This is a genomic window from Pseudomonas sp. B21-035, from assembly GCF_024748945.1.
Classification (GTDB): Bacteria; Pseudomonadota; Gammaproteobacteria; order Pseudomonadales; family Pseudomonadaceae; genus Aquipseudomonas.
The window spans coordinates 4,593,289-4,708,631 of record NZ_CP087179.1; the positions used below are offsets into that span (position 1 = coordinate 4,593,289).

Below are 115,343 nucleotides of genomic sequence, written 5' to 3' on the forward strand. Positions count from 1 at the left end.
AGGAAACAGCCACAACGTCAGGCGCGCCATGGCCATGGCCAGGGCAACAATGCTGATCAGCAAGGGCATCGGGAAGATATTGATCGTTGCCTGGCTGAAGGTCAGTACCTTGTACAGCCACTCGAGCAGAATTCTGCCTTGATTGCGCCAGGCGTCCTGGGCCTGCAGCAACGCCCGCCAGTTGTCATCCACATAGGCGTAGTCGGCATGAACAATGGGAAACACGTAAGCCAGGGACAGAACAATAAAAAACAACAGCACCTGTTGGGGGCTTAACACCCGTTCACTCGCCAACACGCTTGGCCCCCTTTCGATAGCTCGTGCCATTGGCCCTGACGATCTCTTTGACCACATACCGGGGTCGATGCTTGGCCTCCATGTAGATACGGCCGATGTACTCCCCCAATATGCCGATACCGATCAGTTGCACCCCGCCCAGAAACAGTATCGCTGTCATCAATGACGGATATCCGGGCACCTCATTGCCGAACAGTAGCTTGTCCACTACCAGGTAACCGGCGTACAGCAACGCCAACAACGAGATACATGCGCCGACGTAGCTCCACAAGCGCAAAGGCCAGGTGCTGAACGAAGTTATGCCGTCCAGCGCCAGGTTCCACAGCCGCCAGGCGTTGAACTTGCTGCGCCCCACCGCCCTCGGCGCGCGGTCGTATTCGACGATGGCGACGTTGAACCCCGCCCACGACAGCACCCCCTTCATGAACAACTGCTGCTCGGGCAAGGTCTTGATCACGTCCACCACCTTGCGGTCCATCAGGCGGAAATCGCCGACGTTTTCTTCAATATGGGTGTAGGCAATACGGTTAAGCAGACGATAGAACAGCGAGGCGCTGCGACGCTTCAGGTAACCATCGCTGGAGCGATCCCGACGCTTGGCCAGGACCACGTCGGCACCGTCGCGCCACGCGTCGATCAACTGCGCAACCACCGCTACCGGGTCTTGCAGGTCAACATCCATGGGCACCACGGCGTCACCGCTGGCGTACTCCAGGCCGGCGAACAGTGCCGGTTCCTTACCGAAGTTGCGCGAGAAGTTGATCAGCACCACGTCCCTGTCCGCCAGCGCGAGCGAACGGGCGACTTCGGCGGTGCGGTCGCTGCTGCCGTCGTTGACGAAGACGATTTCAATGCAGTGTGCCTGCAACGAGGGTTCTTGACGCACAGCCTGGTAAAACAGTCTGAGCGCCTGTTCTTCGTTGAACACCGGCACGATCAGCGAGACGTTCATGACTCGGCCCCGCGAAACACCAGCCATTTGGCCAGCAGGAAGCCGCAGGTCAGGCTGATCAGGGAAAAACTCACTACCGTGATCATCCCGTGCAGCCGCCAGTGGTCGCCCAGCCAACCCACCGCCAGGCTGACCGTGCCCAGACACAGCATGAACAGCAGGTAGCGGCCGATCGAGGGCGGCACGGCGAAGGTGTAGAGCGCATTGACGTAGTAGGAAAGGCTCGCAGCAACACAAAACGCCAGCAGGTTGCTCAGGGCCTGGCTCAGGTCGAACTCGACCCGCAGGACGAAAAACAGCTGCCAATGAACCAGCGTATTGGCGATGCCAATTACGCTGTAGGTGGAAAATCCTTTCCATATGTTGGCCATTGCCTGTCACGCCTCGCTGACCGTTGCGCCTGGGCTCAGCAGGCCACGCCATTGGCGGTTCGTCTACTGATACTAATGACAGGAACGGACGATTTACGACCAACGGTCTGTTGCTCAAGGGACAATCGAGACATCCGGTAATACGCAACTTTTGCAATTCGCTGCCAATACCGCCACCCTGCCCCCCGCCCGACGTGCGGCGCGTGTTTTTGCCGGCGTCTGCCTGTCACTATTAAACCCACTGTTCAAGAGCCCGCTGCCATGCTTAACGGACGCGACCCGCGCATCGATTTCTTTCGAGGCCTGGCGTTGATCTTCATTTTCTGGGATCACGTCCCCCACAACCCTTTAGGCCAGATCACCCTGCGTAACATCGGCTTCAGCGATGCCGCCGAGGTTTTCGTCTTCCTTGCCGGCTACGCTGCAGTGCTGGCCTACGGCAAGGTGCTGCAGCGCGACGGTTATCTGATCGCCTGCGTGAAAATCCTGCGCCGCACCTGGGTGCTGTATGTGGTGCATATCTTCCTGCTGGCGATGCTGATGGGCATCGTGTTCTTTGCCAACAGCCATGTAGAAACTCGCGACCTGGTCCAGGAAATGGGTCTTACCCACTTCGTCACCAACCCTCAGCAAGCCCTGACCGACGAGCTGCTGTTGCGCTTCAAACCCAACCTGATGGACCCGCTGCCGCTGTACATCGTGCTACTGGCCGGCCTGGCGCTGGGGCTGGGGCTGCTGATGCGCAACACCCTGGCGGTGGTCGGTGTATCGATGGCGGTGTACCTGGCGGCCCCCGGCATGGGCTGGAACCTGGCGAATTTTTCCGATGGCGTGTGGTACTTCAACCCGGTCACCTGGCAGTTCCTGTTCGTGCTGGGCGGCGCCGCGGCGTTGTACGGGCAGCAGGCGCGGCCAGCACAAACCCGACCGTTGCGCCGCCAGCCACTGTTCCTGGCAGCTGCCGCCTATTCACTGACAGCCGGCATCATTACCCTGTCCTGGCGCTGGCCAGAGATTCACGATGCGTGGATGCCGGCCAGCCTCAACAACCTGCTGTACCCGATCAGCAAGACCGACCTGTCGCCGGTGCGCTTGCTGCACTTCCTGGCCCTGGCCTACGTCACCGCCAAGCTGCTGCCCGGCAGCGGCTGGACGCAGAACTGGCTGGCGCAGCAAACCGGGCGCATGGGCCGCTATTCGCTTGAAGTATTCTGCCTGGGGGTGCTGCTGGCGCCGCTGGCGGACATGATCAATGCCATGGCCGGCGATGCCTTTGCCATGCAGGTATTCACCGCCCTGGTGGGCGTCGCGATCATGGCCCTGCTCGGCGCCTGGCTGGACTTCAACAAGCGCCTGACCCAGCCGATGCGGGCGGTTGCTACCTGATTCGCGCAGGTAAAAAAAAGGTTCTTCACGGAATCCCGGGGGCTATGATTCTTGGGTTGGGTTGCGGGTTTATCCATTCGGTGTGGCGCCGCTGTTGGCCCCTTCCGCCCTTACGGCGGGTCCCTTTTGTTCTTGGCAAAAGTAACCAAAACCGCTCGCTCCAGCATACGGCCCTACGCTGCGCTCCGGGTTCCTTCGCTACGGTGCCTTCCAGGGGCATCGCGGCCTACGACTTGCTTCGCCAAGTCTACGTCTCGCGACTTCGGCATAGGCCGAAGGGTGCTACGCACCAGCCCCCTCCAGACACCTACGCTCAGCCTCCTGAAGTCGCGAAGTTACGGGCGGCGCCTGCACTGACGTATCTGCGAAAGCAGATGTTGGCGAAGCCATACTGACGCAGGAGCGGGACAGCCCGCTGATAAAACGAGCACCAACTTGATCTTGATATTCATGCACGCACTTCCAGACGCCGCGAAAAGCGACTTCAGGAGGCCGAGCGTAGGTGCCTGTAGGGGCGGTGCGCAGCACCTTCGGCGGCAGCCGAAGACGCGAGATGTAGACTTGCAAAGCAAGTCGTAGGCCGCGATGCCCCGGAAGGTGCCGTAGCGAGGGGACCCGAAGCGCAGCGTAGGGCCGTATGCAGGAGCAAGCGGTTTTGCCTACTTCTTCCCAAGAGAAAAGTAGGCCGCCGTAAAGGCGGAAGGGGCCAGCAGCAGCCCCACACTGAATGGATAAACTCGCAGCCTCAACATCCCAGCCCGGGATTCCGTGAAGAGCCAAAAAAAAGCCCGTATCCATGGATACGGGCTTTTTTATTTACGCAAGGATCAGGACGCCGAACTTGCCGCGCGCTGTTCCACGCTGTTTGGCGACAGCTTGAACACGTAGTACAGCACGGTCAGCATCACCAGGAACGCCGGGCCGATGTACAGGGCTACGCGGGTTTCCTCGAAGTAGGCCATCAAGCCGACCACCAGGATCAGGAACGCCAGCGCCAGGTAGGAGCTCAGCGGCCACAGCCACATGCGGTACTTCAAGGCAGCGCGCTCGGCGTTGCTCAGGCCGGCGCGGAACTTCAGCTGGGCCAGGAGGATCATCACCCAGGTCCAGATCGCGCCGAAGGTGGCAATGGCGGTTACCCAGACGAAGACTTTCTCCGGCACCAGATAGTTGGCCAGCACGCCCAGCAGCAAGGCTGCGATCGACAGCAGCAAGGCATTGCGCGGTACGCCGTTGCTCGAGGTGCGGGCAAAGGTGGCCGGCGCCTGGCCGTTCTGCGCCAGGCTGTAGAGCATGCGCCCGGTGCTGAAGATGCCGCCGTTGCACGACGACAGCGCGGCAGTGATCACCACGAAGTTGATGATACCGGCAGCAGTCTTGATGCCCAGCCGCTCGAAGGTCATCACGAACGGGCTGCCCTGGCTGCCGATTTCGTTCCACGGGTAGATCGACAGGATCACGAACAGGGCGCCGACGTAGAACAGCAGGATGCGCCAGAACACCGAGCCGATGGCCTGGGGAATGGTCTTTTGCGGGTTGCGCGCTTCACCGGCGGTCAGGCCGATCATCTCGACGCCCAGGTAGGCGAACATCACCATCTGCAGCGACATCAGCACGCCGGTCACGCCATTGGGCATGAAGCCGCCGTTGCTCCAGAGGTTGGAGATGCCCATGGCCACGCCATCGTTGCCGAAACCGAAGGCGATGATGCCGACGCCGCCCAGGACCATGGCGATGATGGTGACGATCTTGATCAGGGCGAACCAGAACTCGAACTCACCGAAGGCCTTGACCGCGATCAGGTTGATCGCGCCCATGCTGCCCAGAGCCGCCAGGGCCCAGATCCAGCGCGGCACTTCCGGGAACCAGATGCCCATATAGATGGCCACCGCGGTGATTTCCGCCACGCAGGTCACCAGCCACAGGAACCAGTAGTTCCAGCCGGTAAGAAAACCCGCCAGCGGGCCGAGGTAGTCTTGGGCGTAGCGGCTGAACGAGCCGGCTACCGGGTTGTGCACGGCCATCTCGCCAAGGGCGCGCATGATCACCAGGATCGCCAGACCGCCAATGATGTACGACAGCATGATGGCCGGACCGGCCATTTCGATGGCCTTGGCCGAACCGAGGAACAGGCCGACACCGATACAGGCGCCCAGCGCCATCAGGCGAATGTGGCGTTCGCCGAGTTCTCGCTTGAGTGGGCCGCCCTGGGCGGTCTCACCATGAGAAGGGTGGTTGCCGACTGGCATAGAAATACAACCTCATTTTGTTATTGGATATGACCATTCGTGCAGGCCTGGCACCGCCGATAGGCTGGATGCGCTGCCTCGCCGGGCACCACCTTGTGAGCGGACCCGTCTGCCGGGTGTGCAAAACCGGCAGAGCGAAAGGGGCGAGCAGTATAGAAAGGCCCCTGCAGGGCATTTCACTGTATAAAGCGCGATATTTGGCGAGAACTCTCGGCAAATATCGCTTCTACGGAGGGGCATTCCCCGTGCTAGAGCCTCTGCAGGAAACAGGGCGGCTAACATAGCACCAAAACGGGGCAATTCAAGCTCCACCAAAGGCGCATTTCTGACACGTTTTTAGGAAATGCCCGGCAACTGACTACAAATTTTTCACCAAACCCGGCCACCGTCTAAGCTTCAGGCAAGCAAGACGAAAATACGTAGCCGGGCTGAAGACTATGGGCGCATTGTGGCAATCGGAACCGAACAGTACGGAAGCTCCCTCTGAACACCTCGAACCTTCGCCATTGCCGAAAAGCCCACGCCAGCGCCGTCTTTGGTGGCGCCTTTTGTGGCTGGTGCTGCTGCTCGCCCTGATCGCCCTGGGCTATGCCGCCTCCGAAGAAATGCGCACTTCGCGCCTGCAGGCGCGAGAATTCAGCCAGTTCGCCGCGACCCTCAGTTATTCCATGCAACCCGGCCCCAGCGATGCCATTCGCTACCCTGGCGACGGCCCGTTCGACAAGCGCCTGGGCTACAGCTCGCTGGGGGAGTTCCTGCCGCGCCTGCTCAAGCGGGACTACGTCATCAATGAACAGACGCGTTTTTCGCCCGCATTGATGGACTACGTCGATCATGGCTTTTTCGTGCCTTATGCCGAGAAGATTCAGGCAGGCCTGTCGATTACCGACTGCAAGGGCGACGCCCTGTACCAGTTTCATTACCCCCAGCACCTGTACCCCGACTTCGCCTCGATCCCGCCGGTCATCGTCCACAGCCTGCTGTTCATCGAGAACCGCGACCTGCTCGACCCCGACGACCCACTGAACAACCCCGCCGTGGACTGGCCGCGCTTCGCCAAAGCGGCCTACACCCAGGTGGCCAAGTACCTGGCCCTGCCCGGCCAGTCGGCAGGCGGCAGTACCCTGGCGACCCAACTGGAAAAATACCGGCATTCACCCGACGGCCTGACCGCCTCGGGCAGCGAGAAGATTCGCCAGATGATTTCCGCCAGCGTGCGCGCTTATCAGGATGGCCCGCAGACCCTGGAAGCCCGCCAGCGCATCGTCCGTGATTACCTCAATAGCGTGCCGCTGTCGGCGGTTCCCGGGCATGGTGAAGTACATGGCATGGCCGAAGGCTTGCGGGTCTGGTACGGCGCCGACTTCGCCCAGGTCAACCAGGCCCTGTCGTCCACCGACACCGACCCGGCCAGCCTCGCCGCCCGTGGCCTGGCCCTGCGCCAGGTGCTGTCGCTGATGATCGCTCAACGCCGGCCCTCGCACTTTTTGTCCAAGGGCCGGGCGGAACTTGCGTTGCTGACCGACAGCCACATCCGCATCCTCGCGGCCAGCAACATCATCGACAAGCCGCTGGCGGACGCCGCCCTGGCCAGCAAGGCCATCTACCGCGACTGGGTGGCCCAGCCGACCATTCAGCCAATCGTCACCAACAAAGGCATCAGCGTTGCCCGCAGCCGGCTGTCTTCGGCCCTCGGCCGGCCACTGTACGACCTCGACCGTCTCGACCTGTCGGCCACCAGCACCCTGCAGTCGGATTTGCAGGGCCAGGTCAGCCAGTACCTCAAGGACCTCGCCGACCCGGCCTTTGCGGAAAAAATGGGCCTGTTCGGCGAACGCCTGCTGACCCCGACCAGTACCACCCAGGTGCGCTATAGCTTCACCCTGCTCGAACGCACCGCCGACGGCTCAAGGGTGCGGGTGCAGACCGACAGCACCGACCAGCCGTTCGACATCAACGAAGGCAGCAAGCTCGAGCTGGGCTCGACCGCCAAGCTGCGGGTGCTGACCAGCTACCTGGAAATCATCGGCGAACTGCACGACAAGTACGCCAACACCCCGGCTGCGGAGCTGAAAAAAGTCCCGGTGGCGGAACTGGACTTCATTACCCGCTGGGCCATCGACTACCTGATCCAGAACAAGGACCGCGACCTCAGCGCCATGCTCAACGCCGCCCTTGAGCGCAAGTATTCCGCCAGCCCCGGCGAAGCCTTCTTCACTGGCGGCGGCCTGCATGTGTTCAACAACTTTCGCAAGGAAGACAACGGCCGTATCCCTACCCTCAAAGACGCCTTGCGCGAGTCGATCAACCTGCCGTTCATTCGCCTGATGCGCGACCTGGTGCGCTACAGCACCTACCAGCAGCCGGGCAACAGCGCCAGCCTGCTCAAGGACGATGCCGAGCCACGCCGCCAGGAGTACCTGGCACGCTTTGCCGACAAGGAAGGCACCGATTACATGCGCAGGTTCTGGAAGAAGTACCAGCGCAAGACGTCGCAGCAGCGCCTGGACACCTTCCTCGACAGCCTGCGGGTCACCCCGATCCGCCTGGCCGCAGTGCACCGCTACCTGTTTCCCGAGGCTGACCAGGCGACTTTCAACGCGTTCGTCCAGGCGCACCTGAAAAAGGACCGGGTCGAGAACAAGACCCCGGCGACCAAGCAGAACACCGTCACCGAGAAACGCCTGCAAGAGCTGTACGAAGCCTACCGCCCGGGCGCCTACGACCTGCCCGACCAGGGCTTTATCGCCAAGGTCCATCCACTGGACCTGTGGCTGCTTGGCTACCTGCTCCAGCACCCCAGCGCCACCTTCCAGGAGGCGGCTGAGGCCGGTCACTTCGAGCGTCAGGAAGTCTATGGCTGGCTGTTCAAGAGCCGGCACAAGGGCGCACGCGACAGCCGTATCCGCACCCTGGTGGAAATCGAAGCCTTCCTCGATATTCATCAGCGCTGGAAACGTGTCGGCTACCCGTTCGACCACCTGGTGCCGTCGCTGGCCACCGCCATCGGCAGCTCCGGCGACCGTCCGGCAGCCCTGGCCGAGCTGATCGGGATCATCCAGAACGATGGCGTACGCCTGCCGGTGCTGCGCATCGACACCCTGCACTTCGCCGCCGACACCCCGTATGAAACCCGCCTGACCAGCGACCCCGACCTCGGCCAGCGGGTGCTCTCGGTGGAAGTTGCCCGGGCCCTGCGCGGCGCCCTCTCGCAAGTGGTCGACGCCGGTACTGCGCGGCGGGTGTCGGGCAGCTTCAAACTGGCCGACGGCACCCCGCTGGTGATGGGCGGCAAGACCGGTACCGGCGACAATCGCATCGAAAGCTTCGGTGCCGGCGGGCGGCTGATCGGCTCACGCTCGCTGAACCGCACCGCGACTTTCGTGTTCTACCTCGGCGAAAACCACTTCGGCACCCTCACCGCCTTCGTACCTGGCCGTGCGGCGGAATCCTTCCGCTTTACCTCGGCCTTGCCGGTGCAGGTGCTCAAGGGCATGGCGCCAATCCTGATGCCCTACCTGGAACCAGGCAGCCACACCCTGTGCAAGCCGCCACGGATGGTCCAGCGTTAGTGGAAGCGCTTGGCGGTCGTGTAGCTTTTGGCCCAGTAACTGTTGCTCAGCGAGTCGATACGAATGTTCTTGCCGGTCCGTGGGGCGTGGATGAAACGCCCTTCGCCGATGTACAGGCCGACGTGGCCGATCCGGCCCTGGCCATTACGGTTGAAGAACACCGCGTCGCCACGTTTTAGCTGGCTCTGCTTGATGGTCCGGGCACCGGACTTGAGCATCGCCGCGGTGGTACGCGGAATCCTGATATCGGCCTCGTGGCGAAACAGGTAGACCAGCAGGCCGCTGCAATCAAACCCGCCCTTGACCGACATGCCGCCCCAGCGGTACGGCACGCCGATCAACTCGTGTGCACGCTCGACCAGACGATCGAGGTTGGCTTCCAGCTCGTGCCGCACCGTGTGCTCGCGAGCGATTTGGGTAACGGAGAAATTGGCCTGGGCAAAAAACGACAGCCCCCAGAGCAGGCTGATGAAAAAAATTGAACGCGCCACGGTGAAATACTCACAGGTGAAGAAAACGTGGCGAATCTTAGGGGTGATTTCCGTGGGTGTAGATCAAGCCAATCTGAGGCGCTTGTAGGAAAAACCTTAAGCATTCCTACACAAATTCAGCCCGTCCTACGCTGATCATGAGAAATATTCTTATTCTCGCGCTTGCTTTAAGATATATCTTGAGTAATATCTGAAGATACATCTAACGCAAACGGAGATCCCCCATGCGTGACCATCATCCCCACCGCGAGCATGGCGACCGGCATGACGGCTTCGAACGCCGTCACGGCCGTGAACGCGGCGATCGCGGCCCCCGCGTGTTTGCCCCAGGCGACCTGAAACTGCTGTTGTTGTCGATGCTGGCCGAGCAGCCCTGCCACGGCTACGACCTGATCCGCCAGATCGAAAGCCTCTTCGATGGCAGCTACAGCCCCAGCCCCGGGGTGATCTACCCGACCTTGAATTTTCTTGAAGAAGCCGAGCTGATCAGCGGCCAGACCCAGGGCAGCAAGCGCCTCTACGGCATTACCGCAGCCGGGGAGAAGTCCCTGGCCGACCAGGCCATCGCCCTGGACGGGGTGCGCATGCGCATTGAAGTCAGCAAGCGTTCGCTGCGCGGCCACGACCGCCCGGCCGAGATCCACGAAGCGGTCCACAACCTGCGCCATGCCCTGCAGATGCACAGCGGGCGCTGGAACCCGGCAGAAATCGAGCGGGTCCGCACCCTGCTCAACGACACCGCCAAAGCCATCGTCGCAGGGCCCATTGCGACCTCAACGGAGCAAGCCGAATGACTGTTAGCGAAAACGCCACCATTCACCGCGTCAACCACGAGATCAAGCACCGCCGCCTGAACGTGCTGCGGGTCACCGAGCTGACCCCGCGCATGCGCCGCATCACCCTCGGCGGGCCAGAACTGCAGGGCTTTACCAGCGTTGGCAGCGACGATCACGTCAAACTGATGTTCGCCTGCTCGGCAGAAGAACAGGCCGTGCTCGACAACCTCGACTTCAGCCGCGACGGCCTGCGCCCGACCATGCGCGAGTACACGCCGCGGCGCATCGACCTGGCCGGCGGCGAGATGGACATCGACTTTGTCCTGCACGGCGACGGCCCTGCTTCGACCTGGGCGGCCCAGGCGCAAGTCGGCCAGGTGCTCAACATGGCCGGGCCACGGGCCTCGCTGGTGGTCCCGGATATCTTCGACAGCTACCTGCTGGTCGGTGACGAAACCGCGATCCCGGCCATCGCCCGGCGCCTGGAAGAACTGCCGGCCGGCCGCAAGGTGCTGGCAGTGATCGAGATCGAGAATGCCCAGGAGCAACAAGCACTGGCCAGCGCCGCGCAGGTCGAAGTGATCTGGGTTCTGCGCCAGCAGCAGGATCTGCTTGACGTAGTGAAGGATCTGTCCTTGCCAAGCGGTCAGTTGTATACCTGGGTAGCCTTGGAAAAATCGCTGATGCGTAAGGCCAAGCGCCTGCTGATCGATGACAAGGGCGTCAAGGAAGACCTGATCAAAGCCGCCTCGTACTGGCAGCTCGACCCGCACGACGAATGAACGGCTGCCTCAGGGTTGCGTCCTGGCCTTGGCCAGGCGCCCGCCCTGCCAATGATCGAGGCCGAGCAACAGCAGACTGATGGCGACAAACCCGGCGAGAATCGCCAGCGCATTAAGAAGCACCTGGCCATAGCCCAGTTCGGCCACATCGATGAACGGATAGGGATAGACACCTATCACATGCCCGCGCAGCAGTGCGTAGGCAAAATACCCCAGCGGATACAGCAGCCAGGCCAGCAGATGCCTGAATCGCAGGCTGCCCTTCTCCACACAGCACCACCAATAGACCACGAACAGCAGCGGCATGACATCGTGCAGCAGCTCGTCCGCCAGCCATTGCCAACCTTGCGGGTGCCACAGGTGCCGCAGCAACAGGCTGTAGGCCAGGCCCACGAGGATAATGCTCGCGGCAATCCCGGAACTGACCCAGGGCGCGAGGAAGAACCGTCGCAGCGCCGACTCGCGGCCGAATGCCGCGTGGCTCAGCACCACCGCGACCAGGGTGTTGCTGAGTACGGTGAAAAAACTGAACAAGGTCACCAGGCCGCCCAGCAGGCTCGCCTGCTCCTGCCAGCGCGCCAGCAACAGCAGGTACATCTGGATCGCCAGCGCGCTCCAGCCCAGGCACGCAGTCAGGGCAATCAACAGCCTGCGCCGGCTCACCGGCTCAGCGGCCGCGCTGCATTTTCAGGTACAGGCGCTCGACTTTCTCGCGGGCCCAGGGGGTCTTGCGCAAGAAGGTCAGGCTCGACTTGATGCTCGGGTCGCTCTTGAAGCAGCGGATATCAATGCGCTCAGCCAGGCCGTCCCATTGGTACTTCGCGACCAGCGCGGTAAGGATCTGCTCCAGGGTCACGCCATGCAGCGGGTTTTGATTAGCGGCGGTCATGCCTGTGCTCCAGCCAACGAAAGGTGCGCACCTTAGCCGAGGCACGGCTACAAGTCTTCAGACTTTTCGCATCCCAGGTGCTGCTAACAGACATTCTAGTGTGGGCAAAGGCTCTAGCCAGCGCTTGAGCGTTTTATCTTTAATGGTAATGTTATATTGTATCAACACTATAACACTGCCAAGGACCCCTTTCCTCCATGCGTCACTTACCCCTGCGCCTCTCTCCCCTTGCCGCTGCGCTCTGGCTCGCGTCCCCCGTGAGCCAGGCTGTCGAACTGCAACCCCAGGTGATCACCGCCAACCCGCTGGGCAACAGCGAGCTGGCTGCGCCCACCACTGTGCTCGATGGCGACGACCTGGCCCTGCAACAAAAAGGCAGTCTCGGCCAGACCCTCAACAACCAGCCCGGCGTCGCCTCGACCTGGTTCGGCCCCGGTGCCAGCCGCCCGGTGATCCGCGGCCTGGACGGCGACCGGATCCGCATCCTGCGCAACGGTGTTGGCGCCCTGGATGCCTCGTCGCTGTCCTATGACCACGCCGTGCCGCTGGACCCGGCCACCGTCGAGCGTATCGAAATCGTCCGCGGCCCGGCTGCCCTGCTCTACGGCGGCAACGCCATCGGCGGGGTGGTCAACAGCTTCGACAACCGCATTCCGACTTCGCCCATCGACGGCATTCACGGCGCCGGCGAGTTGCGCTATGGCGGCGCCGACACCACCCGCAGCAGCGCCGGCAAACTGGAGGCTGGTGATGGCCGCTTCGCCCTGCACCTGGACGCCAACAGCCGCCAGTTCAATGACCTGCGCATCCCAGGCTACGCCCGCAGCTCGAAAGTGCGCGACGCCGACGAACCGGGCAGCAAGCACCGCCTGGAAAACAGCGACGGTCGCCAGGACGGCGGTGCCGTTGGCGGTTCCTACCATTGGGATCACGGCTATGCCGGCCTTTCCTACAGCCGCTATGACTCCAACTACGGCTCGGTGGCCGAACCGGGCGTGCGCCTGGACATGCAGCAGGATCATTACGGCTTCGCCTCGGAGTTGCGCGACCTCGACGGCCCGTTCAGCTCGGTGAAGGTCGACCTTGGCTATACCGACTACCAGCACCGCGAGCTGGAAAGCGGCGAGGTGCACACCACCTTCAAGAACAAAGGCTACGAGGCGCGGGTCGAGGCGCGGCATCAGCCACTGGGGCCGGTCGAAGGGGTGATTGGCGCCCAGGTCAGCCGCAACGAGTTCTCCGCCCTCGGCGAAGAAGCCTTCGTGCCGCACACCGACACCAACAGCCTGGCGCTGTTCATGCTCGAGCAGTGGCAAGCCACCGAACGCCTGAACCTGAGCCTCGGCGGGCGCCTGGAGCACACCCGGGTCGAACCCGACAGCAAGGGCAGCGAACGTTTTGCCGAGGCTGAGCGTTCAAGCAGTTTCACCGCCGCCAGCCTGTCCTCCGGCGCGGTCTACGAGCTGACCCCGGTGTGGTCCCTGGCCGCGACCCTGGGCTACACCGAGCGTGCTCCGACCTTCTACGAGCTGTACGCCAACGGCGCCCACGTCGCCACCGGCACCTACGAGGTCGGTGACCCGAACCTGAGCAAGGAAAAAGCCATCTCCAGCGACCTGGCCCTGCGCTTCGACAACGGCACGCACAAGGGCAGCGTCGGTGTGTTCTACAGCCACTTTCGCAATTACATCGGCCTGCTAGCCAGCGGCAACCTGCGCGAAGGCCACGACCACGACCATGATCACGGCGATGAAGACCACGATCACGACCATGATCATGACCACGGCGGCGATGTACCGGAATACCTCTACCACGGGGTTCGCGCGCGCTTCTACGGCATCGAGGCCCAGGACCGCTGGCAACTGGCGCAGAACCGTTATGGCAGCTTTGCCCTGGAGCTGTCCGGCGACTACACCCGGGCCAAGAACCTCGACACTGGCGAAGACCTGCCACGCATCGCCCCGCTGCGCCTGAACAGCGGCCTGTTGTGGGAACTGGATCGCTGGCAGGCGCGGGTGGACGTGCAGCACGCCAGCGCCCAGCACAAGAAACCGGCCAACGAGACCAGCACCGACGGCTACACCACCCTCGGCGCCAGCGTCGGCTACCGCTTCGATATCGGCCAGAGCCAGTGGCTGGCCTTCGTCCGGGGCGAGAACCTGACCGACCAGACCGTGCGCTACTCAAGTTCGATCCTGCGTGACATCGCCCCGGCACCAGGGCGCAGTGTCGAAGTCGGCTTGCGTACCACCTTCTAAAGCAATAGCCCCCTGTGGGCGCCGGCCTTGCTGGCTCCCACAGCGGATCAGAGTCGCCTGCCTCAACCGCACTGTTACCAATCCGGCAACGGTGCCTCTTGCTGAATTGACTTTTTTTCTTACAAGTTCAGCTATATCCTCCCCGCCGCAAGCTGAACCGCTTCAGTCTATTTCCCTGCAGCTTTATCGCCGATGATCCTCGGAACTCGGTGGCCTTGCCGTTTTTTCAATAATCAAAAGATAGCGCTATCTCATGCCTCAGAACGATCGTTTCCGCTTTTCCCCCGCCACCCGGACACTGCTTTCGGGTCTGGCCATCGCCAGCCTCGCGCCTTGCGCCCAGGCCGCGGCGATGTTCGCCAGCGACTCGCCATGGATGCTTGGCGATTGGGGCGGCACCCGCACGGAGCTGGCTGAACGCGGCTACGACTTCACCCTCGGTTATACCGGCGAGATGGGCGCCAACCTGCACGGCGGCCATGACAACGACAAGACTGCGCGCTACAGCGACCAGTTCGCCCTCGGCACCCACCTGGACCTGCAGAAGATCCTTGGCTGGCATGATGCCGAGTTCCAGCTGACGGTCACCGAGCGTCACGGCAACAACATCAGTAATGACCGCATCAACGACCCGCGCGTTGGCGGCTTTACCTCGGCCCAGGAAGTCTGGGGACGTGGCCAGACCTGGCGGCTGACGCAGATGTGGATCAAGCAGAAATACTTCGACGGCGCGCTGGATGTGAAATTCGGCCGCTTCGGCCAGGGCGAGGACTTCAACAGCTTCCCGTGCGACTTCCAGAACCTGGCGTTCTGCGGCTCGCAGGTGGGCAACTGGGTCGGTGACATCTGGTACAACTGGCCGGTCAGCCAGTGGGCCCTGCGGGTCAAGTACAACCTGACTCCCGAGCTGTACGCGCAGATCGGCGCCTACGAACAGAACCCTTCCAACCTTGATCGCGGCAACGGCTTCAAGCTCAGCGGCAGCGGCACCCAGGGCGCGGTGATTCCGGTCGAACTGGTGTGGAGCCCGGCGGTCAATGGCCTGAAAGGGGAATATCGCGCCGGTTACTACTACAGTAATGCCAAGGCAAGCGATGTCTACAAGGACAGCAACGATCAACCGGCAGCACTGAGCGGCCAGGCTTACCGCAGCAGTTCGAGCAAGCACGGCTTCTGGCTCGGTGCCCAGCAACAGGTGACGTCGCTGGCATCTGACCATTCGCGTGGTTTGAGCGTATTCGCCAACGCCACGCTGCACGACAAGAAGACCAATGCCATCGACAACTATGTTCAGGCAGGTGTGGTGTACAAGGGGCCCTTCGATGCCCGCGCCAAGGACGACATCGGTTTCGCCCTGGCACGCGTGCACGTCAACCCTGCCTACCGCAAGAACGCCCAGGCCATCAACCAGGCCCGCGACGTCAGCGACTTCAACGACTCCCTGTTCCGTCCGATCCAGGACACCGAATACAGCGCCGAGCTGTACTACGGCATCCACCTGGCCGACTGGCTGACCGTGCGCCCGAACCTGCAATACATCCGCCACCCCGGTGGCGTGAGCCAGGTCGATGACGCGCTGATCGGCGGGATCAAGATCCAGAGCAGTTTCTAACCACCCTTTTCACCTAACGGAGAACACACGATGAGCACTGATGGTGCCTTGAGTAGAACCCGCTGGCTGCCGCGACTGATCGGTGTGCTGTTGTTGCTGATGGGCCTGGCCCTGCTGGCTGGCGGTATCAAACTGAGCCAGCTGGGCGGTTCGCTGTATTACCTGATCGCCGGCATCGGCTTTGCCCTGTCCGGCATCCTCTTGCTGGCCCTGCGCCGCAACGCCCTGGGCCTGTATGGCCTGGTGCTGCTCGGTAGCACGCTGTGGGCCTTGTGGGAAGTCGGCCTGGACTGGTGGCAGCTGGTGCCGCGCCTGGCCCTGTGGTTCGCCCTGGGTGTGGTGTTGCTGCTGCCGTGGGCACGCCGCCCGCTGCTGGGCAACCCGTCCAAGGTCAACAGCGGCCTGCTGAGCCTGGCCGTAGTGCTGTCGGGCGCTACTGCAGTGGCCAGCCAGTTCACCCACCCGGGAGAAATCAAGGGCGAGCTGGGCCGTGAAAGCGCCGAGATGAGCAGCACTGCGCCACAGATGCCGGATGGCGAGTGGCAGGCCTACGGCCGTACCGAATTCGGCGACCGCTACTCGCCGCTGCGCCAGATCACCCCGCAGAACGTGCACAAGCTGCAGGAAGCCTGGCGCATCCGCACTGGCGACCTGCCGACCGACAACGACCCGGTCGAGCTGACCAACCAGAACACCCCGCTGAAGGTCAACGGCAAGCTGTACGCCTGCACCGCCCACAGCAAGGTGCTGGCCCTGGACCCGGACACCGGTGCCGAAATCTGGCGTTTCGACCCGCAGATCAAGAGCCCGGTGGGCTTCAAGGGCTTCGCCCACATGACCTGCCGTGGTGTGTCGTATTACGACGAAAACAACTACGTCAACGTTGACGGCAGCCCGGCGCCGAAAATCAGCGATGCCGGCCAGGCCGTTGCCGTCGCCTGCCCGCGTCGCCTCTACCTGCCGACCGCCGACGCCCGTCTGATCGCCCTCAACGCCGACACCGGCAAGGTCTGTGAGGGTTTCGGCAACCAGGGCGTGATCGACCTGACCACCGGCATCGGCCCGTTCACCGCCGGCGGTTACTACTCCACCTCGCCTGCGGCGATCACCCGCGAACTGGTGATCATCGGCGGCCATGTCACCGACAACGAGTCGACCAACGAGCCGTCCGGGGTGATCCGCGCCTACGACGTGCACGATGGCCGCCTGGTATGGAACTGGGACAGCAACAACCCGGACGACACCGCACCATTGGCGCCGGGCAAGACCTACAGCCGCAACTCGGCGAACATGTGGTCGCTGGCCAGTGTCGACGAGAAACTGGGCATGGTCTTCCTCCCGCTGGGCAACCAGACCCCCGACCAGTGGGGCGCTGATCGCACCCCGGGCGCCGAGAAGTACAGCGCCGGTATCGTTGCGCTGGACCTTGCCAACGGCAAAGTCCGCTGGAACTACCAGTTCACCCACCACGACCTGTGGGACATGGACGTCGGCAGCCAGCCAACCCTGCTCGACCTGAAGACCGCAGACGGCGTCAAACCTGCGCTGATCGCCCCGACCAAGCAAGGCAGCCTGTACGTGCTCGACCGTCGCGACGGTACGCCGATCGTGCCGATCCGCGAAATCCCGGTACCGCAAGGTGCGGTCGAAGGCGATCATACCGCGCCGACCCAGGCCCGCTCGGACCTCAATCTGCTCGGCCCGGACCTGACCGAACAGGCCATGTGGGGCGCCAGCCCGTTCGACCAGATGCTTTGCCGCATCCAGTTCCGCGAACTGCGTTACGAAGGCCAGTACACCCCACCGTCGGTGCAGGGCAGCCTGGTCTACCCGGGTAACGTCGGCGTGTTCAACTGGGGCAGCGTCTCGGTCGACCCGGTCCGCCAGTTGCTGTTCACCAGCCCCAACTACATGGCCTTCGTTTCGAAAATGGTGCCGCGCGCCGAAGTCGCCGCCGGCAGCAAGCGCGAGAGCGAAACCAGCGGTGTGCAGCCGAACACCGGCGCACCCTATGCGGTGATCATGCACCCGTTCATGTCGCCACTGGGCGTACCGTGCCAGGCGCCAGCCTGGGGTTACGTGGCCGGTATCGACCTGACCACCAACCAGGTGGTGTGGAAGCATAAGAACGGCACCAGCCGCGACAGCTCGCCGATCCCGATCGGCCTGCCGATTGGCGTGCCAAGCATGGGCGGCTCGATCGTCACCGCCGGCGGCCTGGGCTTCCTCAGCGGCACCCTGGACCAGTACCTGCGTGCCTATGACAGCAACACCGGCAAAGAGCTGTGGAAATCGCGCCTGCCGGCCGGTGGCCAGGCCACGCCGATGACCTACACCGGCAAGGACGGCAAGCAGTACGTGCTGGTGACCGCCGGTGGTCACGGCTCGCTGGGTACCAAGATGGGCGATTACGTAATCGCTTACAAACTGGCTGAGTAGGCCTGAGCTGCCAGCTACAAGCTTCAAGCTGCAAGCACCGCGCTCCTCACGTGCGGCTTGTAGCTTGAAGCTTGAATCTTTGCTCCACCCGCCCCATCTAAGCACCATAGTCATTGAGCAGGTGCGCCATGAGCGATCAGCAGGATCTACCGGAACGTCCCGAGGAAAACGCCGAAGTCGAGCATCTCGAAGCCGCCGAAAACAGCGGCCATAACCTTGCTTTGCCGGGCCAACAGCTGCCGGACAAGGTCTATATCATCCCGATCCACAACCGCCCGTTCTTCCCCGCGCAAGTATTGCCGGTGATCGTCAACGAAGAACCCTGGGCCGAAACCCTGGACCTGGTCGCCAAGACCCCGCACCACTCCCTGGCTCTGTTCTTCATGGACACGCCGCCGGAAGACCACCGTCATTTCGACACCTCGGCCCTGCCGCTGTACGGCACCCTGGTCAAGGTTCACCACGCCAGCCGCGAGAACGGCAAGTTGCAGTTCGTCGCCCAGGGCCTGACCCGGGTGCGCATCCGTACCTGGCTCAAGCACCATCGCCCGCCTTACCTGGTCGAGGTCGAGTACCCGCATCAACCCAGCGAGCCGACCGACGAGGTCAAGGCCTACGGCATGGCCCTGATCAACGCGATCAAGGAGCTGCTGCCGCTCAACCCGCTTTACAGCGAAGAGCTGAAGAACTACCTCAACCGCTTCAGTCCCAACGATCCGTCGCCGCTGACCGACTTTGCCGCGGCGCTGACCTCGGCCACCGGCAATCAGCTGCAGGAAGTGCTCGACTGCGTACCGATGCTCAAGCGCATGGAAAAAGTCCTGCCGATGCTGCGTAAAGAGGTCGAAGTCGCGCACCTGCAGAACGAGATCTCCGCCGAGGTCAACCGGCAGATCGGCGAGCACCAGCGCGAGTTTTTCCTCAAGGAGCAGCTCAAGGTCATTCAGCAGGAGCTGGGCCTGACCAAAGACGACCGCAGTGCCGACCTCGAACAATTCGAGCAGCGCCTGCAAGGCAAGACCCTGCCCGCAGCCGCACAAAAGCGCATCGACGAAGAGCTGGGCAAGCTGTCGATCCTCGAGACCGGCTCGCCCGAGTACGCCGTCACCCGCAACTACCTGGACTGGGCCACCGCCCTGCCCTGGGGTGTCTACGGCAAGGACAAGCTCGACCTCAAGCACGCGCGCAAGGTGCTCGACCAGCATCACGCCGGCCTCGATGACATCAAGGAACGCATCCTCGAGTTCCTCGCCGTGGGTGCCTACAAAGGCGAGATCAGCGGCTCCATCGTGCTGTTGGTAGGCCCGCCGGGGGTTGGCAAGACCAGCATCGGCAAGTCGATTGCCGAATCCCTGGGCCGACCGTTCTACCGTTTCAGCGTCGGCGGTATGCGCGACGAGGCCGAGATCAAGGGCCATCGCCGCACCTACATCGGCGCCCAGCCGGGCAAACTGGTGCAGGCGCTGAAAGACGTCGAGGTGATGAACCCGGTGATCATGCTCGACGAAATCGACAAGATGGGCCAGAGCTACCAGGGCGACCCGGCCTCGGCGCTGCTGGAAACCCTCGACCCGGAGCAGAACGTCGACTTCCTCGACCATTACCTGGACCTGCGCCTGGACCTGTCCAAGGTGCTGTTCGTGTGCACCGCCAACACCCTCGACTCGATCCCCGGGCCGTTGCTCGACCGCATGGAAGTGATCCGCCTGTCCGGCTATATCACTGAAGAAAAACTGGCCATCGCCAAGCGCCACCTGTGGCCCAAGCAGTTGCAAAAGGCCGGGGTGGCCAAGACCAGCCTGAGCATCAGCGACAGCGCCTTGCGCACGGTGATCGAGGGTTATGCCCGCGAAGCCGGGGTACGCCAGCTGGAAAAACAGCTGGGCAAGCTGGTGCGCAAGGCCGTGGTGCAACTGCTCGAAGATCCCGAGAAAAAGATCAAGATCGGCCCCAAGGACCTCGAAACGTCACTGGGCATGCCGGTGTTTCGCAGCGAACAGGTGCTGACCGGCAAAGGCGTGATCACCGGCCTTGCCTGGACCAGCATGGGCGGCGCCACCCTGCCGATCGAGGCGACGCGCATCCACACCCTCAATCGTGGTTTCAAGCTCACCGGCCAGTTGGGTGAGGTGATGAAAGAGTCCGCTGAAATTGCCTACAGCTACGTCAGCGCCAACCTCAAGCAATATGGCGGTGATCCGAGCTTCTTCAACGAGGCCTTCATTCATCTGCACGTACCCGAAGGCGCCACGCCCAAGGACGGCCCCAGCGCCGGGGTGACCATGGCCAGTGCGCTGCTGTCGCTGGCGCGCGACCAGGCGCCGAAGAAAGGCGTGGCCATGACCGGCGAGCTGACCCTGACCGGCAAGGTCCTGCCGATTGGCGGGGTGCGCGAGAAGGTGATTGCGGCGCGGCGGCAGAAAATTTTCGAGCTGATCCTGCCGGAAGCCAACCGCGGTGATTTCGAAGAATTGCCGGATTACCTCAAGGAGGGTTTGAGCGTGCACTTTGCCAAGCGCTTCAGTGATGTGGCGAAGGTGCTGTTCTAACCCCGGACCATAGATGTGGGAGCGGGCTTGCCCCGCGATCGGGCGCGCAGCGGGCGCAATTCAGGCTTCACCTGGAGTGCTGGCTGTACCGGCCTCATCGCGGGTCAAGCCCGCTCCCACAGACGATGCAGGCCCTTGCCCTGCGATCATCTTCGGTTATGCTGCGCTATCGTCGCCTATCCGGAGCTTTCATGACTGCCGCCCGCCTGCTCGTTCCCCTGGGCCTTGCCCTGCTAGCTGCCTGCGCACAAAAACCTGTGCACAACGTCGAACTGGACAACCAGGCCGACTGCCCGCTGCAACTGCAAAACGGCCAGAACCTCACCCTGACCCTACCGAGCAACCCCAGCACCGGCTATCGCTGGCTGGTGCAGAACCCGGCCGCAGGCATCCTGCGTAGCCTCGGCCCCGAGGTCTACAGCCACCCGGAAGATGCCGGCATCGTCGGTAGCGCCGGGCAATCGGTGTGGCGTTTCCAGGCCCAGGGCGCCGGTGAAGGCCATCTGCTGTTGGTCTACCAGCAACCCTGGGCCCCGGAAGTGCGCCCGGTGCAGACCTTCGACTGCGCAATCACGGTCAAGTAGGCCGCGCTGGTCAGCGGGCCATGCATCCTGGCGCCAGTTTGGCTAAAATGCCGGCCTTTTACCGCCCAACGCCTGGATTGCCCCCGTGAGCAAAGAACCCGACCGCCTTTTCGCCCAGCCCCTTGGCCAGGTGCCCGACTTCGCCTTCAACGAAGACGTGGTGCGGGTGTTCCCGGACATGATCAAGCGTTCGGTGCCCGGTTACCCGACCATTGTCGAGAACCTCGGCGTGCTCGCCGCCCAGTTTGCCCAGCCCAACACCGCCCTGTATGACCTGGGCAGCTCGCTCGGCGCGGTGACCCAGGCGCTGCGCCGGCATGTGCGCAGCGATGGTTGCCGGGTGATTGCCATCGACAACTCGGCGGCCATGGTCGAGCGCTGCCGGCAGTACCTCAATGCCCAGGACTCGATGTTCCAGGAGCTGTTGCCGGTCGAGGTGATCGAAGGCGACATCCTTGCCCTCGAGTTCCAGCCGGCCTCGGTGGTGGCGATGAACTTCACCCTGCAGTTCATCGCCCCCGAACAACGCCTGGAGCTGCTCACACGTATTCGCCAGGCGCTGCTGCCGGGCGGTGCGCTGATCCTTTCGGAGAAGCTGCGCTTCGAAGACGCTGATGAACACGCGCTGCTCACTGACCTGCACGTGGCCTTCAAGCGCGCCAATGGCTACAGCGAACTGGAAATTGCCCAGAAGCGCAGCGCCATCGAGAACGTGATGAAGCCCGACAGCCTCGAAGAACACCGCCAGCGCCTGCTGGCGGCTGGTTTCTCCAAGGTTGTGCCCTGGTTCCAATGCCTTAACTTTGCCTCGTTGATTGCCCTGCCATGATTGATCTGTCCCCCCTGGTCCGCCGCTTGGCGGGCACCCCCCTGGCGCAATGGGCGCAAGGCCTGCAAGCGCAACTCGACGCCAAGATGGCAAAAGGTCATGGCGACCTGGAACGCTGGCAAGCGGCGCTGGATGCCTTGCCAGTGCTGGAACCCACGCGCATCGATCTGCAGAACGGCCTCAACCTCGATTGCGACTGCGACGACGACACCCGCGCGCGCATGCAGCAGGCACTGATGGGCCTGTCGCCGTGGCGCAAGGGGCCGTTCGACCTGTTCGGCGTGCACGTCGACACCGAATGGCGCTCGGACTGGAAGTGGTCGCGCGTCGCCCCGCACCTGGACCTCAAGGGCAAGCGGGTGCTGGATGTCGGTTGCGGTAATGGTTACTACCAGTGGCGCATGCTCGGCGCCGGAGCCGACAGCGTCATCGGCGTCGACCCCAACTGGCTGTTCTTCTGCCAGTTCCAGGCGGTGCAGCGCTACCTGCCGCAGCTGCCGGCCTGGCACCTGCCCTTCGCCCTGGAGGACCTGCCGGCCAACCTCGAAGGTTTCGACACGGTGTTCTCCATGGGCGTGTTCTACCATCGCCGCTCGCCCATCGAGCACCTGCTGGCGCTCAAGGACTGCCTGGTCAAGGGCGGTGAACTGGTGCTGGAAACCCTGGTGATCGAAGGTGACGAAAACCAGGTGCTGGTGCCGGAAGACCGCTACGCGCAAATGCGCAACGTCTGGTTCCTGCCATCGGTACCGGCCCTGGAGCGCTGGTTGCGCCGCGCCGGTTTCAGCGATGTGCGCTGCGTCGATGTCAGCACCACCAGCATCGAAGAACAACGCAGCACCGAGTGGATGCGCTATCAGTCGCTCAGCGACTTCCTCGACCCCGACGACCACAGCCGCACCATCGAAGGCCTGCCAGCGCCGCGCCGCGCCGTACTGGTGGCGCGCAAATAAAACAGGCGCCCGTAACGGGCGCCGAAGATTCACCTTTCCAAAGGAGCTGGGGAGCTTCCAAGGTGAACGGAGCTACTCTTTGGCGACCTGCTTCTGTTTGCTCTCACGCTCGGACTCCGCCACGGCCTGGTCCTTCTTGCCGTGAATCTGCTCCTGGCTGAGGCGGAAGTTTTCCCAGAACTGCCTGGAACGCTCCGCCCCGCCTTCGGCCAGTGCCGCGCTACTGCCCAGGGCCAATACGGCCATCAGCACATACTTGTTCAGGCTCATGTTGCTCACCTCGTGATTGAATTTCAGGACAGTTCAATCTTACGGGGGGCAAGCTAACGCCAAGGTGAGGCGGACATTACAGTGCTGCAAGATTCGCCTTACAGCACGCTCAGCGGATACTCGACAATCAGGCGCACCTCATCGAGGTCCGATTCGAATGCCGTGGCCCGGGTCGTGGCCTGGCGCACGCGCAGCGACAGGTCCTTGAGGCTGCCGGACTGCACCACATACTTCGCCTCGATATCGCGCTCCCAGCGCTTCTGCCCGGTCAGCGGGTTGCCCTCGGCATCGCGGCGCATGTACACGCCGTTGGCATCGGAGTAATCAATGCCGCTGCCGCGCCCGTAGCGGCTCATGAACGACAGGCCCGGCACGCCATAGGCGGCCATGTCGAGGTCGTAACGGAGCATCCACGAGCGCTCTTTCGGCGAGTTGAAGTCGCTGTACTGGATCGAGTTGTCGAGGTAGATCGAGTCGGACTGGCGCAGGTAGTCAAAATCGTTGTCACCCTGGTTGCGCTGGTGCGACAAGGCCAAGGTGTGGGCGCCGTAGCTGACACCGACGCGGGCGCTCCAGATGTCGTTGTCAAACGTGCCGAGCAGTTGCTGGCCCTCGTCCTTGGCCTTGTAGTAGTTGAAGCTGGTAAAGCCGGTGAGGTCGCGGGTGATCGGGTACTTGTAGCTGACTCCGGCGTAGTACTGGTCCCAGGCGTCCTTCAGGCGGCTGCTGTAGAGGCTCAGGCTGAGGTTGTCGGTGGCCTGGTAATCGCCGCCGAAATAGCCCAGCCAGGGCGAATCCACGGGGCCGGCGTAGAAAGTCACGAAACCGTCGCGGTTGTTGCTCGACAGCGGCTGGCTCATGGCATGCAGGCGCCCGCCCTGCACTTTCAGGCCAGCCAGGCTGGTGTTCTCCAGGGTCCAGCCGGTGAAGCTTTCCGGCAACAGCCGCGAGTCGCCGAAATGCACCACCGGGGTGGTCGGGAACACGTCGCCGAACTTGAGCTCGGTGTCGAACAAACGCGCCTTGATCGCGCCACCGAGCTTGCTGAAGTTGCTGGCGATATCGCCATTGCGGTCCACCGGCAGCATGTCGAACGAACTGCGCCCGCCGCTGCGGCCATCGCCGCTGTCGAGCTTGAGGGCGAGCATGGCGTGGGCATCCAGGCCAAAGCCGACCGTGCCCTCGGTGTAACCTGACTCAAAGCGGGCGATAAAGGCCTGGGCCCAGGCTTCGGCGTAACCGGCCTTGCCGGTAGGCGATTGCTCACCGTTACGGTAGTCGCGGTTGAAATAGAAGTTACGGCTGAGCACCGTCAGGCTGCTGTCTTCGACAAAGCCTCCGCCTGCGGGCTGGCTGACGGCATTGGCGGTCGCACAACTGGCCAGGGCCAGGGCGCCGGTAAAACAGGCTGTGGATTTGTTCCCCATCTTCAACTCCTGATTATTGGCAGAGATACGCAAGGCGCCCGCAATGCGGGCGCCTTGGGTATCCTGACAAGGGCTGAATAACCCGAAGATGAGCGGCGAATTACAGTTTCGTCACCTCGGATGCGACCTCCTGCTCTTCATCCTTGCGGTGCGCCCAGTAATACAACGCCGGCAGTACCAGCAGGGTCAGCGCCGTCGACGAGAGAATGCCGCCGATCACCACAGTGGCCAGCGGTCGCTGCACTTCAGCACCGGTGCCGGTGGCCAGGGCCATGGGAATAAAGCCCAGGGATGCCACCAGGGCAGTCATCAGCACCGGGCGCAAACGCGTCAGTGCGCCTTCGTCGATCGCCTGGTGCAGCGAACGACCTTGCTCGCGCAGGCCGCGGATAAAGGCAATCATCACCAGGCCGTTGAGCACCGCGACCCCAGACAGGGCAATAAAGCCCACGCCCGCCGAGATCGACAGGGGGATATCCCGCAGCCACAGGGCAACCACCCCGCCGGTCAGGGCAAACGGAATGCCGGTGAACACCAGCAGCCCGTCCTTGAGGTTGTTGAACATCATGAACAACAGGCCGAACACCAGCAGCAACGCCACCGGCACCACCACTTGCAGGCGCTGCGCCGCCGACTGCAACTGCTCGAACTGACCGCCCCAGCGGGTCCAGTAACCGGCCGGAATGCTCACCTGGCTGTCGATGCGCGCCGCCGCCTCGTCGACGAACGAGCCGATATCGCGACCGCGCACGTTGGCGCTGACCACCACCAGGCGCTTGCCATCTTCACGGCTGACCTGGTTGGGGCCTTGCACCAGCTCAAGGCTGGCGACATCGCCAAGGGTGATAAAGCCGATCTGGCCGCCACTGCCGCTGCTGGCCGGCACCGGTATCAACAACTGCGACAGGCCGTCGATATCGGTACGCAGGGTGTCGGACAAACGCACCACCATGTCGAAACGCCGATCGCCTTCATACAAGGTCCCGGCCTGGCGGCCGCCGACGGCCACGGCGATGGTGTCCTGCACATCGCCGACGTTGAGGCCATAGCGCGCGGCTTTGTCGCGGTCGACGTCGATGGTCAGCACCGGCAGCCCCGAGGTCTGCTCGACCTTCACTTCCGAGGCGCCCGGCACCGCCTGCAAGGTACTGGCGATCTTCGCCGCAGTGCTGTTGAGCACCGCCATGTCGTCGCCAAACACCTTCACCGCGACATCACTGCGCACCCCGGAAATCAGCTCGTTGAAGCGCAACTGGATCGGCTGCGACAGTTCATAGTTGCTGCCCGGCACCCGCGCGCTGGCACGCTGGATATCGGCGATCAGTTGCTCGCGGCTCTTGCCCGGATCGGGCCATTGCTCTTGTGGCTTGAGCATCACGTAACTATCGGAAATGTTCGGCGGCATCGGGTCCGAGGCGATTTCAGCGGTACCGGTGCGGGCGAACACCCGCTCTACCTCCGGCACCTGGCTGAGCACGCTTTGCTCCAGGCGCTGCTGCAACTGCACCGACTGGCTCAGGCTGGTGCCGGGCACGCGCAGGGCCTGCAGGGCAAAGTCGCCCTCGCTCAGGCTCGGCACGAACTCGCTGCCCATGCGGCTGGCCAGCACACCCGAAAGCAGCACGGTAATCGCGGCAAGGGAGAACGCCAGCGGGCGATGGCTCATGACCCATTTGAGCAGCGGCGCATAGCCACGCTTGGCGCTGCGCATCAGCAGGTTTTCGTCTTCCTTGACCTTGCCGGTGACGAACAGGGCGATGGCCGCCGGCACGAAGGTCACCGACAGCAGCATGGCGCCGAGCAAGGCGATGACCACGGTGAAGGCCATCGGGTGGAACATCTTGCCCTCGACCCCGCTCAGGGCAAAGATCGGCAAGTACACCACCATGATGATCAGCTGGCCGAAAATCAGCGGCCGGCGCGCTTCGCGGGCGGCATTGAAGACTTCGTGCAAGCGCTCGGAGCGGGTCAGCAGGCGGCCGTGATGCTGCTGGGCATGAGCCAGGCGCCTGATCGCGTTTTCAACGATCACCACTGCACCATCGACGATGATGCCGAAGTCCAGCGCGCCCAGGCTCATCAGGTTGGCACTGACCTTGTTGCTGAACATGCCGGTGAAGGTGAACAGCATCGACAACGGGATGACCATGGCGGTGATCAGCGCCGCACGGATGTTACCGAGGAACAGGAATAGAATGACGATGACCAGGATCGCGCCTTCGATGAGGTTCTTCTTCACCGTGGCAATGGCCTTGTCGACCAGGTTGGTGCGGTCGTAGACGGTGACCGCACTCACCCCTTGCGGCAGCGAGCGGTTGATCTCCACCAGCTTTTGCGCCACCGCCTGGGACACCGTGCGGCTGTTCTCGCCGATCAGCATGAACACCGTGCCGAGCACCACTTCGCGGCCGTTCTCGGTCGCCGCGCCGCTGCGCAGCTCACGGCCGATACCGACTTCGGCGACGTTGCGCACGCGGATCGGCGTGCCGTCGACGTTGGCCAGGACGATATTGGCAATGTCATCGAGACCGGCCAGTTGCCCCGGGGCGCGGATCAGCAACTGCTCGCCACGGCGCTCGATATAGCCGGCGCCGACGTTGGCGTTGTTGCGTTCAAGGGCGGTGAGCAGGTCGCCCAGGGTCAGCTTGTAGGACGCCAGCCGTTTTGGGTCTGGGGCAATCTGGTATTCCTTGGCGAAACCGCCGATGGTGTTGATCTCCGCCACCCCGCGCACGTTGCGCAGTTGCGGCTTGATGATCCAGTCCTGGATCTCGCGCAGGTCGGTCGGCGTGTACGGGCTGCCATCGGCCTTGCGCGCATCGTCAGCGGCTTCGACGGTCCACAGGAAAATCTCGCCAAGGCCGGTGGAGATCGGCCCCATGGCCGCTTCAACGCCTTCGGGCAATTGTTCACGTGCCTGCTGCAGACGCTCGTTGACCAGTTGCCGGGCAAAGAACAGGTCGGTGCCTTCTTCGAAAATCACCGTCACCTGCGACAGGCCCGAGCGCGACAGCGAACGGGTCTGTTCCAGCCCCGGCAAGCCGGCCATGGCGGTTTCGATGGCGAAGGTAATACGTTGCTCGGTTTCCAGCGGCGAAAAGCCCGCGGCCTGGGTGTTGATCTGCACCTGGACGTTGGTGATGTCCGGCACGGCGTCGATCGGCAGCTTCTGGTAGCTGGCAACCCCAAGCCCAGCCATCAGCAGCACCGCCAGCAGCACCATCAGGCGCTGTTCGATGGCAAATTGTATGAGGCGTTCGAACATGTGAGCTTCCCGGTCAGTGGGCGTGTTCGGCGCTGGCCTTGCCCAGCTCCGACTTGAGGATGAAGCTGCCCTGCGCCGCTACTTGCTGGCCGGCTTGCAGGCCCTTGCGAATCTCGACGAAACCGTTGGCACTGGCGCCCGGCTCAACCGCCTGGGCGATAAAGCCTTCGGCAGTGCGCACGAACACCGTGGGCTTTTCTTCCAGGGTCTGCAGGGCTTGGTCCGGTACGCTGAGGGCGGCGGCATACTGCTCGGTGGGCACCTGCACGGCGACAAACAAGCCGGGGCGCCAGGCCCCTTGCGGGTTGTCGAGGGTGACGCGCACCGCAGCGGTACGGGTCTGTTCGCCGAGCAGGCTGCCGACATGAGTAACCGTGCCACTCACCTGCTGGCCCAGCTCGCTGGCAACGATGGTCACCGGCATGCCGGCGCGCACCTTGGGCAGGTCACGGGGCGCCACGCCGAAAGTCGCCCAGACCCGCGACAGGTCCGAAAGGGTGAAGGCGGCGCTGGTTTCGTTGACCACCTCGCCCGGCACCAAGTGCTTCTCGACGATTTGCCCGGCAAACGGTGCGCGCAACTCGTAGCGGTTGCCGCCGGCCAGCACCACACTGCCGCTCAGGGCGCTGATCTTCTGCCGGGCATTGGCCTGGGCGATTTCTGCCTCTTGCAGGGTCTGGCGCGCCTGCTGGTAATCCTGCTCGGCGGAAATGCCCTCTTGCCACAGGTCCTTCTCGCGTTGGTAGCTGCTGCGCGCCAGTTCCAGGCGGCGCTGGCTGGCGGCCAGTTCACTGCGCTGCTCGGAGATCTGCGGGCTGGCGATCACCGCCAACAGATCGCCGGCCTTGACCTGCTGGCCGAGCACCACGGCGACCGACTCGACCACCCCGGCTGCGCGCGGCACCAGGTGCGCGGTGCGGTCTTCGTCGAAACGGATCTCGCCGGGCAGTGCCAGGCTGCGCTGCAGTTGGCGCGGGGCAACGGCGGCCAGCTCGATACCGGCGAGATCTATCTGCTCCTGGCTTAGGGTCAGCGCGCCCTCCTCTTCATGACCTTCTTCGGCTTGTTCCGCTTGGCCATGCTCCTCTTCTTCATGATCGCCTTCGGCATGGGCGTGGGCGGCGGCAGGGGCGGCGGCAACCGGGCCGCCCTGGCGCGCCAGCAGCACGCCCAGGCCCAGGCCGAGCAGCAGGGCCGCGACCAGCAGCGTGATGGACTTGTTGTTCATGCAGGTTCCTCAGCAAAGTGTCGGGTGATGGTCGCGATCAGCGACTGGCGAGGCTCAGGTCGCCAAAGATCCGTTCCAGGCGCACCCGTGCCTCGCTGCTCTGGGCCTGGGCCTGCAGGTATTGCAGGCGCGCAGCCACCAGGGTGCGTTGGGCGTCGAGTACATCGAGGAAGGCAAACTTGCCGCGCTCAAAGCCGCGGGTGGCGGCATCCAGCGCCTGCTGCGCCGAAGGCAGGATCGAGCGGTCGAAGGTCTGCACCTCGCTGGCCGCCGTGCTCCACTGCGCCAGGGCCTGGACCACTTCGCTGCGCAGGCGCAGTTCGGCGCCATTACGCTGGTCACGGGCCTGGTCGGCGCGCCGGGCAGCGGCCAGCACATTGCCCTGGTTGCGGTCGAACAAAGGAATCGGCACCGACAAGCCGACCACATTGATGCGCTCGCGGTCGGTTTCGCTGTACTGGCTGCCGACACTGACCGTCAGGTCGGGAATACGCTGGCTGCGGGCCAGGCCCAGGGCGGCTTCGCGCTGGTCGATCTGCAGGCGGGCAAGGCGCAAGTCGGCCGTCTGCTCCAGGCGATCGAGCAGCAGTGTGCGGCTGGGGATGTCGTTGTTCGCCTGCAGGCCGCCGTCAACGCGGCTGAACTGCACCCTGGCGGCGCCGGTGGCGGCGGCCAGTTGCTGGTAGGCAACGGTCAGCGCCTGCTCGGCGCGGCCCTGCTCCAGGCGCACTTCTGACAGTTGCACCTGGGCGCGGGTAGCCTCGACCGGCGAGGCGCTGCCGGCCCTGACCCGGCCTTGCACCACTTGCAGCGCACGCTCGCTCAGGCGCAGCGACTGCTCGGCCAGTTGCAAGCCTTCCTGGGCTTGGGCAGCGGCCTGGAAGGCAGCAATAACCTCGGCCCGCAGCACGTTGCGCTGGCGCTCCAGTTCCAGCGCCGCCAGCTCGGCATCGCGGCCGGCAACGTCCAGGCGCGCCCCCCGTTTGCCGCCCAGCTCGAACAGCTGGCTGACGCCAACGGTGGTGGTCTGCGAGCCCTTGCGGGTGTCTTCCACTTCCCAGCTCAGTTGCGGGTTGGGCAGTACACCGGCCTGGCGCCGCTCGCCTTCGGCAATGTCGATGCCCCAACGCGCCGCAGCCAGCTCGGGGTTGTTGTCACGGGCCGTCTGCAGCGCCGATTCCAGCGTTAATACGGGCTCCTGCGCCAGGGCCAGCGACGGCAAGGCCAGTAACAACAGGGCCAGCAATAGTCGGCCAGGGCCTGTGCCTGGCCGCTCCAGGGTGCAAAACATGGCGGACTCCTGCGCCGTGATCGGAGCCCGCACTCTAGTAATCGGGGTTTATCGCCAGGATGACTCAAGTATTACAAATCTGTAATCCAGGCAAACCGCAGGCGCGGATGGCTTAGTATCCGCCGCTCAATGCACTCCAGCGCTTGACCTTACAGTTACTACAGGGTTGAGAATCAGCGCCTTTCACTGCCAACGAGTCATCCCATGCGTCTACTGATTGTCGAGGACGAACTGCGCACCGCCGAATACCTGCAACAGGGCCTGCGCGAAAACGGCTACATCGTCGATTGCGCCCACACTGGCGCCGACGGCCTGCACCTGGCGCGCCAGCAGGCCTATGACCTGGTGATTCTCGACGTCAACCTGCCCGAGCTCGATGGCTGGACCGTGCTGCAGCGCCTGCGCGCCGAGTCCAGCACGCGGATCATGATGCTCACCGCCCACGGCCGCCTGGCCGATCGGGTCAAGGGCCTGGACCTGGGCGCCGACGATTACCTGCTCAAGCCCTTCGAGTTCCCCGAACTGCTGGCGCGCATCCGCAGCCTGTTGCGGCGCAACGACCAGGCCCTGCAACCGAATACCCTCAAGGTCGCCGACCTGGAGCTGGACCCCAGCCGCCACCGCGCCTACCGCAGCGGCCAGCGCATCGACCTGACCGCCAAGGAGTTCGCCCTGCTGCACCTGCTGATGCGCCAGAGCGGCGAGGTACTGTCGCGCACACAGATCATTTCGCTGGTCTGGGATATGAATTTCGATTGCGACACCAACGTGGTGGAAGTGTCGATCCGCCGCCTGCGGGCGAAAATCGACGATCCTTTCGACAACAAGCTGATCCACACCCTGCGCGGCGTCGGCTACGTACTTGAGGCTCGCGAATGAAACCTGCGCGCCTGTCGCTGCGCCTGGGCCTGAGCGTCAGCCTGATGGGCGCGGCGCTGGTGCTGCTGCTCGCATGCCTTGCGGTATTTGCCCTCGACCATGAGCTGGACAGCCGTGCACGCAAGCACCTGGCCAACAAGATGGCGCAGATCGAACACAGCCTGACGATTGACCTCAAGGCCGCCGACCTGGGCACGCCGGTGCATCCGTTGCTGGATGTGGTCATGGGCCACGACAACCTGAGCCTGAGCGTCATTGCCCTGACCGGCCGTCACTCAGCCCTGCTCACTCTGGGCCCGGCCCTGGAAGCCAACACCTTGCTGCAGATCGAAAGCGGCCCGCACCTGGCTTTCAGCCCCTGGCGCGACCAGGACGGCGAACACCTGCTCACCGCCTCGCGGCTTATGCGCCTGCAGGACGGCACCCTGGTGCGGGTGCTGCTGACGGTCAATCGTGCCGACGACCATGCCCTGCTCCAGGCCTACCTGGGCTCGACTCTGTGGGCCTTGCCGCTGCTGCTGGTGCTGATCGGCCTGGGCGCCTGGAAGCTGGTCCAGCGCGGGCTGCTGCCATTGCGCCGTTTTCGCCGGGTGGCCGAACAGGTCTCGGCGCAAACCCTCAGCCACCGCCTGCCGGAAACCGGCCTGCCGCAAGAACTGGGCGATCTGGCCGGTGGTATCAACATCATGCTCGACCGCCTGGACGACGGCGTGCAGCGGTTGTCGCAGTTTTCCGACGACCTTGCCCATGAACTGCGCACGCCCATCGGCAACCTGATGGGCAAGGCCCAGGTCACCCTGACCCGCGAGCGCTCCAACGAGCAATACCGTGAAGCGCTGGAAAACAGCATCGAAGAGCTGACCCGGTTGAATCGCATCATCAACGACATGCTGTTCCTCGCCCAAGTCAGCCAGCCGCAGGCGCAGGTGCCGCTCAAGCCGGTGGTGCTGGCCGACGAGGTGCAGCGGGTTTGCGAACTGTTCGAATGCAACGCCGAGCAAAAAGGTATTGCCCTGCGCGTACAGGGCTGGGGCACGGTGCTGGGTGATCGCTTGATGGTGCAGCGGGCGCTGTCGAATCTGCTCAGCAATGCGATTCGCCATGGCGATGAGGGCCAGCCGATCAACATCGCGATTGAACGCCGCGACGGCTCGGTGTGGGTATCAGTGGAAAATCGCGGTCCCGGTATTGCCGCGATGCATTTGCCGCACCTGTTCGAGCGCTTTTACCGCGTGGGCTCGGGGCGCTCGCGCCTGGAAGGCGGTACCGGGCTGGGGCTGGCAATCGTGCGCTCGATCATGCAGGTGCATGGCGGGCGGGTTGAGGTGCAGAGCGAGCTGCAGGGGGTGACGCGGTTTAGCCTGGTGTTTGCCGATCAGGTTGGCTGATCGGGCCGGCTCCCACAGGGTTGCTTACTTTGTGGGAGCTGGCCTTGCCGGCGATGGGCTGCAAAGCAGCCCCGGACAATCTCAGTGCCGGCTGGCCGCCAGAATCAGCGCCTTCATCTCCGCTACCGCCGACTTGAAGCCAACGAACAGCGCATGGGCCACCAGCGCATGGCCGATGTTCAGTTCGTTGATGCCCTTGATCGCCGCCACCGCTTCAACGTTGTGGTAATGCAGGCCGTGACCGGCATTGACGATCAGGCCCTGGCCGAGCCCAAAGGCTACGCCGTCGGCCACGCGCTTGAGCTCTTCAGCCACTTCGCTCGGGGTTTGCGCATCGGCATAACGGCCGGTGTGCAGCTCGATGGCCGGCGCACCGACACGGCGCGAGGCTTCGATCTGGCGCTCGTCAGCATCGATGAACAAGGACACTTCCGCGCCCAGACGCGACAGGCGCTCAACCGCAGCCTTGATCCGTGCTTCCTGGCCGGCGACGTCCAGGCCGCCTTCGGTGGTCAGCTCCTGACGGGTTTCCGGAACCAGGCAGATGTGCGCCGGGCGAATGCGCTCGGCAAACACCATCATTTCTTCGGTGACGCCCATTTCGAAGTTCATGCGCGTCTGCAACACATCCTTGAGCAGCAGCACGTCACGCTCCTGGATGTGCCGGCGGTCTTCGCGCAAGTGCACGGTAATGCCATCGGCACCGGCTTCTTCGGCGTCCAGCGCGGCTTTGACCGGGTCCGGGTAGCGGGTACCACGCGCCTGGCGCAGGGTCGCCACGTGGTCGATGTTCACGCCGAGCAGCATGCGGTTGCTTTGAGTCACGAAGAGGCTCTCCTGAAGATTGAGCCCCACAGCATACGACGTTGTTCAGCGCTTGCGAAACAGTTCGCGACTGACCAGCGGCCGACCGCCCAGGTGTACGGCCAGGGCCTGGCGCATCAGGCGCTTGGCGGCGCCCAGAGCACCGGGGATTTCCCAGGCGGCTTCAGCCATGGCCAATAGCTCGGCACCGTTGAACAGCCCCGGCTGCAACAGGTAGACGCGCTCGAGCCCGGCATCGACCTGCAAGCGGTACAGGCCATCGACCGCAAGGGGATCGCCGTTGACGTCGTGATCGAGAGCGAAGGCATAACCCAGTTCGTCCAGCAGGCGCCACTCGAACGCCCTCAGCAGCGGCTCCAGCGGGCGACCGGCGGCCAGCGCCTGCAAGGTCGCCGCATAGTGCTCGAATACCACCGGATGCGGGTCTTCAGCCGGCAGCAGGCGAATCAGCAGCTCGTTGAGGTACAGCCCGCTGAACAGCGCATCGCCGTGCAGCCAGGCAGCGACACCGACGCTATCCAGACGCCCGACGTTCTTCAGCTCGCCGCGGCCGCGAAACTCGACTTCAAGCGGGACGAACGGCCGCACCTGGCTGCCGCCTTTGCCACGGGCACGGCGCATGACCGCGCGCAGGCGTCCTTGCGGGGTGAGGAAATCCACCAGCGCGCTGGTTTCACGGTAGGCCCGGCTGTGCAGCACGTAGGCCGGTTGGCCAACTGGCAGTTCCATGAGCGGCGCTTCAGAAAAGGTTCGACCCGGCGGCGGACGCTACCGGGCCTGGAGCGATCAGAGGTCGCCGTAGCCCAGCGAGCGCAGGGCACGCTCGTCGTCGGACCAGCCACCCTTGACCTTGACCCAGAGGTTGAGCATGACCTTGGCGTCGAACAGCACTTCCATGTCCTTGCGCGCCTCGGAGCCGATGCGTTTGATCCGCTCGCCCTTGTCGCCAATGATGATCTTCTTCTGGCCGTCACGCTCGACCAGGATCAGCGCATGGATGTGCAGGATCTTGCCCTGCTGCTTGAACTCTTCGATCTCGACGGTGATCTGGTACGGCAGCTCGGCGCCGAGTTGGCGCATGATCTTCTCGCGCACCAGTTCCGCGGCCAGGAAGCGGCTGCTGCGGTCGGTGATCTGGTCTTCCGGGAAGAAGTGCTCGTTTTCCGGCAGGTGTTTGGCGATCAGCCCTTCCAGTGCTTCGAGGTTGTGCCCCTGCTGGGCCGAGATCGGCACGATTTCGGCGTTCGGCAGTTGCTCCTGCAGCCATTGCAGGTGCGGGATCAGGTCGGCTTTCTCTTCGATCCGGTCGGTCTTGTTGATCGCCAGGATCACCGGGCCCTGCACGTACTGCACGCGCTCGAGCACCAATTGGTCTTCGTCGGTCCACTTGGTGCGGTCAACCACGAAGATCACCACGTCGACGTCCTTGAGGGCGGCCGAAGCGGTCTTGTTCATGTAACGGTTGAGCGCCTTTTCGTTGCTCTTGTGCATGCCCGGGGTATCGACGTAGATCGCCTGCACATCACCTTCGGTCTTGATCCCGAGCATGTTGTGGCGGGTGGTCTGCGGCTTGCGCGAGGTGATTGCGAGCTTTTGCCCGAGGATGTGGTTGAGCAGGGTCGACTTGCCGACGTTCGGGCGGCCGACAATGGCGACATAGCCGCAGCGGGTAGTGTTGGTATCAGTCATTGCCATTCTCCACGCCCAGGGCGATCAGTGCTGCGGCGGCCGCGACTTGCTCGGCGATACGCCGGCTGACGCCTTGCCCTCGGCTTTTTTCAGTCAAAAGGGTCACTTCGCATTCGACGAAAAACGTCCGGCAATGGGGTTCACCTTGAATATCCACCACTTCGTAGCGCGGCAGTTCGCAGGCCCGCGACTGCAGGAATTCCTGCAGACGGGTTTTCGGGTCCTTGTTGGTATCGACCAGGGTCAGGCTTTCGAATTCACCCGCCAGCCATGCCAGTACCCGCTCGCGAGCGGTCTGCATGTCCGAATCCAGGTAGATGGCGCCAATCAGCGCCTCCAGGGCATCGGCCAGGATCGACTCGCGGCGAAAACCGCCGCTTTTCAGCTCGCCCGAACCCAGGCGCAGGTATTCGCCCAGGTCAAAGCCCCGGGCCAGTACCGCCAGGGTCTCGCCCTTGACCAGCCGCGCACGCAGGCGCGACAGCTGGCCTTCGCGGGCCTGGGGGAAGCGCTCGAACAGCGCTTCACCGGCGACGAAGTTGAGGATCGCATCGCCGAGGAACTCGAGGCGTTCGTTGTTGCGCCCGGCAAAACTGCGGTGCGTCAGGGCCAGCAGCATCAGCTCCTGGTTCTTGAAGGTGTAGCCGAGCTGGCGCTCGAGGCGGCTCAAGGAAACGCTCACAGTGTACCCACGCGCAGTTCGTGGCCGAAATTCAGCCCGCACGCCTGGGCGCGGGGCTCACACTTTGCAACTCGGTACGCCGCCATCGGGGCTACCGTCGGATTTAACGCATTGTTCAAATCAACATCCTGAAAGACTGTTTGGCTCATGCTCGCTGGCCGGGGTGATCGGTTGCATCCAGGCTTCCCTGAACACAGCCTATGCCAGAAACGCATTCGGCGCTGTCCCAGGACAGCGCCGTTGTAGTGTTACTTGATCAGGCCGACCCGCGACAGGTTCGGGAAGTGGCTCAGTTTAGGCTCTGGCCAGCTCATCCAGACCGCAAAGGCCTTGCCGACGATGTTCTGGTCCGGGACCATGCCGTGCAGTTCCTTGGGAATGTTGGGATCATCCCAGTAACGGCTGTCGTTGGAGTTGTCGCGGTTGTCGCCCATCATGAAGTAATGGCCGGCCGGGACTGTCCATTGCTGGTCAGGCGGCATGCGGTAGCGGCTCATTTCCTTGCGGATCAGGTGCTCGGCTTCACCGAGCTTTTCCTTGTACAGCTCGGCGCTGCCCAGGGTACCCGGCTCGGTGCCGACCAGCTGCTCGGCGATCGCCTGACCGTTGACGAACAGCTTCTTGTCGCTGGTGTAGCGAATCTGATCGCCCGGCAGGCCAACCACACGCTTGATGTAGTTGACGTTCGGGTCGCTCGGGTAGCGGAACACCATGACATCGCCACGCTGCGGATCACCCACCTCGATGACCTTCTTGTCGATCACCGGCAGGCGGATCCCGTAAGAGAACTTGTTCACCAGGATGAAGTCGCCCACTTCCAGGGTCGGCTTCATCGACCCCGAAGGGATCTGGAACGGCTCGATCAGGAACGAGCGCAGCACCAGGACGATGAACAGCACCGGGAAGAACGATTTACCGTACTCGACCAGCAACGGTTCCTTGTTCAGGCGCTCGACCACTGCCATTTCTGGCTGGCTGACGCTGCCCTGATAGTTGGCGATCGCCGAACGCCGGCGCGGGGCCAGGAACAGCAGGTCGACCAGGGCCAACAGACCGCAGACGGCGACGGCGATGACAAGCAACAGCGGGAAATTTAGCGACATAGGACCTAACTATCCAACCTGAGCACGGCGAGGAAGGCTTCTTGTGGGATTTCCACGTTACCGACCTGTTTCATGCGTTTCTTACCGGCCTTCTGCTTCTCCAACAGCTTGCGCTTACGGCTAACGTCACCACCGTAGCATTTGGCCAGTACGTTCTTTCTGAGCGCCTTGACAGTCGTACGCGCAACAATCTGCCCGCCAATGGCGGCCTGGATTGCCACATCGAACATCTGCCGAGGAATCAGTTCCTTCATCTTCTCGGTCAATGCGCGGCCCTTGTAGTGCGCATTGTCGCGGTGCACGATCAGCGCCAGGGCGTCGACCTTGTCACCGTTGATCAGTACATCGAGCTTGACCAGGTTAGCCGACTGGTAGCGGTCGAAATGATAGTCCAGCGAGGCGTAGCCGCGGCTGGTGGACTTCAGGCGGTCGAAGAAGTCCAGTACCACTTCGTTCATCGGCAGGTCGTAGCGTACTTGCACCTGCGAGCCGAGGAACTGCATGTCGCGCTGTACGCCACGCTTCTCGATGCACAGGGTAATGACGTTGCCCAGGTGCTCCTGCGGCACCAGGATGGTGGCCGATACGATCGGCTCACGGAAGTCTTCGACCGAGGACACGTCCGGCAGCTTCGACGGGTTGTCGACGTAGATGGTTTCGCCGGTCTTGAGCTTGACCTCGAAGATTACGCTCGGCGCGGTGGTGATCAGGTCCAGGTCGTACTCGCGCTCCAGGCGCTCCTGGATGATCTCCATGTGCAGCATGCCGAGGAAGCCGCAACGGAAGCCGAAGCCCAGGGCGTCGGAGCTTTCCGGCAGGTACTGCAGCGACGAGTCGTTCAGGGTCAGTTTCTGCAATGCATCACGAAAATCTTCGAAATCATCGGAACTGACCGGGAACAGACCGGCATACACCTGCGGTTGAATACGTTTGAAGCCTGGCAGCACCTCGACCTCGGGGGTCGTGCTCAGGGTCAGGGTGTCACCCACCGGCGCGCCGTGAATGTCCTTGATGCTGGCGATGATGAAGCCTACTTCGCCGGCCTTGAGATCAGCGGTCTGGGTGTGCTTGGGGGTGAACACACCGACGCTGTCGACCAGGTGGACCTTGCCGGTGGACTTGACCAGGATCTTGTCGCCCTTCTTCACCCGGCCGTGACGGACACGCACCAGGGAGACAACGCCCAGGTAGTTGTCGAACCAGGAGTCGATGATCAGCGCCTGCAGCGGCGCCTCGATGTCACCGGTAGGCGCCGGGATGGTGTGCACCAGGCGCTCGAGCACCTCGTCGACGCCCATGCCGCTCTTGGCACTGCAGGCCACGGCGTCGGTGGCGTCGATACCGATGATCTTCTCGATCTCGTCCTTGACCTTGTCCGGGTCGGCCTGGGGCAGGTCCATCTTGTTCAGTACCGGCATGACCTCAAGGCCCTGCTCGATGGCGGTGTAGCAGTTGGCGACCGACTGGGCTTCTACACCCTGGCCGGCGTCGACCACCAGCAAGGCACCTTCACAGGCCGCCAGCGAGCGGCTGACTTCGTAGGTGAAGTCAACGTGGCCGGGGGTGTCGATGAAGTTCAGCTGATAGGTTTTGCCGTCTTGCGCCTTGTAGTGCAGGGTGACGCTGTGGGCTTTGATGGTGATACCGCGTTCACGCTCCAGGTCCATGGAATCGAGTACCTGGGCCTCCATTTCACGCGCAGTCAGGCCACCGCACATCTGAATGAAGCGGTCGGCCAGGGTCGACTTGCCATGGTCAATGTGGGCGATGATGGAGAAATTGCGGATATGACTCAAATCACTCACGGGTCAACACTCAAAAAGGCTGCGGGCCGGACGCCCACCGAAAAATAGCCGGGAATTGTACCTGAAGCTTGACGTTGGCGTCACGTGAACTGTGGGTACCGCGATTGTGGGAAATCGGTGCATGCCCCGGGAAACCTGCGCGGCGCCCAGAAAAAAGGGCAGCCGAGGCTGCCCTTTTCTGCTCAAGCCGGCTTATTCAGCCAGTTTGAAGGTGATGAAGCTGGCGCGGCCCTGACGCAGGACGCGCATCGACACCGAACGGTTCTTCGGCAGCTCTTTGGCGATTTCGGTGAACTGCTTGGCCGAAAGGATCGCCTGGTTGTTCAGATGACTGATGACGTCGCCCGGACGCAGGCCGATCAGCGCTGCCGGACCGTCCTGGACTTCCTTGATGACCACGCCGCCCTTGAGCTCGAGGGACTTCTTCTGCTCGGCGGTCAGGTCGGCCACCGACACACCCAGGCGGTTGCTGCTGCGCTCGACGCCGCCATTGGCGTTGGTGGTGATGTCGGCATCTTCATCCGGCAGTGCGCCGATGGTGATGTCCAGCGACTGGCGTTTGCCATTGCGGATGATGTCGAGCTTGGCCTTGGCGCCATCCTTGAGGCCACCGACCAGGTGCGGCAGGTCGGCAGACATGACGATCGGCTGACCGTTCATGCTCAGGATCACGTCACCGACCTGCAGGCCACCCTTGGCGGCCGGGCCATCTTCCAGCACCTGGGCGACCAGGGCACCGGCCGGCTTGTCGAGACCGAAGGACTCAGCCAGGTCCTTGTTGACCTCCTGAATCACCACGCCCAGCCAGCCGCGGCTGACCTTGCCGTCTTTCTTCAGCTGATTGGAAACATCCAGCGCGACATCGATCGGGATGGCGAACGACAGGCCCATGAAGCCACCGGAACGGGTGAAGATCTGCGAGTTGATACCCACCACTTCGCCGTTCATGTTGAACAGCGGGCCACCGGAGTTACCCGGGTTGATCGCCACGTCGGTCTGGATGAATGGCACGTAGGTGTCGTTGGGCAGGGTGCGGCCCTTGGCACTGACGATACCTTTGGTCACCGAATGGTCGAAGCCGAACGGCGAACCGATGGCCAGCACCCACTCACCGACCTTGAGCTTCTCGGAGTCACCCAGCTTGACGGTCGGCAGGTCCTTGCCTTCGACCTTGAGCAGGGCCACGTCGGTGCGCGGGTCGGTGCCGACCAGCTTGGCCTGCAGCTCGCTGCGGTCCGACAGGCGGACGATGATCTCATCGGCGTCGGCGACCACATGGTTGTTGGTCAGCACGTAACCGTCGCTGGAGATGATGAAGCCCGAACCCAGCGATTGCGCTTCACGCTGGCGGTCACCGCGCGGCGAACGCGGCGTCTGCGGCATGTTGCGCTCGAAGAATTCGCGGAACATCGGCGGCAGGCCTTCAAGATCAGGCATCTGCCCGGCGGCGTACTTGCGGTCCGGCAGTTTCTGCTTGGTACTGATGTTCACCACCGCAGGCGAGGCCTGCTCGACCAGGGTGGTGAAGTCCGGCAGGGCTTCGGCCTGGGCGGTGAGCACCTGACCGAGCATGAACACGGCGGCGACCATCGATAGGTAGGTTTTCAAGCGTGGTATTGACATACGGCTCCCGTCACAACGAGCGTGGTTAGCAGTAGGGACCTGCAGAAGCAGGAAAGGCCAGCCCCCGAAAGGACTGACCTATAGAAAAATTCTGGAGTTTTTGCAAACTGCAAAGCTTGCCAATCATGTCAGCCAAGCAATCCTCGACCTGTCAGCCTCATTGCCTGCGCCTCATTTTTTAGCCTGGGCATCCTGGGCGCGCATGGACAGCGCAATGCGTTCGGCGGTGCCGATAGGGATCTCGCCCACCACAGTCACCATCATTTCGCCCTGGGGCGTGGTCAGGCGCCGCGAGACGGCGACCGTCGGGCCCAGCTGCGTGCGGATATCGGCGGCCGAGCCTTTGTCGAGGGCTTCGACGAACACCGAAAAGCGCGCCAGGCCGTCGTCGTACATCAGGCTGCTGACGGCATTCTTGCTTTGCGGGTCCTTGCGCACGGAGCTGGTGATCAGCTCGAATCCAGGTGGCAACCAGTCCGATCGCCAGCCGGTGACAGGTTGTGCAGCCTGCGCGGTCAGTTGGGCAACCGGCTTGCAGATGCCACTGGCCTTGAGCTGTTCATCGCTTGGTGCGACGGCGGTATTCAGGCGAGTGAACTGGAAACGCTCGAGCAATCGCCCACCGTCGTCGAGCATCAACGACTTGAGCGGCAGCCCGGTGTCTTTATCCAGGTGCAGCTCGAAGGCATAGCGGTGTTGATCACGCGGGGTAAGGGTGACGATTACCGCTTCACGGTCGGCCACCCGCGATTTGCCGGCGACCCCGAGGTCGTACCAGCTCATCAGTTTCAGAGGATCAAGCACTCGCGCCGCAGACTCCGGCGTGTTGGCCACTCCCGGTACCAGGGCCCCGCTTACGCACTGGGTCTGCCCGTCGACACGCACGACTTCCTGGGCCGAGCCATCGAGCTGCAACAGCCGCTCGCTGACTTTGCCGCTCTGGACGCGATGCCAGATGTCGTGGGTGGAGAAGCTACCGTTACGCTCGTAAACGAAAGTACCCTGATAACTCTGCTGTTGCTCGGCCTGGGCCAGACGCTTGAGCCAGTCACCTGCCTGCGCAGAGGAGTTGGCGGCAAGGGCCGGTAGCGTCAACCAGCCACCCAGCAGCAGCGGTATGAGAGGTAGCGCGCGCATGATCCTCCTTACTTAGCGATTTTCCAGGCTGGCTGCACGTGCATACGGCAGAGCGCTCTCGGTACCCTTGAGGGCTGCTTCCTGAGCATGCTGACGCAGGTAGCCAGGCAGACGCTGGTCGTGCCAGCCGGTTTGCCCCTGCAGCACGCCATTGGCCATCGGGCCTGGCTGTTCTGCACTTTCACTATAGCCTGCCAATACGGCCGGGCCCTGTGCTTGTGGCAAGCTCAGGCCTTGCTGCGCCGGTTGTTGGGCAGCCAGCTGGGCACCGCTGATTTCGTCCTGGTTGTACAGGCGTACACCGGCCAGTACCGCGACAGTCACCGAAGCGGCAACGGCCAGGCGGCCCAGGCTGCGCCAGGGTCCACGGGAGACCTTGGCCGGAGCGGCTTCATCGGCCAGGGCTGCGGATACGGCCGAGGCGATATCCAGCTGTGGCAGTACCAGCTCTTTGTGCATGGCTGCACGGGCTACCTGGTAACGCGACCAGGTGGCACGGGTTTCGGGATCATCGACGGCATTCAACACCCGTCGTAATTCCAGTTCGTCCGCTTCGTTATCCATCACCGCGGACAGCGATTCCTGCAAAGCTTCACGACTCATGGCGGTTCCTCTCTTGGCTGTCGCCGCTGTCTCAGGTTTCCTGCAACAACGGCTGCAGGGCTTTGTCTATGGCCTCCCGAGCGCGGAAGATTCGAGAGCGCACGGTACCCACCGGACACTGCATGACGCTCGCAATGTCCTCGTAACTCAGACCATCGAATTCACGTAAAGTTAACGCCGTACGCAAATCTTCTGGCAGTTGCTGGATGGTCCGATGGACGGTGCCTTCGATCTCATCTCGCAACAACGCGCGCTCGGGGGACTCCAGATCCTTGAGGCCATGATCGCCGTCGTAAAATTCCGCATCCTCGGAACTTACATCGCTGTCTGGTGGCCGCCGACCGCGGGACACCAGATAGTTTTTTGCCGTGTTGATGGCAATGCGGTACAGCCAGGTATAAAAGGCGCTGTCCCCGCGAAAATTACCAAGCGCCCGGTAAGCCTTGATGAAAGCTTCCTGCGCCACATCCTGGGCTTCATGGGTGTCGTGGACAAAACGCACGATCAACCCGAGAATCTTGTGCTGATACTTCAGCACCAACAGATCGAACGCTCGCCTGTCGCCACGCTGCACGCGCTCGACAAGCTGCTGATCCTCTTCCTGGGTTAGCATGAACACTCCTCAGTGAACTCGAAGGAGCGTTGCACCTGCCATCGTTCAGGCTTGCAACCATAGACTCGGGCTTTGCGCAAAAGTTCTCCCCTCCAAGCAAGTTTCCTGCGGCCCTTGGTCGGCTCGCACGAAAAACGCAGCGCGGTCACGGCCGGCTGCGTCGATAATCGGGTCTCGAATACGCAAACAGTGCCTTCAAGGGGCGCCTGCCATGCGTCGCCGCGGCATTGTGGCGTGCGGGCATCCTTCTATGGATATCCGTACATCACGGAAAGTTCCCACAAAAGGCTCCCTGGACTGCACAAGCGCCATTGGAAATCAGGGCCTTGGGGCTGCTATAAAGGCAGCCGGTCCAGATTCACGATAGTTTCACAATGCCATAAGCGCCTGACTATTGTGCCGATCCCCCCCTTCAGATACTAGTGTCCTGACATGAGCCAACAATTCCAACATGATGTTCTCGTGATCGGCAGCGGCGCCGCCGGCCTCAGCCTGGCCCTGACCCTCCCCGGTCACCTGCGCGTCGCCGTGCTCAGCAAGGGCGACCTCGCCAATGGCTCGACCTTCTGGGCCCAGGGCGGCGTGGCCGCGGTGCTGGACGACACCGACACGGTGCAGTCCCACGTCGAAGACACCCTCAATGCCGGTGGCGGCCTGTGTCACGAAGACGCCGTGCGCTTCACCGTTGAGCATAGCCGCGAAGCGATCCAGTGGCTGATTGACCAGGGCGTGCCCTTTACCCGCGACGAACACGCCGGCGATGAAGAAAGCGGCTTCGAGTTCCACCTGACCCGCGAAGGCGGCCACAGCCATCGGCGCATCATCCACGCCGCTGATGCCACCGGCGCGGCGATCTTCACCACCCTGCTGGCGCAAGCGCGGCTGCGGCCGAACATCGAGCTGCTGGAACAGCGAGTAGCGGTCGACCTGATTACCGAACGGCGCCTGGGCCTGGACGGCGATCGCTGCCTGGGGGCGTATGTGCTGGACCGCACCAGCGGCGAAGTCGACACCTTCGGCGCGCGCTTTACCGTGCTCGCCACCGGCGGCGCAGCCAAGGTCTACCTCTACACCAGCAACCCCGACGGCGCCTGTGGCGACGGCATTGCCATGGCCTGGCGCGCCGGTTGCCGGGTGGCCAACCTTGAGTTCAACCAGTTCCACCCGACTTGCCTGTACCACCCGCAGGCCAAGAGCTTTTTGATCACCGAAGCCCTGCGCGGCGAAGGCGGCCTGCTCAAGCTGCCCAATGGCGAGCGTTTCATGCCGCGCTTCGACCCGCGCGAAGAACTGGCCCCGCGCGACATCGTCGCCCGCGCCATCGACCATGAAATGAAGCGCCTGGGGGTGGACTGCGTCTACCTGGACATCAGCCACAAGCCGGCCGAATTCGTCAAAAGCCACTTCCCCACCGTTTACGAGCGCTGCCTGGGCTTTGGCATCGATATCACCCGCCAGCCGATCCCGGTAGTACCGGCCGCCCATTACACCTGCGGCGGGGTGATGGTCGATGAACAAGGCCTGACCGACGTGCCGGGCCTGTACGCCATCGGCGAAACCAGTTTTACCGGCCTGCACGGCGCCAACCGCATGGCCAGCAACTCGCTGCTCGAATGTTTCGTCTACGGGCGTTCAGCGGCCAACGACATCGTCGCTCGCCTGGACCAGACCGCAATGCCCCGGGCGCTGCCGTGCTGGGATGCCAGCCAGGTGACCGATTCGGACGAAGACGTGATCATCGCGCACAACTGGGACGAACTGCGGCGCTTCATGTGGGACTACGTCGGTATCGTGCGCACCAACAAGCGCCTGCAGCGCGCCGAACACCGGGTGCGTCTGCTGCTCGATGAGATCGACGAGTTTTACAGCAACTACAAAGTCAGCCGCGACCTGATTGAGTTGAGGAACCTTGCCCAGGTCGCCGAACTGATGATCCGCTCGGCCATGCAACGCAAGGAAAGCCGCGGCCTGCACTACACCCTGGATTACCCGGGCATGCTCACAGAGGCCCGCGACACTATCCTGCAGCCGCCCACCTACGCCGACTAAATTTCAGGCGCAAACGCAGGCGCCGGTGCTGCACCGGCTCCAGCGCGTCGAAGGCGATGCACTGGCCCTCGTTGAAACGCCGCCCGGCCCGGCGAAAGCGCAATACCACGCATCCGGGCAAGGCCAGGCTGTCGGGCTTGAGCTGCACCGCCTGCCAGCCCTGGGCGCGGCTGAACAACTGCCAGCCGTGGGCATCGCGGCGCAGGGCGGTAATGGCGTTGGGGTGGGTCAGCAGGATGCACCGGGGAATGACCCAGGCGCCATGCAGCAGGCACAAGGCAATGGCCGCCAGGCGCAACCACAGGGGCACCTGCAGCAGGCTCAGGGCCAGCAAGGCCAGCAGCAGGCTGGCCAGGTATGCCGCCAACAGTGCCCTTGAGCCCTGCCAGCGACATTCGAAACGCTCACTTGGGCTGGACACGGTCCAGGATGATGCGAACCATGCGTTGCAGCTCCGGGTCTTCGGACTCGCTGCGCTCCATGAACCAGCCGAACATGTCCTGGTCTTCGCAGCCGAGCAAGCGCCAGTACAGTTCCCGGTCTTCCGGGCTCAGGGTTGGAAAAACGTCCTGGCTGAAAGGAACCAGCAACACGTCCAGCTCGAGCATGCCACGGCGGCTGTGCCAAAAGAGCTTGTTGAGTTCAATTTGTTCGACCATGAAGCCCTCCAAAAATAGGCCGCCAGTATACAGAGCCAGCGCCCGAGGGACACGCGACGTTGGTCCGGACATCTGAGCAAATAATGACAGAGGCCTGTACTCAACTACCTATTTTGCCGACAGCGCTCTATCATGGGCCCCAGTCCTATCACCTTGCGATAAACCATGGCCGATTCCGCTTTTTTCTGCACCCTTTCCCACGAAGGCGTTCTCGCCGTCCGCGGCTCGGACGCCGGCAAGTTCCTGCAAGGCCAGCTGACCTGCAACATCAGTTACCTCAACGAGCATACCGCCAGCCTCGGCGCCCGCTGCATGGTCAAGGGCCGCATGCAGTCGAGCTTTCGCATCCTCTCCGAGGGCGATGGCTACTTGCTGGCGATGACCCGCGAACTGCTCGAACCGCAACTGGCCGACCTTAAAAAGTACGCAGTGTTCTCCAAGGCCAAGCTGACCGACGACAGCGCTGCCTGGGTGCGTTTCGGCCTGCACGACGGTGCAGCCGCGCTGCCGGCCCTGGGCCTGGAAGTGCCGGTGCAGACTGACGCGGTCACCCGTCAAAACGGCTTGGTCGCCATTGCCGTATCGGCTGGGCGCATCGAGTTGTGGGTACCTGCCGAGCAGGCCCCGGCGGTGCAAGCGCAACTGGCGGCGCAGTTGGCCGAGGCCGGGCTCAACGACTGGCTGCTCGGACAGATCCGCGCCGGTATCGGCCAGGTCATGCTGCAAACCCGCGAGCTGTTCATTCCGCAGATGATCAACCTGCAGGCCGTGGGTGGCGTGAGCTTCAAGAAAGGCTGCTACACCGGCCAGGAAATCGTCGCGCGCATGCAGTACCTGGGCAAGCTCAAGCGTCGCCAATACCGCCTGGCCCTGGCCGAGGGAGACCTGCCGCAGCCCGGTACCGAAGTGTTCTCGCCCACCCACAACTCCTCCGTTGGTGAAGTGGTACTGGCGGCCCGCAGTGAACAGGGCTGCGAACTGCTGGCCGTGCTGACCGCCGACGCGGTTGCCGACAACAACCTGCACCTGGGCAGCGCCGAAGGTCCGCGCCTGGAGCTGCTGACGCTTCCTTACGAACTGGACCGCGATCGCGAAATCCAGCGCTGAGCCTGCGCCCGCCCTGCACGGGCGGGGCACTCGTCAATTGCGGTAGAGAATCACCATGAACAAGATGGCCGAGATGATCCAGGCCCACCTGCTGAGCGCCATCGACAACGATGACCTGGTGCTGCCGACCCTGCCGGAAGTGGCCTTGAGCATTCGCGAAGCCGCCGAAGACAGCGAGATCAGCGTCAGTACCCTAAGCAAGGTGATCGGTCGCGATGCAGCGTTGTCGGCGCGCCTGATCAAGGTGGTCAACAGCCCCTTGCTGCGCGCCGCCACCGAGGTCACCGACCTGCAAACGGCCATCACCCGCCTGGGCATCAACTACAGCTGCAACCTGGCGATCGGCCTGGTGATCGAGCAGATCTTCCATACCCGCTCGGATGTGGTTGAGCAAAAAATGCGCGAGATCTGGTCAAAAAGCCTCGAAGTGGCTGGCATCAGCTATGAGCTGTGCCTGCGATTCACCCAGCTCAAGCCGGACCAAGCAGCCCTCGCTGGCCTGGTTCATCAGATTGGCGCGCTGCCGATCCTGCTGTATGCCGAAGAGCACAACGAGCTGCTCTCCGACCCGGTCAGCCTGAACTATGTAATCGAACAGATTCACCCGGCACTGGGCGACAAGATCCTCAGCGTCTGGGAGTTCCCCGAGCAACTGGTGCACCTGCCCGGGCTGATCCAGGACCTGGATCGCGGCACCGACAAGGTCGACTACGTCGATATTGTGCAGATCGCCCAGGTACTCAGCAGCAACAGCAAGGAGCGACCGCTGGCCGCCCTGCCCGCCTACCGCCACCTTGGCCTGCCCACCGGCACTGAGCTGCAGGCCAGCGACCTGCTAAATGCCAAGGCGATGTTCCGCTAGTCAGCGCTGAAGCTGACCCGCACCTTCAAGCCGCCACGCTCACCATCGTGCAGGCTGATCTGCGCCAGGTGCGCGCGGCAGATCTCGCCGACAATCGCCAGGCCCAGGCCAGTGCCCTGGGCGCCGCGCCGGTAGAAGCGCTCGAAGACCTTTTCGCGCTCGCTTTCAGGAATCCCCGGGCCGTCGTCTTCGACTTCGAGAATGCCCGGCTCAACCACGCGCAGAATCACATCGCCGCCCTTGGGCGTATACGCCATGGCGTTATCGACCAGGTTGCTCAGCAGCTCATTGAGCAGCGTCGGCTCGCCGCGCACCCACACCGGCCCCTCGGTCTCCAGCGCCAGGGCGACGCCACGCGCATGGGCCAGCGGCGCCATGGCCATGCCCAGCTCACGGGCCAATTGGCTGAGGTCGAGCAATTGCGCGCCGCCTTCGGCAATCGCCCGGGCGCCGTTTTCGACCCGCGCCAGCGACAGCAACTGGTTGGCCAGGTGGGTCAGGCGATCGGTGCCTTGCGCGGCGGCCTCAAGGGTTTCGCGCCAGACTTGCGGCTCGTTGGAGCGCAAGCCCAGTTCGACCCGCGCCTTTAGCGCTGCCAGCGGCGTGCGCAGTTCATGGGCGGCCTCGGCGATAAACTGTGCCTGGCGCTCGAACTGGCCGCGCAAGCGTTCGGTAAAGTGGTTCAGGGCGCGCACCAGCGGGCTCAGCTCGCGCTGCACCTGGACCACCGGCAAGGCCCGCAGGTCATCGGGCTGGCGCTCCTCCACAGCGCTGCGCAAGCGCTCTAGCGGGCGCAGGGCGGCGCTGACGGCAAACCACACCAGCATCAGCGCGCCGAGGGCGAGCATGCCCAGGCGCAGCAGGGTATCGGCCATCAGGCTGCGGGCCATGCGCACCCGCGCCTCTTCGGTTTCGGCCACGCGGATTTCGGCCATGCCGTTCATGTTCGGCTCGCTAACCGCCTTGAGCAGGCTGACCACGCGCACGTCCTGACCCAGATAACGGGCGTTGTAAAAGCGCGCCAGGGCCGGGTAATCGTCGGTGCGCGGAGTATTGGGCGGCGGCGCCGGGAGGTTTTCGTAGCCGGAGATCAAGCGCTGGTGAATATCGTTGACCTGGTAGTAGATGCGCCCGGCGCTGTCGTAGGCGAAAGTGTCCAGGGCCACGTAGGGCACATCGGCGCTGAGGGTGCCGTCGCGTTGCGACAGGCCCGCGGCGATGGTCCGTGCCGAGGCCAGCAAGGTACGGTCGTAGGCGGTGTCGGCGGCTTCACGGCCGTTCCAGTAAGCGCTCAGGCCGCTGGCCAGCATCAGCACCACCAGCAGGATTGCCAGGTTCCATAGCAGTCGCCCGCGCAGGCTGTCGCTGTTACGCATCTTTGTGCTCGAGCAGGTAGCCGAGCCCCCTGAAGGTGACGATCGCCACGGCATGGCCGTCGAGCTTCTTGCGCAAGCGGTGCACGTAGATTTCGATAGCATCGGCGCTGGCTTCTTCGTCCAGGCCGAACACCTGGGCGGCCAGTTGCTCCTTGCTCATCACCCGCCCGGGCCGCGCAATCAGTGCTTCGAGCACCGCCTGCTCGCGGGAGGTCAGGGTCAGCAGTTCTTCGCCGAGGGTGAAGCGCCGGGTATCGAGGTCGTAAACCAGTGGCCCGCAGCGCTGCTGGCGCTCTCCACCGAGCACGCTACGGCGCAGCAGGGCCTTGACCCGCGCCTCAAGCTCGGTCAGCTCGAACGGCTTGGCCAGGTAATCGTCGGCGCCCAGGTTCAGGCCATGGACCCGGTCCTTGACGTCGCTGCGCGCGGTCAGCATCAGCACCGGCACGGTCTTGCCGCGGGCCCGCAGGCGCGCCAGCACCTCGAATCCGTCCATCCGCGGCAGGCCGACATCGAGCACCGCCACGGCGTATTCCTCGCTGGCCAGGGCCAGGTCGGCGGCCACGCCATCATGCAGCACATCCACGGTCAGGCCGGTGCTTTTCAGGGCCTGGGCCACGCTTTCGGCCAGTTGCAGATGGTCTTCGACGAGCAGCACACGCATCGATTTCTCCCCTTTGCGTCGCGTTCAATGGCGCGGAGTGTACAGCCGACAGCCCGCCTGTGAAGCCTTCGGCGCAATCAAAAGCTGCTGAAAGGTTAGCGAAAGGTTCACGCCCTAGCATCCTCTCACGGCTCACTCTGCTTGCCGTAAAACCGGACCCAAGGTCCGAACTAATAAGAACAATAACGGAGTCACTCCACGATGCTGTCCATGCAGCCGCAGGCGTACGCGCCTACCCGACGTCTACCTTCCCGCCAGACCGCAGTTGCCAGCGCCCTCGCCCTTGCCGGCGTCGCCCCGTTGAGCCAGGCCGCCTTCTTCGATGACAGCAAGGCGAGCTTCGAAACCCGCAACATGTACTTCAACCGCGACTTTCGCGATGGCACCAGCGCCCAGCAATCCAAGCGTGACGAATGGGCCCAGGGCTTCATGCTCAATTTCGAGTCAGGTTATACCGACGGCACTGTAGGCTTCGGCCTGGATGCCCTGGGGATGCTCGGTATCAAGCTCGACTCAAGCCCCGACCGCACCGGCACCGGCCTGCTGCCAACCCACGACGATGGCCGCGCCGCCGACGAGTATTCCAAACTCGGCCTGACCGGCAAGGTGAAGATTTCCGCGACCGAACTCAAGATCGGCACGCTGATCCCGGAGCTGCCGACCCTGCAGCCCAACGACGGGCGCATCCTGCCGCAGACCTTCGAGGGCGGCCTGCTGACCTCGGGCGAGATCAAAAACCTGACTTTTACCGGCGGGCGCCTGGAAAAAGCCCGCGACCGCGACAGCACCAACAACGAGGACATCGCCCTCAACAACAAGAACAGCCGATTTCTTGGCACCGTCGCCGGCAACCATTTCGACATGGCCGGCCTGGACTACAGGTTCACCGACAAGATTACCGGCAGCTACCACTGGGCCCAGCTCGATGACGTCTACCGCCAGCACTTCGTCGGCCTGATCGCCTCCCAGCCGTGGGGCCCGGGCACCTTCGGCGCCGACCTGCGCATGGCCTTCAGTGACGACCAGGGCCAGGCCCGCGGTGGCAACATCGACAACACCGCGCTCAACGGCATGCTCAGCTACGGCCTGAACGGCCACAAGCTCAGCGCCGGCTACCAGCACCTGTCCGGCGACACCGCCTTCCCCTATGTCGATGGCGCCGACCCGTACCTGGTCAACTTCGTACAGATCAACGACTTCGCCGGCGCCGACGAGCGCTCCTGGCAAGCCCGTTACGACTACGACTTCAGCAAGCTCGGCATCCCCGGCCTGACCTTCATGAGCCGCTACATCAGCGGCGATAATGTCAGCCTGGCCGATGGTGGCGAGGGCAAGGAGTGGGAACGCAACACCGAGTTCAAGTACGTGGTGCAAAGTGGCGCCCTGAAAAACGTCGCCGTGCGCCTGCGCAACGCCACCTTCCGCTCCAACTTCGCCCGCGATGCCGACGAAGTGCGACTGCTGGTGAGTTACAGCCTTGCGCTGTGGTAATCCCTGATAACAATAACGTTCACGGAGAGACACGATGACTTTTTCACTGCGCCGCATTGCCCTCGCCACCGGTTGCCTGCTGCTGGCCGGCAACGTTCTGGCGGGCGAACCGAAACGCCCTGAATGCATCGCCCCGGCTTCGCCCGGCGGCGGTTTCGACCTGACCTGCAAACTGGTGCAAAGCGCCCTGGTCAACGAAAAGATCCTCAGCAAACCGATGCGCGTCACCTACATGCCCGGCGGTGTCGGCGCGGTGGCCTATAACGCGGTGGTCGCCCAGCGTCCGGCCGATGCCGGCACCCTGGTGGCCTGGTCCAGTGGTTCGTTGCTGAACCTGGCCCAGGGCAAGTTCGGCCGTTTCGATGAAAACGCCGTGCGCTGGCTGGCGGCGGTAGGCACCAGCTATGGTGCCATTGCCGTGAAAAGCGATTCGCCCTACAAGACCCTCGACGACCTGGTCGCGGCGCTGAAAAAAGACCCGAGCAAGGTGGTGATCGGCTCCGGCGGCACCGTCGGCAGCCAGGACTGGATGCAGACCGCGCTGATCGCCAAGGCCGCCGGGATCAACCCGCGCGACCTGCGCTACGTGGCCCTGGAAGGCGGCGGCGAAATCGCCACGGCGCTGCTCGGCGGGCACATTCAGGTCGGCAGTACCGACATCTCCGACTCCATGCCGCACATCCAGAGCGGTGACATGCGCCTGCTTGCGGTGTTCGCCGAAACCCGCCTGGACGAGCCGGAAATGAAGGACATCCCCACCGCCAAGGAACAAGGCTACGACATCGTCTGGCCGGTGGTGCGCGGTTTCTACCTCGGGCCGAAAGTCACCGATGAAGAGTACGACTGGTGGAAAGCCTCGTTCGACAAGCTGCTGGCCTCCGAAGAGTTCGCCAAGCTGCGCGATCAGCGCGAGCTGTTCCCCTTCGCCATGACCGGTGTCGAGCTGGACACCTACGTCAAGAAACAGGTGGCTGACTACAAGGCCCTGGCCAAGGAATTTGGCTTGATTCAATAAGCCTCTCCCCTTTCGAACGCATCGCGGGGCAAGCCCGCTCCCACTTGCCCCGCGAAAAGAGGATTCCGCAATGATCCTGCAACGTCTCTTCGCCCTGTTTTTGCTGGCGCTGTGCGCCGCCCTGGCCGTCATGGCCTGGCCCTACCAGGCAGCCTTTTCCTACGAACCGGTCGGGCCACGTGCCTATCCCTTGCTGATGCTCGGCCTGATGGCCGCGGGCCTGCTGTACCTGGCCTTTCGTCCCACGCCGATCGTGCACAAGGACGACGAACCCGAACTGGACCGCGAAACCCTGAACAAGATCGGCCTCTGCGTCGCCTTGCTGCTGGTCTTTGCCGCCACCTTCGAGCCACTGGGCTTCATTGTCAGCAGCATCCTCATCGGCGTGCCGATGGCGCGCTTGTATGGCGGGCGCTGGTTGCCCAGCGTGGTGATCATCGGCCTGATGAGCATCGCCCTGTACTGGCTGTTTGACCGTGTGATGGATGTGCCCCTGCCCCTCGGCCTGCTCGACGTTCTGGAGAACTGACATGGATACGCTTGGTTATCTCGGCCAGGGCTTCGGCGTCGCCCTGAGCCCCTACAACCTGGTTACCGCCCTCGCCGGCACCCTGATCGGCACCGTGGTCGGCCTGCTGCCGGGCCTGGGCCCGATCAACGGCGTGGCGCTGCTGATCCCGATTGCCTTCGCTCTCGGCCTGCCGCCGGAGTCGGCGTTGATTTTGCTGGCAGCGGTGTACCTGGGGTGCGAATACGGCGGGCGGATCAGCTCGATCCTGCTCAATATCCCCGGTGAAGCGTCGACGGTCATGACTACCCTCGACGGCTACCCCATGGCCCGCCAGGGCCTGGCCGGGGTGGCGCTGTCGCTGTCGGCCTGGAGTTCGTTCATCGGCGCCTTTATCGCTACCTGCGGCATGGTGCTGTTCGCGCCGCTATTGGCGAAATGGGCGATCGCCTTCGGCCCGGCGGAGTATTTCGTGCTGATGGTGTTCGCCATTGTCTGCCTGGGTGGCATGGCCGGCGACCGGCCGTTGAAGACCTTCATCGCCGCGCTGATCGGGCTGTTTCTTTCCAGTGTCGGCATCGACGCCAACAGCGGCGTGTACCGCTTCACCGGTGACAGCGTGCACCTGGCCGATGGCATTCAGTTCGTGGTGCTGGTGCTGGGCCTGTTCTCCATCAGCGAGATTCTCCTGCTGCTGGAAAAAACCCACCATGGCCACGAAGCGGTGAAAGCCACCGGGCGCATGCTGTTCAACTTCAAGGAAGCGGCCTCGGTATTCGTCGTCAACATTCGCTGCGGCCTGCTCGGTTTCATCATGGGCGTGCTGCCCGGTGCCGGCGCAACCCTGGCCAGCGCCGTGGCCTACATGACCGAAAAGCGCATCGCCGGTGCCAGCGGCACCTTCGGCAAGGGCGACAAGCGCGGCCTGGCCGCACCGGAAACCGCCATCGGCGCCTCCTGCTGCGGCGCCCTGGTGCCAATGCTGACCCTCGGCGTACCCGGCTCGGGCACCACCGCCGTGATGATCGGCGCCCTGACCCTGTACAACATCACCCCGGGGCCGATGCTGTTCGCCCAGCAACCGGACATCGTCTGGGGCCTGATCGCGTCGTTGTTCATCGCCAACATCATGCTGGTGATCCTCAACATCCCGATGATCCGCATCTTCACCCGCATCCTCGCCGTGCCGAACTGGGCGCTGGTGCCGGTGATCGCGATCATCACCGCGATCGGTGTGTACGCGGTGCATGCCACCACCTTCGACCTGTTCCTGATGATCGGCATCGGTATCTTCGGTTACATCCTGCGCAAGCTGGACTTCCCGCTGTCGCCAATCTTGCTGGGCTTCATCCTCGGCGGGCTGATGGAGCAGAACCTGCGCCGCGCGCTGTCGATTTCCAATGGTGCCCTGGACATCCTCTGGTCGAGCCCGATCAGCATGAGCGTGTGGGGCCTGACCATCGCCATGATGCTTTTGCCGCTGCTGCGCATCTGGCGCAAGCGCAGCCTTCAGCGTCGTGCCCTGGCCGATGTCTGATGGCCGCTTGAAACTGTACTGGGCCACCGGCCTGGTCGGCCTGGCCGGCGGTTACCTCGCCAGCAGGGTCGGCTGGCCGCTGCCGTGGATGGTCGGCTCGTTGCTGGCGATCATCCTCGTGCGTTGCCTGACGCCCTGGCAATTGAGCGAGATCCCCGGCGGGCGCAAATGCGGGCAGTGGATCATCGGTATCGGGATCGGCCTGCACTTCACCCCGGCGGTGGTCGAGCAGGTGGCGAGCAACTTCGGCCTGATTTTCTGCGGGGCGCTGATCACCAGTGTTTCCAGTGTGGTCGGGGTGTGGTTGCTGCGCCGTACTGGCGAAGACCGGGCCACAGCGTTCTTTTCCAGCATGCCCGGTGGCTCCGGGGAGATGGTCAACCTCGGCGCCCGTAACGGTGCGGTGCTCAGCCAGGTGGCGGCAGCGCAGAGTTTGCGGGTGCTGGCGGTGGTGCTGTGTGTGCCGGCGCTGTTCAAGTTTTTGCTCGGCAATGGCGTGCCGCTGACCCACGCCGGGAGCGTGCACTGGGGCTGGCTGGTTGTGATCTGCCCGCTGGGGGTGTTGCTGGCCCTGGGCTGGCAGCGTTTGAAACAACCCAACCCGTGGCTGTTCGGGCCGTTGCTGGTGGCGGCGGTGGCCAGTGTCAGCGCCAACCTGCAGGTGGCCCTGCCCGATGGCGCCAGCCAGATCGGCCAATGGCTGATCGGCAGCGGTCTGGGTTGTCACTTCAACCGCGCGTTCTTTCGCCGGGCACCGTCGTTTCTCGGCCGCACCTTGATTGCCACGGCGCTGACCATGTTGATCGCAGGCCTTGCGGCGGGTGTGCTCAGTGTCATGACCAACCTCGACCTGCGCTCGCTGACCCTGGGCATGATGCCCGGCGGCATCGCCGAAATGAGCCTGACCGCCGAAACCCTGCAACTGTCGGTGCCACTGGTCACGGCGCTACAGGTGATGCGTTTGCTGTTCGTGCTGTTTCTGGCCGAACCGTTATTCAGGCACTGGGACAAACGCTGCGACTGAAACAAAAAAAGAGGAAGCCAAGGCGTCCTCTTTTCAGTTACGCGCTTACCAGGTGAAACGCACGCCGACGTTGGCACCGAACGGCTTTTCGATCTTGTCGCCGTTGCTGTAATCGATATCGGCATGCAACTGCAGGCGCTCGGACAGCGACACGGCAATACCGGCACCGACCTCGGCACGCGAGCCGGACAGGTCGTTGTTGAACACGTTGTCGTTGACCTTGACCTGGTTGTTCTTGGCGAACTCGTGCACCGCGGCAGCGCGCAGGTACGGCTGGGCAAAGCGCCCCTCGCCAAGATCAAAGTTGCGACCTACCGTGGCACCGGCCTTGCCGAGTACCGACATGGTGCGGTCACCTTCAGCCTTCAGGCCGCTGTCCAGGTCGTAGGATGCACCCTGGATGCTCACTGCCGACACTTGGGCGAAAGGTTCAACGAAGTAGCCGTCATCGAGCTTGATGTGACGACCGAACTCGGCCGACGCACCGACGCCGTTGGTCTTGTAGTTGCCCTTGGCCTGGCTGCCGTCGCTCATGGCCACCTTGGACTTGTTGTCGAAGCGGTTGACCTTGGCCACCGCGTCAAAGTAGTAACCGCTGTCCTGGTCCAGCCAGGTGGTGTAGGCACCGGCGTAGTAGCTGTCGACCGTACCGGTAGTACCGCGGCTCAGGTCCAGGTCGGACTTGCTATGACCGGCCAGCACACCCACCAGCCACTGGCTGTCGCCCACCTGGGCATCGGCACCCAGGGTGAAGCCCTGCTGGGTTTGCTTGTAGGCGGTGCCAGACGACTCGGCAACGTTGTACTTGCTGCCATAGGCACGGCCCCAGGCGCCGCTTTTACCTTCGTTGTAGCGCAACTCGCCCATGCGGGTGCGCAGCGACGACAGCTCGCCATACCACACGGTCGGTGCGGTATTGAACAGCGCCAGGACCGAACGGGTGCCGGGGCTGATGACTTTCTTCTCGGTGTCCAGGTGCCAGTCGTTGCCTTCCTTGGTCAGGTCATAGGAAAACGCGCCCAGGTCGACAGGGCCGTTCACCAGGCTGAACTCGGCATCGCCGCCGCCGGTAGTGACCACGGTGATCCGCTCGACAGCGGCCGGGTCGTGACCACTGGCACTGATGGCGAGGGTGTGCTGACCGTTGGCCTGACCGCTGACATTGAGCAGGTCGCCTTCGCCAGTGGCGAAGTCAGCCGACATATGAAAGGTGCCGTTGCCAGACAGCTCTCCCAGGTCCAGGCGATAGAACTGGCCAGGCTCGCCAAACTGCACATGGCCGCCCTGCAGGCTCAATTGTTCAACCTGGCTGTCACCCACCAGCGCCCAGGTACTGTCGCCGTTGAGCGCCAGTGCGTCGACGTTTTCCAGGTGCCCCTTGAACAGCGATTGATCGTTCAGGCTCAGTTGCGCCGCGCCGCCAGTGGCGACAATCACATCACCTTCCAGGCTGGCATTGCTCAGGGTCAGTTGCGCAGTGCTGCCATCGCCTACCTGAATATTGCCGACCAGGTCGCTGCGGCCAATCTGCATCTCTGCCGAACCACCGTTCTTGAGCTCAAGCAGGGTGCCATTGGCGCCTTCCAGGCTCGAACCATTGAGTACGTCGATACGGGCGGTGGTTGCAGAATCCACCACCAGGGCCGGCCCTGCTTCCCCGATCACTTTGCTGTTGTCCAGCAGCAAAGTCGGCGCCTGCTCGTTGGCTTCAGAGCCATAGTATTCATGAGACAAACGCACACCGCTCTCGGCGCCCTTGATCACGCTGTTGTGCGCCTGGGCCTGGCCGCCGATCATCAACAGACCATCAGCCGTAGCACCGGTCAGGCTCGAGTCTTTGAGCGACAGATTGCTATAGGCGCTGAGGGTTGCACCGAATCGGCCACCGTTGATTTCGCTGCTCTGGACCTGGACCTCGGACCCGGTCGCCGAACCATCGAGCAATCGGCCAACCGTCAGGCCGTTGCCCTGGGCGCTATCGATACGTGCGTTGGCGATACGGGCGGTACTGCTCACCAGGGCAACAGCGTTGTTCGAGCCGACGGCAGTGACGGTGCCACCCTCGATGTTCAGTTGGCCCTTGCGCACTTGAATGTGCTCGGTCCGCGCACCCTGGACATTCAGAGTGGCATTTTCCAATACGCGATAGTTGTAGGACGGCGTCCCCGAGGTAGCGGTAAAGGTCTGGTTGCTTTCGACAACCTTGGTGATAGCCAGGGCCTGAGCCGATGCCATCACCAAAGGTGCGACAAGGGCTGCCTGCAAGGCGCACGAAAGCGCCGAGGGTTTGAAGATGCTTGGTTTGGTCATGAGATTCTACTCCGCAGCATTGAGACTATTCAGTTCCGGATTAAACAGAGCCAACTAGTTCAAGCCCCGTTTGTTCGGAGCGCAGAATAGAAACTTCTGACAGAATCTTATGTAGGAATATTCCCCATAAGAAGTAGGCACAATCAACAGACAGTGTCGCGCCCATATAGATAAAATGAAGCCGAGCATTGCTCGGCCTCATTTATTATCAAACACTCAGCTTATGGCCTTCCTGGGCAAAGCCCGGTCCCCTGTTCTCCAAAGTAGTAGTAAGACTTCACTGGAGAACGGCCAATATCCTCGCCACCACGTTCCTGAATCCAATACAGCTCGACAAAACCGCTGCGCAGCGGCTCCATGCAAGGAATCCATGGGATCGTAAGATTTACCCCGGTGTCCACTTCGTTTTGATTGAGCACTTCCCGTGGGAAAGATGAACGCGTTTCTTCGACAGGCTGCGAATTGGTAAAACCTTCAAGGCCCAGCCAGTGCAAAGTAACGATGTCGCCCACTTGAAGATTTTGAGCATCAACAACCCTGGCATTAACGCCTCGCCATGGAAAATCGGAACAACTGATACCCGCTTGGGTTTCGAGCAAATTCAACTCAGGCGCGTTGACCTCTGCCAATGGAATGGCCCTGACATCCACCAATTGACTGCCCGACGACTGGAAGTTGGTGGTGGTCGCATTGGCAAAAATTTTATAGAACAGCGGAATGTCCGTTCCATTGCCGACTTTGACAATATCGTCCCAGCTGATTTGCAACTCGATCGGGTCACCGGGATTGTCTGTGCTCTGCACTGTATAGGTGGCCACCAACAGGTTTTCCGGGCCATAGTAAAGCCGAATAACCTCCCCGGTTTGCGCAGGATCATAGAGGGTAAAACTGACGTCGGCAGGCTGGCCTGCATCCTCTGGGCGCAAAAGATTCAGCTCCCCCGTCGACGAGGTCAGGAGTGGAACATCAAGCGCCGGGTTGACCGGATCGGGTTCGCCCGGGTTAGGTGGCCCAATCAACTCCAGGTCTACTTCCACGTCCAGTACTGGGGAGGGATAGGCCTTGCTACGGATGACTTCATAGCGCACCTGGGCCATATGCGCAGTCCCTTCGACGCCACTGGAGATGACTGCCCATGGTGCGGTAAACGGTAAAGGCCAGTTAGGCGTGGGCGGCAGGAAGACCCGATCCACATAAATATCATTCCAGTAAACGCGCACTTCGTCACCCGACGCCGCATTGGTATACTCATCCACCTCGATCAGCACGCCCTCACGTGCTTCGACAATGTCAATGGGCGCAGCGTCAACCCTGGGCGCCAGCAAGTCGATAGGTGTTGGCTCAAGGATAACGAACACTTGCTGGCGGTATGCCAGCTTGGTCGGATTGCCGGCCCGGTCTTCCAGTATATAGGTCACCTGCTTGGTGCCAGGCCCGGCAAGGAGCAGCTCGTCCTTTGTCAGCACTACATTGATAGGCCTTTCGCTAACCAGCCCGCCTTTATTCGGCTGGGACTGCTCATCACCAAAGAGAATCGCCCAGTAGTCACCCACTTGCGGGTCAAGGTAATCTGGAATCTGCAACACCAGCTCATCGTCGTGCGCTTCCAGATACTCCGGCGTCACCGTGGCATCCGGCAGGTCCTCCGGAAGAATGATGGCCGTTGGGAAAGCACCAAGATTGGGATCAAGCCTGTCGACTGTTACCGTAAGATTCTGCGAAACTCCATCATTGGGATTTATCGAGTTGACGACGTCAAAATAAACAACTTTCTCACCATGCGACTCAAGCACTGGGTCTTGCAGCGTCACCGGAATGGGAAATGTGATCACATGAGGGACCGGCAACTCAACGCTGTGAACCGGCCTTTCGTTAATATAAACGGTTACCGTATCGATTGTGCCGGGCGGCCCCACTGTAGTGAAAGCCGGAATTTCCACCTCGAGTCCTTCCGGGATTTTCGGTGTACGCAGCAGATTAATCTGTCCCCCGGGAATATTTTGCTCAGTATTAATAGGCACCGGTGGATTAAACAAGTTTCTAAAACTTCTAGGCTGTGGGGCCCGTGTTTTGGCTTTTTCGGCTGACGCCTTGGTTGTCGCTTCAAACTTGGTCATCTTGGTATCTCCTGCAAATAGAAATAGGCTTGGAACACCATCAGCACCTCAGTCGACCCAGCCGCCGTCCTGCCAAGCAACGGCATTGCGGGGGCGAAGCCAAACCTTTTTTCAGAGCAAAACGTCGTCTTGTTTATCGCAACTGCGCAATCACTTCAGCGTATTGAGTCAACATCCTTGAACACAGTATTCACGCCTCTAGATCACAATACAGGCCCGTACTCAGATCGATGACTGACAACCTCGCACGGGCCAACCCCGACTCCCCCACACCACTACCGTCGCCTTTCTCCAGCCGATAACGGACATTACCGCCCCCCCCACCCGGCGCACTTCGAGCCGCCAACTTGATCAGCGGGTCGTAGGGCAATACGGTGAACCTGTAGCCATGCTCGGCTTCGAGGTCTTCGCGGGTCAGAACATGCTCGAAACGTCCCTGGGTTCCAGGGATCGGGTTATTGCCCGATTGGTTGTAGTCGCCCTCCCAAAGCAGGATGAGCTTGTCATCCACCTGCAGTTGCGGGTCTTTGGGGATCTCTACCCGAACGCCCAACCATGGCTGTTCTTCGCAACGTATCCATTGATTGGTCTTGGCATCTGGAAAGGTGGCGGGCGCCAGGCCTTCGATGACTCGCACCTCGACACGCACGGATGTTACGGGTGACCGTTGCCGGTTAACCCCATTGAACGTGGTGTACTGCATCGGCAAGGCAGGTGAATTGCCGACACTATGGATAATCGCCCAAGGAACCCTCAGCACGCTCAATTGCCCGCCAACATCCTCAGCCTTCACCTCGTAGCGATCCACCGCCTGCGGATGACTGCCCCAGAACAGTTCCAGCACCTGACCGAATTGCGGGTTGTCATACAGAAGGATCTCGACGCGCGCGTCCTGCCCGGCATCGGCGCCTGTGAGCACATTATCGGCTGTCGTGCCCTTGACTACAGCCGGTAGCAACAAGGGGTTGACCGGATCCGGGCCGGGAGGCGGACCGGCCACCGTCAGGTCGATGTCTACCCATAAGGTCGAAGAGGTGAGCGAAGCCCCACCGCGTCGCCAGGTGTAGTGCACCCGATCAACAAAAGGTGCAGCAAAACCTCCTGCCGCTAGAATTGCCCAACTGACCGGGGCCTTTAAAGGCCATTGCTGGTTCTCGGCAATGGTGATGAGGCGAAGCGCCAGCCCGCGCCAGTAGACCTGAACCTGATCGCCTTGCTGTGCGTCGCTGATGACGTCGATGTGAACCTCGACACCTGCACGGGCATCTTCCAGGTCAATCAGCCCATCGACATCGAACCTGGGCACCCGAGGGTCAGGCAGGTCGCCCGGCAATTCATCCAGCACTACCTCAATTGGCTGGACCTCGGACGTTGGCCCGCGATTACCGGTTCGATCTTCCAGGCGATAGTAGGCGTTATGCGGGCCTGAACCGCTCTCTCGGACCAGCATCGCATCGTATCGCACAATGATCGGCGCATTGACATCGGTGATGCGCAACTCACCGGCATAGGGCAGTTCGCGTGGTTGCTCATCCGTATCGATAACGGGCAACTTTTCCCAGTAGTAGGTCAGCAGGTCGCCCACCCTGATATCTGGCCAAGGCTCGACCCGGGCATCGACCGTGTCGTGCCGGCTGAGATAATCCTCGGTAACGCCGCTGATCAGGACTTCCTGGTCAAACTGCAGGGGTGTACCTTCTTCGTCGCCATTGGGCGCCTGCTTATCGATGAACAGGTGCGTTGCGTGCGAAGTGGACGGGTTCAACGATACCGTAACGCGGTACTCGACCCGGGCGGGGCCAGGCGCCGCCATGTACTCCGAGGGCATCTTGCAGACAACCGGGATCACATCATCCGGGATCACTGGCTGAGAAAAGGTAAATGTTTCAACTACGTCGTTTCGCCAGAGAAATTCAACTTTTGTATCCACGCCCGGAGGAGCGGCATTGTAATCCGCCCAGATCTCCCTGATGCTGATTTCCAATGGGCGTAACTGGTCTTCCCTGCGGACCAAATGCCCCAGCACGTCATCTTCCGTCAACTCCATAGCGGCCGGAACGAACGGCGCGGCGTAGCGCTCCCGGGGATTTACCGGTTCATCAGTAGCATCAGAATCGTCCGAGCCCATGGCGACAGTTCCTTCCAGCGAAGAGCACCCTGGCAGCGAGCCTGTAGCTGGCTGCCGTGGAAAACCTGGAAGTATTAGATGCCTATTTCAAATCGGCCGAAACTGACAAAAATGCTAGGTACCCGGCGTTAAACCGGTGGCAAACGCCAGTCGATCGGGGTCAGTCCGCACTGCTTTAGGAAGCGGTTGGCCTGGCTGAAATGGCCGCAGCCGAGAAAGCCACGGTAGGCCGACAACGGCGATGGATGCACCGACTTGAGCACCAGGTGCTTGGTGGCATCGATCAGTTTCTGCTTGCTCTGGGCATGGGCGCCCCAAAGCAGGAACACGCTGTTGGGCTGGTGCTCGCTGACCACTTCGATGATGCGGTCGGTGAAGAACTGCCAGCCCTTGTTGGCATGAGACGCGGCGTTGGCGCGCTCGACGGTCATGGTGGTGTTTAGCAGTAATACGCCCTGCTCGGCCCAGGACTGCAGGCAGCCGTGCTTGGGGATTTCGATGTTGAGGTCACGCTGCAGCTCTTTGTAGATGTTCACCAGCGACGGCGGCGTTGCCACCCCCGGTTGCACCGAGAAGCACAGGCCATGGGCCTGGCCGGGGCCGTGGTACGGGTCCTGACCGAGGATCACCACCTTGACCTGGTCCAGCGGGGTGGAGTTGAGGGCGTTGAAGATCAGCGGGCCAGGTGGGTAGATCTCTTTGCCGGCAGCGTGCTCTTCGCGCAGGAACTCGCGCAACTGGTGCATGTAGGGCTGGTCGAATTCGGCGCGCAGGGCCTCTTTCCAGCTCGGTTCAAGTTTGATGCGATCGTCGTCAGTCATGGTCGGGTCCGAAAAACAATGGCGCGACACTAGGAAAGCTGCCTGCGCTTGTCAATCGATCCGACCGGCGACCGCCGAAATCGCCAGCAGCGGCCATACTTGTGCGGATCAACCACGAGGTCGCCCATGGCTGCAGTACAGTGCGAAGAACTCACCGGCGTCGACGGCGCGCGCATCGGCGTTGCCACCCTCAATACGCCGCAAACCCTCAATGCCTTGTCGCTGCCGATGATCGAGGTACTCGACGAACAGCTCAAGGCCTGGGCCGATGACCCGGATGTGGTCTGCGTGCTGCTGCGCGGCGAAGGCGCCAAGGCCTTCTGCGCCGGTGGCGAGGTGCGCAGCCTGGCCCAGGCTTGCCTTGACCATCCCGGCCGGGTACCGCCCCTGGCGGCGCAGTTCTTTGCCGCCGAATACCGCTTCGACTACCGCCTGCATACCTACCCCAAGCCGCTGATCTGCTGGGGCCACGGCCATGTGCTGGGTGGCGGCATGGGTTTGTTGCAGGGGGCCAGTGTACGCGTGGTCACCCCCAGCAGCCGCCTGGCCATGCCGGAGATCAGCATCGGCCTGTATCCGGATGTCGGCGGCAGTTGGTTCTTGTCGCGCCTGCCCGGCAAACTGGGCTTGTTCCTCGGCCTTACTGGCGCGCCGATCAACGCCAGCGATGCCCTCGACCTGGGCCTGGCCGACCGTCTGCTGGGCGAAAGCCAGCAGGAAGAGTTGCTCGACGACCTGCTGCAATTGAACTGGCAGGAGCAGACCGCCCTGCAGCTCAACAGCCTGCTCAAGGCCCAGCAGAACGGCGCCCAGGCGCAAAGGCCCGAAGCCCAGTGGCTGCCCAGGCGCCAGCAGATCGACGCGTTGCTGGATGTCGCCGACCCGGTGTGCGCCTGGCGTGCCATCGCCCAGCTGCGCAACCACGCCGACCCGCTGCTGGCCAAGGCCGCGCAGACCATGCTCGAAGGCTGCCCGCTGACCGCGCACCTGGTCTGGGAGCAAATCCAGCGTGCCAAGTACCTGTCGCTGGCCCAGGTGTTCCAGATGGAATACACCCTGAGCCTCAATTGCTGCCAGCATCCGGAGTTCAGCGAAGGGGTGCGCGCGCGGCTGATCGACAAGGACCAAAAACCGCGCTGGCACTGGGCAGATATCGCCCAGGTGCCAACGGCGGTGGTTGAAGCGCATTTCAGCAAGGCGTGGGAAGGTCGTCACCCCTTGGCGGACCTGGCCTGAATGGCGCCTCAGCGACGCCAGTTGCGATCCGGCCAGCCGTCACGGCTGCGCTCGTGACGTGACGATCCCTGGCGGTAGCGGTCATGGCCGCGCCCCGGGTAAGGCTTGTAGTAGTTATGCGGCGTTTCCCGGTAATAGCCGTGGGGCGCCGGACGGTAGTAATGCGGTGGCGGCGCGTAGTAACGCGGCGGTGGTGCCACGTAGTAGCGCGGCTGCGGCGCTACGTAGTAGCCGCGGCTGTAGGGATACGACGGCCGGTAGTAACCCGGATAGCCATAGCGATCGGCGGTGTAGACCTCGGTGCGGTAGTAACCGTTACCTCCATAGGGGACACAGGCGGTGGTCAGCAAACCCAACACTGCAAGCAGCAAAAGTCGGCGATACATGGCGGCCTCCCGGACCGCGAAACTGCCCATCCCAGCGGCGCTGGTCGGCGTCGATCGGCAAGTGTTCATCGACATTGAATAAGACTGTCAAAACCAGGTCCGGTGCCATTGCTGCAATAAATTGATACAAGGCCGATACCCTTAAAAATCGTAAAGTTATTTTTCTGCCACACCACTAGAATGAAGGCCATTGGCCTACAGACCGGGAATGTCATGCCGCCTCGTTCCGCCCTGTTTTCGCAGCGCTCGCTGATCCTGACATTACTGCTGTTGCTCGCCTGCGGCTTCTTGGCGACCTCCCTGCTCAGCTACTTCGCCTCACGCAGCTCGATTCGCGACAACATCGTCAACACCGAGCTGCCGCTGACCTCCGATACGGTCTATTCGGAAATCCAGAAAGACCTGGTACGTCCGATCCTGATCTCGTCGATGATGGCTCACGACACTTTCTTGCGCGACTGGGCCCTGGGCGGCGAGCGCGACACCGCCCAGGTCACCCGTTACCTGGACGAAATCATGCGCCAGCACCACGCCTATACGGCGTTCTTCGTCTCCAGCAACAGCGGTATCTATTACCAGACCAAAGGCGTTCTGAAGAAAATCGACCCGCAAGAACCCCGTGATGCCTGGTACCAGCGGGTACTGAAAATGAACACGCCCTACGAGATCAACGTCGACCTCGACATGGCCAACCAGGACCGCCTCACGGTGTTCATCAACTACCGGGTGTTCGATTACGACGGCAAGTTCATCGGCGTTGCCGGCATCGGCCTGACGGTCGAGGCGGTGATCCGCCTGATCGACGATTACCAGCAGCGCTACCAGCGCCAGGTGTTCTTCGTCGATCCGCAGGGGCGTATCGTACTTACCGGCTCCAATGGCGGTCCCCATGGCGCCAGGACCGGGCAGCCGCTGGTCGAACTGGACGGGCTCGGGCAAATGCCACAACCGGTCAGCGGCAGCCATGAATACAACAGCAGCGATGGCCATAGTCATTTCCTCAACGTGCGCCTGGTGCCGGAGCTGAACTGGTACCTGTTCGTCGACAAGCGCGAAGACGGCGCCATGGATGCCATTCGCCAGTCGCTGTACCTGAACCTGGCGATCTGCGCGATGATCACCCTGGTGGTGTTGTCGCTGCTCAATGCCATGGTCAAGCGCCATCAGGACAACATCGAAGCCCTGGCCACCCTCGACAGCCTCACCGGCCTGCCCAACCGCCGTGGCTTCGACCTGCTGGCCGCGCAAGCGCTGCAAGAAGCCCAGCGCGAACCCAAGCCGCTGATCGCCCTGCTGATCGACCTCGACCACTTCAAGGCGCTCAACGACACCCATGGCCACCTGGCCGGCGACGAAGTGCTACGCCAGTTCGCCCAGGTGCTGGAGGAATGCCTGCGCCATGCTGATATCATCTGCCGCTGGGGTGGTGAGGAATTCATCGTGCTGCTCAAGGACACCGACAGCCAGAACGCCGCGGCGGTGGCCGAAAAAATTCGCAGCAAGACCGAGGCCCTGGCCTTTACCTATGCCGAGCAGCCGATCCACCTGACCGCCAGCATCGGCTTGAGCAACCTGCAGGCCGACGATACCCTGCACAGCCTGATCTCCCGCGCCGACCGTGCCCTGTACCGGGCCAAACAAAGTGGACGCAACCGTGTCTGCAGCGAGATACCCCGAACCGACCATGAACAGCCCCGATCATGAATGACAGCCGCCGCTGCCCCGCCTGCGGCGCCAGCAACGATTGCAGCCTGGCCGACCCGCGCACGGCCGCCCAGGCCTGCTGGTGCTACGGCGTGAGCATCGACCCCAAGGTACTCGAAGCCCTGCCTGCCGAACTGCGCAACCAGGCCTGCCTGTGCCCGCGCTGCGCCGAGGTCGAGGCGCAATTGCAGGCAGCCAAGGCCACGCCAGCCGGTTAAACTGTCGCGCCCTGCACCTGGTTTTGTATGCGTCTCGATCGCTTCCTCAGCAACCTGCCCTGCTTCAGCCGTCAGCACGTGCGTTTGCTGCTGGTCGAACGGCGCGTGCGCGTGGATGGCCAGCAGGTCAGCGATCCACGCTTCGAGGTGCGCGAATTCAGCCGCATCGAGGTCGACGAGCAACTGCTGCAGGCCGGGCGCCCATTGCGCTACCTGATGCTGCACAAGCCCCAGGGCTGCGTCAGCGCCACCCAGGACCCGCAGCACCCCACGGTGATCGAGTTGATCGACCAAGCCGACACCGAAGATTTGCACATCGCCGGGCGCCTGGACTTCAACACCACCGGGCTGATGCTGCTGACCAACGATGGCCTGTGGTCGCGGCGCCTGACCCAGCCGCAGACCAAGCTGCCCAAGGTTTACTACGTCGAGACCGAGCAGGAGATCGGCGAGCACTACATCGAGAAATTCCGCCAGGGTTTCTACTTCGCCTTTGAAGACCTCACCACCCTGCCCGCCGAATTGACCTTGCTCGGCCCACGCAGCGCGCGCCTGAGCATCGTCGAAGGCCGCTACCACCAGGTCAAGCGCATGTTCGGCCACTTCGACAACAAGGTCGTGCGCCTGCACCGCGAACGCATGGGCCCGTTGCAGCTGGACCCCGACCTGCAGCCCGGTCAGTACCGCGCGCTCTACCCTGAAGAAATCCGGGCAATCTGAGCCTGCGACCGCCTGGCGGAAAATTTTCGTCAATTGCCCGAAAGGCACTTGCGGGTTGGCCGGGTGCCTGCTTGAATCCAATCGTCGGTCTGCATGTGACCAGCCAGTCACGATCGTAGTCCAAGACACCTTTTTGCCAGCGACCAGTGCCTCGAAGCCCCGGCGTCCGGCAGATTGCCCTCCTAGAACAATACCGGTCGACCAACGTGCCACATGGATCGACCAGGGCCCTCAGCTTCTCTTCAAGGCGTATGCCTACCTGTCATAAAGAACGCGCATCCTTGCATGTGCGAACACCCTTTTTGCGCCAGGAGTCGACGACATGAGGCCAGAAATCGCTGTGCTTGATATACAAGGTCAGTATCGGGTTTACACGGAGTTCTATCGCGCAGATGCCGCTGAGAAGACGATCATCCTGATCAATGGCTCGCTGGCCACGACGGCCTCGTTTGCCCAGACGGTGCGCAACCTGCACCCGCAATTCAACGTGGTGCTTTATGACCAGCCCTACGCCGGCAAGTCCAAGGCGCACAACCGCAACGAACACTTGCTGACCAAGGAAACCGAAGGGCAGATCCTCCTGGAGCTGATCGACCACTTTGGCGCCGATCATGTCATGTCCTTCTCCTGGGGCGGCGCCTGCACCCTGCTGGCCCTGGCGCACAAGCCGCGGCGCATCGAAAAGGCGGTGGTCAGCTCGTTCTCGCCGGTAATCAACGAACCGATGCGCGACTACCTCGAACGCGGCTGCCAGTACCTGAGCGCTTGCGATCGTTACCGGGTCGGCAACCTGGTCAACGACACCATCGGCAAGCACCTGCCGTCGCTGTTCAAGCGCTTCAACTACCGCCACGTCAGCAGCCTGGACAACCACGAATACGCGCAGATGCACTTTCACATCAACCAGGTGCTCGACCACGACCTGGGCAATGCCCTGCGGGCGGCGCGGGTGATCGACATTCCGGTGCTGTTCATGAATGGCGAGTGGGACGAATACACCACCACCGAAGATGCCCGCCAGTTCGGCCAACACGTGCGCAACAGCCACTTTCGCGAGATCCGCGCCACCGGCCACTTCCTCGACATGGAACACAAGGCCGCCTGCCGCGATACCCGCGAAGCCCTGCTGGGTTTTCTCAAACCTGCCCTGAAGGAGTCGCGCCCGCGTTACAGCTACACCCAGGAGCATCATGCACTGGCTATCTGAGCGACACGGTCGCCGGTAGCGCAGCCTTCTGCATCAACGGCCCAAAAGGCCAAACAGAAGATGCACGACCTCGCGCTACTGGCCACCGGCAGATGACGCTTAAGCAACATAGGGCTTCAAATCGCGACGAAGTTCTGGTACAAAGTCAGCCCTGAAAGCGGGTGTCGTATAATGGCATTACTCCAGCTTCCCAAGCTGATAACGAGGGTTCGATTCCCTTCACCCGCTCCAGCTTCCTTCAGGTTTCAGCGCCGCTGAGGCCTTGGCCACCGCCCTGGTGGCTGTTTCGCTAGATCCCCTTCGCTTCGGCTGCTGCCAGCACCAGTATTCCCTGGGCCAGGTCGCGATCCGTTGCGCCTGGCGCACGCCCTTCGCTACGCAACCAGTTCAACGCCGATTCCAGATAGACACCCCGGTAAGCCCCGTCGCTGGCAATGAACGCCGCAGCATCGTCGCGAGCCTGCGCCATCACGCGTTTGCCATCTTTGCCGGAACTGGCCTCAGAGGCCATGGTGGGTCCATAAGTGGTTGCGCCAGTGAGCATGAAGGGCAGATAAAACGTGGCTCCAAGGGTCAACATGCCATCGACGTCGCCGCCGCTACCAAAGATGTCGCCCTGGCCCTGGGCGCTACAGCACCAGGCCAGGCTCAGCAACATTGCGCGCTTTTTCCAGCGATTGATCCTGCGTTCCATCGGTATCCATTCACTGTCCCTGTAATCGGCCGGCATTCTCCACGGCTTGAGCCAGACTTAACAGCAGTGTTTTTGACTTGCCGCCCTGCCCAGGCGCCGCGCGCTGCGCTTTAATAGCCCACCGCGAAACACTCGAAAGGATCCGTGCATGTTTCTCTCCCGCTGGCTGCCTGGCCTGGCCAATCTGTTGCAGTACCGCCGCGAATGGTTTCGTCATGACCTGCAGGCCGGCCTGTCGGTGGCGGCGATCCAGATTCCCATCGCCATCGCCTATGCGCAGATCGTCGGCCTGCCACCGCAGTACGGGCTGTACGCGTGCATCCTGCCGATGATGGTCTATGCGCTGATCGGCAGTTCGCGGCAGTTGATGGTCGGCCCGGATGCCGCCACCTGCGCCATGGTCGCCGGGGCCATTGCGCCACTGGCCATGGGCGACCCGGCGCGGCTGGCGCAGTTGTCGGTGATTGTCACCATCCTCGTTGGCCTGATGCTGATCGGTGCCGGGCTGGCGCGAGCCGGGTTCATTGCCAGTTTCTTCTCGCGACCGATCCTTATCGGTTACCTCAACGGTATCGGCCTGAGCCTGCTGGCCGGGCAACTGGGCAAGGTGCTGGGCTTTCAGATCGAGGGCAACGGCTTTGTCCTCAGCCTGATCAACCTGCTGCAGCGCCTGGGCGAAATCCACTGGCTGACCCTGGTGATCGGCGTTGCCGGGCTGGGTTTGCTGATCTGGTTGCCGCGCCGCTACCCGCGCCTGCCGGCGGCGTTGGTCACCGTGGCAGTGGCCACCCTGGTAGTCGGGCTGTTTGGCCTCGACCGCTTTGGCGTGGCGATCCTCGGCCCGGTGCCGGCCGGCATGCCGGAACTGGCCTGGCCGCAAACCAATCTGGAAGAAATGAAAAGCCTGTTGCGCGACGCCCTGGGTATCGCCACCGTGAGCTTTTGCAGCGCCATGCTGACTGCCCGCAGCTTTGCTGCCCGCCATGGCTATGCGATCAACGCCAACCATGAGTTCCTTGCTCTCGGGGTCACCAATATCGCCGCTGGGGTTTCCCAAGGCTTTGCCATCAGCGGCGCCGACTCGCGCACCGCGGTCAACGACATGGTCGGCGGCAAAAGCCAGTTGGTCGGCATTATTGCCGCCCTGGTCATCGCCCTGATCCTGCTGGCCTTCACCACGCCCATGGCCTGGATTCCCCAGGCTGCCCTCGGTGCGGTTTTGCTGATGGCCGGCTGGGGGCTGATCGATGTGCAGTCGCTGAAAAAAATCTACCGCCTCAGCCGCTTCGAGTTCTGGCTGTGCGTGCTGACTACCGTCGGCGTGCTCGGCGTCGGTGTGCTGCCGGGCATCATCATCGCTGTGACCCTGGCGATCCTGCGTTTGCTCTACAGCATCTACCAGCCTACCGATGCGGTGCTCGGCTGGGTGCCGGGCATCGAGGGCCAGGTCGACATCCGCCGCCACCAGGATGCGCGCACGGTGCAGGGGCTGGTGGTGTATCGCTTTGACGATGCGATCCTGTTCTTCAATGCCGACTACTTCAAGATGCGTTTGCTCGAGGCGGTGCAGCGCGAGGAGCAGCCGCGCGCGGTGCTGTTCGATGCCGAAGCGGTCAGTTCCATCGATGTCAGCGGCATTGCTGCCCTGCGCGAAGTGCGCGATACCCTGACAGCCCGCGGCATCTACTTCGGTATCGCCCGGGCACGCGGGCGCTTCTTGCGCATGCTGGTGCGCTCGGGGATCGCCCGGGAGATGGAGAACGGCTTGTTGTTTGGCTCGGTACGCTCGGGGATCCGGGCGTATCGGTTGTGGCGCAATCGCAGTCGTAAGGAAGAGAACAAATGAAGATCCGTCCCACATCTTTTCAGGATGCACGCCTCTGACGTGTCCGACCTGGAGCTATTAGCCTTGGGGCTCCTGGTGAACGCTGAAACACGACGGTATCGAAAGATGAAGTCATAGCTACGGGTCATCTACTACCACTTTGTTTCGGCGTCACAAATTGCAATGCTGTTCATCTACTCCAAGAACGAACAACAGGACCTCGACCCGAACCAACGAAAAGCACTGAAGGCCGTTATCGAGAACTGGAGGTAAGCGTGAGTGCATTCTTTGACGAACTGATGGAGAGCGTAAAGCAGATGGACGAAATCGTCCGCGGCGAACGCCAGCCGTCACGCGAGTTCTCTATCGATGCTGTTCAGGTCAAAACCATCCGCAAGGCAACCGGCCTGTCGCAGGCCAAGTTTGCCGCCATGATCGACGTCCAAGTTGGCACGTTGCGCAATTGGGAACAGGGCCGCAGGGAGCCCACAGGTCCGGCCAAAGCCTTGCTGAGGGCGATACACAACGACCCTGAACATGTTCTTGAGGCGCTTTCTCGCTGAGCCCCGCCGTCAGCCTGGCTGACAGGCTTTCGGCAACTGCTGCACCTCGCCGATCAAGCTGATCAAGCCACACGGCAGGCTGCCCCGCCACTGCAAATAATCATGCCCGGCCGGGTACTCGACCTGCTCCACCGCATACCCCTTGGCCAGCAGCACGTCACGCAGATGGCGGTTGGTGTCGAGGATTTTCGGCCCTTCGAACAGGCCCGACTGCAGGTAAAAGCGCAGCGCTTGCCTGGGCGCCTTGACGTATTCGCGGGTGAGCCAGCCCGGCTCTTCGCCCTCACGTCCCCACCAGTAGGAACCGGACATGCTCAAGACATTGCCGAACAGCTGCGGGTGCTTGAGACCCAGGTAGGCCGACGCCAGGCCGCCGTAGCTGGAACCGGCCACCACCGTGCGTTCTGACGCTGCCGCAAGACCTTGCCGGCGCGCCCAGGGCATCAGTTCTTCAGCCATGAAGCGGGCGAACTGCGGGTTGGGCGGCAGTTCCTGCTGGCGGCTGAGGTCACTGGGGTTGGCGATGATCAACGCCGCGGTCGGCGCGATCAGGCCATCGGCGATCAGGTTGTCGAGAATCGTCGGGGTCGGCACCTGGCGGGTATAGGCGTGGGCATCGAACAGCACCAGCAAACCCTGGCCCTTGGCGCCCGGCTGCCACTGCGCCGGGCGGTACAGGTAAACGTCACGCTCGTTGCCGAGCAATTTACTGCTCAACACCTTGCGTTCCAGGCTGCCCCGAGCAATGCCGGGACGCTCGGCAACCCAGGGTTGCGCAGGCGCTGCCGCCAATTCCAGGCGTGAGCGCGAGAGGAACGGGTCGCCGCTGCCATCGGCAAAGCCGTTGGGGTTGAGTGGATCGCGGCGGGTGCTGGCGAGGATCATCCGCCGATCATCCGAGGCCGGCACGTCCGGGGCCATCTGGTAGCTCAAGCGCGCAGACGCCGGCAGCAGATAGCTGCGAAACCACACGTCGCTGTCGCCCAGGCGTTGCAGTTCATCATGATTGCCCGAGGGCGCGCCGAACACCCGCACGTTGTCCCGCGCTCCGCGCCAGAGGAAGGTCACCAGGGCCATGCCGGGCTGGTCTGCCACGCTTTCGACCATCGGCGTGCCCTGCTGCTGACGGGCCTGCCAGAAGGCTTCGGTACTCGCGCCCTGAGCCAGCTGTTGCTGCAACTCGCGCAGGGTCGGGCTTGGCAACGGGGCGGCCGTGCGCTTCTGCTCGCTGGCCGCGATTACTTGCTTCAGGGTCAGTGCATAAGTGGCTTGCGCGCGGCTGGCCAGCGCCTCGGCGCGCAGGCCATAGGCGCCATCGCGCTCGGCGATGAAAATGAACTCGCGCGGCTGGTCCTGGCCATCGATGAGCAGCCGTACAGGTTGGCCCTGGGCATCGAGCAGGCGCAGGCTGGCATCGCCCTGCAGCCGCCCCTGAACCAGGTCGCCGGCTTTGAGCTGCAAGGTCCAGACCGATTGCTGGCCCTGGGCAAAGCTGGCGCTGACGGTTTGCCCAGGTTGCAGGAGGTTGCCGCTACTGGCCATCGCGCTGCCACTCATGCACAGGGCCAGCGCCAGGGCGCAGCGCCATTGATTGAACATTTGCATGGTCACCTCAGAAATCGATGCTGGCGGAGAGTTTCAGCGTGCGCGGCTCGCTGACCGTGGCGTAACCGTCGTTGAACACTCCGGCCCAGTAGGCGCGGTTCTCGACGTTCTCCAGGCTTGCGCGCAGCACCACGTCCTTGCTGAGGATACGCGTGCTGTAGCGACCGCCGAGGTCATAGCGGGTCCATTGCGGGATCTTCAGGTCGTTGGCGCTATCGAGGTATTGCGAGCTGCTGTGGATGCCCAGCGCGGTCAGGGTCAGGCCCTCGATCCAGGGGGTGTCCCACTCGGCGCCGAGGTTGGCCGACCAGGCCGGCACGCCACGGGCGGTGTTGCCGTCAAAGCTGCCGCCAGCGGTGCGGGTCAGTTCGGCGCGGGTGTAGGTGACGCCACCGAGCAGGCGCACACTCGGGGTCAGCGAGCCGAACAGGTTCCATTCCACGCCACGGTTACGCTGCTCGCCATCGTCGGTGTAACGGTTGCTGGCGCGGTCCAGAAGCATGCTCGGCTTCTCGATCTGGAACACGCTGAGGGTGTGGGTGAAGTCGCCCAGGTCCCACTTGACCCCGGCCTCCATCTGCTTGGCCTTGTACGGGGCGAACTGCTCGCCGTAGTTGGCAGCGGCAAGGTCGGTGACCATGCCGCCCTGGGTCAAGCCTTCGATGTAGTTGGCGTACAGCGACACCGGCGCGTCCCAGGGCTTGAGCACCAGGCCCAGGGCCGGGGTCAGGGCGCGTTCGTCGTAGGCCGGGTTGCTCATCTTCTGCCGCACCCGTTGCGAACGCACGCCCAGGGTCAGCAGCACCTTGTCGTCGATAAAGCCCAGGGTGTCGGCGACGGCGAAGCTGGACAGGGTGTTGTCGCCGGTCTTGTCGCTGGAGCCGATATCGCCGGCAATGATCGGCTTGCCCGGGTGGTAGATGTTGGTCACGTATTTCTTGCTGGTGACGGTGGCGGCGCGGCCGATGTCCTGGTGCAGCAAGGTGGTGCTCAACACCACCTGGTGGTTCACCGGGCCGGTGACGAAGTTGCCACGTACCCCGGCTTCGGTGGACAGGCTGTGGGTGTAGCCGGCCTGGTTGTAGGTCTCGCCGCTGGCATCGCCGTTGGCGCCGGTGACGATCACCCGGGTGCCATTGAGAAAGCCCTTGTAGCGGGTGCGGGCGCTGCCGACGCTGGCGTAGGCGGTCCAGTCATCGTTGAGGTCGTATTCGCCGCGCAGCACCACGGCCTTGCTGACTTGCTTGGCGTAGATGCCGTCGAGGATGTTGGTGTCCGGTTTCGGCGCCTTGGTGACATGCCCCAGTTTGCTGAAGCCGGCCATCATCGGGCTGCCGTCTTCGAGCTTTTCATGGCTTTCGTAAGCGTCCAGCTCGAGCTTCCAGCCATCGCCGCGATAGTCCATGCCCAGCGACGCCAGGGTGCGGTCCTTGGACTGCTGGTCGACACCGGTTTCGCCGCTGCCGTAAACGCCGTTGAAGCGGATGCCGAAACGCTGCTCATCGCCCAGGCGCCGGCCCAGGTCGATATGGTTGGCGACATAACCGTCGGACACGTAGCTGCTGGTCAGGCGCGTCAACGGTGCTTCGCCGGCGCGCTTGGGCACCAGGTTGATCACCCCGCCGACACCACCGTTGGGCGCCATGCCGTTGAGCAAGGCACCGGGCCCCTTGAGCACCTCGACACGTTCCAGAAACTCGGTCGCCACGTGGCCGTCCGGGGCCAGGCCGTACAGGCCGTTCAGCGCAAGCTCGGTGGAATCGAGGGAGTAGCCACGAATCATGAAGTTCTCGTAGGCGTGGCCTTCGCCGGTACTGAAGCGGATCGACGGGTCGTTGCGCAGCACCGCGCCAACCGTGCCGCTTTGCTGGTTTTCCATGTGCTGGGCGGTGTAGGCGGTGACGTTGAACGGCGTCTCCATCACCTCGCGATTGCCCAGCATGCCCAGCCGCGCGCCACGGGCGACCTGGCCACCGCTGTAGGTCTCGGGGATGCCGTTGGCGTTGCTGTTGGCGTTGATGTTCAGCTCGCCAAGGGTCAGGGCGCCATCGCTGTCGAGGCTGCGCAGAATGATCACGCCGTTCTCTTCGCTGGCCACCAGGCCACTGTTGGCCAGCAAGCGCTGCAAGGCCTGCTGCAAGGTGAACCGACCCTGCAAGGCCGGGGCACTACGGCCAGCCAGCAACTGGCTGTCGGCGGCGATGGCCACCCCGGCTTCGCGGGCCAGGGCATGCACCGCGGCTTCCAGGGACTGGCCCGGCAGGTTCAGGCTCAAGGCCTGCGCATCGGCGGCCAGAGCGCCGGCATGGGCCGCGCTCAACGGCAACAGGCTGGCGCTGCCCAGGGCACAGGCCAGCGCCAATCGACGCAGGGTGCCGGGAAAAGCCACAGGGTGTGCCGGGCGGGCATGGGGAAGCGACATGATCTGTCCTTGCAGAGGTGGGTTCAGCGATGAAGACGGGCCACCTCGGCGTTACCCCTCAAAATTATTTTCAGCGCCGTTGCAGGGTGCGCTGCTGCCCCTGGTTGACCAGGCTCACCGGGAGGATTTTCGGCAGCGCCTGCAGGAGCATTTCCGGCTGGTTGCTGGGGAAGCTACCGGTCAGGTGCAACTGGGCGGCGCTAGCCGCGAGGGTCACCGGTTGCAGGGCATAGGCGTTGACCTCGGCGATTACCTCGGCCAGCGGCGTATCGGTAAACGACCACCAGCCCCGCTGCCAATGCTCAAGACTCGCTGCAGCATGCGCATCAGCCCTGCGCGCGAGCAGGCGCCCGTATGCGTCGAGGTTGATGCGCTCACCCGCCTGCAACACCTGCGAGCCCTCACGCAGGCCACGCACCTCGACCCGCCCGCGAGCCACCGCGACCTGAATCTCGCCACCGCGATCGCTGACGCTGAAGGCCGTGCCCAGCACTTCCACCTCGCCCAGGCGGGTGCTGATCAGAAACGGTCGCAAGCGCTCGCGCGCCACATCGAAATAGACATTGCCCTGCAGCAGGCGCACCTGGCGCAAGCCGTTGCTGTACTCGATGCGCAAGCTGGTTTCGGCCGCCAGCAACAATTGGCTGCCATCGGGCAGAATCTCCTGCCGCGGCGGCTCGGCATGCACGGTTTGCAGCAGGCGATCGAACTGCGGCGCACGCCGCCACAACCAGCCCAGCCAACTGGCCCCGGCCACCGCCACCAGCAAGCCGCCGCCCTGGCGCAGCAGACGCCGACGACTGAGATTAACCGGCTCCGGGGTTACTGCCGTGCGCAGTTGCGGGGTCAGCCGATGCACCAGTTGCCAGCGTTGTTCGGCCTCTTGCCAGGCCCGTTCGTGCTCACTGCTTTTGCCGCGCCAACGCTCCAGCTGGCCACGTGTCTGCTGCACCCGCTGCGGGTCGTCGCTGTTCAGCGCGGCCAGGTAGGTCAGGGCTTGCTGCACCTTGCGTGGAGAAACCGGCGACGACTCAGACATGCCGTGCCGCCAGGCTCAGCTCGGACAAATCGAACACCGCCCGGGCGATGTGCAGCTCTACGGCCTTGGCCGACAGCTCAAGTTCAGCACATACCTGGCGATGGGGCTGGCCGTGCAGACGCACACGGACGAACACCTCGCGGCGCAGGCGCGGCATGCGCTCGATACGCTCGATCAATTGCTGCAGCTGCTCGCGGGCGATGATGATGTCTTCGACGCTGGGGCTCAGCACATCGACGCGGGTCAGCCAGTCTTCCAGCGCCGCCAGCTCGTTGCTGCGCCGCCGGTACTGATCAATGCACAGATTGCGCGCGGCCTGGAACAGTAACGCCCGGGCGTTGACCACTGGCGCGTTCAGAGCATGGGCGTAAGCCTGGGCAAAGCTTGACTGGGCAATGTCGGCGGCATCATCCGGGTTGCGCAGACGGCCACACAGGTAACGGCGCAGGTCGCTGTAATTGGCCAGCAGATCGTCGACGACCGCCTGCAGGGCCGGAGCAGCGGCGGTCCAGGGCATGGAGAGCGAAGTCATGAAGGTCCGGCGTGGAAGATGAACATGAATAGGAATTCATATCATTCTCACATACCTGTGCGGCCTTCTGCCAGCCCTCAGCTGTTGCGCGGCAGCAGCCCCGGCAAGGCGTGGGCCAGGGCATTGACGGCAAAGCCAATGAACATCACCCCGCAGGCGCGGGTGATCCACAGCTCGTAGCGGGTGTACAGGGTGCGCACATGACGGGCACCGACCACGCCGATCAGAATCAGGTAGGCCAGCAAGCCGCCAACAAAGCTCAGGGCGATCAAGGCTGGCAGCATCGACCAGTCCAGCGCTTCGGCGCGGCTCGAGAGCAAGGCGGTGAACGTCGCCACCGCCACCGGGTAGGCCTTGGGGTTGGTCAGGCCAAATACCACGCCATGCCAGAACGGCTTGCGCACCGGCCCCTGCTCGCCGTCGCCACTGCCCGGGCGGCTGCGCAAGGCGCGCATGCCCAGCCAGAACAGGTACAGGCCGCTGATCACACCGAGGATGTCGAACACCGAACTGCCGATTTGCCGGGCACCGACGATCGCCACCAATGCGGTACTGCACCACAGCACATCGCCGAGCAAGTGCCCGCAAAGAAACCCCGCGCCGGCGCGGCGCCCGCGGGTGGCGCCAATGCCGAGCACCGCCAGCACGCCGGGGCCCGGGGTAATACCGTAGATAAAACCGGAAGCGATTACCGCGAGCAGCAGCGAAAAGGTCATCGGGGCAGTGTCCTGAAAGTCCGTGCAAGGCGCGAAGTCTACGGCAGCCGCGCGGCGCCAGCCAGCCTCTCAGTAGCCCTCGGCACGCAGGATCTGCGCCTCGCTGCGGGCACTGGGGCGGCCCAGATAGCGCAGCAGCTGGCCGCTGCGGTTGCTGAAGATGCCGTCCACACCCGCCTCCAGCACCTGGCGAAAATCCACCGGTTCATCGACGGTGTACACGTGCACCAGCAGGCCCTTGTCGTGGCTGAGCTGGTTCATCCACGGCTGCACCAGGTCGGCGTAACTCTGCGCGCCGCCCCCGGCCAGCGCCGCCGACGGTCCGGTGCCGATGGCGCCGGCGGCCTTGGCGTAATCCAGCCAGCGCACGAACTCGGCCTTGTCCCGGGGTTGCTGACGGGCATAGAAGGCGGCCTTGTCGGTTTCACCGGATTCGGCGAAGGTCTGCTGCGAGGCGGGCTCGATGCTGCCCTTGCCGATCCACAGCAACAGCACCTTGGGCACCTGGGGCATGTGCTGGTGCAGCAGCGCCAGGCTGTTGCGGTCAAAGCTCTGCAGCACCACCCTGCCCGGCCGCTCGAGCCAGCCACGGGCCTGCAGGGCTTTGTTCAGGTCGGCTTCGATACCGGGAAACAGGTTCGGCACCTTGGTTTCGATGTACAAGCCGGGCTGGCGTTGCGGGTTGGCCGCAGCGATGTCCATGACTTCATCGAGGGTCTGGATTTTCAAACCCTTGAAGCTTGCCCGGGCACGTTCGGGGTAGGCCTTGTTGAACCAGCTGCCGACGTCCAGGGATTTCAGCTCGGCCAGGGTGAAGGCACTCACCGGCTGGTCCTGGCGTTCGGGAAAGCGCTCGGCCACGTCGCTGGTGCGCAGCAGGTTATCGTCATGCACAGCAACCAGCACGCCGTCGCTGGAGCGTTGCAGGTCCAGCTCCAGGTAATCGGCGCCCAGCTCCCGTGCCAGCCGGTAGGCCGGCGCCGTGGACTCCGGTGCATCATACGAGGCGCCGCGATGGGCGATCACCGCCGGGTAGGCAATGCCCTGCGCCCTGGCCAATTCAGTGCCCGGCCCGGCCTCGGCCAGCGCCGCCAGCGGCAATAGCGCCAGGCAACATACATGTTTAACGGTTTTGAACATCTTCAGGCTTCCTTTGCTGCGCAGCGAATCCAGCATAGTCGCCAACGCTGATGACAGACCGGTTGCATGCTAAAGTCGCCGGCGATTGCCTGCCCTGCCACAGAGATGCCCGATGCCCCACGCCGACCTCGACGCCAGCCTCAACCACTGGCCAGACCTGAACGCCAGTCACCCCTGCAGCGGCCTGCTGCTGGGCAATGGCGCCAGCCGTGCACTGTGGCGGCCGTTCAGCTACTTCTCGCTGTTCGAGGAGGCCCAGCGGGTGCGGCACAAGCCCCTGAACCTGAGCGATCAGGCGCTGTTCAAGTCGCTGGGCAGCGAGCTGTTCGAACCGGTGCTCAGTGCCCTGAACACCACGGTGCGGATCAACGCCGCGCTGGCGATCAGTTCCTCGGCGCCGTTGAACCGCTACTACGCGATCAAGGAAGCGCTGATCCACGCCATCCGCAGCGTGCACATCCCCTGGCGCATGCTGCCAAGCCAGACCTTGCAACAGATCAACCGCGAGCTGGGCAACTACCAGAGCGTCTACTCCAGCAACTACGACCTGATCTGCCATTGGGCCGCCAGCCAGAAGCCGGAAGGTTTCCAGCAGTTGTTCGACGAAGACGGCAACTTCGATATCCGCCGCACTCGCGGCCCGGGCACGCGCCTGCTGTACCTGCACGGCGGCCTGCACCTGCTCAAGCAGCAGGACGGCAGCACCCGCCAGCGCAGCGCCAGCGACGGCCAGTTGCTCGACGGCTTTGCCGTCAACACCCCCGGTGATGTGCCGCTGTTCGTCAACGAAAGCAGCAGCGACGACAAGCTCAAGGCCATCCGCAGTTCCGATTACTTAAGCTGGGCGCTTGGTGAACTGGCCGGCCATCAAGGCGGCCTGTGCATTTTCGGCCAGCACCTGGACAGCACCGACCGCCACCTGCTGGAGGCGATCAAGCAAGCACGCCCGGCGCACCTGACCATCGCCATCCGGCCGTTAAGCGCAGCCTCGATCATCAGCCAGAAGCAGCACTACGTGCAGCGCTTTGCCGATATGCCCACGCTGCAATTGCACTTCTTCGATGCCAGCAGCCACCCGCTGGGAGCGCCCGGGCTGGAAGTGCCGGTGCCGGTGCCGATCCGCAAGCGGCATTGAGCGGCGACAAAAACAGGCATGGTAAATAACAATTATTCTCGATACCATTCGCAACCTTTCTCTCCGGTCCGTCCTGGAAAGCTTGCATGCCGCGCCCCAAACCCGACCCTTTTGCCCACGACACCTGCCGCGGGTTCTATGCCGACATCCTGCATTTTTTGCGCAAGCGCATGGACAATGCCAACGATGCGGCAGACATGACCCAGGACGTGTTCACCCAGTGGCTGGGCTATCGCGACCGGGCGCGGGTCGAGCAACCACGGGCGTTTCTGTTCCAGATGGCGCGCAACCTGCTCAGCGATCACTGGCGTCGGCAGAAGGTGCGCCACAGCGTGCTCGACGAGGATGCCCAGGCCAGCGAACAGACACCGGCCGGCACCGCCAGCGACCCGCTCAAGCATGCCCAGCAGCAACAACGCCTGGAACAATTGAAACTTGTCCTCGCCGAACTCTCGCCGCGCCGCCGCGAAGCCCTTATGCTGCACCGCTTCGAAGGTTTGACGCAGGCGCAGATCAGCACGCGCATGGGCATTTCCGTAAGCATGGTGGAAAAGCACATCGCCGCGGCCCTGCTGCATTGCAAGCATCGCCTGGACAGTGACAACGGCATGGAGCAGCCAGAATGACCCCCACTCCTGAAATCGATAAGCGCAGCATCGATGCCCAGGCGGCCAGCTGGTTTACCCGTAACCGCAACGACAACTCGCGCGCAGCCCGCAAGGCCTTCGCCCAGTGGCTGCAAAACCCCGAGCATGCCCGCGCCTATGCCCAGTTCGAACAGCTCTGGGACGACCTGGCTGCGCTCAAGAGCCTGAACAAACCGGTCGCCCTGCCCAGCCGCCAACCGTTGCGCTGGCGCCCGGCCCTGGCCATCGCCGCCGGGCTGGTGTGTGCGCTGCTGGCGGCCAACCTGGGCCTGCCGAACCGCCATCACCAGCAACAGCTGGCCGCGCAGAGCGAACGCCCACAACACCTGGCCCTGCCCGATGGCAGCCAGCTGGACATCAACGCCCACACCCGGCTGAGCCTGAGTTTTGACAACGAACGCCGGCTGATTCGCCTCGACCAGGGCCAGTTGTACATCGAAGTGGCGCCCGACAAGGAGCGGCCGCTGTTCGTCGATGCCGGCAACGCCCGGGTACGCGTGGTGGGTACCGGTTTCGACCTGCGCCGTGGCCAGCAGGAGCTGGTGCTCAGCGTCGCCCACGGCCAGGTAGCGCTGGAAACCCCCGGCGAGAATCGCCCGCCGCTGCTACTGAGCGCCGGCCAGCGAGCGGTTTATGACCTGGCCCGCGGCAGCCTCAACGTGCACAACCTGAGCGCAGCAGAAATCGCCGACTGGCGCAGCGGCCACGTGAGTTTTCGCAACCGCGAACTGGCCAGCCTGATCGACGAACTGTCGCTCTACCGTACGGCACCGGTGCTGCTCGCCGATCCCTCGTTGGGCCGCTACAAGGTCTCGGGCAATCTCGACGTCAACGACCCTGACGCCCTGCTCACTGCGCTGCCAGTGCTGCTGCCGATCAAGGCGGTGAACCTTGCCGACGGTCGGGTGCGGATCGAACGCAAACAATAATTTGAGAATATTTTTCATTCGCATGTGAGGGTTTTCCGCAGCCCTGCGTCTTCCTCCCGTCTGCGTAATCACTGCAGGCCTTTTCTGGCCTTTGTTGCCGTATTGGGGGGTTTTATCTTGCGTGCGTTTGCTCCTTTCAAGCCGTTGTCTGTTCGTCCTTCGCTGCTGGCCGCGTGCCTGGCCCTGAGCCTGCAGGCCCAGGCCGCACCGGTGCAACTGAACCTGCCGGCGCAGCCGCTGGCGACGTCGCTGAGCCAGCTGGCGCAGCAGGCCAAGCTGCAGCTGCTGTTTGACGAATCCTTGCTCAACAGCGTCCAGGCTCCGGCCCTGCAAGGTGCTTACGAACCGCTCGAAGCAATCAGCCAGTTGCTGCACAACAGCCGCTTTGCCCTGGTCAAGGTCGGCAACACCTATGTGGTGCGCCTGCGTGAAGACAACGATGCTACCGCCGACAACAGCATCCAGCTTGGCGCGGTGAGCGTGGTGGGTAACGGCCAGCAGGTCGACCCGAGCACCGTCGGCCGCTCGACCCTGACCCAGGAAGACATCGACCGCTATCAGCCGAGCAACATCCCCAGCGTGCTCGCGACCCTGCCCGGGGTGAACATGGGCGGTTCGGCCAAGCCCGGCGGCCAGACCATCAACATCTGGGGCCTGGGCGATGCCGAAGACGTGCCGATGACCGTCGACGGCGCGACCAAGAGCGGCTTTGAGCGCTATCAGCAAGGCACCATCTTCATCGAGCCGGAGCTGATCAAGAACATCGAAGTAGAAAAGGGCCCGCACTCGATCTACACCGGCAACGGCGGCTTCGGCGGCAGCGTCAACATGACCACCAAGGACGCCCCCGACCTGCTCCAGGAAGGTCGCAACAGCGGCGCCATGCTCAAGTATGGTTATGCCAGCAACGACCACCAGCAGGTCTACAGCTCGGCATTGTTCGGTCGCACCGACGATGGCCGCATGGACGCCCTGGTGTACCTGACCAAGCGTGACGGCGATGACATGAAACTGGCCGGTACCCTGCCCGACCCCGAGGGCCGCTACCCGATCAACCCCCAGCGCCTGCCCAACAGTGCCCTGGACCTGGACGGCGCGCTGCTCAAGGCCAACATGCACTTTACCGACGAGCACAGCCTGGGCTTCTCCTGGTCGCGCTCGGAAAGTGAGCGCTGGGCGCCGTTCTCTTCCACCGCCTACCCGACGCCGCCGACCCAGTCGGACATCAACAGGTTCGGCTACAAGGATGCCCTCAAGCGCTTCCTGGCCAATCGCACGACCACCGACACCACCTGGTCGACCACCTACAAGTACCAGCCGGTGAACAACCCGCTGATCGACCTGCAGGTCAAATACTCCGAGTCCGACACCAAGCAGACCGACGAGCGCGATGCCACGGCGTTCTTCCAGCCGTCCACCGGCGGGCGCAAGATGGACACCGAATACCAGGACCAGATGCTCGATGTGCGCAACACCAGCCTGTTTACCACCGGCCCGCTGGAGCACGCCTTCACCAGCGGCTTTCAGATCCGCCACCACGACCGTGACACACAGATGTGGATGCCCGGCAAAAGCTACGAGATTCCCAAGTACAACAACGGCCACTACCAGCCGTACTTCATGCCCAGCGGCACCGTCGACAGCCAGGGCTATTTCATCCAGGACGCCATCACCCTCGGTGACGTGACCATCACCCCGTCGCTGCGCTACGACCATGTTGCCAACAAGGGCAAGCCGAACCAGGCGCCGTACTACAACGTTGCCGAGAATGGCCACGACTACAGCGAAAAAACCTACACCGGTTGGTCGCCACGCCTGTCAGTGTTCTGGAAAGCCACCGCCAACACCGCCTTCTTTGCCGACTACAGCAAGACCTGGCGCGCTCCGGTGCTTGATGAGCAATACGAAGTCCAGGGCATCGGCAGCCGCACCGCCAGCAGCCGCAACCTCGACCCGGAACGCATCACCGCCCTGCGTGCCGGTAACGTCACCGACTTTGCCAACGTCTTCACCGCTGACGACAGCATGCAGATCCGCACCACGCTGTTTCGTAACGAGATCAAGGACGAGATCTTCAAGGCCACCGGCATCGGCTGCGAAGCACAGCTGGCCAAGGGCGAAAGCATCTCCGACGCCTGCGGTAAAGGCCTGATGTCCAACTACCGCAACCTCAAGGGTGTGACCATCAAGGGCTTCGAGGTCGAAAGCTTCTACGACTCGACCTACCTGTTCGGTTCGGTGTCCTACTCGTGGATGACCGGCCGCCATGAAGGCGCCTACACCAACCCTTGGGGGCCGGACGTCTGGGCCAAGGACATTCCGGCACCGAAATGGATCACCACCCTGGGTGTGAAGATCCCCAGCTGGGACGCCAAGGTCGGCTGGCAGGCGCAGTTCGTGCGCAAGACCGACCGCCTGCCGAGCGACAACTACCGCGAAGGCCCGGCCAGCGCCCTGGGTGATCGCTATTACGACCACTATGCCAACGACGACTATCAGATCCATGGCCTGTTCGCCAACTGGAAGCCGCAGCAGCCTTACCTGAAAGGCACCGAGGTGAACCTGACGGTGGACAACCTGTTCAACAAGGACTACCGCTCCGAGCTCAGTGGCGAGTACGCCTACAGCCAGGGCCGGAACGCCAAGGTCAGCATCACCCGCTTCTTCTGAGGCAACTGTACGGATGAACTTGTCAGCAACTGTAACAAGATCATCCGTCCGCCCTGTGGCTCAATGAAAGCACTTATCTGCCACAGGCGCTCCGTATGTCCAGCCGCGAAAACACCGGGATGGCCCTTGGCCTTCTCGGTGTGATTATTTTCAGCCTGACCCTGCCCATGACGCGCATCGTCGTACAGGAGCTACACCCCTTGCTCAACGGCCTGGGGCGGGCCTTGCTGGCGGCGATCCCGGCTGCGGCGCTGCTGCTCTGGCGCCGGGAAAAATGGCCAACCTGGGCGCAGATCAAGGGCCTGAGCCTGGTGGCGCTGGGGGTGATCCTCGGCTTTCCGGTGTTCTCGGCCTGGGCCATGCAAAGCGTGCCGGCGTCCCACGGAGCACTGGTCAACGGCCTGCAGCCTTTATGCGTGGCGGTGTACGCCGCCTGGTTGTCCCATGAGCGGCCATCGAAAGCCTTCTGGGCCTGCGCCGCGCTGGGCAGTGCGCTGGTGCTGGCCTACGCGATGATCATGGGCGCCGGGCAGATCCAGGCCGGCGACCTGCTGATGCTCGCGGCGATTGCCGTGGGCGGCCTGGGGTATGCCGAAGGCGGCCGGCTGGCGCGAGAAATGGGCGGTTGGCAGGTGATCTGCTGGGCGCTGGTGCTGTCGGCGCCGCTGTTGCTCGGGCCGGTGATCTACCTGGCCTTGCAGCACCAGGGGCCGGTAAGTGCCAAGGCCTGGTGGGCGTTCGGCTATGTGTCGCTGTTCTCGCAGTTCATCGGCTTCTTTGCCTGGTACGCCGGGCTGGCCTTGGGCGGCATTGCCCGGGTAAGCCAGATCCAGCTGCTGCAGATCTTCTTCACCATCGCCTTTTCGGCGCTGTTCTTTGGCGAGCAGGTCGAGCCGATTACCTGGCTGTTTGCCGCCGGGGTGATTGCCACGGTGGTGCTGGGGCGCAAGACACGGGTGCAGCCTGCGCCTGTGCGGGGCCTGGGCTGACGCGATCGCGGGTCAAGTCAAGGCGTCCCGATGATTCAGGCAGGAATCAAGCCATCGGCGCGCAACAAGGTCTCCAGGCAATGCTCCTTGACCCCGTAGAAGTCCTTGAGCTGCTGGATCTTCTCCAACAATGCTGAAGCCTCAACCGGTGCCTGGCGCTTGACCGCCAGGATCATCTTGTTCTTGTTGGTGTGCTCCAGGGAAATGAACTCGAAAACCTTGGTTTCGTAACCGCAGGCTTCCAGGTACAAGGCGCGCAAGCTGTCGGTGAGCATCTCGGCCTGCTGGCCCAGGTGCAATCCGTACTGCAGCATCGGCTTGAGCAAGCCTGGGCTGTGCAGTTGCGGGCGGATCTGCTTGTGGCAGCACGGCGAGCACATGATGATCGCTGCGCCGCAACGAATGCCGGTATGAATCGCGTAATCGGTGGCGATATCGCAGGCATGCAAGGCGATCATCACCTCGATGGCGCTGGGCACCACACTGCGCACGTCACCGCATTCGAACACCAGGCCCGGGTGCTCCAGGCGCGAGGCCGCGGCGTTGCACAGCTCGACCATGTCCGCGCGCAGTTCGACGCCGGTAACCTGCGCCTCGCGCTGCAGGGTATTGCGCAGGTAATCGTGGATGGCGAAAGTCAGGTAGCCCTTGCCCGAGCCGAAGTCGGCCACCCGCAGCGTCTGGTCGGCGGCCAGCGGCGCCGAATTCAGGGCATGGGAAAACACTTCGATGAACTTGTTGATCTGCTTCCACTTGCGCGACATCGCCGGGATCAGCGCCTGCTGCTTGTCGGTCACGCCCAGGTCGTGCAAGAACGGCCGGCTCAGCTCCAGGTAGCGCTTTTTCTCGCGGTCATGCTCCCCGGCCGGCGCCTGGCGCGCCTGCTGCACGGCGCTGCGATGGAGCATCGGCTTGCCCTTCTTGCTGAATTCCAGCTGCGCTTCGTCGCTGAGGCTGAGCAGATGGGCGTTGCGAAACGACGCCGGCAGCAGCTCATCGACCAGCGCCAGGGCTTCATCGTTGCCCAGGTTGCGGGTGATGTCGCGGGTCTTGTAGCGGTAGACGAACGACACGCAAGCCTGGCCCTTGACTGTCAGCGGCTTGGCGATGATGCGCTGCAGGGTTTCTTCGTTGCCGACATGGCGCGCCAGCACCAGCTTGATCAGGGCGTTCTGTTCCAGGCTGGTGGCGAGCAGGCTCAGAAACTGCGCACGCGCATCCGGCGCGGCCTGGGCGGTGGGGGAATCGGACATCGGGAAAGGGTGCCTCGGGTTGCGGAGGGGGCGCAGGGATGCGCAGTGCCGGGAATTTTACGTGGATGCGCTTTCCCTGCACAGCTTTTGTCGACCGATGCCGCCGCGGCTAACCGAGCACCACCAGGCGGTTGGGCAGCTCGTTGCGCTCGTGAGTCTGCGGCACATGGGTGCGCAGCAGCTCGCCGCAGGCCTCGATGCAACTGACGAACCCCTGCAGCGTCTGGCCCTGGCGCACCTGTGCGGTAAAGCGCTTGACGATCGCGTCCCAGACCTTGTTGTCCAGGTGCCGGGAGATGCCTTCATCGACGAGAATCTCGACATAGCGCTCGGCCTCGCTGACAAAGATCAGCATGCCGGTGCCACCCACGGTGTGGTGCAGGTTCTGTTCGAGAAACTGCCGGCGGGCCAGGTTCGCCGCGCGCCAGTGGCGCACCGAGCGCGGAATCAGGCGGGTGGTCAGCGACGGGATGCGAAACAGCAGGCACAAGGCAATAAAGGTCAGCCACTGCACGATCAGCAAACTGTGCACGCTCATCCAGCCGCTGAGGTAATGGACGACGCCCGGCACCACCAGGGCCAGCAGGCTGGCCCACAGCAAGGGGATATAGGCATAGTCGTCGGCGCGGCTGGCCAGCACCGTGACCAGTTCGGCATCGGTATGCCGCTCGACCCGGGCAATGGCTTCAGCGACCTGGCGCTGTTGTTGTTCAGTGAGCAAAGTCATGCGCTGCGCTACCCGTTGTTGTTCATTTACCAGCCCCCCGACGACCCACCGCCGCCGAAGCTGCCCCCGCCACCGCTGAAGCCCCCTCCGCCACCGCCGCCGCCAAAACCACCGCCGCCGTAGCCACCGCCGAAACCGCCGCCCATGCCGCCGCGCCCGCTGCCGCCAAGGCCCAGCGACTGCAGGGCGAACACCACCAGGATCAGCAGGATGAACAAACCGATGCCCCAGGCCGGCGCACCGTCCTGGCCATCGTTGCCCAGCGCCCGCGAAGGCTCGGCCAAGGGGTTGCCGCCCAGCACCTGGAGTATCGCCGCCGTGCCCTGGACGATGCCCTGACTGTACTCGCCACGACGAAACGCCGGGGTGATGATGCGGTTGATGATCACCGACGACTGCGCATCGGTCAGGCGCTCTTCCAGGCCATAGCCGACTTCGATGCGCAGCTTGCGCTCCTGGGGGGCGACGATCAACAGCGCGCCGTTGTCCTTGCCTTTCTGGCCAATGCCCCAGTGACGGCCGAGCTGGTAGCCGTAGTCTTCGATGCTCTGCCCCTGCAGGTCGGCCAGGGTCACCACCACGACCTGTTCGCCGGTGCCCTGCTCATGGGCCTTGAGCATGTTGTCGAGCTGGCTGCGGCTGGCACCGTCGAGCAGGCCGGCGTTGTCCACCACCCGCCCGCTCAGCGCCGGGAAGCTGAGCTCGGCGCGCAGCGGCGTAGCGATCAGCAGCGCTAGCAGCAGCGCAAGCTTGAACAGGCGCATCAGAATTTCACTTCAGGCGCTTTTTCGGCATCGGCGCTGGTGGCCTCGAAGTTCTCGCGGATCGGCAGGTCGCTGTACATTACGCTGTGCCAGAGGCGCCCGGGAAAGGTGCGAATCTCGGTGTTGTAGCGCTGCACGGCGGCGATGAAATCCTTGCGCGCCACGGCGATGCGGTTCTCGGTGCCTTCCAGTTGCGACTGCAAGGCCAGGAAGTTCTGGTTCGACTTGAGGTCCGGGTAACGCTCGGACACCACCATCAAGCGGCTCAAGGCCCCGGTCAGCTGCGACTGCGCCTGCTGAAATTGTTGCAACTTTTGTGGATCGTCCAGCGTACTGGCATCGACCTGGATCGAGGTCGCCTTGGCCCGGGCTTCTATGACCGCGGTCAGGGTTTCCTGCTCCTGCCTGGCGTAGCCTTTGACCGTTTCGACCAGGTTGGGAATCAGGTCGGCGCGGCGCTGGTACTGGTTCTGCACCTGAGCCCAGGCGGCCTTTACCTGCTCGTCGTAGTTGGGGATGTTGTTGATCCCGCAACCGGCCAGCAGGCTGCCAAGCATCAGCAGCAGCCACAGGCGTACGCCCTTGAATTGAATTACCTGCATGTCGCTACGCTCCTTGATCGCCGTGATTCACCGGACTTGAGGCATAATCCGTCATCGCCGCTGGATCGGGATCGCCCAATCGGCTAAAAGATGCCCCAGCAAACTACAACAATAGCCGCTTCCCCAACTTCGGCTGGGCAGTATCACCGTGAATACTGCCGCAAGCCTTGAGAACAGAATTCATGAACAAGCTGTGTTTGCTGGGTCTGGTTGTCAGCCTGGCCAGTCAATCGGCCTTTGCCGACACCTCTGCCGCCCCGCTGCAGGACAAACAGGCGTTCATCGCCAACCTGATCAAGCAGATGACCCTGGATGAAAAGATCGGCCAGTTGCGCCTGATCAGCATCGGCCCGGAAATGCCCCGCGAGATGATCCGCAAGGAAATCGCTGCCGGCCGCATCGGCGGTACCTTCAACTCGATCACCCGCGCAGAAAACCGGCCGATGCAGGATGCCGCCGCCAAGAGCCGGCTGAAGATCCCGATGTTCTTCGCCTACGACGTGATCCACGGCCACCGCACGATCTTCCCGATCAGCCTGGGCCTGGCCGCCAGCTGGGACATGGAAGCGATCGCCAAGGTTGGCCGGGTGTCCGCCGCCGAGGCCGCCTCCGACGGCATCGACATGACCTTCGCACCGATGGTCGACATCGCCCGCGACCCGCGCTGGGGCCGTACCAGTGAAGGCTTCGGCGAAGACACCTACCTGGTCTCGCGCATCTCCAAGGTGATGGTCGAATCCTTCCAGGGCCCGAGCCCGGCGGCGGCAACCAGCCTGATGGCCGCGGTCAAGCACTTCGCCCTGTACGGCGCGGTGGAAGGCGGGCGCGACTACAACACGGTCGACATGAGCCCGACCAAGATGTTCAACGACTACCTGCCACCCTACCGCGCCGCCATCGATGCCGGCGCCGGCGGGGTCATGGTGGCGCTGAACTCGATCAACGGCGTTCCGGCGACCTCCAACACCTGGTTGATGAACGACCTGCTGCGCAAGGACTGGGGCTTCAAAGGCGTGACCGTCAGCGACCACGGGGCGATCACCGAGCTGGTGCGTCACGGTGTCGCCCGCGATGGCCGCGAAGCCGCCAAGCTGGCGATCAAGGCCGGCATCGACCTGAGCATGAACGACTCGCTGTACGGCGAAGAGCTGGCCAGCCTGCTCAAGGCCGGTGAAATCCAGCAGGCCGATATCGACAACGCCGTGCGCGAAGTGCTCGGCGCCAAGTACGACATGGGCCTGTTCGAAGACCCCTACCGGCGCATCGGCAAGGCCAGCGACGACCCGGCCGACACCTATGCCGACAGCCGCCTGCACCGCGCCGAGGCCCGTGACGTCGCGCGCCGCAGCCTGGTCTTGCTGGAAAACCGCCAGCAGACCCTGCCGCTGGCAAAAGCCGGCACCATCGCCCTGGTCGGCCCGCTGGCCGATGCCCCGATCGACATGATGGGCAGCTGGGCCGCCGCCGGCCGCCCGCAGCAATCGATCACTGTGCGCGAAGGCATGCGCCAGGCGCTCGGTGACAAGGCCAAGGTGATCTACGCCAAAGGCTCCAACGTCACCCACGACAAGGCCATCCTCGACTACCTGAACTTCCTCAACTTCGATGCCCCGGAAATCATCGACGATCCGCGCCCTGCCGCGGTGCTGATCGATGAAGCGGTCAAGGCTGCCAGGCAGTCCGACGTGGTGGTGGCGGTGGTGGGCGAGTCCCGTGGCATGTCCCACGAATCGTCCAGCCGCACCACCCTGGAAATCCCCGCCGCCCAGCGCGAGCTGATCAAGGCCCTGAAAGCCACCGGCAAACCGCTGGTGCTGGTGCTGATGAACGGCCGGCCGCTGTCGCTGGCCTGGGAACGCGAGCAGGCCGATGCGATTCTGGAAACCTGGTTCAGCGGCACCGAAGGCGGCAACGCCATTGCCGACGTGCTGTTCGGCGACTACAACCCGTCGGGCAAGCTGGCGATCACCTTCCCGCGCTCGGTCGGGCAGATCCCGATGTACTACAACCACCTGAGCATCGGCCGCCCGTTCACCCCAGGCAAGCCAGGCAACTACACCTCGCAGTACTTTGAAGAGCCAAACGGCCCGCTGTACCCCTTCGGCTACGGCCTGAGCTACAGCGACTTCAGCCTGGCGAACCTGAAGCTTTCGAGCAAGACGGTCAAACAGGGCCAGGACCTGGAAGCCAGCATCGTGGTCAAGAACACCGGCAAGCGTGATGGCGAAACCGTGGTGCAGCTGTACCTGCAGGACGTCACCGCGTCCATGAGCCGCCCGGTCAAGGAGCTGAAGAACTTCCAGAAAGTCATGCTCAAGGCTGGCGAAGAACGCACCCTGCGCTTCACCATCAAAGCCGACGACCTGAAGTTCTACAACGGCCAGCTGCAATGGGCGGCGGAACCGGGCGAGTTCCGGGTCCAGGTCGGCCTCGATTCGCAGGCCGTGCAACAACAGAGCTTCGAGCTGCTGTAACAACGTTGCCATGCTCCAAGGGAAGGCCAGGAGGCCTTCCCCACTGCCGGGACTTGCACCATGCCTTCTTCCTTTCGCGCCCTGCGTCTGGGCCTGATTCTGTTCTTCATTCTTGCCGGTACCCTGCTGACCGCAGGCTGGGCCATGCACCATGCCAAGCGCCAGTCGATGGTCGAGGATGCCCGCCGGGCCAATGAGCAACTGGGGCTGTATGCCACGTCGCTGCACACCCTGATCGAGCGCTACCGCGCCTTGCCCGCCGTGCTGGCACTCGACCCGGAACTGATCAGCGCCTTGCGCGGGCCAGTCGCAGGCCCGGTGCAGGACGCCCTGAACCGCAAACTGGAACGCATCAACGGCGCGGCCAATTCCTCGACCCTGGAACTGCTCGACCGCACCGGCCTGGCCGTGGCCGCCAGCAACTGGCGCCTGCCCAGCACCTATGTCGGCTCCAACTATGGCTTTCGCCCGTACTTCAAGCAGACCCGCAGCCAGGGCAGCGGCCGCTTCTATGCGGTGGGCGTGACCAGCGGCGTGCCGGGGTATTTCTTGTCCAGTGCCGTGCATGATGAAAACAGCCGCTTTCTCGGCGCCATGGTGGTCAAGCTGGAGTTCCCCGAGCTTGAGCGCGAATGGCGCCAGGGCAGCGATATCCTCCTGGTCAGCGACGCCCGCGGGATCATCTTCATCGCCAACCAGGACGGCTGGCGCTACCGCGAACTGCAACCATTGAGCAGCGCCGACCGCGCGGAACTGGCCGCTACCCGCCAGTACGACAAGCAACCGCTGGTGCCATTGCAGCACCATATCCTCAGCAGCTTCGACGCCAACAGCCACCTGATGCGCGTGCAGGGCCCCGAGGGCAGCACCGATTACCTGTGGGAAAGCCTGCCGCTGGAGGCCGAAGGCTGGACCCTGCACCTGCTGCGCAAGCCGCAGGTCAGCGATGACGGGCGCAACGCCGCGCTGGCCGCCGCTGCCGTGTGGCTAAGCCTGGTGTTCGCCCTGTTGTTCATCAGCCAGCGCCTGCGCCTGGCGCGCTTGCGCCAACGCAGCCGCGAAGAGCTCGAACGCCTGGTCGAGGCCCGCACCCGCGACCTGCGCACCGCCCAGGAAGGCCTGGTGCAATCGGCCAAACTGGCGGCGCTGGGGCAGATGTCGGCGGCCCTGGCCCACGAAATCAACCAACCCTTGACCACCCAGCGCATGCAACTGGCAACCCTGCGCCTGCTGCTCGACAACCAGCGCCTGGACGAAGCGCGCCAGGCCCTGGAGCCGCTGGAGCAGATGCTGACGCGCATGGCGGCGCTCACCGGGCACCTGAAGACCTTCGCCCGCAACAGCCCCAGCGGCCTGCGCGAACGCCTGGACCTGGCCACCGTGGTCGACCAGGCGCTGCAGTTGCTCGATGCGCGGATCCGCGCCGAAGACGTCAGCGTCGCCCTGTACCTGGCCCGCCCGGCCTGGGTGCGCGGCGATGCGATCCGCCTTGAGCAGGTGCTGATCAACCTGCTGCGCAACGCCCTGGATGCCATGGCCGAAAAGAGCTACAAACGCCTTGAGGTGCGCATCGATGCCGAGCAGGAGCACTGGCGCCTGAGCGTGCTCGACAGCGGTGGCGGTATCCCCGCCGAACACCTGGGCAGTGTCTTCGACCCGTTCTTCACCACCAAGCCGGTGGGCGAAGGATTGGGCCTGGGCCTGGCGATTTCCTATGGCATCATTCACGAAGCCGGTGGCCGCCTGCAGGTTGAAAACCAGCCCGGCGGCGCCCGTTTCAGCCTGACCCTGCCTATGGACCCGGAACCTGCATGTTGAACTCAGTAATGGTCGTCGACGATGAAGCCAGCATCCGCACCGCCGTAGAGCAGTGGCTGAGCCTGTCGGGCTTCAACGTGCAACTGTTCAGCCGCGCCGAAGACTGCCTTGAGCAACTGCCCGGGCACTTCCCCGGGGTGATCCTCAGTGACGTGCGCATGCCAGGGATGGACGGCCTGCAGTTGCTTGGAAAGCTGCAGGCCAGCGATGCCGACCTGCCGGTGATTCTGCTCACCGGGCACGGCGATGTGCCGATGGCGGTCGAGGCCATGCGCAACGGCGCCTACGACTTTCTGGAAAAACCCTTCAGCCCCGAAGCCCTGCTCGGCAGCCTGCGCCGCGCCCTGGAAAAACGCCAGCTGGTGCTGGAGAACCGCCGCCTGCATGAGCAGGCCGATTTCAAGGTGCGCCTGGAGGCGAACCTGCTGGGTGTGTCCCTGGGCATGCAGCAGTTGCGCAAGCAGGTGCTGGACCTCGCCAGCCTGCCGGTCAATGTGCTGATTCGCGGCGAAACCGGCAGCGGCAAGGAGCAGGTCGCACGCTGCCTGCACGACTTCGGCCCGCGCGCCGGCAAGCCTTTCGTTGCCCTCAACTGCGCGGCAATCCCCGAGCAGTTGTTCGAAGCCGAGCTGTTCGGCCATGAAAGCGGCGCCTTCACCGGCGCCCAGGGCAAGCGCATCGGCAAGCTTGAATACGCCAACGGCGGCACGGTGTTCCTCGACGAAATCGAAAGCATGCCGCTGGCCCAGCAGGCCAAGCTGCTGCGCGTGCTGCAGGAGCAGAAGCTCGAACGCCTGGGCGCCAACCAGAGCATCAGCGTCAACCTGCGGATCATCGCCGCAACCAAGCCCGACCTGCTCGAAGAAGCCCGCGCCGGACGCTTTCGCGAAGACCTCGCGTACCGCCTGAACGTCGCCGAGTTGCGCCTGGCGCCGTTGCGCGAGCGCCGTGAAGACATTCCGCTGCTGTTCAACCACTTCGCCCGCCTGGCCGCCGAGCGCGTTGGCCGCAGTGCGCCGCTACTCAGTGGCGCGCACCTGGGCAAGCTGCTGGGGCACGACTGGCCGGGCAACGTCCGTGAACTGGCCAACGCCGCCGAACGCCATGCCCTGGGCCTGGGCGAGCCGGCAGCGGCGCCCATCGAAGCCGGGCAGTCGCTGGCCGCCCAGCAGGAGGCCTTCGAGGCCCAGTGCCTGCGCGCCGCCTTGAGCCGGCACAAGGGCGAGATCAAGGCGGTCATGGAAGAGCTGCAACTGCCGCGGCGCACCCTCAACGAGAAGATGCAACGCCACGGCCTGTTGCGTGAAGATTTTCTCGGCCCTGCTTGATCGAAACGCCGATCAACATAAGCGGATTTTCGCCGACCCACCCGTTTGAATAGGCGGATTTCCGCTCACCACATCCATACAACCCTTCTAGACCGGGCTTCCAGCACCTGGCACAGCTTCTGCTATAGCCCTGGCAGGCTGCGTTTCGGCGCGCTCCACAAAAACAACTATGAAGGTCCCTTCGATGGATAACTCCACCACCCTGCCCGCCGGGGCGGCCGTTGCGCCCGCCGCGGAAAAAACCACCCGAAGCCGACTCAAGTCGATTTTCAGCGGTTCGATCGGCAACATGGTCGAATGGTACGACTGGTACGTTTACGCCGCGTTTTCCCTGTACTTCGCCAAAGCCTTCTTCCCTGCTGGCGACACCACTGCCCAGTTGCTCAACACCGCTGCGATCTTCGCCGTGGGCTTTTTGATGCGCCCGATCGGCGGCTGGCTGATGGGTATCTACGCCGACCGCAAGGGCCGCAAGGCCGCACTGATGGCCTCGGTACTGCTGATGTGCGCAGGCTCGCTGGTCATCGCCCTGACCCCGGGTTATGAAACCATCGGCGTCGCCGCACCGGTACTGCTGGTCATCGCCCGCCTGATGCAAGGCCTGTCGGTAGGCGGTGAGTACGGCACCTCCGCCACCTACCTCAGCGAGATGGCCACCAAGGAACGCCGTGGCTTCTTCTCCAGCTTCCAGTACGTGACGCTGATCTCCGGCCAGCTCATCGCCCTGGCGGTGCTGATCATCCTGCAGCAGACCCTGACCACCGAGCAGCTGTATGCCTGGGGCTGGCGCGTACCCTTCGTGATCGGCGCACTGTGTGCGGTGGTTGCCCTGTACCTGCGTCGCGGCATGGAAGAAACCGCCTCCTTCACCAAGAAGGAAAAGTCCAAGGAAAGCCTGATGCGCACCCTGATGCGCCATCCGAAAGAGCTGGCTACCGTGGTCGGCCTGACCATGGGCGGTACCCTGGCCTTCTACACCTATACCACCTACATGCAGAAGTACCTGGTGAACACGGTGGGCATGAGCATCTCCGACTCGACCACCATTTCGGCGGCCACCCTGTTCCTGTTCATGTGCCTGCAGCCGGTCATCGGCAGCCTCTCCGACAAGATCGGCCGACGCCCGATCCTGATCGCCTTCGGCGTGCTCGGCACCCTGTGCACGGTCCCGATCCTGACCACCCTGCACACCATCGAAACCTGGTGGGGCGCGTTCTTCCTGATCATGGCGGCGCTGATCATCGTCAGCGGCTACACCTCGATCAACGCCGTGGTCAAAGCCGAGCTGTTCCCGACCGAAATCCGCGCCCTGGGCGTTGGCCTGCCGTACGCCCTGACCGTGTCGATCTTCGGCGGTACCGCTGAATACGTCGCGCTGTGGTTCAAGAGCATCGGCATGGAGACCGGCTATTACTGGTATGTGACTGCCTGTATCGCCTGCTCGTTGCTGGTGTATGTGTTCATGAAGGACACCCGCAAGCATTCGCGGATCACCACTGACTGACAGCCAACTTTGCGCTGTAAATGAAAAGGGGCGTCCAGCAATGGACGCCCCTTTTTTGCATGACCCGGTTCAGGACAACTCGGCCAGCGCCTGGCGCTGATTGCGATTGTTGTAGTAATAGGCCAGGCCGATCATCGCCAGCAAGATACCGCCCAATACCGCCGATGAGCCTACCGTGCCGAAGTCCAGGCCGCCCTTTTCATGGGGTTTGGTGAGGAAGTCGCCCAGGGTCGCACCAAAGGGCCGGGTCAGCACGAAGGCGATCCAGAACAACACCACGCCGGACAGCCGGGTCCAGTACCGGGCCACTACCACCAGGGCAATGGCACTGCCGATCAGCAAGGCGCCACCGGCAAAGCCCAGGCCCGAATCGTCTGCCAGGTAGTCGCCCAGCGCCGTGCCCAGGGTGTTGGAGAACAGGATCGCCACCCAGTAAAACAGCTCGCCCTTGCGCGTCTTGATGTGATTGACGTTGAGCGGATTGCCGCTCAGGCGCCAGAGGGCAAAGGTCAGCAACAGAATGCCGATCAGGATCGCCGAGCCGGTGGCGTAGCCCAGGCCCAGCGTGCGGTCCATGAAGTCGGACATGGTCGTGCCGGCGGTGCTGGTAGAAAGGATTACCAGCCAGTACAGCACTGGGTGGTAGGCCCTGGAAAACAGTTGGGTGACCAGGGTGGCGAGAAACACGCTGATCAGGATCAGCGAGCTCATGGCGTAGCCCACGTTCAATGTCATTGAAAGCAGGTCGCCGGCGGTCTCGCCGAGGGTGGTGGCGCAGATCTTCATGACCCAGAAGGCCAAGGTGATCTGGGGGAGTTTATTCATCGGGTAGCGCTCCAGTGTCAGGTGCGGCAGAGACTGCGCAAGCGCCGATGAAAAATCGGTAGTGGGCTGATGAAAAAAGTGTTTTGGCCGGTTTAACGACTGATTAATCCTGGGGGGGCATTGTTCACCCATGGGAGATCGGGTTGCCTGCATCGCGGGTCAAGCCCGCTCCCACAGGTGCGCGATAAAGGCGGGACTGTCGCCAAACACATCTAGTTATTCGATTTTTATACGCTATTTTTTGCGCTTTTTAATCAATTTAATCGGCGTAGCATTAAACCCATAGAAACAAACAACCCCTCACCACCTCGGAGCAACGACCATGAAAAGCAAACTGATCCTGACCCTGGCCTTCTCGGTACTGGCTGCCAACGCATTCGCCGAAGACGGCTTCGACCGCACCAACGGCCACAACTTCAGCGCCGTGCAAAGCCAGTCGGCCACTTATGCAGAAGATGGTTTCGATCGCACCGGCGCGGCCAAATTTGCCGAAGACGGTTTCGATCGCACTGGCGGCGCCAAATTCGCTGAAGACGGCTTCGATCGCACTCAGGCCCACCGCATCAGCTAACCCCTGCTGCGACGCAGTCAGCCCGGCTTCGGCCGGGCTTAGTCATTTTCAGCAAGGCCAAGCCTTGGCACACTAGAGGCTTACTCACAGGGAAGGCCTTCGGGCCAGCGCAGATGTATTACTACGAACCGGCAAAAGGCCACGGCCTGCCCCACGATCCGTTCAATGCCATCGTCGGCCCCCGCCCGATTGGCTGGATTTCCTCCCAGGACGCCGAAGGTCGCCTGAACCTTGCGCCCTACAGCTTCTTCAACGCCTTCAACTACATTCCGCCGATCATTGGTTTTTCCAGCGTCGGGCGTAAAGACAGCCTGAACAACATCGAGCAGACCGGCGAGTTCGCCTGGAACCTGGCCACCCTGCCGCTGGCCGAGGCCATGAACCAGAGCTGCGCTGCGGTTGCGCCGCAGGTCGACGAGTTCGCCCTGAGCGGGCTGACGCCCGTCGCGTCAAAGGTGATTGCGGTGCCGCGGGTGCAAGAAAGCCCGGTGTCGTTCGAGTGCAAGGTGACCCAGATCATCCAGCTGCAAAGTGCCGACCAGGCATTGGTGCCTAGCTGGCTGGTGCTGGGTGAAGTGGTGGCGGTGCATATCGCCGAGCACCTGCTCAAGGACGGTATCTACGATACCGCTGCGGGCCAGCCGATCCTGCGTGGCGGCGGCCCGGCGGATTACTTCGAGCTGGGCAACCTGTTCAAAATGGCCCGCCCGCAGGTCAACAGCTGAGTTGCCAGACCAGCTCGGCGTCGTCATCGACGCCCTGCAGGCGTTCAAGTTCGGCGCAGGCTGCTTCATCAGCGGCCAATGCGGTCTTGAAGGTCTGCTCCAGCAAGACCTTGTGAAAGCGCGGCGCCCCGGAGGCGCCCAGGCCTTTGACGGCGATGGCGGCGTGGTAGCCGTCGTCGCCGCGCACGGCTGCCGATACTGCTTCGAACTGCGAAAATTCTTTACGTGCCATGTGCCTTGAATCCACATCAATTGCCGAAAGCCGCCATTCTAACCTGCAGATGGTTCGCCGAAGGTATGCAGGTCGAGGCTGTCGACCACCCGCGCCTGTACCAACTCGCCGAACAGCTCGAGGGTCGGTGAAGCGAAGTAGCCACTCATCGATTGCTGATCGCGCCAGAAGCCGCTGAGCAGCCACAGGTCGGCGTCGGCCTGGGAGCGTTGCAGGCTGAATTTCAGGCAGCCGGGGGCCTGGCGCGAGGGTTCCAGCAGATCACGCAGGCGCTCGCCCAGTTCGTCTGAACGACCACTGCTGGCGCGGATAAAAGCAAGGTGGGTGACCGATTGTGCCGAGGTCATGAGCGTTTCTCCATGTGCAGCCAGATGAAATTGCCAGGCTGCACAGGTTAGGCCACGCGCCTGCGCGGCGGTTAGGCGATTCCTGTCGAGCGCTTGCCTGATCCTGCGCGCCTTGCAGGATCAGGCAAGCAGGCGGCAGCTTTCGACTAGCGCCGTGGCTTGCACAAACCTATCCTGCAGTCGTTCTCCGAGGAATCGCTCCCATGTCCGCTACCGACCCCAACCGCTTGATCCTCGACCCTGCCCTGGAGCGCCAGCGCCAGGAGCTGGCGGATCTTATCCAGCGCCATGCACCACGCCAGGCTGGCGTCGAGTCGGCGGTTGAAGACCTGTTTCTGGTGCGCTACGAAGAAAGCGTGCGCTCCATGCCGGCCCTGGCGGAGCCTGCGCTGTGCATCCTGGCCCATGGCAGCAAGGAGGTGTGCCTGGGCGACGAGCGCTATATGTACGACCCGTTGCATTACATGGTGGTGTCGGTGGCACTACCGATCAGCGGCGTGCTGCTCGAGGCCAGCCCGGAAAACCCCAGCCTGGGCGTGCGCCTGAACATCGACCCGGCGCAGATCAACAACCTGCTGGCCGATGCCGGCCCGCTGGGCGTACCGAGCTTGCCGTCGGGGCGCGGGCTGTATGTGGAACGGACCGATCCGCTGTTGCTCGATGCGTTGCTGCGGCTGATTCGTTTGCTCGATTCACCCAAGGACATCCCGATCCTCGCACCGCTGATCCAGCGCGAGATTCTCTATCGGCTGCTACGAGGCCCGCAGGGTTACCGGCTGTATGAAATCGCCATGGCCAACAGCCAGACCCACCGGGTGTGCCAGGCCATCGAATGGCTCAACCAGCACTTTGATCGGCCATTGCGCATCGACGAACTGGCGCGCGAGGTCAACCTCAGTACTTCGACCCTGCATCACCGGTTCAAGGCAGTGACGTCCATGAGCCCGTTGCAGTACCAGAAGCAGTTGCGCCTGCAGGAAGCGCGGCGGCTGATGCTTAATGACGGGCTGGAGGCGGCAGTGGCGGGTTATCGCGTGGGCTATGAAAGCCCATCGCAGTTCAGCCGCGAGTACAGCCGCTTGTATGGGGCGCCGCCGGTGCGCGACCTGGCAAGGTTGCGCAGCGCGCTCTAGATAGCTATCGCGGGTGCGACGACTCGACTTGACCCGCGATGAAGCCTACACCGCCCTGACTACGTGCTTGATCTCCTGAAACGCACTTAAGCCCCAAGGCCCCAGCTCCCGTCCCAGGCTGCTCTGCTTGTAGCCACCCCAGGCCGTCTGCGGGAAAATCACTTGCGGCGCGTTGATCCACACCAGCCCTGCCTGCAAGGCATTGGCGACCCGTTCAGCCGCCTGCAAGTCCCGGCTGAGTACACTGGCCACCAAGCCGAACTCGGTATCGTTGGCCAGCGCCAGCGCCTCGGCTTCGGTGGCAAACGAGCGCACACACAGCACCGGACCGAAGATTTCCTCTCGCCACAAGGCGCTGTCCAGTGGCACCTCGGTGAACACCGTCGGGCTGACAAAATAGCCGCAAGGCAGCTGCGCCGGCCGTGAGCCGCCACACAGCAACTGCGCCCCTGCTTGCAGGCCTGCGGCGATATGCGCCTGCACCCTTTGGTACTGGGCCTGGTTGACCAGCGGCCCCATTTCGCTGTCGCCGCTGAACGGCTCGCCGACGCGAATCCCTTCGGCGCGGGCCTTCAGGGCATCGATAAATGCCGGGTACAGGGCTTCGGCGACCAGCACCCGGCTGGTCGCTGAACACATCTGCCCGGCATTGAAGAAGCCACCAAGGCAAGCCAGCTCCACTGCCAGTTCGAGGTCGGCGTCCTCGAGCACCAGCAACGGCGACTTGCCGCCCAGCTCAAGGCTCACGCCCTTGACCGTTTCCGCCGCGCGCTGCATGACCTGCACACCCACCGCATTGCTGCCGGTGAAGGAAATCTTGGCAACACGCGGATCGGCCGCCAGCGGCGCGCCCACTGCAAGGCCAGTACCACAGACCAGGTTGAACACCCCGTGCGGTAGCCCCGCTTCGGCGATGATTGCCGCCAGTTCCAGCTCGGCCAGCGGCGTGACTTCCGACGGTTTGAGCACCACGCAGCAGCCGGCCGCCAGGGCTGGCGCGAGCTTCCAGGCGGTAGTGACCATGGGGAAGTTCCACGGCACGATCAAGCCGACCACGCCGCACGGTTCACGGCGCACCCGGGCGACAAAGTCTTCGCTGGGCAGCGCCACCGAGCGGTCACGCCCGAGGTTATCGGCGAGTTCCGCGTAATAGCGGAAAGTGGCGACGACATCATCGACATCGATATGGGCTTCAGCCAGCGGCTTGCCGTTGTTGCTGGCTTGCAACTGCACCAGGCGCTCGCGGCGCGCTTCGACGCCCTCGGCAATGGCCCGCAAGATCGCCGCACGGGTCGGCCCGCTGGAGGTGGACCACTCAACAAACGCAGCCTGGGCAGCCAGCGTTGCCCGTTCGACGGCTTCAGCGTCACCCCCGGCAACTTCCGCCAGCATCTGCTCGTTGCTCGGGTTGATTACCGCCAGCGCTTGCGGGCCATGCTGCCAGACGCCTTCGATATAGATGCCAGGCAGCTTGATCATGCGGGCACCGCCTGCATCCAGGTGGCCTGGTCGATTTCGATCAGGCTCGGGCCTTTGCGATCGCAAGCCTGGCGCAAGGCTTCACGCAACTGGGCAAGGTCACCCACCGATTCGGCGCTGCAGCCCAGGGCCTTGGCCACGCCAATAAAGTCAGGGGTGTAGATGTCGACACCGACCGGTTCGATGGCGCGGTTGACCATGTAGCGCTTGATCTCTTCGTAGCCCTGGTTGTTCCACAACAGCACGATCAGCGGCACCTGCGCCTCACGGGCACTGGCCAGCTCCGGCAGGGTGAACTGCAAGCCACCGTCACCGATCAGGCACACCACCGGCGCGCGCTCGGCCGCCACTTCAGCGCTACCCAGCCAGGCGCCCATGGCTGCCGGCAGGGCGTAACCGAGGGTACCGTAGCCGGTCGAGGCGTTGAACCAACGCCGCGGTTGGTCCATGTCCAGAGTCAGGTTGCCGGTGTACACCGGCTGTGTCGAATCGCCGACCAGCACTGCGCCGGGCAGGGTTTCGAGGAGGGTTGTGAGCATGCGCGTCTGGCTGCGCATCGGCAGGTCGCGCTCGGCTTGCAGCACCTCACGCAGGTGCGCGGCACGGGCCGCACCCCATTCGGCGCCGCGCACCGGGGCCGGTTGCTCGGCCAGGGCGACCAGCAGGGCCTGGGTGGCGATGGTCGAATCGGCGACCAAAGCGACCTTCGGCGGGTAGTTGCGCACGGTCTGGTCGGGGTCGATGTCGATGCGCAGCAGCTCACCGGGGATCTCGAAACCGCCCTTGAAGGTCACGTCGTAGTCGGTCTCGGCAAGCTCGGTACCGATCGCCAGCACCACATCGGCCTCGGCGACCAGGGCGCGGGTGGCCACCAGCGACTGGGTCGAGCCGATCTGCAGCGGGTGGCTGGCCGGCAGTACGCCCTTGGCGTTGATGGTCAGCGCTACCGGGGCCTGCAGGTATTCAGCCAGGCGAGTCAGCGCGGCGCTGGCGTCAATGGCGCCACCTCCGGCGAGAATCAGTGGCCGCCGGGCGGCAGCGAGCATGGCGGCCATTTGCGCAACCGGCGCAGGCGCGGCGCCAGCACGGGCGATGCGCACCGGGGCACAGGCCAGCAGGTGATCGGCGTCTTCGACCAGTACATCCAGCGGAATCTCGATATGCACCGGGCGTGGCCGGGCGCCATCGAACACGGCAAAGGCACGGGCCAGCACCGACGGCAGGTCATCGGCGCTCATCAGCGTGTGGGAAAACGCCGCCACACCGGCCACCAGGTTGCCCTGCGCCGGCAACTCGTGCAGCTTGCCGCGCCCACCACCCAGCTGGTCGCGCGACTGCACGCTGGAGATCACCAGCATCGGGATCGAATCGGCATAGGCCTGGCCCATGGCGGTGGTGATGTTGGTCATGCCCGGGCCGGTGATGATGAAGCACACACCCGGCTTGCCACGGGTACGGGCATAGCCGTCAGCCATGAAACCGGCGCCTTGCTCGTGGCGCGGAGTGATGTGGCGGATGCTCGAGCCTGCCAGCCCGCGATAGAGTTCCACGGTATGCACGCCGGGAATTCCAAAGACATGGTCTACGCCATAGCCTTCAAGGAGTTTGACCAGTACTTCGCCGCAAGTCGCCATGATCGTGTGCCTGTAATTGTTCGGGAAACAGCCTGTATTGGACCGCCCGACGGCTACCTGCACAATGCAAAAAAGCTCATACTAGCCATGTTCCCAAGTCATGGCTCAAGCTGATGAAACGCCTGCCTCCATTGCCTGCGCTGCACACCTTTCTGGTCACCGCCCAGTGCTGCAACTTCACCCGCGCCGCGCAATTGCTGCACATCACCCAGGGTGCGGTGAGCCGGCAGATTGCCGGCCTTGAAGAGCACCTGGGTTATCCGCTGTTCCTGCGTCAGGCCCGCGGCCTGAGCCTGACCCGCGAAGGCCAGGACTGGCTGCCGCGGGTGCAGCAGGTGTTCGCCCTGATCGAGGAAGGCGTGCAGCAGGTCGGGGCGCGCAGTACCACCTTGCAGCTCAAAGCCCCGACCTGCGTGATGCGCTGGCTGCTGCCACGGCTGATGGAATGGCAGGCGCTGCGCCCGGACGTGCCGGTGGAGCTGACCACCACGGTGCAGCACGGGGTGGATTTTCGTCGGGAAGTGTTCGATGCGGCGGTGGTCTATGGCGCCCGGCCCAACCATGGCCTACAGACCCAGAAGCTCTTTGATGAACAACTGACGCCGGTGTGCGCGCCGCAACTGCTGAGCGGCGCCCTGCCCTTGCAACAGGTCGCCGACCTTGATCAGCACATGCTCCTGCACCCGACCCGCGACCAGCGCGACTGGAATGCCTGGCTCGATGCCGCCGGGGCGAACCTGCCCCGGCAGGGCAAGGGCCAGCATTTCGAAACCCTGGACATGGCCATGTCCATGGCCTCTCAGGGCACCGGGGTGGCCATCGGCGACTGGTCGCTGATCGGTGATGACCTCAAGTGCGGACGGCTGGTGATGCCGTTCCCGCTCAAGGTCAGCACTGGCCAGGCCTATTACCTGGTGCGACCGCAAGGGTCGGCTTCAGCGGCTTTGCTGGAGCTGCTCGCCTGGTTGTGCGAGCAGGCCCAGGTGCCTCAGTAACCGACGGTGAAGCGCTGGCGCGAGTGTGCCGGTTTCTCTACTTCATCGAGCATGGCGATAGCGTAGTCGGCAAAGCTGATCCAGCTCTTGCCGTCGGCGCCGATCAGCAGGTGATCCTTGCCCAGTTTGTAAGCGCCGCGGCGCTCACCTTCGACGAACTCGGCCGAAGGCGAGAGGAAGCTCCAGTCCAGTTCCTGTTCCTGACGCAGAGTGTCAAGGTAGTGGCCGCCGGCGGTGGCTTCAGCCTTGTAGGCCTCGGGAAAGTCCGGGCTGTCTATGACCTTGTGCCCCGACGGCAGCAACAGGCTGCCGGCCCCGCCTACTACCAGCAGGCGCTTGACCCCGGCGCGCTTGACCGGCTCGATGATGGCCTGCGGCTTGATGCTGGAAAAGTGTGCGGCGCTCAGTACCACGTCGTGGCCAGCGACTGCCTGTTCAAGGGCGGCGGCATCGCTGACGTCCAGCGCCACGCTTTTCACCCTCTCACGCCCCTGCAGTTTCGACGGGTCTCGGGCAATGGCGGTAACGCTGTGGCCGCGGCGCAGGGCCTCTTCCAGCAACTGGCTGCCAGCACGGCCGGTAGCCCCAATGATTGCGATCTTGCTCATGGACATTCTCCAGTCAGGATTGAACAACGCTTACCACTTCATCTCGCCCTTGGCGACCTTGGCGCCGAGCTCCAGCGAGCTCTCTTCGCCCAGGTCCGGGTAACGTTTTTTCATCGCCGCGATCAGTTCGGCGGCGTTGCCAGCCTTGGCGGTTTCTTCGTCGAAGGCCCGGATATAGTCCGCAGTGAACTGCACCGCCTTGAGCGAACGGCTGCTCTGGCCCAGGTAGTGGCCAGGAATCACGGTGTCGGGCTTGAGCTGCTCGATACGCTTGAGGGTCGCCAGCCAGTCCTTGTGCGATTGCGCCGACTGCGTGTCGGCCATCCACACGTGCAGGTTCTCGGCGACTACCACGCCACCGACCACCGCCTTGATCGACGGAATCCACACGAAACTGCGGTCCGGTTGCGGGCCGTCGAGGCCAACCACTTGCAGGCGCTGGCCTTCAAGCTTGAGCTCGGTACCTTGCAGCACTTGCGGCACGATCAGCTTCGCCGGCTTGTCGGCGCCCATCTGCGGGCCCCAGTAGGCCAGCTTGCCATCCATGGTCTGCTTGATATGGGCGACGGTCGCCGCCGAGGCCACGACTTTGGCCTTGGGGTAGGCGTCGGTCAGGGTCTGCAGGCCGAAGTAGTAGTCCGGGTCACCGTGGCTGATATAGATATTGGTCAGTTGCTTGCCGCTCGCTTGCAGCTTGGCCAGTACCTGTTCGGCCTGGGCCTTGCCGAACTGGGCGTCAACGAGGATGGCGTCATGCTTGCCGCTGACGATCACCGAACTGACCGGAAACAGGGCATTGCTACCCGGATTGTAGACATCCAGGTTCAGCGGCTCGGCGGCCGAAGCCTGGGCCATGACCCCAAGGGTGGCAAAGGCGAGCAACAAGCGGCGCAGGGAGAACGAACGAGGCATCAAGGTGATTCCTGTGAAGTGGGCAATGAGCAACAGCTTAGTTGCACGATCCGTCACAAAAAATGCGATGCTTAGGATTAGTTTGTTTCTGAAAGCGGGCAAATCATGGATCGTCTGACAGCAATGCGGGTCTTCGTCAGCGTGGTCGACCTGGGCAGCCAATCGGCTGCCGCCGACCACCTGGAACTCTCCCGGCCGGTGGTTTCCCGCTACCTGGCCGAGCTTGAGGACTGGGTCGGCGCGCGCCTGATGCAGCGCACCACCAGGCGCCTGAGCCTGACCGCCGCCGGCCAGGAAACCCTGCCGCGCTGCCGGCAGATGCTCGAGCTTGCCGGCGACCTGCAGGCCGCGGTCAGTACCCCCAACGATGCGCCGCGCGGCGAGTTGCGCATCAGCGTCAGCACCTCGTTCGGCCAGGCACAGTTGATGGACGCCGTAGCCGACTACGTCAAACGCTATCCCGGGGTAAAGATCGACCTGCAGATGCTCGACCGCACGGTGAACCTGGTGGATGAGCGCATCGACCTGGCGATCCGCACCAGCAACGACCTGGACCCGAACCTGATCGCCCGGCGCCTGAGCGTATGCCGCTCGGTGATCTGCGCCTCGCCCGCCTACCTGCGCCAGCACCCGGCGCCGCAGCAGGTGCAGGAGCTCAGCCAGCACAACTGCCTGACCCATTCTTACTTCGGTCGCAGCCTGTGGCATTTCGACGTGGCTGGCGAGGTGGTGTCGGTACCGGTGCAAGGCAACATCAGCGCCAACGAAGCCATGACCCTGCAACGGGCGGCGCTGGCTGGCGCCGGTGTGGCCATGCTGCCGACCTACCAGGCTGCCGGCGCCCTGCGCAGTGGCGAGCTGGTTCGCCTGCTGCCCCGGGCCAAGCCGCGCGAGCTGAACCTCAACGCTGTGTACACCTCGCGCAAGCACATGCCGGCGACCCTGCGCAGCATGCTCGACTTTCTCGCCGAGCGCTTTACCGCCGAGCCTATCTGGGACCAGGACCTGCTCTAGACGGGCACACCCGGCCAAGCTGACCTATGCTTTGAATAGCACCTGTAGGTGGTTGGCAGGAGGTGAGCATCATGGGCGTCAAATCCAGAAAATGCGCCGTTATCTGTGCCATGGCCGCTGTGGTCGGCTTGTATGCCACCGCCGCCTGGCGGGTTGAACAGATCCGCAATCAGCCCTACTCCGCCGCCAGTTGCAGCCTGGCGCACTGCGTGCCGCACACCGCGACGCTGAGCGCACTCAAGTAGGTGATTGCCCGGGCTGGTGACGAAAGTCACTGGGCGCCTTGCCGGTCAGGCGGCGGAAGAACCGCGAGAAATACGCAGGGTCGGCAAAGCCCAGGCTGTCGGCCAGTTGCTTGATGCTCAGGCTGGTGTAGATCAGCTCGCGCTTGGCTTCGAGCAACAGGCGTTGATGGATGATCTGCAAGGCCGACTGCCCGGCCAGTTCGCGGCAGATGCTGTTCAGGTGCGCCACCGAAATCCCCACCTCATGGGCCAGCCCCTCGACGCTCGGCTGCTGACGAAACTGCTGCTCGACCAGCGCGTTGAAGCGCTCCAGATACTCACGTCCGCGTGCCACCGCCAGGCCTTGGCCATGACGCTGCAAACATTGGCGACTGATCCACACCACCAACAGGTTTATCAATGAGCGCAACTGCAAATCGCGCCCGGGCAGGTCCCGCTGGTACTCCTGCTGCAAGGCGCTGAACAGGCTGTAGAGATAGTTGCGATCGTCGCCTGCCAGGTAGGTGCCGGCCTGGGCCAGGGCCGCTGGTGCGCCGGCCAGTTGCGTGTGCAGCAGGTTGACCAGCGGCGCCGCCAGCGTCACCACGTAGCCGTCGACATCGCTGGAAAAACGAAAGCCGTGCACGCACAGCGCCGGTACCACCTGGATCGCCGCCTGCTCCAGACGCCGCACCTGGCCTTCGACTTCGATCTCGGCCTGGCCGGCATAAAGGAACAGCAGTTGGCACAGATCGGCGTGCCGATGGGGCTCGATTTCCCAGTCGTGCAAGCGGCTGCGCGCCGGGATCGACTCGCAGTGCAGCAGGTCCGGGGTCGGCCACTGCAACTGTTCGCCATACAGTTTGAATACCGGTATCGACGCCTTGCTCATTGATCAACTGGCTCCAGGGCAATGCCCGATAATCGCACTGATTAGTGAAAAGTCCTGCTTCCTGCGGTTTTTATCCCTTCTTCGCCCGTCTTTCCAAGCGAAAAATGCAAGCACAACAATCATAAGCTGCTTTCGGCCCTGCGCTGAAGCTTGCCTGGGATAACAACCATGAAGACTCAAGTCGCCATTATCGGTGCCGGCCCTGCCGGACTGCTGCTCGGCCAGTTGCTGCACAAGGCCGGGATTGCCAACGTCATCGTCGAGCGCCAGAGCGCCGACTACGTGCTCGGGCGCATCCGTGCCGGGGTGCTGGAACAAGGCATGGTCCAATTGCTGCGCGAAGCCGGCGTCGGTGCGCGCATGGACGCCGAAGGCCTGCCCCACAGCGGTTTTGAACTGGCCTTCGACGGGCGCCGCGAACACATCGACCTCAAGGGCCTGACCGGCGGCAAAGGGGTGATGATCTACGGCCAGACCGAAGTCACCCGTGACCTGATGCAAGCGCGCCAGGCCTGCGGCGCCGTGACCGTCTATCAAGCCGACAACGTCCGGCCCCATGATCTGAAGTCCGAGCACCCTTACCTGACCTTCGAAAAAAACGGCGAAGTGCTTCGCCTGGACTGCGACTACATTGCTGGCTGCGACGGCTACCACGGCATCGCCCGGCAATCGATTCCCGCCGAGGCGCTGAAGATTTTCGAGCGGGTCTACCCGTTCGGCTGGCTCGGCGTGCTGGCCGATACCCCGCCGGTCAGCGACGAACTGGTGTACGCCCGCCACGAGCGCGGCTTCGCCCTGTGCAGCATGCGCTCACCGACACGCACTCGCTATTACGTGCAGGTGGCGGCTGAAGAAAAGGTCGAGGACTGGTCCGATGAGCGCTTCTGGACTGAACTGAAATCGCGCCTGCCCACGGATCTTGCCGAGCGCCTGGTGACCGGCCCGTCAATCGAGAAAAGCATCGCGCCGCTGCGCAGCTTCGTCGTCGAACCCATGCAGTACGGCAAGCTGTTCCTGCTCGGAGACGCCGCGCACATCGTCCCGCCCACCGGCGCCAAGGGCCTGAACCTGGCGGCCAGCGATGTCAGCACCTTGTACAACATCCTGCGCAAGGTCTACGGCGAAGGTCGCACCGATCTGCTCGAGCGCTACTCGCAGATCTGCCTGCGGCGGATCTGGAAAGCCGAACGGTTTTCCTGGTGGATGACCTCCATGCTGCATCGATTCCCGGACAGCGACGCCTTCAGCCAGCGTATCCAGCAAACCGAGCTTGAGTATTACGTGAGCTCCGCAGCCGGTCGCACAACACTGGCAGAAAACTACGTCGGCCTGCCCTACGAGCCAATCGAAGAAGACGCTTAGCAAGCTATCGAGTAGACTGGTCAGCACCTGTTCCCGCAGCGTAACGGCTGCGGGCTTCACCTGCCCCCGAGCTGGCCCGTGACTCAACTGAACACTCCGCAACCGGTGCTGCGCAGCGTGCTCGTCGCGCTGATGCTGGCGATCTTCCTCGGCGCCCTCGACCAGACCATCGTCGCCGTGTCGATGCCGGCGATTTCGGCGCAATTCAACGACGTCGGCCTGCTCGCCTGGGTGATTTCCGGCTACATGGTGGCCATGACCGTAGCGGTGCCGATCTACGGCAAGCTCGGCGACTTGTACGGCCGGCGGCGGATGATTCTTACCGGCACTGCGCTGTTTACCCTGGCGTCGATCTTCTGCGCACTGGCGCAGAACATGGAGCAACTGGTGCTCGCGCGGGTGCTGCAGGGTATCGGCGCCGGCGGCATGGTCTCGGTCAGCCAGGCGATCATCGGCGACTTCGTGCCGCCGCGCGAACGCGGCCGTTACCAGGGCTATTTCAGCAGCATGTACGCCCTGGCCAGTGTCGCCGGGCCGGTGCTGGGCGGAATACTCACCGAATACCTGTCGTGGCGCTGGGTGTTCTGGCTCAACCTGCCGCTGGGCCTGACCGCCTGGTGGGTGACCCGCCGAGCCCTGCGCAGCCTGCAGGTGCCTACACGCAAGGCGCAGGTCGATTACCTCGGCGCCGCGCTGCTGATTCTTGGCCTGGGCAGCCTGCTGCTGGGCATCACCCTGATCGGCCAGGGCCAGCCCTGGGATTCTGCGCAAGTGGCCCGCTTGCTCGGCTGTGCGCTGATCGGCCTGCTGCTGTTCGTACTGCATGAACAGCGAACCGCCGAACCGCTGCTGCCGCTCAAGCTGTTCGCCAATCGCATCGCCACCCTGTGCTGGTGCACGATTTTCTTTACCAGCTTCCAGGCCATCTCGCTGACCATGCTGATGCCGCTGCGCTACCAGAGCATCACCGGTGCCGGCGCCGACAGCGCCGCGTTGCACCTGCTGCCGCTGGCCATCGGCTTGCCCATCGGCGCTTATTGCGGCGGCCGCATGACTTCGCACACAGGGCGCTACAAACCGCAGATTCTCGGCGGCGCGCTGCTGATGCCGTTTGCCATCGTCGGCATGGCCTTCAGCCCGCCGCAGGCAGCCTGGTTCAGTGGCGTGTTCATGTTGTTGACCGGCATTGCCTCGGGCCTGCAGTTCCCCACCTCGCTGGTGGCAACCCAGAGTGCGGTAGAACCGCGAGATATCGGCGTGGCCACCAGTACCACCAACCTGTTCCGCTCACTGGGCGGGGCCATGGGCGTGGCTATCATGTCCACCCTGTTGCTGGCGATGCTGGCCCGGGGCGGCTTGAGCCTGGCCGGCGATGCCCTGCTTGGCAGCCTGCAGGCCGGCGAACCGACCGCGGCAATGCAGGCTGAATTGCTGCTGACCTTTCGCAACCTGCTGCTCGGCAGCGCGGCAGTTTCACTGCTGGGGCTGACGGCGGCGCTGGCCTTGCCTGACAGACAATTGCGCGGCCGCCCGTAAGACCTTATAACTGACGTGGAAACAAATGATCACAAAGCTTCACAAAGTCTCATTTGCGCAAGGCGGGGCTCAAGCGCAGCATATCCAGCCCGGTATCGATCCACTGCTCGGCCTGGTTGAGCAGGTCGAAGCTGTCGGGCAGCAGTAGCCAGCGGCGAATCAGTCCGTCTATATAGGCATAGATGGCCAGCGCTGCGCGCTCTGGGTCCACGTCGGCGGGCAGTTGCCCGCGCTTGACTGCATTGCCCAGCGACAACGCAATATGGGCATGACATTCGATCGTCGAGGCCTGCCGTTGCTGGCGGATCTCGCACATATCATCGGTGAACTCGCATTTGTGATGCAGAATTTCATTGATTCGCCGGGTCTTCGGATCGAGCACCATCTGGTGCATCAAGCGTACCAGCAGCTTGCGCATGCAGCCGAGCGGGTCGAGTTCATCCTCGCTTTCGCTGGCCCGGGCCAGGGCGTCCAGCGGCTCGTGCAGGCTGTCGAGCATGGCCTGCACCAGTTCGGCCTTGTCGTTGAAGTGCCAGTAGATAGCACCGCGGGTCACACCCGCCTCCTTGGCGATATCGGCCAGGGTGGTACGCGCTACCCCGCGCTTGTAGAAGGCCTTTTCCGCAGCTTCGAGAATCTGGGCGCGGGTTTCCTGGGCTTCTTCTTTGGTTCGACGGACCATGGCAGTACAACCTCATCAGGCCCGGGCACGCACGCAGGGTGCCTGGGAGTCGGGCCGGGTCAGCCTCTGCAGGCTGTTACCGGCTGTATTAATTTGGGGGCTCGCATTGGCTGAACACGTCGCCTGCGAGGTATTTACAAACAACCATGAATGTAAGTATATTCCTTAGCAAGCTATTTATCCACTCGACAGCATTTTTTATAGCGCACCCTTTCCATTATTCTTGAGCGTCTTCAGCTCTTGCGACCCGAGGATCTTCATGCAATTCAAGCCAGCTGTTACCGCTCTGGTTTCCGCCGTCGCCCTGGCAACACTGCTCAGCGGCTGTAAAAAGGAAGAGGCGGCGCCTGCGGCGCAAGCTCCTCAGGTCGGCGTCGTAACCCTGCAAACCCAGGCCTATACCCTGACATCCGACCTCCCCGGCCGTACCACTGCGTACCGCATCGCCGAGGTTCGCCCGCAGGTCAACGGCATCATTCTCAAACGTCTGTTCAAGGAAGGCAGCGAGGTCAAAGACGGCCAGCAGCTGTACCAGATCGACCCGTCGGTGTACGAGGCGACCCTGAACAGCGCCCAGGCCAACCTGCAATCGACCCGTTCGCTGTCCGAGCGTTACAAGCAGCTGGTCAACGAACAGGCTGTCAGCCGCCAGGAATACGACGACGCCCAAGCCAAACGTTTGCAGGCTGAAGCCTCGCTGCGCAGTGCCCAGATCGACCTGCGCTACACCAAGGTCCTGGCGCCCATCAGCGGCCGTATCGGCCGCTCTTCGGTAACCGAAGGCGCGCTGGTCAACAACGGCCAGGCCGAAGCCATGGCCGTTATCCAGCAGCTCGACCCGATCTATGTCGACGTCACCCAGTCCTCGGCCGAGCTGCTCAAACTGCGCCGCGAGCTGGAAAGCGGCCAGTTGCAGAAGGTCGGCGACAACGCCGCCAAGGTCACCCTGACCCTGGAAGACGGCAGCACCTACGCCAAGGAAGGTCGCCTGGAGTTCTCCGAAGTCTCGGTTGACCAGACCACCGGCTCCGTGACCCTGCGCGCCGTGTTCCCCAACCCCGAGCACAACCTGCTGCCGGGCATGTTCGTGCATGCGCGCCTGGCTGCCGGGGTCAACAGCGCCGCCATCCTCGCGCCACAGCAAGGCGTGACCCGCGACCTCAAGGGCCAGCCGACCGCGTTGATCGTCAACAAGGACAACAAGGTCGAGTTGCGTCAGCTCAAGGCCAGCCGTACCGTCGGTAGCGACTGGCTGATCGAGGAAGGCCTGAACCCGGGCGACCGCCTGATCACCGAAGGCCTGCAGTTCGTCAAGCCGGGCGTCGAGGTCAAGGTCAGCGAAGCCACCAACGTCAAGCCTGCCCAGCCAACCCAGGCCAATGCAACGACTGCAGGGGCCAAAGGGGAGTAAACCATGTCGAGATTCTTTATCGATCGCCCGATCTTTGCCTGGGTGATCGCCTTGGTGATCATGCTGGTCGGCGCCTTGTCGATCCTCAAGTTGCCGATCAACCAGTACCCGAGCATCGCGCCGCCGGCCATCGCCATCGCCGTGACCTACCCGGGCGCTTCGGCGCAGACCGTGCAGGACACCGTGGTGCAGGTGATCGAGCAGCAGCTCAACGGTATCGACAACCTGCGTTATGTGTCGTCGGAAAGTAACTCCGACGGCAGCATGACCATTACCGCGACCTTCGAGCAGGGTACCAACCCCGATACCGCGCAGGTCCAGGTGCAGAACAAGCTCAACCTGGCCACCCCGCTGCTGCCGCAAGAAGTGCAGCAACAGGGTATCCGCGTGACCAAGGCGGTGAAGAACTTCCTGCTGGTGATCGGCCTGGTGTCCGAAGACGGCAGCATGTCCAAGGACGACCTGGCCAACTACATCGTCTCCAACATGCAGGACCCGATCTCGCGCACTGCCGGTGTCGGTGACTTCCAGGTATTCGGTGCGCAGTACGCCATGCGTATCTGGCTCGATCCGGCCAAGCTGAACAAGTATCAGCTGACTCCGGTCGACGTGCGTACCGCCGTGGCCGCGCAGAACGTCCAGGTGTCCTCCGGCCAGCTCGGCGGCCTGCCTGCCCTGCCGGGTACCCAGCTGAACGCCACGATCATCGGCAAGACCCGCCTGCAGACCGCCGAGCAGTTCGAGAAGATCCTGCTCAAGGTCAACCGTGACGGCTCCCAGGTGCGCCTGAGCGATGTCGCCAAGGTCGGCCTGGGTGGTGAAAACTACGCAATCAGCGCCCAGTTCAACGGCAAGCCGGCCTCTGGCCTTGCGGTGAAACTGGCCACCGGCGCCAACGCCCTGGATACCGCCAAGGCCCTGCGCCAGACCATCACCGACCTGGAACCGTTCTTCCCGGAAGGCATGAAGGCGGTGTTCCCGTATGACACCACGCCAGTGGTGACCGAGTCGATCAGCGGGGTAATCCACACCCTGATCGAAGCGATCGTGCTGGTGTTCCTGGTGATGTACCTGTTCCTGCAGAACTTCCGCGCCACCATCATCACCACCATGACCGTACCGGTGGTATTGCTGGGTACGTTCGGGATTCTTGCGGCGTTCGATTTCAGCATCAACACCCTGACCATGTTCGGCATGGTACTGGCCATCGGCTTGCTGGTGGACGATGCCATCGTCGTGGTGGAGAACGTCGAGCGGGTAATGTCCGAAGAAGGGCTATCACCCAAGGAAGCGACCAAGAAGTCCATGGGACAGATCCAGGGCGCCCTGGTCGGTATCGCCCTGGTGCTGTCGGCGGTACTGCTGCCCATGGCCTTCTTCGGCGGCTCCACCGGTGTGATTTATAAACAGTTCTCCATCACTATCGTCTCGGCCATGGCCCTGTCGGTACTGGTGGCACTGATCTTCACCCCGGCACTGTGCGCGACCATGCTCAAGCCGATTGCCAAGGGCGAGCACCACGTTGCCAAGCGCGGCTTCTTCGGCTGGTTCAACCGCAACTTCGACCGCAGCGTGCGCAGCTACGAGCGCGGCGTCGGCAACATGCTGCGGCACAAGGCCCCGTACCTGCTGGCCTACCTGCTGATCGTGGTCGGCATGATCTGGCTGTTCACCCGCATTCCGACGGCGTTCCTGCCTGAAGAAGACCAGGGCGTACTGTTTGCCCAGGTGCAGACCCCGGCCGGTTCCAGCGCCGAGCGCACCCAGGTGGTGATCGACGAGATGCGCAGCTACCTGCTCGACAAGGAAGCCGATACCGTTGCCTCGGTGTTCACCGTCAACGGCTTCAACTTCGCCGGTCGCGGCCAGAGCTCGGGCATGGCCTTCATCATGCTCAAGCCATGGGGCGAACGTTCGGCCGAGAACAACGTGTTCAACCTGGCCAACCGTGCCCAGCAGCACTTCTTCAGCTTCCGCGACGCGATGGTGTTCGCCTTTGCCCCGCCTGCGGTACTGGAGCTGGGTAACGCCACCGGTTTCGACGTGTTCCTGCAAGACCGTGCCGGTGTCGGCCACGAAAAACTGATGCAAGCGCGTAACCAGTTCCTCGGCATGGCTGCGCAAAGCAAGATCCTCTCGGCAGTGCGCCCGAACGGCCTGAACGATGAACCGCAGTACCAGCTGACCGTCGACGACGAGCGCGCCAGTGCCCTGGGCGTGACCATCGCCGACATCAACAACACCCTGTCGATTGCCCTGGGTGCCAGCTACGTCAACGACTTCATCGACCGCGGCCGGGTCAAGAAGGTCTACATCCAGGGTGAAGCCGGTGCACGGATGAGCCCGGAAGACCTGCAGAAGTGGTTCGTGCGCAACGCCGCCGGCGAGATGGTGCCGTTCTCCTCCTTCGCCAAGGGCGAGTGGATCTACGGTGCACCGAAGCTGTCGCGTTACAACGGTGTCGAAGCCATGGAAATCCTCGGTGCACCAGCCCCTGGCTACAGTACCGGTGAAGCCATGCTTGAGGTCGAGCGCCTGGCCGCGCAACTGCCGGCGGGTATCGGTTACTCATGGACGGGCCTGTCGTACGAGGAGCGGCTGTCCGGCTCCCAGGCGCCAGCGCTGTACGCCCTGTCGCTGCTGATGGTGTTCCTCTGTCTGGCAGCGCTGTATGAAAGCTGGTCGATCCCGATCGCGGTCATGCTCGTGGTACCGCTGGGGATCATCGGTGCGCTGCTGGCCACCAGCCTGCGCGGGTTGTCCAACGACGTGTATTTCCAGGTGGGTCTGTTGACCACCATCGGCCTGGCGGCGAAGAACGCGATCCTGATCGTCGAATTCGCCAAAGAGCTGCACGAGCAGGGCCGCAGCCTGATCGACGCGGCCATCGAAGCCTGCCGGATGCGTCTGCGGCCGATCATCATGACCTCGCTGGCGTTCATCCTCGGCGTGGTACCGTTGGCCATTTCCAGCGGTGCAGGCTCGGGTAGCCAGCATGCGATCGGTACCGGGGTGATCGGCGGCATGATCACCGCCACGGTACTGGCGATCTTCTGGGTGCCATTGTTCTTCGTAAGTGTGTCGTCGCTGTTCGGTAGCAAGAAGCCCGAAGAGGACGCCACCCCTGAAACTCCACGCTATGAGGCCGGGCAATGAGTAAGTCCCTGTTGTCCCTGGCAGTAACCGCTTTCATTCTTGGCGGCTGCTCGCTGATCCCTGACTACCAGACCCCGGAATCGCCGGTGGCCGCGCAGTGGCCGCAAGGCCCTGCCTACTCGCCGACCGAGTCGGCCGAGGTGGCCGCCGCCGAACAGGGCTGGCGTCAGTTCTTCCATGACCCGGCGCTGCAGCAATTGATCCAGACCGCGCTGGTCAACAACCGCGACCTCAAGGTCGCGGCGCTGAACATCGATGCCTACCGTGCGCAAT

At 63.1% G+C, this 115,343-nt stretch carries 98 protein-coding genes, 1 tRNA gene and 2 pseudogenes (2 of these 101 only partly in view); 50 read left to right on the forward strand and 51 right to left on the reverse strand.

Annotated features, from left to right (window positions below; all coding sequences use genetic code 11):
* The 3 genes in view from LOY22_RS20930 to LOY22_RS20940 are tightly spaced (each overlapping or abutting the next) and all read right to left on the reverse strand, a layout consistent with a single transcriptional unit that may run on beyond the window.
* On the reverse strand, positions 1–297 hold the 5' end (the start) of the coding sequence (locus tag LOY22_RS20930) for a glucosyltransferase domain-containing protein (protein ID WP_258594675.1). The gene continues 1,230 nt to the left of window position 1, outside the view; only the first 297 of its 1,527 coding nucleotides appear in the window; its start codon is at positions 295–297; its stop codon lies off the left edge, out of view.
* A complete protein-coding gene (locus LOY22_RS20935) occupies positions 284–1,249 on the reverse strand; it encodes a glycosyltransferase family 2 protein (protein WP_093380090.1) in 966 nt (321 codons plus the stop codon). Before LOY22_RS20935 ends, LOY22_RS20930 begins: the two co-directional genes overlap by 14 nt.
* Positions 1,246–1,620, reverse strand: coding sequence for a GtrA family protein (locus LOY22_RS20940; RefSeq protein WP_038999075.1), 375 nt, complete (start codon positions 1,618–1,620; stop codon positions 1,246–1,248). Before LOY22_RS20940 ends, LOY22_RS20935 begins: the two co-directional genes overlap by 4 nt.
* A gap of 261 nt (positions 1,621–1,881) precedes the next feature.
* On the opposite strand from LOY22_RS20940, the gene LOY22_RS20945 reads away from it, so the two are divergent.
* Positions 1,882–3,006: an OpgC family protein gene (locus LOY22_RS20945; RefSeq protein ID WP_093380087.1), complete on the forward strand. Its 1,125-nt coding sequence runs from the start codon at positions 1,882–1,884 to the stop codon at positions 3,004–3,006.
* 827 nt (positions 3,007–3,833) lie between these two features.
* On the opposite strand, the gene LOY22_RS20950 is transcribed toward LOY22_RS20945, so the two are convergent.
* The gene (locus tag LOY22_RS20950; RefSeq protein ID WP_045197680.1) at positions 3,834–5,255 is read right to left on the reverse strand and encodes an amino acid permease; all 1,422 of its coding nucleotides are present in this window, start codon (positions 5,253–5,255) and stop codon (positions 3,834–3,836) included.
* 437 nt (positions 5,256–5,692) lie between these two features.
* Here LOY22_RS20950 and LOY22_RS20955 point away from each other — a divergent pair, with 437 nt between their 5' ends.
* Positions 5,693–8,827 (forward strand): transglycosylase domain-containing protein, encoded by a 3,135-nt coding sequence (locus LOY22_RS20955; protein ID WP_213603419.1) that lies wholly within the window; start codon positions 5,693–5,695, stop codon positions 8,825–8,827.
* On the opposite strand, the gene LOY22_RS20960 is transcribed toward LOY22_RS20955, so the two are convergent.
* A complete protein-coding gene (locus tag LOY22_RS20960) occupies positions 8,824–9,318 on the reverse strand; it encodes a C40 family peptidase (RefSeq protein ID WP_045197678.1) in 495 nt (164 codons plus the stop codon). The two genes, LOY22_RS20955 and LOY22_RS20960, sit on opposite strands and share 4 nt — an antisense overlap.
* A gap of 224 nt (positions 9,319–9,542) precedes the next feature.
* Between LOY22_RS20960 and LOY22_RS20965 the strand changes: the two genes are divergently transcribed.
* Together LOY22_RS20965 and LOY22_RS20970 are read left to right on the forward strand one after the other, a co-directional pair.
* The gene (locus LOY22_RS20965; RefSeq protein WP_045197676.1) at positions 9,543–10,112 is read left to right on the forward strand and encodes a PadR family transcriptional regulator; all 570 of its coding nucleotides are present in this window, start codon (positions 9,543–9,545) and stop codon (positions 10,110–10,112) included.
* Entirely contained in the window at positions 10,109–10,876 is a 768-nt protein-coding gene (locus tag LOY22_RS20970) for a siderophore-interacting protein (protein ID WP_093380081.1), read from the forward strand. Before LOY22_RS20965 ends, LOY22_RS20970 begins: the two co-directional genes overlap by 4 nt.
* Before the next feature lie 9 nt (positions 10,877–10,885).
* Here LOY22_RS20970 and LOY22_RS20975 read toward each other — a convergent pair whose 3' ends face one another.
* Both LOY22_RS20975 and LOY22_RS20980 read right to left on the reverse strand, forming a co-directional pair.
* On the reverse strand, positions 10,886–11,473 hold the full coding sequence (locus tag LOY22_RS20975; protein WP_249744434.1) for a Pr6Pr family membrane protein: 588 nt from the start codon (positions 11,471–11,473) through the stop codon (positions 10,886–10,888).
* Between the two features lie 70 nt (positions 11,474–11,543).
* The gene (locus tag LOY22_RS20980) at positions 11,544–11,765 is read right to left on the reverse strand and encodes a VF530 family DNA-binding protein (RefSeq protein ID WP_045197670.1); all 222 of its coding nucleotides are present in this window, start codon (positions 11,763–11,765) and stop codon (positions 11,544–11,546) included.
* A gap of 197 nt (positions 11,766–11,962) precedes the next feature.
* On the opposite strand from LOY22_RS20980, the gene LOY22_RS20985 reads away from it, so the two are divergent.
* The 7 genes from LOY22_RS20985 (at position 11,963) to cmoB (ending at position 22,989) form a co-directional block, all read left to right on the forward strand.
* Positions 11,963–14,023, forward strand: a complete 2,061-nt coding sequence (locus LOY22_RS20985; RefSeq protein ID WP_258594679.1) for a TonB-dependent receptor — start codon at positions 11,963–11,965, stop codon at positions 14,021–14,023.
* A 253-nt stretch (positions 14,024–14,276) separates the two neighbouring features.
* Positions 14,277–15,635, forward strand: a complete 1,359-nt coding sequence (locus LOY22_RS20990) for a carbohydrate porin (RefSeq protein WP_045197666.1) — start codon at positions 14,277–14,279, stop codon at positions 15,633–15,635.
* Between the two features lie 30 nt (positions 15,636–15,665).
* On the forward strand, positions 15,666–18,074 hold the full coding sequence (locus LOY22_RS20995; RefSeq protein ID WP_045197663.1) for a glucose/quinate/shikimate family membrane-bound PQQ-dependent dehydrogenase: 2,409 nt from the start codon (positions 15,666–15,668) through the stop codon (positions 18,072–18,074).
* Positions 18,075–18,202: 128 nt separating this feature from the next.
* Positions 18,203–20,623 carry an endopeptidase La gene (lon, locus tag LOY22_RS21000; protein WP_045197662.1) on the forward strand — a complete coding sequence of 807 codons (2,421 nt, stop codon included), beginning with the start codon at positions 18,203–18,205 and terminating at the stop codon, positions 20,621–20,623.
* 191 nt (positions 20,624–20,814) lie between these two features.
* Positions 20,815–21,207: a protease inhibitor I42 family protein gene (locus LOY22_RS21005; protein WP_045197660.1), complete on the forward strand. Its 393-nt coding sequence runs from the start codon at positions 20,815–20,817 to the stop codon at positions 21,205–21,207.
* Positions 21,208–21,292: 85 nt separating this feature from the next.
* On the forward strand, positions 21,293–22,036 hold the full coding sequence (gene cmoA / locus LOY22_RS21010; RefSeq protein WP_093380069.1) for a carboxy-S-adenosyl-L-methionine synthase CmoA: 744 nt from the start codon (positions 21,293–21,295) through the stop codon (positions 22,034–22,036).
* Positions 22,033–22,989 carry a tRNA 5-methoxyuridine(34)/uridine 5-oxyacetic acid(34) synthase CmoB gene (cmoB, locus tag LOY22_RS21015; RefSeq protein WP_093380066.1) on the forward strand — a complete coding sequence of 319 codons (957 nt, stop codon included), beginning with the start codon at positions 22,033–22,035 and terminating at the stop codon, positions 22,987–22,989. Before cmoA ends, cmoB begins: the two co-directional genes overlap by 4 nt.
* Before the next feature lie 72 nt (positions 22,990–23,061).
* Here the strand turns inward: cmoB and LOY22_RS21020 are convergent, their stop codons facing one another.
* The 5 genes from LOY22_RS21020 to LOY22_RS21040 all read right to left on the reverse strand — a co-directional run bounded on the left by LOY22_RS21020 (position 23,062) and on the right by LOY22_RS21040 (position 30,470).
* Positions 23,062–23,259: a hypothetical protein gene (locus tag LOY22_RS21020; RefSeq protein ID WP_045197655.1), complete on the reverse strand. Its 198-nt coding sequence runs from the start codon at positions 23,257–23,259 to the stop codon at positions 23,062–23,064.
* A gap of 98 nt (positions 23,260–23,357) precedes the next feature.
* A complete protein-coding gene (locus LOY22_RS21025) occupies positions 23,358–24,686 on the reverse strand; it encodes an OprD family porin (RefSeq protein ID WP_258594682.1) in 1,329 nt (442 codons plus the stop codon).
* Between the two features lie 100 nt (positions 24,687–24,786).
* Entirely contained in the window at positions 24,787–27,951 is a 3,165-nt protein-coding gene (locus tag LOY22_RS21030; RefSeq protein WP_258594684.1) for a CusA/CzcA family heavy metal efflux RND transporter, read from the reverse strand.
* A gap of 13 nt (positions 27,952–27,964) precedes the next feature.
* A complete protein-coding gene (locus LOY22_RS21035; protein WP_093380059.1) occupies positions 27,965–29,179 on the reverse strand; it encodes an efflux RND transporter periplasmic adaptor subunit in 1,215 nt (404 codons plus the stop codon).
* 37 nt (positions 29,180–29,216) lie between these two features.
* Complete coding sequence (locus LOY22_RS21040; protein WP_258594687.1) at positions 29,217–30,470, reverse strand: TolC family protein; 1,254 nt, start codon at positions 30,468–30,470, stop codon at positions 29,217–29,219.
* Positions 30,471–30,674: 204 nt separating this feature from the next.
* On the opposite strand from LOY22_RS21040, the gene LOY22_RS21045 reads away from it, so the two are divergent.
* Positions 30,675–31,349: a heavy metal response regulator transcription factor gene (locus LOY22_RS21045; protein ID WP_045197646.1), complete on the forward strand. Its 675-nt coding sequence runs from the start codon at positions 30,675–30,677 to the stop codon at positions 31,347–31,349.
* Complete coding sequence (locus tag LOY22_RS21050) at positions 31,346–32,737, forward strand: heavy metal sensor histidine kinase (protein WP_258594689.1); 1,392 nt, start codon at positions 31,346–31,348, stop codon at positions 32,735–32,737. The genes LOY22_RS21045 and LOY22_RS21050 overlap by 4 nt, the downstream gene beginning before the upstream one ends.
* Positions 32,738–32,818: 81 nt before the next feature.
* On the opposite strand, the gene pdxJ is transcribed toward LOY22_RS21050, so the two are convergent.
* The 10 genes from pdxJ to rpoE all read right to left on the reverse strand — a co-directional run bounded on the left by pdxJ (position 32,819) and on the right by rpoE (position 42,817).
* Complete coding sequence (pdxJ, locus tag LOY22_RS21055) at positions 32,819–33,544, reverse strand: pyridoxine 5'-phosphate synthase (RefSeq protein ID WP_267954166.1); 726 nt, start codon at positions 33,542–33,544, stop codon at positions 32,819–32,821.
* Positions 33,545–33,607: 63 nt separating this feature from the next.
* Entirely contained in the window at positions 33,608–34,291 is a 684-nt protein-coding gene (gene recO / locus LOY22_RS21060) for a DNA repair protein RecO (RefSeq protein ID WP_045197638.1), read from the reverse strand.
* A 57-nt stretch (positions 34,292–34,348) separates the two neighbouring features.
* Positions 34,349–35,251 carry a GTPase Era gene (gene era, locus LOY22_RS21065; RefSeq protein WP_045197636.1) on the reverse strand — a complete coding sequence of 301 codons (903 nt, stop codon included), beginning with the start codon at positions 35,249–35,251 and terminating at the stop codon, positions 34,349–34,351.
* Entirely contained in the window at positions 35,244–35,933 is a 690-nt protein-coding gene (gene rnc / locus LOY22_RS21070) for a ribonuclease III (protein WP_010220977.1), read from the reverse strand. The genes era and rnc overlap by 8 nt, the downstream gene beginning before the upstream one ends.
* 248 nt (positions 35,934–36,181) lie before the next feature.
* The gene (lepB, locus tag LOY22_RS21075) at positions 36,182–37,036 is read right to left on the reverse strand and encodes a signal peptidase I (RefSeq protein ID WP_045197633.1); all 855 of its coding nucleotides are present in this window, start codon (positions 37,034–37,036) and stop codon (positions 36,182–36,184) included.
* Between the two features lie 5 nt (positions 37,037–37,041).
* Positions 37,042–38,841 (reverse strand): translation elongation factor 4, encoded by a 1,800-nt coding sequence (gene lepA, locus LOY22_RS21080; RefSeq protein WP_045197631.1) that lies wholly within the window; start codon positions 38,839–38,841, stop codon positions 37,042–37,044.
* Positions 38,842–39,033: 192 nt separating this feature from the next.
* Positions 39,034–40,431, reverse strand: coding sequence for a DegQ family serine endoprotease (locus tag LOY22_RS21085; RefSeq protein WP_176794323.1), 1,398 nt, complete (start codon positions 40,429–40,431; stop codon positions 39,034–39,036).
* A 204-nt stretch (positions 40,432–40,635) separates the two neighbouring features.
* On the reverse strand, positions 40,636–41,601 hold the full coding sequence (locus LOY22_RS21090) for a MucB/RseB C-terminal domain-containing protein (RefSeq protein ID WP_045197627.1): 966 nt from the start codon (positions 41,599–41,601) through the stop codon (positions 40,636–40,638).
* A 12-nt stretch (positions 41,602–41,613) separates the two neighbouring features.
* Positions 41,614–42,204, reverse strand: coding sequence for an RseA family anti-sigma factor (locus LOY22_RS21095; protein WP_038999040.1), 591 nt, complete (start codon positions 42,202–42,204; stop codon positions 41,614–41,616).
* Between the two features lie 31 nt (positions 42,205–42,235).
* Positions 42,236–42,817 (reverse strand): RNA polymerase sigma factor RpoE, encoded by a 582-nt coding sequence (rpoE, locus tag LOY22_RS21100; RefSeq protein ID WP_010220971.1) that lies wholly within the window; start codon positions 42,815–42,817, stop codon positions 42,236–42,238.
* 432 nt (positions 42,818–43,249) lie between these two features.
* Between rpoE and nadB the strand changes: the two genes are divergently transcribed.
* Entirely contained in the window at positions 43,250–44,866 is a 1,617-nt protein-coding gene (gene nadB / locus LOY22_RS21105) for an L-aspartate oxidase (protein ID WP_045197623.1), read from the forward strand.
* Here the strand turns inward: nadB and LOY22_RS21110 are convergent.
* Both LOY22_RS21110 and LOY22_RS21115 read right to left on the reverse strand, forming a co-directional pair.
* Positions 44,835–45,287 carry a protein YgfX gene (locus LOY22_RS21110; protein WP_093380053.1) on the reverse strand — a complete coding sequence of 151 codons (453 nt, stop codon included), beginning with the start codon at positions 45,285–45,287 and terminating at the stop codon, positions 44,835–44,837. The genes nadB and LOY22_RS21110 overlap by 32 nt on opposite strands.
* On the reverse strand, positions 45,271–45,525 hold the full coding sequence (locus tag LOY22_RS21115; RefSeq protein WP_045185642.1) for a succinate dehydrogenase assembly factor 2: 255 nt from the start codon (positions 45,523–45,525) through the stop codon (positions 45,271–45,273). Before LOY22_RS21115 ends, LOY22_RS21110 begins: the two co-directional genes overlap by 17 nt.
* A 165-nt stretch (positions 45,526–45,690) precedes the next feature.
* Here LOY22_RS21115 and LOY22_RS21120 point away from each other — a divergent pair, with 165 nt between their 5' ends.
* Both LOY22_RS21120 and LOY22_RS21125 read left to right on the forward strand, forming a co-directional pair.
* Positions 45,691–46,632, forward strand: coding sequence for a folate-binding protein YgfZ (locus tag LOY22_RS21120; RefSeq protein WP_093380050.1), 942 nt, complete (start codon positions 45,691–45,693; stop codon positions 46,630–46,632).
* A 55-nt stretch (positions 46,633–46,687) separates the two neighbouring features.
* Positions 46,688–47,494 carry an HDOD domain-containing protein gene (locus tag LOY22_RS21125; RefSeq protein ID WP_258594695.1) on the forward strand — a complete coding sequence of 269 codons (807 nt, stop codon included), beginning with the start codon at positions 46,688–46,690 and terminating at the stop codon, positions 47,492–47,494.
* Here the strand turns inward: LOY22_RS21125 and LOY22_RS21130 are convergent.
* On the reverse strand, positions 47,491–48,870 hold the full coding sequence (locus LOY22_RS21130) for a sensor histidine kinase (protein WP_045197615.1): 1,380 nt from the start codon (positions 48,868–48,870) through the stop codon (positions 47,491–47,493). The genes LOY22_RS21125 and LOY22_RS21130 overlap by 4 nt on opposite strands.
* Positions 48,863–49,534 (reverse strand): response regulator, encoded by a 672-nt coding sequence (locus LOY22_RS21135; RefSeq protein ID WP_045197613.1) that lies wholly within the window; start codon positions 49,532–49,534, stop codon positions 48,863–48,865. The genes LOY22_RS21130 and LOY22_RS21135 overlap by 8 nt, the downstream gene beginning before the upstream one ends.
* A 201-nt stretch (positions 49,535–49,735) precedes the next feature.
* Here LOY22_RS21135 and LOY22_RS21140 point away from each other — a divergent pair, with 201 nt between their 5' ends.
* The 5 genes from LOY22_RS21140 (at position 49,736) to LOY22_RS21160 (ending at position 55,109) form a co-directional block, all read left to right on the forward strand.
* The gene (locus LOY22_RS21140) at positions 49,736–51,025 is read left to right on the forward strand and encodes an OprD family porin (protein WP_045197611.1); all 1,290 of its coding nucleotides are present in this window, start codon (positions 49,736–49,738) and stop codon (positions 51,023–51,025) included.
* A 34-nt stretch (positions 51,026–51,059) separates the two neighbouring features.
* Positions 51,060–52,040, forward strand: coding sequence for a tripartite tricarboxylate transporter substrate binding protein (locus LOY22_RS21145; RefSeq protein ID WP_045197609.1), 981 nt, complete (start codon positions 51,060–51,062; stop codon positions 52,038–52,040).
* Between the two features lie 70 nt (positions 52,041–52,110).
* Positions 52,111–52,569 (forward strand): tripartite tricarboxylate transporter TctB family protein, encoded by a 459-nt coding sequence (locus LOY22_RS21150; protein WP_045197606.1) that lies wholly within the window; start codon positions 52,111–52,113, stop codon positions 52,567–52,569.
* 1 nt (position 52,570) lies between these two features.
* On the forward strand, positions 52,571–54,085 hold the full coding sequence (locus tag LOY22_RS21155; protein ID WP_045197603.1) for a tripartite tricarboxylate transporter permease: 1,515 nt from the start codon (positions 52,571–52,573) through the stop codon (positions 54,083–54,085).
* Positions 54,078–55,109 carry an AbrB family transcriptional regulator gene (locus tag LOY22_RS21160; RefSeq protein WP_093380044.1) on the forward strand — a complete coding sequence of 344 codons (1,032 nt, stop codon included), beginning with the start codon at positions 54,078–54,080 and terminating at the stop codon, positions 55,107–55,109. The genes LOY22_RS21155 and LOY22_RS21160 overlap by 8 nt, the downstream gene beginning before the upstream one ends.
* A 45-nt stretch (positions 55,110–55,154) precedes the next feature.
* Here the strand turns inward: LOY22_RS21160 and LOY22_RS21165 are convergent, their stop codons facing one another.
* The 4 genes from LOY22_RS21165 to ung form a co-directional block, all read right to left on the reverse strand.
* Positions 55,155–57,419 carry an autotransporter outer membrane beta-barrel domain-containing protein gene (locus LOY22_RS21165; RefSeq protein WP_258594697.1) on the reverse strand — a complete coding sequence of 755 codons (2,265 nt, stop codon included), beginning with the start codon at positions 57,417–57,419 and terminating at the stop codon, positions 55,155–55,157.
* A gap of 221 nt (positions 57,420–57,640) precedes the next feature.
* Complete coding sequence (locus LOY22_RS21170; RefSeq protein WP_143013263.1) at positions 57,641–59,536, reverse strand: hypothetical protein; 1,896 nt, start codon at positions 59,534–59,536, stop codon at positions 57,641–57,643.
* Positions 59,537–59,726: 190 nt separating this feature from the next.
* Positions 59,727–61,664 carry a hypothetical protein gene (locus tag LOY22_RS21175; RefSeq protein WP_258594699.1) on the reverse strand — a complete coding sequence of 646 codons (1,938 nt, stop codon included), beginning with the start codon at positions 61,662–61,664 and terminating at the stop codon, positions 59,727–59,729.
* Between the two features lie 128 nt (positions 61,665–61,792).
* Positions 61,793–62,485: a uracil-DNA glycosylase gene (gene ung / locus LOY22_RS21180; protein WP_045197592.1), complete on the reverse strand. Its 693-nt coding sequence runs from the start codon at positions 62,483–62,485 to the stop codon at positions 61,793–61,795.
* A 126-nt stretch (positions 62,486–62,611) separates the two neighbouring features.
* Between ung and LOY22_RS21185 the strand changes: the two genes are divergently transcribed.
* Positions 62,612–63,721, forward strand: coding sequence for an enoyl-CoA hydratase/isomerase family protein (locus tag LOY22_RS21185; RefSeq protein WP_045197589.1), 1,110 nt, complete (start codon positions 62,612–62,614; stop codon positions 63,719–63,721).
* A gap of 8 nt (positions 63,722–63,729) precedes the next feature.
* On the opposite strand, the gene LOY22_RS21190 is transcribed toward LOY22_RS21185, so the two are convergent.
* The gene (locus tag LOY22_RS21190) at positions 63,730–64,107 is read right to left on the reverse strand and encodes a hypothetical protein (protein ID WP_045197905.1); all 378 of its coding nucleotides are present in this window, start codon (positions 64,105–64,107) and stop codon (positions 63,730–63,732) included.
* Positions 64,108–64,320: 213 nt separating this feature from the next.
* Here LOY22_RS21190 and LOY22_RS21195 point away from each other — a divergent pair, with 213 nt between their 5' ends.
* The 5 genes from LOY22_RS21195 to LOY22_RS21215 all read left to right on the forward strand — a co-directional run bounded on the left by LOY22_RS21195 (position 64,321) and on the right by LOY22_RS21215 (position 68,187).
* On the forward strand, positions 64,321–65,811 hold the full coding sequence (locus tag LOY22_RS21195; protein ID WP_258594701.1) for a sensor domain-containing diguanylate cyclase: 1,491 nt from the start codon (positions 64,321–64,323) through the stop codon (positions 65,809–65,811).
* Positions 65,808–66,029: a cysteine-rich CWC family protein gene (locus tag LOY22_RS21200; RefSeq protein ID WP_045197585.1), complete on the forward strand. Its 222-nt coding sequence runs from the start codon at positions 65,808–65,810 to the stop codon at positions 66,027–66,029. Before LOY22_RS21195 ends, LOY22_RS21200 begins: the two co-directional genes overlap by 4 nt.
* A 27-nt stretch (positions 66,030–66,056) precedes the next feature.
* Positions 66,057–66,749, forward strand: a complete 693-nt coding sequence (locus LOY22_RS21205) for a pseudouridine synthase (protein WP_093380022.1) — start codon at positions 66,057–66,059, stop codon at positions 66,747–66,749.
* 322 nt (positions 66,750–67,071) lie between these two features.
* Positions 67,072–67,956: an alpha/beta fold hydrolase gene (locus LOY22_RS21210; RefSeq protein ID WP_045197581.1), complete on the forward strand. Its 885-nt coding sequence runs from the start codon at positions 67,072–67,074 to the stop codon at positions 67,954–67,956.
* 157 nt (positions 67,957–68,113) lie between these two features.
* Positions 68,114–68,187: transfer RNA gene (locus LOY22_RS21215), tRNA-Gly, on the forward strand.
* Positions 68,188–68,245: 58 nt separating this feature from the next.
* Here the strand turns inward: LOY22_RS21215 and LOY22_RS21220 are convergent.
* A complete protein-coding gene (locus tag LOY22_RS21220; RefSeq protein WP_176794224.1) occupies positions 68,246–68,650 on the reverse strand; it encodes a DUF2388 domain-containing protein in 405 nt (134 codons plus the stop codon).
* Between the two features lie 148 nt (positions 68,651–68,798).
* Between LOY22_RS21220 and LOY22_RS21225 the strand changes: the two genes are divergently transcribed.
* The 3 genes and pseudogenes from LOY22_RS21225 (at position 68,799) to nadS (ending at position 71,038) form a co-directional block, all read left to right on the forward strand.
* Positions 68,799–70,496, forward strand: a complete 1,698-nt coding sequence (locus tag LOY22_RS21225) for a SulP family inorganic anion transporter (protein WP_093380016.1) — start codon at positions 68,799–68,801, stop codon at positions 70,494–70,496.
* Positions 70,497–70,616: 120 nt separating this feature from the next.
* A pseudogene (locus LOY22_RS21230) lies at positions 70,617–70,748 on the forward strand (type II toxin-antitoxin system RelE/ParE family toxin); the annotation flags it as partial.
* 2 nt (positions 70,749–70,750) lie between these two features.
* Positions 70,751–71,038 (forward strand): NadS family protein, encoded by a 288-nt coding sequence (gene nadS, locus LOY22_RS21235; RefSeq protein WP_093380013.1) that lies wholly within the window; start codon positions 70,751–70,753, stop codon positions 71,036–71,038.
* Between the two features lie 9 nt (positions 71,039–71,047).
* On the opposite strand, the gene LOY22_RS21240 is transcribed toward nadS, so the two are convergent.
* The 6 genes from LOY22_RS21240 to LOY22_RS21265 all read right to left on the reverse strand — a co-directional run bounded on the left by LOY22_RS21240 (position 71,048) and on the right by LOY22_RS21265 (position 78,492).
* On the reverse strand, positions 71,048–72,643 hold the full coding sequence (locus LOY22_RS21240; RefSeq protein WP_258594706.1) for an alpha/beta hydrolase-fold protein: 1,596 nt from the start codon (positions 72,641–72,643) through the stop codon (positions 71,048–71,050).
* Positions 72,644–72,650: 7 nt separating this feature from the next.
* Positions 72,651–75,065: a TonB-dependent receptor gene (locus LOY22_RS21245; protein WP_258594708.1), complete on the reverse strand. Its 2,415-nt coding sequence runs from the start codon at positions 75,063–75,065 to the stop codon at positions 72,651–72,653.
* Between the two features lie 70 nt (positions 75,066–75,135).
* Positions 75,136–76,104 (reverse strand): FecR domain-containing protein, encoded by a 969-nt coding sequence (locus LOY22_RS21250; RefSeq protein ID WP_093380007.1) that lies wholly within the window; start codon positions 76,102–76,104, stop codon positions 75,136–75,138.
* Positions 76,097–76,636: an RNA polymerase sigma factor gene (locus LOY22_RS21255; RefSeq protein ID WP_093380004.1), complete on the reverse strand. Its 540-nt coding sequence runs from the start codon at positions 76,634–76,636 to the stop codon at positions 76,097–76,099. The genes LOY22_RS21250 and LOY22_RS21255 overlap by 8 nt, the downstream gene beginning before the upstream one ends.
* Before the next feature lie 77 nt (positions 76,637–76,713).
* Positions 76,714–77,352, reverse strand: coding sequence for a LysE family translocator (locus LOY22_RS21260; RefSeq protein WP_045197570.1), 639 nt, complete (start codon positions 77,350–77,352; stop codon positions 76,714–76,716).
* A gap of 69 nt (positions 77,353–77,421) precedes the next feature.
* Positions 77,422–78,492, reverse strand: a complete 1,071-nt coding sequence (locus tag LOY22_RS21265; RefSeq protein WP_258594712.1) for a glycerophosphodiester phosphodiesterase — start codon at positions 78,490–78,492, stop codon at positions 77,422–77,424.
* A gap of 112 nt (positions 78,493–78,604) precedes the next feature.
* Here LOY22_RS21265 and LOY22_RS21270 point away from each other — a divergent pair, with 112 nt between their 5' ends.
* The 5 genes from LOY22_RS21270 (at position 78,605) to LOY22_RS21290 (ending at position 84,862) form a co-directional block, all read left to right on the forward strand.
* Entirely contained in the window at positions 78,605–79,627 is a 1,023-nt protein-coding gene (locus LOY22_RS21270; protein ID WP_093380001.1) for a DUF4917 family protein, read from the forward strand.
* A gap of 86 nt (positions 79,628–79,713) precedes the next feature.
* Positions 79,714–80,253, forward strand: a complete 540-nt coding sequence (locus LOY22_RS21275; protein WP_093379999.1) for an RNA polymerase sigma factor — start codon at positions 79,714–79,716, stop codon at positions 80,251–80,253.
* Positions 80,250–81,203, forward strand: a complete 954-nt coding sequence (locus LOY22_RS21280; RefSeq protein ID WP_258594715.1) for a FecR domain-containing protein — start codon at positions 80,250–80,252, stop codon at positions 81,201–81,203. Before LOY22_RS21275 ends, LOY22_RS21280 begins: the two co-directional genes overlap by 4 nt.
* 114 nt (positions 81,204–81,317) lie before the next feature.
* Positions 81,318–83,873: a TonB-dependent hemoglobin/transferrin/lactoferrin family receptor gene (locus tag LOY22_RS21285; RefSeq protein WP_371128669.1), complete on the forward strand. Its 2,556-nt coding sequence runs from the start codon at positions 81,318–81,320 to the stop codon at positions 83,871–83,873.
* A gap of 95 nt (positions 83,874–83,968) precedes the next feature.
* Positions 83,969–84,862, forward strand: coding sequence for a DMT family transporter (locus tag LOY22_RS21290; protein WP_045197562.1), 894 nt, complete (start codon positions 83,969–83,971; stop codon positions 84,860–84,862).
* A gap of 35 nt (positions 84,863–84,897) precedes the next feature.
* Here the strand turns inward: LOY22_RS21290 and LOY22_RS21295 are convergent, their stop codons facing one another.
* The 4 genes from LOY22_RS21295 to LOY22_RS21310 form a co-directional block, all read right to left on the reverse strand.
* On the reverse strand, positions 84,898–86,115 hold the full coding sequence (locus tag LOY22_RS21295) for an SAM-dependent methyltransferase (RefSeq protein WP_093379993.1): 1,218 nt from the start codon (positions 86,113–86,115) through the stop codon (positions 84,898–84,900).
* A gap of 109 nt (positions 86,116–86,224) precedes the next feature.
* On the reverse strand, positions 86,225–86,842 hold the full coding sequence (locus LOY22_RS21300; protein WP_093379990.1) for a TPM domain-containing protein: 618 nt from the start codon (positions 86,840–86,842) through the stop codon (positions 86,225–86,227).
* Positions 86,843–86,868: 26 nt separating this feature from the next.
* Positions 86,869–87,606 carry a YgcG family protein gene (locus LOY22_RS21305; protein ID WP_093379987.1) on the reverse strand — a complete coding sequence of 246 codons (738 nt, stop codon included), beginning with the start codon at positions 87,604–87,606 and terminating at the stop codon, positions 86,869–86,871.
* Positions 87,606–88,208 carry a LemA family protein gene (locus LOY22_RS21310; protein ID WP_045197554.1) on the reverse strand — a complete coding sequence of 201 codons (603 nt, stop codon included), beginning with the start codon at positions 88,206–88,208 and terminating at the stop codon, positions 87,606–87,608. The genes LOY22_RS21305 and LOY22_RS21310 overlap by 1 nt, the downstream gene beginning before the upstream one ends.
* Positions 88,209–88,390: 182 nt before the next feature.
* On the opposite strand from LOY22_RS21310, the gene bglX reads away from it, so the two are divergent.
* The 4 genes from bglX (at position 88,391) to LOY22_RS21330 (ending at position 95,332) form a co-directional block, all read left to right on the forward strand.
* Complete coding sequence (gene bglX, locus LOY22_RS21315) at positions 88,391–90,682, forward strand: beta-glucosidase BglX (protein WP_213603376.1); 2,292 nt, start codon at positions 88,391–88,393, stop codon at positions 90,680–90,682.
* Between the two features lie 60 nt (positions 90,683–90,742).
* Positions 90,743–92,500, forward strand: a complete 1,758-nt coding sequence (locus tag LOY22_RS21320; RefSeq protein ID WP_093379981.1) for an ATP-binding protein — start codon at positions 90,743–90,745, stop codon at positions 92,498–92,500.
* Complete coding sequence (locus tag LOY22_RS21325) at positions 92,494–93,828, forward strand: sigma-54 dependent transcriptional regulator (protein ID WP_258594719.1); 1,335 nt, start codon at positions 92,494–92,496, stop codon at positions 93,826–93,828. The genes LOY22_RS21320 and LOY22_RS21325 overlap by 7 nt, the downstream gene beginning before the upstream one ends.
* Before the next feature lie 184 nt (positions 93,829–94,012).
* Positions 94,013–95,332: an MFS transporter gene (locus LOY22_RS21330; protein ID WP_045197546.1), complete on the forward strand. Its 1,320-nt coding sequence runs from the start codon at positions 94,013–94,015 to the stop codon at positions 95,330–95,332.
* A gap of 69 nt (positions 95,333–95,401) precedes the next feature.
* Here the strand turns inward: LOY22_RS21330 and LOY22_RS21335 are convergent, their stop codons facing one another.
* Entirely contained in the window at positions 95,402–96,157 is a 756-nt protein-coding gene (locus tag LOY22_RS21335) for a hypothetical protein (protein WP_195884919.1), read from the reverse strand.
* Positions 96,158–96,479: 322 nt separating this feature from the next.
* On the opposite strand from LOY22_RS21335, the pseudogene LOY22_RS21340 reads away from it, so the two are divergent.
* Positions 96,480–96,725: pseudogene (locus tag LOY22_RS21340) on the forward strand (hypothetical protein); the annotation flags it as partial.
* A 116-nt stretch (positions 96,726–96,841) separates the two neighbouring features.
* Positions 96,842–97,453 (forward strand): flavin reductase family protein, encoded by a 612-nt coding sequence (locus tag LOY22_RS21345; RefSeq protein WP_195884920.1) that lies wholly within the window; start codon positions 96,842–96,844, stop codon positions 97,451–97,453.
* Here the strand turns inward: LOY22_RS21345 and LOY22_RS21350 are convergent.
* Complete coding sequence (locus tag LOY22_RS21350; protein ID WP_213603373.1) at positions 97,443–97,685, reverse strand: hypothetical protein; 243 nt, start codon at positions 97,683–97,685, stop codon at positions 97,443–97,445. The two genes, LOY22_RS21345 and LOY22_RS21350, sit on opposite strands and share 11 nt — an antisense overlap.
* Before the next feature lie 38 nt (positions 97,686–97,723).
* Positions 97,724–98,032 (reverse strand): antibiotic biosynthesis monooxygenase family protein, encoded by a 309-nt coding sequence (locus LOY22_RS21355; RefSeq protein WP_045197535.1) that lies wholly within the window; start codon positions 98,030–98,032, stop codon positions 97,724–97,726.
* A 203-nt stretch (positions 98,033–98,235) separates the two neighbouring features.
* On the opposite strand from LOY22_RS21355, the gene LOY22_RS21360 reads away from it, so the two are divergent.
* On the forward strand, positions 98,236–99,165 hold the full coding sequence (locus LOY22_RS21360; protein ID WP_045197533.1) for an AraC family transcriptional regulator: 930 nt from the start codon (positions 98,236–98,238) through the stop codon (positions 99,163–99,165).
* A gap of 45 nt (positions 99,166–99,210) precedes the next feature.
* Here the strand turns inward: LOY22_RS21360 and LOY22_RS21365 are convergent, their stop codons facing one another.
* The gene (locus tag LOY22_RS21365) at positions 99,211–100,644 is read right to left on the reverse strand and encodes an aldehyde dehydrogenase family protein (RefSeq protein ID WP_258594725.1); all 1,434 of its coding nucleotides are present in this window, start codon (positions 100,642–100,644) and stop codon (positions 99,211–99,213) included.
* Entirely contained in the window at positions 100,641–102,278 is a 1,638-nt protein-coding gene (locus LOY22_RS21370; protein ID WP_258594727.1) for a 5-guanidino-2-oxopentanoate decarboxylase, read from the reverse strand. The genes LOY22_RS21365 and LOY22_RS21370 overlap by 4 nt, the downstream gene beginning before the upstream one ends.
* A 113-nt stretch (positions 102,279–102,391) precedes the next feature.
* Here LOY22_RS21370 and LOY22_RS21375 point away from each other — a divergent pair, with 113 nt between their 5' ends.
* Positions 102,392–103,273 carry a LysR substrate-binding domain-containing protein gene (locus LOY22_RS21375; protein ID WP_213603367.1) on the forward strand — a complete coding sequence of 294 codons (882 nt, stop codon included), beginning with the start codon at positions 102,392–102,394 and terminating at the stop codon, positions 103,271–103,273.
* Here the strand turns inward: LOY22_RS21375 and LOY22_RS21380 are convergent.
* Positions 103,267–103,881 (reverse strand): NAD(P)-dependent oxidoreductase, encoded by a 615-nt coding sequence (locus LOY22_RS21380; RefSeq protein WP_045197520.1) that lies wholly within the window; start codon positions 103,879–103,881, stop codon positions 103,267–103,269. The two genes, LOY22_RS21375 and LOY22_RS21380, sit on opposite strands and share 7 nt — an antisense overlap.
* Positions 103,882–103,911: 30 nt before the next feature.
* Positions 103,912–104,793 (reverse strand): MBL fold metallo-hydrolase, encoded by an 882-nt coding sequence (locus tag LOY22_RS21385; protein ID WP_258594729.1) that lies wholly within the window; start codon positions 104,791–104,793, stop codon positions 103,912–103,914.
* A gap of 105 nt (positions 104,794–104,898) precedes the next feature.
* On the opposite strand from LOY22_RS21385, the gene LOY22_RS21390 reads away from it, so the two are divergent.
* A complete protein-coding gene (locus LOY22_RS21390) occupies positions 104,899–105,807 on the forward strand; it encodes a LysR family transcriptional regulator (protein ID WP_045197516.1) in 909 nt (302 codons plus the stop codon).
* Positions 105,808–105,878: 71 nt separating this feature from the next.
* The gene (locus LOY22_RS21395; RefSeq protein ID WP_176794223.1) at positions 105,879–106,052 is read left to right on the forward strand and encodes a hypothetical protein; all 174 of its coding nucleotides are present in this window, start codon (positions 105,879–105,881) and stop codon (positions 106,050–106,052) included.
* Here the strand turns inward: LOY22_RS21395 and LOY22_RS21400 are convergent.
* Positions 106,045–106,923, reverse strand: a complete 879-nt coding sequence (locus LOY22_RS21400) for a helix-turn-helix domain-containing protein (RefSeq protein WP_258594732.1) — start codon at positions 106,921–106,923, stop codon at positions 106,045–106,047. The two genes, LOY22_RS21395 and LOY22_RS21400, sit on opposite strands and share 8 nt — an antisense overlap.
* 168 nt (positions 106,924–107,091) lie before the next feature.
* Here LOY22_RS21400 and pobA point away from each other — a divergent pair, with 168 nt between their 5' ends.
* On the forward strand, positions 107,092–108,285 hold the full coding sequence (gene pobA / locus LOY22_RS21405) for a 4-hydroxybenzoate 3-monooxygenase (protein WP_093379954.1): 1,194 nt from the start codon (positions 107,092–107,094) through the stop codon (positions 108,283–108,285).
* Positions 108,286–108,363: 78 nt separating this feature from the next.
* Positions 108,364–109,821: an MDR family MFS transporter gene (locus LOY22_RS21410; RefSeq protein WP_408980929.1), complete on the forward strand. Its 1,458-nt coding sequence runs from the start codon at positions 108,364–108,366 to the stop codon at positions 109,819–109,821.
* A gap of 49 nt (positions 109,822–109,870) precedes the next feature.
* On the opposite strand, the gene LOY22_RS21415 is transcribed toward LOY22_RS21410, so the two are convergent.
* Complete coding sequence (locus LOY22_RS21415; protein WP_045197509.1) at positions 109,871–110,503, reverse strand: TetR family transcriptional regulator; 633 nt, start codon at positions 110,501–110,503, stop codon at positions 109,871–109,873.
* 259 nt (positions 110,504–110,762) lie between these two features.
* On the opposite strand from LOY22_RS21415, the gene LOY22_RS21420 reads away from it, so the two are divergent.
* The 3 genes in view from LOY22_RS21420 to LOY22_RS21430 are tightly spaced (at most 3 nt apart) and all read left to right on the forward strand, a layout consistent with a single transcriptional unit that may run on beyond the window.
* Complete coding sequence (locus LOY22_RS21420; protein ID WP_093379951.1) at positions 110,763–111,914, forward strand: efflux RND transporter periplasmic adaptor subunit; 1,152 nt, start codon at positions 110,763–110,765, stop codon at positions 111,912–111,914.
* Between the two features lie 3 nt (positions 111,915–111,917).
* Positions 111,918–115,070 carry an efflux RND transporter permease subunit gene (locus tag LOY22_RS21425; RefSeq protein ID WP_045197505.1) on the forward strand — a complete coding sequence of 1,051 codons (3,153 nt, stop codon included), beginning with the start codon at positions 111,918–111,920 and terminating at the stop codon, positions 115,068–115,070.
* Positions 115,067–115,343 carry the 5' portion of an AdeC/AdeK/OprM family multidrug efflux complex outer membrane factor gene (locus tag LOY22_RS21430; protein WP_045197503.1) on the forward strand. 1,178 nt of this gene lie beyond the right edge of the window, so the window shows 277 of its 1,455 coding nt (coding positions 1–277); it begins with the start codon at positions 115,067–115,069; its stop codon lies off the right edge, out of view. Before LOY22_RS21425 ends, LOY22_RS21430 begins: the two co-directional genes overlap by 4 nt.

Coding starts and splice junctions, on each gene's coding strand:
- LOY22_RS20935 (WP_093380090.1), bottom strand. CDS start 1,249: ATGAACGTCTCGCTGATCGTGCCGGTGTTCAACGAAGAACAGGCGCTC.
- LOY22_RS20940 (WP_038999075.1), bottom strand. CDS start 1,620: ATGGCCAACATATGGAAAGGATTTTCCACCTACAGCGTAATTGGCATC.
- LOY22_RS20945 (WP_093380087.1), top strand. CDS start 1,882: ATGCTTAACGGACGCGACCCGCGCATCGATTTCTTTCGAGGCCTGGCG.
- LOY22_RS20950 (WP_045197680.1), bottom strand. CDS start 5,255: ATGCCAGTCGGCAACCACCCTTCTCATGGTGAGACCGCCCAGGGCGGC.
- LOY22_RS20955 (WP_213603419.1), top strand. CDS start 5,693: ATGGGCGCATTGTGGCAATCGGAACCGAACAGTACGGAAGCTCCCTCT.
- LOY22_RS20965 (WP_045197676.1), top strand. CDS start 9,543: ATGCGTGACCATCATCCCCACCGCGAGCATGGCGACCGGCATGACGGC.
- LOY22_RS20970 (WP_093380081.1), top strand. CDS start 10,109: ATGACTGTTAGCGAAAACGCCACCATTCACCGCGTCAACCACGAGATC.
- LOY22_RS20975 (WP_249744434.1), bottom strand. CDS start 11,473: ATGTACCTGCTGTTGCTGGCGCGCTGGCAGGAGCAGGCGAGCCTGCTG.
- LOY22_RS20980 (WP_045197670.1), bottom strand. CDS start 11,765: ATGACCGCCGCTAATCAAAACCCGCTGCATGGCGTGACCCTGGAGCAG.
- LOY22_RS20985 (WP_258594679.1), top strand. CDS start 11,963: ATGCGTCACTTACCCCTGCGCCTCTCTCCCCTTGCCGCTGCGCTCTGG.
- LOY22_RS20990 (WP_045197666.1), top strand. CDS start 14,277: ATGCCTCAGAACGATCGTTTCCGCTTTTCCCCCGCCACCCGGACACTG.
- LOY22_RS20995 (WP_045197663.1), top strand. CDS start 15,666: ATGAGCACTGATGGTGCCTTGAGTAGAACCCGCTGGCTGCCGCGACTG.
- lon (WP_045197662.1), top strand. CDS start 18,203: ATGAGCGATCAGCAGGATCTACCGGAACGTCCCGAGGAAAACGCCGAA.
- LOY22_RS21005 (WP_045197660.1), top strand. CDS start 20,815: ATGACTGCCGCCCGCCTGCTCGTTCCCCTGGGCCTTGCCCTGCTAGCT.
- cmoB (WP_093380066.1), top strand. CDS start 22,033: ATGATTGATCTGTCCCCCCTGGTCCGCCGCTTGGCGGGCACCCCCCTG.
- LOY22_RS21020 (WP_045197655.1), bottom strand. CDS start 23,259: ATGAGCCTGAACAAGTATGTGCTGATGGCCGTATTGGCCCTGGGCAGT.
- LOY22_RS21025 (WP_258594682.1), bottom strand. CDS start 24,686: ATGGGGAACAAATCCACAGCCTGTTTTACCGGCGCCCTGGCCCTGGCC.
- LOY22_RS21030 (WP_258594684.1), bottom strand. CDS start 27,951: ATGTTCGAACGCCTCATACAATTTGCCATCGAACAGCGCCTGATGGTG.
- LOY22_RS21035 (WP_093380059.1), bottom strand. CDS start 29,179: ATGAACAACAAGTCCATCACGCTGCTGGTCGCGGCCCTGCTGCTCGGC.
- LOY22_RS21040 (WP_258594687.1), bottom strand. CDS start 30,470: ATGTTTTGCACCCTGGAGCGGCCAGGCACAGGCCCTGGCCGACTATTG.
- LOY22_RS21045 (WP_045197646.1), top strand. CDS start 30,675: ATGCGTCTACTGATTGTCGAGGACGAACTGCGCACCGCCGAATACCTG.
- LOY22_RS21050 (WP_258594689.1), top strand. CDS start 31,346: ATGAAACCTGCGCGCCTGTCGCTGCGCCTGGGCCTGAGCGTCAGCCTG.
- pdxJ (WP_267954166.1), bottom strand. CDS start 33,544: ATGCTGCTCGGCGTGAACATCGACCACGTGGCGACCCTGCGCCAGGCG.
- recO (WP_045197638.1), bottom strand. CDS start 34,291: ATGGAACTGCCAGTTGGCCAACCGGCCTACGTGCTGCACAGCCGGGCC.
- era (WP_045197636.1), bottom strand. CDS start 35,251: ATGACTGATACCAACACTACCCGCTGCGGCTATGTCGCCATTGTCGGC.
- lepB (WP_045197633.1), bottom strand. CDS start 37,036: ATGTCGCTAAATTTCCCGCTGTTGCTTGTCATCGCCGTCGCCGTCTGC.
- LOY22_RS21085 (WP_176794323.1), bottom strand. CDS start 40,431: ATGGTCGCCGCCGTGTTCATGCTCGGTCAGGTGCTCACCGCCCAGGCC.
- LOY22_RS21090 (WP_045197627.1), bottom strand. CDS start 41,601: ATGCGCGCGCTACCTCTCATACCGCTGCTGCTGGGTGGCTGGTTGACG.
- LOY22_RS21095 (WP_038999040.1), bottom strand. CDS start 42,204: ATGAGTCGTGAAGCTTTGCAGGAATCGCTGTCCGCGGTGATGGATAAC.
- rpoE (WP_010220971.1), bottom strand. CDS start 42,817: ATGCTAACCCAGGAAGAGGATCAGCAGCTTGTCGAGCGCGTGCAGCGT.
- nadB (WP_045197623.1), top strand. CDS start 43,250: ATGAGCCAACAATTCCAACATGATGTTCTCGTGATCGGCAGCGGCGCC.
- LOY22_RS21115 (WP_045185642.1), bottom strand. CDS start 45,525: ATGGTCGAACAAATTGAACTCAACAAGCTCTTTTGGCACAGCCGCCGT.
- LOY22_RS21120 (WP_093380050.1), top strand. CDS start 45,691: ATGGCCGATTCCGCTTTTTTCTGCACCCTTTCCCACGAAGGCGTTCTC.
- LOY22_RS21125 (WP_258594695.1), top strand. CDS start 46,688: ATGAACAAGATGGCCGAGATGATCCAGGCCCACCTGCTGAGCGCCATC.
- LOY22_RS21130 (WP_045197615.1), bottom strand. CDS start 48,870: ATGCGTAACAGCGACAGCCTGCGCGGGCGACTGCTATGGAACCTGGCA.
- LOY22_RS21135 (WP_045197613.1), bottom strand. CDS start 49,534: ATGCGTGTGCTGCTCGTCGAAGACCATCTGCAACTGGCCGAAAGCGTG.
- LOY22_RS21140 (WP_045197611.1), top strand. CDS start 49,736: ATGCTGTCCATGCAGCCGCAGGCGTACGCGCCTACCCGACGTCTACCT.
- LOY22_RS21145 (WP_045197609.1), top strand. CDS start 51,060: ATGACTTTTTCACTGCGCCGCATTGCCCTCGCCACCGGTTGCCTGCTG.
- LOY22_RS21150 (WP_045197606.1), top strand. CDS start 52,111: ATGATCCTGCAACGTCTCTTCGCCCTGTTTTTGCTGGCGCTGTGCGCC.
- LOY22_RS21155 (WP_045197603.1), top strand. CDS start 52,571: ATGGATACGCTTGGTTATCTCGGCCAGGGCTTCGGCGTCGCCCTGAGC.
- LOY22_RS21160 (WP_093380044.1), top strand. CDS start 54,078: ATGTCTGATGGCCGCTTGAAACTGTACTGGGCCACCGGCCTGGTCGGC.
- LOY22_RS21165 (WP_258594697.1), bottom strand. CDS start 57,419: ATGACCAAACCAAGCATCTTCAAACCCTCGGCGCTTTCGTGCGCCTTG.
- LOY22_RS21170 (WP_143013263.1), bottom strand. CDS start 59,536: ATGACCAAGTTTGAAGCGACAACCAAGGCGTCAGCCGAAAAAGCCAAA.
- LOY22_RS21175 (WP_258594699.1), bottom strand. CDS start 61,664: ATGGGCTCGGACGATTCTGATGCTACTGATGAACCGGTAAATCCCCGG.
- ung (WP_045197592.1), bottom strand. CDS start 62,485: ATGACTGACGACGATCGCATCAAACTTGAACCGAGCTGGAAAGAGGCC.
- LOY22_RS21185 (WP_045197589.1), top strand. CDS start 62,612: ATGGCTGCAGTACAGTGCGAAGAACTCACCGGCGTCGACGGCGCGCGC.
- LOY22_RS21190 (WP_045197905.1), bottom strand. CDS start 64,107: ATGTATCGCCGACTTTTGCTGCTTGCAGTGTTGGGTTTGCTGACCACC.
- LOY22_RS21195 (WP_258594701.1), top strand. CDS start 64,321: ATGCCGCCTCGTTCCGCCCTGTTTTCGCAGCGCTCGCTGATCCTGACA.
- LOY22_RS21200 (WP_045197585.1), top strand. CDS start 65,808: ATGAATGACAGCCGCCGCTGCCCCGCCTGCGGCGCCAGCAACGATTGC.
- LOY22_RS21205 (WP_093380022.1), top strand. CDS start 66,057: ATGCGTCTCGATCGCTTCCTCAGCAACCTGCCCTGCTTCAGCCGTCAG.
- LOY22_RS21210 (WP_045197581.1), top strand. CDS start 67,072: ATGAGGCCAGAAATCGCTGTGCTTGATATACAAGGTCAGTATCGGGTT.
- LOY22_RS21220 (WP_176794224.1), bottom strand. CDS start 68,650: ATGGAACGCAGGATCAATCGCTGGAAAAAGCGCGCAATGTTGCTGAGC.
- LOY22_RS21225 (WP_093380016.1), top strand. CDS start 68,799: ATGTTTCTCTCCCGCTGGCTGCCTGGCCTGGCCAATCTGTTGCAGTAC.
- LOY22_RS21240 (WP_258594706.1), bottom strand. CDS start 72,643: ATGCAAATGTTCAATCAATGGCGCTGCGCCCTGGCGCTGGCCCTGTGC.
- LOY22_RS21245 (WP_258594708.1), bottom strand. CDS start 75,065: ATGTCGCTTCCCCATGCCCGCCCGGCACACCCTGTGGCTTTTCCCGGC.
- LOY22_RS21250 (WP_093380007.1), bottom strand. CDS start 76,104: ATGTCTGAGTCGTCGCCGGTTTCTCCACGCAAGGTGCAGCAAGCCCTG.
- LOY22_RS21255 (WP_093380004.1), bottom strand. CDS start 76,636: ATGACTTCGCTCTCCATGCCCTGGACCGCCGCTGCTCCGGCCCTGCAG.
- LOY22_RS21260 (WP_045197570.1), bottom strand. CDS start 77,352: ATGACCTTTTCGCTGCTGCTCGCGGTAATCGCTTCCGGTTTTATCTAC.
- LOY22_RS21265 (WP_258594712.1), bottom strand. CDS start 78,492: ATGTTCAAAACCGTTAAACATGTATGTTGCCTGGCGCTATTGCCGCTG.
- LOY22_RS21270 (WP_093380001.1), top strand. CDS start 78,605: ATGCCCCACGCCGACCTCGACGCCAGCCTCAACCACTGGCCAGACCTG.
- LOY22_RS21275 (WP_093379999.1), top strand. CDS start 79,714: ATGCCGCGCCCCAAACCCGACCCTTTTGCCCACGACACCTGCCGCGGG.
- LOY22_RS21280 (WP_258594715.1), top strand. CDS start 80,250: ATGACCCCCACTCCTGAAATCGATAAGCGCAGCATCGATGCCCAGGCG.
- LOY22_RS21290 (WP_045197562.1), top strand. CDS start 83,969: ATGTCCAGCCGCGAAAACACCGGGATGGCCCTTGGCCTTCTCGGTGTG.
- LOY22_RS21295 (WP_093379993.1), bottom strand. CDS start 86,115: ATGTCCGATTCCCCCACCGCCCAGGCCGCGCCGGATGCGCGTGCGCAG.
- LOY22_RS21300 (WP_093379990.1), bottom strand. CDS start 86,842: ATGACTTTGCTCACTGAACAACAACAGCGCCAGGTCGCTGAAGCCATT.
- LOY22_RS21305 (WP_093379987.1), bottom strand. CDS start 87,606: ATGCGCCTGTTCAAGCTTGCGCTGCTGCTAGCGCTGCTGATCGCTACG.
- LOY22_RS21310 (WP_045197554.1), bottom strand. CDS start 88,208: ATGCAGGTAATTCAATTCAAGGGCGTACGCCTGTGGCTGCTGCTGATG.
- bglX (WP_213603376.1), top strand. CDS start 88,391: ATGAACAAGCTGTGTTTGCTGGGTCTGGTTGTCAGCCTGGCCAGTCAA.
- LOY22_RS21320 (WP_093379981.1), top strand. CDS start 90,743: ATGCCTTCTTCCTTTCGCGCCCTGCGTCTGGGCCTGATTCTGTTCTTC.
- LOY22_RS21325 (WP_258594719.1), top strand. CDS start 92,494: ATGTTGAACTCAGTAATGGTCGTCGACGATGAAGCCAGCATCCGCACC.
- LOY22_RS21330 (WP_045197546.1), top strand. CDS start 94,013: ATGGATAACTCCACCACCCTGCCCGCCGGGGCGGCCGTTGCGCCCGCC.
- LOY22_RS21335 (WP_195884919.1), bottom strand. CDS start 96,157: ATGAATAAACTCCCCCAGATCACCTTGGCCTTCTGGGTCATGAAGATC.
- LOY22_RS21345 (WP_195884920.1), top strand. CDS start 96,842: ATGTATTACTACGAACCGGCAAAAGGCCACGGCCTGCCCCACGATCCG.
- LOY22_RS21350 (WP_213603373.1), bottom strand. CDS start 97,685: ATGGCACGTAAAGAATTTTCGCAGTTCGAAGCAGTATCGGCAGCCGTG.
- LOY22_RS21355 (WP_045197535.1), bottom strand. CDS start 98,032: ATGACCTCGGCACAATCGGTCACCCACCTTGCTTTTATCCGCGCCAGC.
- LOY22_RS21360 (WP_045197533.1), top strand. CDS start 98,236: ATGTCCGCTACCGACCCCAACCGCTTGATCCTCGACCCTGCCCTGGAG.
- LOY22_RS21365 (WP_258594725.1), bottom strand. CDS start 100,644: ATGATCAAGCTGCCTGGCATCTATATCGAAGGCGTCTGGCAGCATGGC.
- LOY22_RS21370 (WP_258594727.1), bottom strand. CDS start 102,278: ATGGCGACTTGCGGCGAAGTACTGGTCAAACTCCTTGAAGGCTATGGC.
- LOY22_RS21375 (WP_213603367.1), top strand. CDS start 102,392: ATGAAACGCCTGCCTCCATTGCCTGCGCTGCACACCTTTCTGGTCACC.
- LOY22_RS21380 (WP_045197520.1), bottom strand. CDS start 103,881: ATGAGCAAGATCGCAATCATTGGGGCTACCGGCCGTGCTGGCAGCCAG.
- LOY22_RS21385 (WP_258594729.1), bottom strand. CDS start 104,793: ATGCCTCGTTCGTTCTCCCTGCGCCGCTTGTTGCTCGCCTTTGCCACC.
- LOY22_RS21390 (WP_045197516.1), top strand. CDS start 104,899: ATGGATCGTCTGACAGCAATGCGGGTCTTCGTCAGCGTGGTCGACCTG.
- LOY22_RS21395 (WP_176794223.1), top strand. CDS start 105,879: ATGGGCGTCAAATCCAGAAAATGCGCCGTTATCTGTGCCATGGCCGCT.
- LOY22_RS21400 (WP_258594732.1), bottom strand. CDS start 106,923: ATGAGCAAGGCGTCGATACCGGTATTCAAACTGTATGGCGAACAGTTG.
- pobA (WP_093379954.1), top strand. CDS start 107,092: ATGAAGACTCAAGTCGCCATTATCGGTGCCGGCCCTGCCGGACTGCTG.
- LOY22_RS21415 (WP_045197509.1), bottom strand. CDS start 110,503: ATGGTCCGTCGAACCAAAGAAGAAGCCCAGGAAACCCGCGCCCAGATT.
- LOY22_RS21420 (WP_093379951.1), top strand. CDS start 110,763: ATGCAATTCAAGCCAGCTGTTACCGCTCTGGTTTCCGCCGTCGCCCTG.
- LOY22_RS21425 (WP_045197505.1), top strand. CDS start 111,918: ATGTCGAGATTCTTTATCGATCGCCCGATCTTTGCCTGGGTGATCGCC.